This is a genomic window from Mycobacterium mantenii, assembly GCF_010731775.1.
Lineage (GTDB): Bacteria > Actinomycetota > Actinomycetes > Mycobacteriales > Mycobacteriaceae > Mycobacterium > Mycobacterium mantenii.
The window spans coordinates 1,140,321-1,255,663 of the sequence record NZ_AP022590.1 but is presented as its reverse complement, the minus strand read 5'-3'; the positions used below and the strand labels follow the sequence as shown (position 1 = coordinate 1,255,663).

Annotated in this window: 105 protein-coding genes and 1 pseudogene (1 of these 106 only partly in view); 41 read left to right on the top strand and 65 right to left on the bottom strand. The window is 67.1% G+C overall.

Features of this window, described 5'->3' with window-relative positions; all coding sequences use genetic code 11:
* Positions 1-36 precede the first annotated feature (36 nt).
* The 22 genes from G6N50_RS05655 to G6N50_RS05550 form a co-directional block, all read right to left on the bottom strand.
* A complete protein-coding gene (locus tag G6N50_RS05655; protein WP_083096492.1) occupies positions 37-981 on the bottom strand; it encodes a sterol desaturase family protein in 945 nt (314 codons plus the stop codon).
* Positions 982-991: 10 nt separating this feature from the next.
* Positions 992-2,275: a cytochrome P450 gene (locus tag G6N50_RS05650; protein ID WP_083096490.1), complete on the bottom strand. Its 1,284-nt coding sequence runs from the start codon at positions 2,273-2,275 to the stop codon at positions 992-994.
* Positions 2,276-2,537: 262 nt separating this feature from the next.
* Positions 2,538-2,960: a hypothetical protein gene (locus tag G6N50_RS05645; RefSeq protein ID WP_142275618.1), complete on the bottom strand. Its 423-nt coding sequence runs from the start codon at positions 2,958-2,960 to the stop codon at positions 2,538-2,540.
* Between the two features lie 173 nt (positions 2,961-3,133).
* A complete protein-coding gene (locus G6N50_RS05640; RefSeq protein WP_083096488.1) occupies positions 3,134-3,850 on the bottom strand; it encodes an MgtC/SapB family protein in 717 nt (238 codons plus the stop codon).
* Positions 3,851-4,082: 232 nt separating this feature from the next.
* Complete coding sequence (locus G6N50_RS05635; protein ID WP_083096487.1) at positions 4,083-4,406, bottom strand: DUF732 domain-containing protein; 324 nt, start codon at positions 4,404-4,406, stop codon at positions 4,083-4,085.
* A 119-nt stretch (positions 4,407-4,525) separates the two neighbouring features.
* Positions 4,526-4,852: a DUF732 domain-containing protein gene (locus tag G6N50_RS05630; RefSeq protein WP_083096485.1), complete on the bottom strand. Its 327-nt coding sequence runs from the start codon at positions 4,850-4,852 to the stop codon at positions 4,526-4,528.
* 49 nt (positions 4,853-4,901) lie between these two features.
* Positions 4,902-6,305 (bottom strand): PPE family protein, encoded by a 1,404-nt coding sequence (locus G6N50_RS05625; RefSeq protein ID WP_083096484.1) that lies wholly within the window; start codon positions 6,303-6,305, stop codon positions 4,902-4,904.
* A 68-nt stretch (positions 6,306-6,373) separates the two neighbouring features.
* On the bottom strand, positions 6,374-7,633 hold the full coding sequence (locus G6N50_RS05620) for a PPE family protein (RefSeq protein ID WP_083096482.1): 1,260 nt from the start codon (positions 7,631-7,633) through the stop codon (positions 6,374-6,376).
* Positions 7,634-9,113: 1,480 nt separating this feature from the next.
* Positions 9,114-10,946: a type VII secretion system ESX-5 AAA family ATPase EccA5 gene (gene eccA5, locus G6N50_RS05615; RefSeq protein WP_083096480.1), complete on the bottom strand. Its 1,833-nt coding sequence runs from the start codon at positions 10,944-10,946 to the stop codon at positions 9,114-9,116.
* Entirely contained in the window at positions 10,943-12,151 is a 1,209-nt protein-coding gene (eccE, locus tag G6N50_RS05610; RefSeq protein ID WP_083096478.1) for a type VII secretion protein EccE, read from the bottom strand. Before eccE ends, eccA5 begins: the two co-directional genes overlap by 4 nt.
* A 19-nt stretch (positions 12,152-12,170) precedes the next feature.
* Positions 12,171-14,018, bottom strand: coding sequence for a S8 family serine peptidase (locus G6N50_RS05605; protein ID WP_163650814.1), 1,848 nt, complete (start codon positions 14,016-14,018; stop codon positions 12,171-12,173).
* Positions 13,996-15,507: a type VII secretion integral membrane protein EccD gene (gene eccD, locus G6N50_RS05600; protein WP_083100285.1), complete on the bottom strand. Its 1,512-nt coding sequence runs from the start codon at positions 15,505-15,507 to the stop codon at positions 13,996-13,998. Before eccD ends, G6N50_RS05605 begins: the two co-directional genes overlap by 23 nt.
* Positions 15,508-15,774: 267 nt before the next feature.
* Positions 15,775-16,677 (bottom strand): ESX secretion-associated protein EspG, encoded by a 903-nt coding sequence (locus G6N50_RS05595; RefSeq protein WP_067834975.1) that lies wholly within the window; start codon positions 16,675-16,677, stop codon positions 15,775-15,777.
* A gap of 98 nt (positions 16,678-16,775) precedes the next feature.
* Positions 16,776-17,060 (bottom strand): WXG100 family type VII secretion target, encoded by a 285-nt coding sequence (locus G6N50_RS05590; protein WP_007771417.1) that lies wholly within the window; start codon positions 17,058-17,060, stop codon positions 16,776-16,778.
* A gap of 51 nt (positions 17,061-17,111) precedes the next feature.
* Positions 17,112-17,408, bottom strand: coding sequence for a WXG100 family type VII secretion target (locus tag G6N50_RS05585; protein WP_007771418.1), 297 nt, complete (start codon positions 17,406-17,408; stop codon positions 17,112-17,114).
* 318 nt (positions 17,409-17,726) lie between these two features.
* A complete protein-coding gene (locus G6N50_RS05580) occupies positions 17,727-18,026 on the bottom strand; it encodes a PE family protein (RefSeq protein ID WP_007771419.1) in 300 nt (99 codons plus the stop codon).
* A gap of 479 nt (positions 18,027-18,505) precedes the next feature.
* Positions 18,506-19,726 carry a PPE family protein gene (locus G6N50_RS05575; RefSeq protein WP_163650813.1) on the bottom strand — a complete coding sequence of 407 codons (1,221 nt, stop codon included), beginning with the start codon at positions 19,724-19,726 and terminating at the stop codon, positions 18,506-18,508.
* Between the two features lie 332 nt (positions 19,727-20,058).
* Positions 20,059-21,309 carry a PPE family protein gene (locus G6N50_RS05570; protein WP_083100312.1) on the bottom strand — a complete coding sequence of 417 codons (1,251 nt, stop codon included), beginning with the start codon at positions 21,307-21,309 and terminating at the stop codon, positions 20,059-20,061.
* A gap of 457 nt (positions 21,310-21,766) precedes the next feature.
* On the bottom strand, positions 21,767-22,990 hold the full coding sequence (locus G6N50_RS05565; RefSeq protein WP_163650812.1) for a PPE family protein: 1,224 nt from the start codon (positions 22,988-22,990) through the stop codon (positions 21,767-21,769).
* A 7-nt stretch (positions 22,991-22,997) separates the two neighbouring features.
* Positions 22,998-23,297 (bottom strand): PE family protein, encoded by a 300-nt coding sequence (locus tag G6N50_RS05560; RefSeq protein WP_083099028.1) that lies wholly within the window; start codon positions 23,295-23,297, stop codon positions 22,998-23,000.
* Between the two features lie 69 nt (positions 23,298-23,366).
* Entirely contained in the window at positions 23,367-24,620 is a 1,254-nt protein-coding gene (locus G6N50_RS05555) for a PPE family protein (RefSeq protein WP_083099030.1), read from the bottom strand.
* A gap of 496 nt (positions 24,621-25,116) precedes the next feature.
* Positions 25,117-25,311, bottom strand: coding sequence for a ferredoxin (locus G6N50_RS05550; protein WP_083099032.1), 195 nt, complete (start codon positions 25,309-25,311; stop codon positions 25,117-25,119).
* 289 nt (positions 25,312-25,600) lie between these two features.
* On the opposite strand from G6N50_RS05550, the gene G6N50_RS05545 reads away from it, so the two are divergent.
* Positions 25,601-26,764 (top strand): cytochrome P450, encoded by a 1,164-nt coding sequence (locus tag G6N50_RS05545; RefSeq protein WP_083099034.1) that lies wholly within the window; start codon positions 25,601-25,603, stop codon positions 26,762-26,764.
* Between the two features lie 37 nt (positions 26,765-26,801).
* On the opposite strand, the gene eccCa is transcribed toward G6N50_RS05545, so the two are convergent.
* The gene (gene eccCa / locus G6N50_RS05540; protein WP_083099036.1) at positions 26,802-30,965 is read right to left on the bottom strand and encodes a type VII secretion protein EccCa; all 4,164 of its coding nucleotides are present in this window, start codon (positions 30,963-30,965) and stop codon (positions 26,802-26,804) included.
* On the bottom strand, positions 30,962-32,479 hold the full coding sequence (gene eccB / locus G6N50_RS05535; RefSeq protein ID WP_083099038.1) for a type VII secretion protein EccB: 1,518 nt from the start codon (positions 32,477-32,479) through the stop codon (positions 30,962-30,964). The genes eccCa and eccB overlap by 4 nt, the downstream gene beginning before the upstream one ends.
* A 425-nt stretch (positions 32,480-32,904) precedes the next feature.
* Between eccB and malQ the strand changes: the two genes are divergently transcribed.
* The 5 genes from malQ to G6N50_RS05510 all read left to right on the top strand — a co-directional run bounded on the left by malQ (position 32,905) and on the right by G6N50_RS05510 (position 38,884).
* Positions 32,905-35,073, top strand: coding sequence for a 4-alpha-glucanotransferase (gene malQ, locus G6N50_RS05530; protein ID WP_083099041.1), 2,169 nt, complete (start codon positions 32,905-32,907; stop codon positions 35,071-35,073).
* Positions 35,074-35,108: 35 nt separating this feature from the next.
* Positions 35,109-35,990 (top strand): LLM class F420-dependent oxidoreductase, encoded by an 882-nt coding sequence (locus G6N50_RS05525; RefSeq protein ID WP_083099043.1) that lies wholly within the window; start codon positions 35,109-35,111, stop codon positions 35,988-35,990.
* Positions 35,987-36,457: a nuclear transport factor 2 family protein gene (locus tag G6N50_RS05520; RefSeq protein WP_083099045.1), complete on the top strand. Its 471-nt coding sequence runs from the start codon at positions 35,987-35,989 to the stop codon at positions 36,455-36,457. Before G6N50_RS05525 ends, G6N50_RS05520 begins: the two co-directional genes overlap by 4 nt.
* A gap of 306 nt (positions 36,458-36,763) precedes the next feature.
* Positions 36,764-38,506 (top strand): molybdopterin-dependent oxidoreductase, encoded by a 1,743-nt coding sequence (locus G6N50_RS05515; RefSeq protein WP_083099047.1) that lies wholly within the window; start codon positions 36,764-36,766, stop codon positions 38,504-38,506.
* A gap of 96 nt (positions 38,507-38,602) precedes the next feature.
* On the top strand, positions 38,603-38,884 hold the full coding sequence (locus G6N50_RS05510; protein WP_083099049.1) for a hypothetical protein: 282 nt from the start codon (positions 38,603-38,605) through the stop codon (positions 38,882-38,884).
* 15 nt (positions 38,885-38,899) lie between these two features.
* On the opposite strand, the gene G6N50_RS05505 is transcribed toward G6N50_RS05510, so the two are convergent.
* Positions 38,900-39,328, bottom strand: coding sequence for a type II toxin-antitoxin system Rv0910 family toxin (locus G6N50_RS05505; protein ID WP_083099051.1), 429 nt, complete (start codon positions 39,326-39,328; stop codon positions 38,900-38,902).
* A gap of 111 nt (positions 39,329-39,439) precedes the next feature.
* The gene (locus tag G6N50_RS05500; RefSeq protein WP_067838875.1) at positions 39,440-39,997 is read right to left on the bottom strand and encodes a hypothetical protein; all 558 of its coding nucleotides are present in this window, start codon (positions 39,995-39,997) and stop codon (positions 39,440-39,442) included.
* A 229-nt stretch (positions 39,998-40,226) separates the two neighbouring features.
* Here G6N50_RS05500 and G6N50_RS05495 point away from each other — a divergent pair, with 229 nt between their 5' ends.
* On the top strand, positions 40,227-42,062 hold the full coding sequence (locus G6N50_RS05495) for a DUF4407 domain-containing protein (RefSeq protein WP_083099053.1): 1,836 nt from the start codon (positions 40,227-40,229) through the stop codon (positions 42,060-42,062).
* Positions 42,063-42,069: 7 nt separating this feature from the next.
* Here the strand turns inward: G6N50_RS05495 and G6N50_RS05490 are convergent, their stop codons facing one another.
* Positions 42,070-42,900, bottom strand: coding sequence for a DAPG hydrolase family protein (locus G6N50_RS05490; protein WP_083099055.1), 831 nt, complete (start codon positions 42,898-42,900; stop codon positions 42,070-42,072).
* Positions 42,900-44,240, bottom strand: a complete 1,341-nt coding sequence (locus tag G6N50_RS05485; RefSeq protein ID WP_083099057.1) for an FAD-binding oxidoreductase — start codon at positions 44,238-44,240, stop codon at positions 42,900-42,902. The genes G6N50_RS05490 and G6N50_RS05485 overlap by 1 nt, the downstream gene beginning before the upstream one ends.
* 21 nt (positions 44,241-44,261) lie before the next feature.
* On the opposite strand from G6N50_RS05485, the gene G6N50_RS05480 reads away from it, so the two are divergent.
* Positions 44,262-45,053, top strand: a complete 792-nt coding sequence (locus G6N50_RS05480) for an IclR family transcriptional regulator (RefSeq protein WP_142275763.1) — start codon at positions 44,262-44,264, stop codon at positions 45,051-45,053.
* Positions 45,054-45,292: 239 nt separating this feature from the next.
* Here the strand turns inward: G6N50_RS05480 and G6N50_RS05475 are convergent, their stop codons facing one another.
* The 3 genes from G6N50_RS05475 to G6N50_RS05465 form a co-directional block, all read right to left on the bottom strand.
* Entirely contained in the window at positions 45,293-45,580 is a 288-nt protein-coding gene (locus tag G6N50_RS05475) for an ANTAR domain-containing protein (RefSeq protein ID WP_083099063.1), read from the bottom strand.
* Between the two features lie 239 nt (positions 45,581-45,819).
* Complete coding sequence (locus tag G6N50_RS05470; RefSeq protein ID WP_083099065.1) at positions 45,820-47,184, bottom strand: wax ester/triacylglycerol synthase domain-containing protein; 1,365 nt, start codon at positions 47,182-47,184, stop codon at positions 45,820-45,822.
* 131 nt (positions 47,185-47,315) lie between these two features.
* Complete coding sequence (locus G6N50_RS05465; RefSeq protein ID WP_197748055.1) at positions 47,316-48,572, bottom strand: CaiB/BaiF CoA transferase family protein; 1,257 nt, start codon at positions 48,570-48,572, stop codon at positions 47,316-47,318.
* 249 nt (positions 48,573-48,821) lie between these two features.
* Here G6N50_RS05465 and G6N50_RS05460 point away from each other — a divergent pair, with 249 nt between their 5' ends.
* From G6N50_RS05460 to G6N50_RS05425, 8 genes are read left to right on the top strand one after another with little or no spacing between them, the layout of a single operon-like run.
* Positions 48,822-49,685 carry a mycofactocin-coupled SDR family oxidoreductase gene (locus G6N50_RS05460; protein WP_083099069.1) on the top strand — a complete coding sequence of 288 codons (864 nt, stop codon included), beginning with the start codon at positions 48,822-48,824 and terminating at the stop codon, positions 49,683-49,685.
* Between the two features lie 43 nt (positions 49,686-49,728).
* The gene (locus G6N50_RS05455; RefSeq protein ID WP_083099071.1) at positions 49,729-50,709 is read left to right on the top strand and encodes a thiamine pyrophosphate-dependent dehydrogenase E1 component subunit alpha; all 981 of its coding nucleotides are present in this window, start codon (positions 49,729-49,731) and stop codon (positions 50,707-50,709) included.
* Positions 50,710-50,713: 4 nt separating this feature from the next.
* Positions 50,714-51,712, top strand: coding sequence for an alpha-ketoacid dehydrogenase subunit beta (locus G6N50_RS05450; RefSeq protein ID WP_083099073.1), 999 nt, complete (start codon positions 50,714-50,716; stop codon positions 51,710-51,712).
* The gene (locus G6N50_RS05445; protein ID WP_083099075.1) at positions 51,705-51,941 is read left to right on the top strand and encodes a lipoyl domain-containing protein; all 237 of its coding nucleotides are present in this window, start codon (positions 51,705-51,707) and stop codon (positions 51,939-51,941) included. The genes G6N50_RS05450 and G6N50_RS05445 overlap by 8 nt, the downstream gene beginning before the upstream one ends.
* Before the next feature lie 19 nt (positions 51,942-51,960).
* A complete protein-coding gene (locus tag G6N50_RS05440) occupies positions 51,961-52,833 on the top strand; it encodes an enoyl-CoA hydratase-related protein (RefSeq protein ID WP_083099077.1) in 873 nt (290 codons plus the stop codon).
* 8 nt (positions 52,834-52,841) lie between these two features.
* Entirely contained in the window at positions 52,842-54,371 is a 1,530-nt protein-coding gene (locus G6N50_RS05435; RefSeq protein ID WP_083099079.1) for an acyl-CoA synthetase, read from the top strand.
* Positions 54,372-54,404: 33 nt separating this feature from the next.
* Positions 54,405-55,790 (top strand): aromatic ring-hydroxylating oxygenase subunit alpha, encoded by a 1,386-nt coding sequence (locus G6N50_RS05430; protein WP_083099081.1) that lies wholly within the window; start codon positions 54,405-54,407, stop codon positions 55,788-55,790.
* Complete coding sequence (locus G6N50_RS05425) at positions 55,787-57,496, top strand: FAD-binding protein (protein WP_083099083.1); 1,710 nt, start codon at positions 55,787-55,789, stop codon at positions 57,494-57,496. The genes G6N50_RS05430 and G6N50_RS05425 overlap by 4 nt, the downstream gene beginning before the upstream one ends.
* Here G6N50_RS05425 and G6N50_RS05420 read toward each other — a convergent pair.
* A complete protein-coding gene (locus tag G6N50_RS05420; protein ID WP_083099085.1) occupies positions 57,493-58,341 on the bottom strand; it encodes an enoyl-CoA hydratase-related protein in 849 nt (282 codons plus the stop codon). The genes G6N50_RS05425 and G6N50_RS05420 overlap by 4 nt on opposite strands.
* 112 nt (positions 58,342-58,453) lie before the next feature.
* On the opposite strand from G6N50_RS05420, the gene G6N50_RS05415 reads away from it, so the two are divergent.
* The 4 genes from G6N50_RS05415 (at position 58,454) to G6N50_RS05400 (ending at position 62,095) form a co-directional block, all read left to right on the top strand.
* Positions 58,454-59,314 carry an SH3-like domain-containing protein gene (locus G6N50_RS05415; protein ID WP_083099087.1) on the top strand — a complete coding sequence of 287 codons (861 nt, stop codon included), beginning with the start codon at positions 58,454-58,456 and terminating at the stop codon, positions 59,312-59,314.
* The gene (gene scnC, locus G6N50_RS05410; protein ID WP_083099089.1) at positions 59,311-60,033 is read left to right on the top strand and encodes a thiocyanate hydrolase subunit gamma; all 723 of its coding nucleotides are present in this window, start codon (positions 59,311-59,313) and stop codon (positions 60,031-60,033) included. Before G6N50_RS05415 ends, scnC begins: the two co-directional genes overlap by 4 nt.
* An 88-nt stretch (positions 60,034-60,121) precedes the next feature.
* The gene (locus G6N50_RS05405) at positions 60,122-60,418 is read left to right on the top strand and encodes a nitrile hydratase subunit beta (RefSeq protein WP_232069052.1); all 297 of its coding nucleotides are present in this window, start codon (positions 60,122-60,124) and stop codon (positions 60,416-60,418) included.
* Positions 60,419-60,718: 300 nt separating this feature from the next.
* Positions 60,719-62,095 (top strand): DEAD/DEAH box helicase, encoded by a 1,377-nt coding sequence (locus tag G6N50_RS05400; protein WP_083099126.1) that lies wholly within the window; start codon positions 60,719-60,721, stop codon positions 62,093-62,095.
* A 10-nt stretch (positions 62,096-62,105) separates the two neighbouring features.
* Here G6N50_RS05400 and G6N50_RS05395 read toward each other — a convergent pair whose 3' ends face one another.
* Positions 62,106-62,651, bottom strand: coding sequence for a class I SAM-dependent methyltransferase (locus tag G6N50_RS05395; RefSeq protein WP_083099093.1), 546 nt, complete (start codon positions 62,649-62,651; stop codon positions 62,106-62,108).
* Between the two features lie 167 nt (positions 62,652-62,818).
* Here G6N50_RS05395 and G6N50_RS05390 point away from each other — a divergent pair, with 167 nt between their 5' ends.
* Positions 62,819-63,427, top strand: coding sequence for a TetR/AcrR family transcriptional regulator (locus tag G6N50_RS05390; RefSeq protein ID WP_083099095.1), 609 nt, complete (start codon positions 62,819-62,821; stop codon positions 63,425-63,427).
* Between the two features lie 30 nt (positions 63,428-63,457).
* Here the strand turns inward: G6N50_RS05390 and G6N50_RS05385 are convergent, their stop codons facing one another.
* A complete protein-coding gene (locus G6N50_RS05385; protein ID WP_083099097.1) occupies positions 63,458-65,224 on the bottom strand; it encodes an N-acyl-D-amino-acid deacylase family protein in 1,767 nt (588 codons plus the stop codon).
* Between the two features lie 179 nt (positions 65,225-65,403).
* Here G6N50_RS05385 and G6N50_RS05380 point away from each other — a divergent pair, with 179 nt between their 5' ends.
* Both G6N50_RS05380 and G6N50_RS05375 read left to right on the top strand, forming a co-directional pair.
* A complete protein-coding gene (locus G6N50_RS05380; protein WP_083099099.1) occupies positions 65,404-66,075 on the top strand; it encodes a TetR/AcrR family transcriptional regulator in 672 nt (223 codons plus the stop codon).
* A gap of 161 nt (positions 66,076-66,236) precedes the next feature.
* A complete protein-coding gene (locus G6N50_RS05375) occupies positions 66,237-66,725 on the top strand; it encodes a hypothetical protein (RefSeq protein ID WP_083099101.1) in 489 nt (162 codons plus the stop codon).
* 190 nt (positions 66,726-66,915) lie between these two features.
* Here the strand turns inward: G6N50_RS05375 and G6N50_RS05370 are convergent, their stop codons facing one another.
* Positions 66,916-67,803 carry an SDR family NAD(P)-dependent oxidoreductase gene (locus G6N50_RS05370; RefSeq protein ID WP_083099103.1) on the bottom strand — a complete coding sequence of 296 codons (888 nt, stop codon included), beginning with the start codon at positions 67,801-67,803 and terminating at the stop codon, positions 66,916-66,918.
* Between the two features lie 875 nt (positions 67,804-68,678).
* Between G6N50_RS05370 and G6N50_RS05365 the strand changes: the two genes are divergently transcribed.
* The 4 genes from G6N50_RS05365 (at position 68,679) to G6N50_RS05350 (ending at position 71,526) form a co-directional block, all read left to right on the top strand.
* Positions 68,679-69,491: a SigB/SigF/SigG family RNA polymerase sigma factor gene (locus tag G6N50_RS05365; protein WP_083099128.1), complete on the top strand. Its 813-nt coding sequence runs from the start codon at positions 68,679-68,681 to the stop codon at positions 69,489-69,491.
* Between the two features lie 135 nt (positions 69,492-69,626).
* Positions 69,627-70,241, top strand: a complete 615-nt coding sequence (locus G6N50_RS05360; RefSeq protein WP_179970137.1) for a hypothetical protein — start codon at positions 69,627-69,629, stop codon at positions 70,239-70,241.
* 30 nt (positions 70,242-70,271) lie between these two features.
* The gene (locus tag G6N50_RS05355; protein ID WP_083099107.1) at positions 70,272-70,763 is read left to right on the top strand and encodes a DUF2231 domain-containing protein; all 492 of its coding nucleotides are present in this window, start codon (positions 70,272-70,274) and stop codon (positions 70,761-70,763) included.
* 145 nt (positions 70,764-70,908) lie between these two features.
* A complete protein-coding gene (locus tag G6N50_RS05350) occupies positions 70,909-71,526 on the top strand; it encodes a hypothetical protein (protein ID WP_083099110.1) in 618 nt (205 codons plus the stop codon).
* Positions 71,527-71,550: 24 nt separating this feature from the next.
* Here G6N50_RS05350 and G6N50_RS05345 read toward each other — a convergent pair whose 3' ends face one another.
* Positions 71,551-72,027 carry a nitroreductase family deazaflavin-dependent oxidoreductase gene (locus G6N50_RS05345; RefSeq protein WP_083099112.1) on the bottom strand — a complete coding sequence of 159 codons (477 nt, stop codon included), beginning with the start codon at positions 72,025-72,027 and terminating at the stop codon, positions 71,551-71,553.
* A gap of 137 nt (positions 72,028-72,164) precedes the next feature.
* Here G6N50_RS05345 and G6N50_RS05340 point away from each other — a divergent pair, with 137 nt between their 5' ends.
* The 8 genes and pseudogenes from G6N50_RS05340 to G6N50_RS05305 all read left to right on the top strand — a co-directional run bounded on the left by G6N50_RS05340 (position 72,165) and on the right by G6N50_RS05305 (position 80,205).
* Complete coding sequence (locus G6N50_RS05340; RefSeq protein WP_083099114.1) at positions 72,165-72,887, top strand: TetR family transcriptional regulator; 723 nt, start codon at positions 72,165-72,167, stop codon at positions 72,885-72,887.
* Positions 72,884-74,107, top strand: a complete 1,224-nt coding sequence (locus tag G6N50_RS05335; protein ID WP_083099116.1) for a cytochrome P450 — start codon at positions 72,884-72,886, stop codon at positions 74,105-74,107. The genes G6N50_RS05340 and G6N50_RS05335 overlap by 4 nt, the downstream gene beginning before the upstream one ends.
* Positions 74,101-75,048 carry an SDR family oxidoreductase gene (locus G6N50_RS05330; protein WP_083099118.1) on the top strand — a complete coding sequence of 316 codons (948 nt, stop codon included), beginning with the start codon at positions 74,101-74,103 and terminating at the stop codon, positions 75,046-75,048. The genes G6N50_RS05335 and G6N50_RS05330 overlap by 7 nt, the downstream gene beginning before the upstream one ends.
* A gap of 18 nt (positions 75,049-75,066) precedes the next feature.
* The gene (locus G6N50_RS05325) at positions 75,067-75,237 is read left to right on the top strand and encodes a hypothetical protein (protein ID WP_158086110.1); all 171 of its coding nucleotides are present in this window, start codon (positions 75,067-75,069) and stop codon (positions 75,235-75,237) included.
* Positions 75,238-75,256: 19 nt separating this feature from the next.
* A complete protein-coding gene (locus tag G6N50_RS05320; RefSeq protein ID WP_083099120.1) occupies positions 75,257-76,429 on the top strand; it encodes an amidohydrolase family protein in 1,173 nt (390 codons plus the stop codon).
* Positions 76,426-77,661, top strand: a complete 1,236-nt coding sequence (locus tag G6N50_RS05315; RefSeq protein ID WP_083099122.1) for a M24 family metallopeptidase — start codon at positions 76,426-76,428, stop codon at positions 77,659-77,661. Before G6N50_RS05320 ends, G6N50_RS05315 begins: the two co-directional genes overlap by 4 nt.
* A complete protein-coding gene (locus tag G6N50_RS05310) occupies positions 77,651-78,766 on the top strand; it encodes a M24 family metallopeptidase (protein WP_083099124.1) in 1,116 nt (371 codons plus the stop codon). The genes G6N50_RS05315 and G6N50_RS05310 overlap by 11 nt, the downstream gene beginning before the upstream one ends.
* A gap of 78 nt (positions 78,767-78,844) precedes the next feature.
* Positions 78,845-80,205 (top strand): annotated as a pseudogene (locus G6N50_RS05305) (HNH endonuclease signature motif containing protein).
* 23 nt (positions 80,206-80,228) lie between these two features.
* Here the strand turns inward: G6N50_RS05305 and G6N50_RS05300 are convergent.
* On the bottom strand, positions 80,229-80,456 hold the full coding sequence (locus G6N50_RS05300; protein ID WP_232069051.1) for a hypothetical protein: 228 nt from the start codon (positions 80,454-80,456) through the stop codon (positions 80,229-80,231).
* Positions 80,457-80,547: 91 nt separating this feature from the next.
* On the opposite strand from G6N50_RS05300, the gene G6N50_RS05295 reads away from it, so the two are divergent.
* The gene (locus tag G6N50_RS05295; RefSeq protein ID WP_083095279.1) at positions 80,548-81,396 is read left to right on the top strand and encodes a sigma-70 family RNA polymerase sigma factor; all 849 of its coding nucleotides are present in this window, start codon (positions 80,548-80,550) and stop codon (positions 81,394-81,396) included.
* A gap of 7 nt (positions 81,397-81,403) precedes the next feature.
* Here G6N50_RS05295 and G6N50_RS05290 read toward each other — a convergent pair whose 3' ends face one another.
* Positions 81,404-82,648, bottom strand: a complete 1,245-nt coding sequence (locus tag G6N50_RS05290; protein WP_158086069.1) for a hypothetical protein — start codon at positions 82,646-82,648, stop codon at positions 81,404-81,406.
* Here G6N50_RS05290 and G6N50_RS30020 point away from each other — a divergent pair.
* Positions 82,616-82,729 (top strand): hypothetical protein, encoded by a 114-nt coding sequence (locus G6N50_RS30020; protein WP_158086070.1) that lies wholly within the window; start codon positions 82,616-82,618, stop codon positions 82,727-82,729. The genes G6N50_RS05290 and G6N50_RS30020 overlap by 33 nt on opposite strands.
* On the opposite strand, the gene G6N50_RS05280 is transcribed toward G6N50_RS30020, so the two are convergent.
* The 6 genes from G6N50_RS05280 to G6N50_RS05255 form a co-directional block, all read right to left on the bottom strand.
* Positions 82,689-83,450 (bottom strand): SDR family NAD(P)-dependent oxidoreductase, encoded by a 762-nt coding sequence (locus tag G6N50_RS05280; RefSeq protein WP_083095197.1) that lies wholly within the window; start codon positions 83,448-83,450, stop codon positions 82,689-82,691. The genes G6N50_RS30020 and G6N50_RS05280 overlap by 41 nt on opposite strands.
* Positions 83,447-85,798: a CaiB/BaiF CoA transferase family protein gene (locus G6N50_RS05275; protein WP_083095198.1), complete on the bottom strand. Its 2,352-nt coding sequence runs from the start codon at positions 85,796-85,798 to the stop codon at positions 83,447-83,449. Before G6N50_RS05275 ends, G6N50_RS05280 begins: the two co-directional genes overlap by 4 nt.
* Positions 85,799-85,817: 19 nt before the next feature.
* A complete protein-coding gene (locus G6N50_RS05270) occupies positions 85,818-86,786 on the bottom strand; it encodes an enoyl-CoA hydratase/isomerase family protein (RefSeq protein ID WP_083095199.1) in 969 nt (322 codons plus the stop codon).
* 31 nt (positions 86,787-86,817) lie between these two features.
* Positions 86,818-87,654: a mycofactocin-coupled SDR family oxidoreductase gene (locus G6N50_RS05265; protein ID WP_083095200.1), complete on the bottom strand. Its 837-nt coding sequence runs from the start codon at positions 87,652-87,654 to the stop codon at positions 86,818-86,820.
* On the bottom strand, positions 87,654-88,856 hold the full coding sequence (locus G6N50_RS05260) for a cytochrome P450 (RefSeq protein WP_083095201.1): 1,203 nt from the start codon (positions 88,854-88,856) through the stop codon (positions 87,654-87,656). Before G6N50_RS05260 ends, G6N50_RS05265 begins: the two co-directional genes overlap by 1 nt.
* A 249-nt stretch (positions 88,857-89,105) precedes the next feature.
* The gene (locus G6N50_RS05255; protein WP_083095202.1) at positions 89,106-89,786 is read right to left on the bottom strand and encodes a TetR/AcrR family transcriptional regulator; all 681 of its coding nucleotides are present in this window, start codon (positions 89,784-89,786) and stop codon (positions 89,106-89,108) included.
* 279 nt (positions 89,787-90,065) lie between these two features.
* Here G6N50_RS05255 and G6N50_RS29880 point away from each other — a divergent pair, with 279 nt between their 5' ends.
* A complete protein-coding gene (locus tag G6N50_RS29880; protein ID WP_169926961.1) occupies positions 90,066-90,668 on the top strand; it encodes a SecDF P1 head subdomain-containing protein in 603 nt (200 codons plus the stop codon).
* Positions 90,665-91,504 carry a sugar phosphate isomerase/epimerase family protein gene (locus G6N50_RS05245; protein WP_083095203.1) on the top strand — a complete coding sequence of 280 codons (840 nt, stop codon included), beginning with the start codon at positions 90,665-90,667 and terminating at the stop codon, positions 91,502-91,504. Before G6N50_RS29880 ends, G6N50_RS05245 begins: the two co-directional genes overlap by 4 nt.
* A gap of 5 nt (positions 91,505-91,509) precedes the next feature.
* Here G6N50_RS05245 and G6N50_RS05240 read toward each other — a convergent pair whose 3' ends face one another.
* Entirely contained in the window at positions 91,510-92,745 is a 1,236-nt protein-coding gene (locus tag G6N50_RS05240) for an FAD-dependent oxidoreductase (RefSeq protein WP_083095204.1), read from the bottom strand.
* Positions 92,746-92,777: 32 nt separating this feature from the next.
* Positions 92,778-94,379 (bottom strand): arylsulfatase, encoded by a 1,602-nt coding sequence (locus G6N50_RS05235; protein WP_083095281.1) that lies wholly within the window; start codon positions 94,377-94,379, stop codon positions 92,778-92,780.
* Positions 94,380-94,500: 121 nt separating this feature from the next.
* Between G6N50_RS05235 and G6N50_RS05230 the strand changes: the two genes are divergently transcribed.
* Positions 94,501-95,520: an NAD(P)H-dependent flavin oxidoreductase gene (locus G6N50_RS05230; RefSeq protein ID WP_083095205.1), complete on the top strand. Its 1,020-nt coding sequence runs from the start codon at positions 94,501-94,503 to the stop codon at positions 95,518-95,520.
* A 4-nt stretch (positions 95,521-95,524) separates the two neighbouring features.
* Here G6N50_RS05230 and G6N50_RS05225 read toward each other — a convergent pair whose 3' ends face one another.
* The 10 genes from G6N50_RS05225 to G6N50_RS05180 form a co-directional block, all read right to left on the bottom strand.
* On the bottom strand, positions 95,525-96,346 hold the full coding sequence (locus tag G6N50_RS05225) for a class I SAM-dependent methyltransferase (protein ID WP_083095206.1): 822 nt from the start codon (positions 96,344-96,346) through the stop codon (positions 95,525-95,527).
* Positions 96,343-96,786, bottom strand: a complete 444-nt coding sequence (locus G6N50_RS05220; protein ID WP_083095282.1) for a GbsR/MarR family transcriptional regulator — start codon at positions 96,784-96,786, stop codon at positions 96,343-96,345. Before G6N50_RS05220 ends, G6N50_RS05225 begins: the two co-directional genes overlap by 4 nt.
* Before the next feature lie 11 nt (positions 96,787-96,797).
* Entirely contained in the window at positions 96,798-98,066 is a 1,269-nt protein-coding gene (locus G6N50_RS05215; RefSeq protein ID WP_083095207.1) for an amidohydrolase family protein, read from the bottom strand.
* Between the two features lie 52 nt (positions 98,067-98,118).
* A complete protein-coding gene (locus tag G6N50_RS05210; RefSeq protein WP_083095208.1) occupies positions 98,119-98,892 on the bottom strand; it encodes a class II aldolase/adducin family protein in 774 nt (257 codons plus the stop codon).
* A complete protein-coding gene (locus tag G6N50_RS05205; RefSeq protein ID WP_083095209.1) occupies positions 98,879-100,501 on the bottom strand; it encodes a class I adenylate-forming enzyme family protein in 1,623 nt (540 codons plus the stop codon). The genes G6N50_RS05210 and G6N50_RS05205 overlap by 14 nt, the downstream gene beginning before the upstream one ends.
* A 37-nt stretch (positions 100,502-100,538) precedes the next feature.
* On the bottom strand, positions 100,539-100,853 hold the full coding sequence (locus G6N50_RS05200) for a hypothetical protein (protein ID WP_142275559.1): 315 nt from the start codon (positions 100,851-100,853) through the stop codon (positions 100,539-100,541).
* A 456-nt stretch (positions 100,854-101,309) separates the two neighbouring features.
* Entirely contained in the window at positions 101,310-101,822 is a 513-nt protein-coding gene (locus tag G6N50_RS05195; RefSeq protein WP_083095210.1) for a hypothetical protein, read from the bottom strand.
* The gene (locus G6N50_RS05190) at positions 101,815-103,128 is read right to left on the bottom strand and encodes a molybdopterin-dependent oxidoreductase (protein WP_083095211.1); all 1,314 of its coding nucleotides are present in this window, start codon (positions 103,126-103,128) and stop codon (positions 101,815-101,817) included. Before G6N50_RS05190 ends, G6N50_RS05195 begins: the two co-directional genes overlap by 8 nt.
* Before the next feature lie 132 nt (positions 103,129-103,260).
* Positions 103,261-104,670 (bottom strand): fatty acid desaturase family protein, encoded by a 1,410-nt coding sequence (locus G6N50_RS05185; RefSeq protein ID WP_083095212.1) that lies wholly within the window; start codon positions 104,668-104,670, stop codon positions 103,261-103,263.
* A gap of 16 nt (positions 104,671-104,686) precedes the next feature.
* Positions 104,687-105,784 (bottom strand): ferredoxin reductase, encoded by a 1,098-nt coding sequence (locus G6N50_RS05180; RefSeq protein ID WP_083095213.1) that lies wholly within the window; start codon positions 105,782-105,784, stop codon positions 104,687-104,689.
* Positions 105,785-106,022: 238 nt separating this feature from the next.
* Between G6N50_RS05180 and G6N50_RS05175 the strand changes: the two genes are divergently transcribed.
* A complete protein-coding gene (locus tag G6N50_RS05175) occupies positions 106,023-106,898 on the top strand; it encodes a DMT family transporter (RefSeq protein ID WP_083095214.1) in 876 nt (291 codons plus the stop codon).
* A 1-nt stretch (position 106,899) separates the two neighbouring features.
* Here the strand turns inward: G6N50_RS05175 and fadD1 are convergent, their stop codons facing one another.
* The 9 genes in view from fadD1 to G6N50_RS05130 are tightly spaced (at most 24 nt apart) and all read right to left on the bottom strand, a layout consistent with a single transcriptional unit that may run on beyond the window.
* Positions 106,900-108,519 (bottom strand): fatty-acid--CoA ligase FadD1, encoded by a 1,620-nt coding sequence (fadD1, locus tag G6N50_RS05170; protein ID WP_083095215.1) that lies wholly within the window; start codon positions 108,517-108,519, stop codon positions 106,900-106,902.
* A gap of 24 nt (positions 108,520-108,543) precedes the next feature.
* The gene (locus tag G6N50_RS05165) at positions 108,544-110,139 is read right to left on the bottom strand and encodes a flavin-containing monooxygenase (RefSeq protein ID WP_083095216.1); all 1,596 of its coding nucleotides are present in this window, start codon (positions 110,137-110,139) and stop codon (positions 108,544-108,546) included.
* Positions 110,136-111,128: an alpha/beta hydrolase gene (locus G6N50_RS05160; protein WP_232068887.1), complete on the bottom strand. Its 993-nt coding sequence runs from the start codon at positions 111,126-111,128 to the stop codon at positions 110,136-110,138. The genes G6N50_RS05165 and G6N50_RS05160 overlap by 4 nt, the downstream gene beginning before the upstream one ends.
* Positions 111,125-111,535: a Zn-ribbon domain-containing OB-fold protein gene (locus G6N50_RS05155; protein ID WP_083095217.1), complete on the bottom strand. Its 411-nt coding sequence runs from the start codon at positions 111,533-111,535 to the stop codon at positions 111,125-111,127. The genes G6N50_RS05160 and G6N50_RS05155 overlap by 4 nt, the downstream gene beginning before the upstream one ends.
* A 2-nt stretch (positions 111,536-111,537) precedes the next feature.
* Positions 111,538-112,740 (bottom strand): thiolase family protein, encoded by a 1,203-nt coding sequence (locus G6N50_RS05150; RefSeq protein WP_083095218.1) that lies wholly within the window; start codon positions 112,738-112,740, stop codon positions 111,538-111,540.
* Positions 112,737-113,183, bottom strand: a complete 447-nt coding sequence (locus G6N50_RS05145; RefSeq protein WP_083095219.1) for a MaoC/PaaZ C-terminal domain-containing protein — start codon at positions 113,181-113,183, stop codon at positions 112,737-112,739. The genes G6N50_RS05150 and G6N50_RS05145 overlap by 4 nt, the downstream gene beginning before the upstream one ends.
* A gap of 10 nt (positions 113,184-113,193) precedes the next feature.
* Positions 113,194-113,694, bottom strand: coding sequence for a MaoC family dehydratase (locus G6N50_RS05140; protein ID WP_083095220.1), 501 nt, complete (start codon positions 113,692-113,694; stop codon positions 113,194-113,196).
* The gene (locus G6N50_RS05135; RefSeq protein ID WP_083095221.1) at positions 113,691-114,809 is read right to left on the bottom strand and encodes an acyl-CoA dehydrogenase family protein; all 1,119 of its coding nucleotides are present in this window, start codon (positions 114,807-114,809) and stop codon (positions 113,691-113,693) included. Before G6N50_RS05135 ends, G6N50_RS05140 begins: the two co-directional genes overlap by 4 nt.
* A 21-nt stretch (positions 114,810-114,830) precedes the next feature.
* On the bottom strand, positions 114,831-115,343 hold the 3' end of the coding sequence (locus G6N50_RS05130; RefSeq protein WP_083095222.1) for an acyl-CoA dehydrogenase family protein. 678 nt of this gene lie beyond the right edge of the window; only the last 513 of its 1,191 coding nucleotides appear in the window; its start codon lies off the right edge, out of view; it ends in the stop codon at positions 114,831-114,833.

Below are 115,343 nucleotides of genomic sequence, written 5' to 3'. Positions count from 1 at the left end.
TCCACGCTCAGGTTTTCGCGCCGGCCGGGGCAAATGTTACAGCGAGGTCACGACCGGGGTGGCGGGGTTCGTTGCACGGGCCGTTCGCGGCAGCCAGCCGGGCGGGCCGAACACGTAACCCAGCCGGTCACGCAGGCGCGTCGCCGATCGCCAGTCGCGGGCGATCGCGACGTATTCGTGGGTCTGCAACGTCCAGATGTTGAACGTGTCCACGCGCTTGGTGAGGCCGTAATTGGGCCGGAACAGCTCGGCCTGGAAGCTTCCGAACAGCCGATCCCAGACGATGAAGATACCGCCGTAGTTCTTGTCGAGATACACCTGGTCCATGCCGTGGTGCACCCGGTGATGCGACGGTGTGTTCAACAGGAACTCGAACGGTCGGGGCAGCTTGTCGATGCGCTCGGTGTGGATCCAGAACTGGTAGATCAGGTTCAGCGAGAAACTGAAGAACACCATCCATGGCGGAATCCCCAACAGCGGCAACGGAATCCACATCAAGATCTCGCCGCTGTTGTTCCACTTCTGGCGCAGCGCGGTGGCGAAGTTGTAGTACTCGCTGGAGTGATGGGCCTGGTGCGTCGCCCAGATCAATCGCACCCGGTGCGCGATCCGGTGATAGGCGTAGTAGAGCAGATCCACTCCGAGAATCGCGATGACCCAGGTGTACCAGTGGGTGGGCGACAGGTGCCAGGGCGCCAGGTAGGCATAGATCGCGGCATAGCCGAACAACGCCAGCGTCTTCCAGCCGGCGGTGGTGGCCACCGACACCAGCCCCATCGAGATGCTCGCCACCGAGTCACGGGTGAGGTGCGTCCCCGACGCGGGCCGCGCCGAGTCGGCGGCCTCGGCCGTAAGGCGTTCCAGCTTGCGAGCCGCGGTCCATTCGAGGGTCAGCAGCAGGAGGAAGAACGGGATGGCGAACAGCACCGGGTCCCGCATCTGCGGCGGCAGCGTGGACAAGACGCCTGACAGGGCACTCACACAGGTAAGACTACGACGAACGCCGCGGGACACGGTCCGCTTTGGTCCGCGATGGCGTCTCCCGTGGCTGTTCAGGGCGATTCCCGAGGCCTCGCTTCCAGCGCAGCGGTAGGGACTTGAGCACAAATGACGACGCGGGGAAGCGGACCTCGGGCATGTAGCCTGGTAGCAGTTCGAAGTCGGAAATCTGCTCGAGCCACTCCCTGATAACGATGGTCAGCTGCATCCGCGCCAAATGCGAACCTATGCAGCGGTGCGGTCCGCCTCCGAATCCCCAATGCCGATGCATCTTGCCGTCCATGACCAGGTCGTCTGTCGAGATCGCGTCGCTGCCGTCGCGGTTGATCGCGGCAGTGCACAATCGCACCGGCGTCCCCGGGGGCAGCGTCATGCCGCCCACGTTGACGAAGTCGGTGGTAACCCGGGCCGCCATTGGCGCCGCAGGCTCGAGTCGGACGATCTCTTCGATGAAAGGCCTGATCTGGTCCGGATCACGGCGGAGCTCTCCGCGGAGCTCAGGCCTACGTGCCAATTCGAACAGCGCAAAGCCAATCGCCCCGGCCACCGTGTCCAGTCCGGACAGAATCAACAGGTGGCTCAGGCCGAGCAGTTCGAGGTCACTGAGGCCGCCCGGATCGGCCATCATCTGCGACAACATGTCAGACCCCGGCTTCTTCCGGCGTCGCTGAACAACATCGGCGAAATACGCCAACAGCTCGCACCCTCCCGGCTTGCCGGCTACGCCTGCGTCCTTCCAGCCGATCACGCTGTCTCGGTCCTCGAGTGGCAACCCGAACAGCTCCATGAACACCTGATACGGGTAGAGGCGCCCGAAATCCGCCATCGCCTCGCACTCGCCGTGGCCGGCGAGGGCAGCGATCATTTCAACGGCGTGGCGCTCCATCATGGATTGGTAATGGTTCAGCGCGTGGGGGCTGAAATACGGCTGCAGGATTTTGCGGTAGCGGGTGTGCTCGGGCGGGTCGAAGGCCGAAGGCAACACCGGTACCGGGGTGCCGGGCGGCTGGAGGGCCAGTTGCGCGGAGAAGAGGTTGGGTTGGACGAGCGCCGCCAACACATCCTTGCGGCGGGTTAGGTAATAGGCGCCATTCATGAACACGACTGCGCCGCTGTCTCGCAATATTTTCCATCCGAGGCCTCGATCGGCGCCCATCGGCAACGCGGAAGCTTCCAGTCGCGGCAGGTAGAACGCGGGCGGCGGGCTTTGGTCAATTGTCCGGCACTGGCGGACTTCTGCGGAAGTGCCCTCCGCCGCGTGCGCCCCGGAATTCATTGCTGCCACGCCTGATTCGCGTTTGTGTGGGCGGGTTGAGCTGTGCGTGCAAGCATGACTGTTACTCCAAGACAATGGATTTGAGAAATCGGCCGGCCCTGCGGCGGTGACGTCGGATCCGACGACTCGCAGCGCGGTAGCCGGGCGCGATTCGGGATGATCAGCGAAGATCCCTAGGATGCCTTCGCGCTGCGAAGCCGCATTCAGGGGCAAAGTTGTTTCGTGTCAGGCGCTCAAGGCCCGACGACGGACCGCTGACCTCTCAGCACCGAAGCACGCAAAACTGGATCAAGCGATCTCGGCTGCCGTAACCGACTTCCATTGCGGCCCTGGCGTTTTCCCCCAGCGCTGACCGCGTTGTCGCAAACGACACCGGCAATAGCATCCAGCCCGACTGAGTCGATAAGTGAATCCAACCAACCGGCCGATCCCGGGTCATCCACGTGTTGCGAAATGGCTTTTTATTCGCCGGTACGGAGCCTGGCGCGAAGCCGTGCTCCCGATCGTTGGCAAGGCGGATGTCATTACCAGGTTGCAGCCGGTCGGCGTGCGCGTCGACAGCATAATCCCGATGGGTCCACGCCGCGGGCTCCGGCATTGCGGCAGCGACTAATTGGGGACGCAATGAGGACCCGACGATCACGGCAATGAATACGCTCAGTACGACGACGAAGCCGACGGTCAACCGCCATGGTCTATTCGTAGAAGCGTCCCAAAGCCCCACAATGGCATGACGTTACGACCCGACCCTTAGGCTCTGCCGCTAGCAAGCTGTGAAGATCTTCAAAGTTCGATGCGCGTGATTCACGCGAGCCCGCGCCCGACGCAAGCACGCCGCCTCGGAAACGGACGCCCGTCTCAGCGGCGATCGTCGGACTGCACCTCGTCGCCGGCATACCACTGCACTGCGCGGACGCCTGGCAGCAGCGATAGTTCGGCCACCAGGCGCTCCAGCCGGGCGGTGGCGTCGCCGTTCATGAGCAAGTGGGCGGTCAGCGTGACCTCGTCGTCGGCCGCGCTGCCGGTGTGGATTCCGCGAAGTGTGATGTCATTGCTGCCGGCGTGCTGGACGATCTGGGCCCGCGCGTACTTCTCATGCTTCGAACGGCAGACCACCTGCACGAGATAGGGCACGAGGCTCTCGTCTTCTTCGGCGCTGTTGTCGCGGTCGATCAGCCGGCCGAGTGGACGCCCCAGCAGATGAATGCCGATGACGGTACCGGTGCCGATCAGCGCGAACACCAGATGCCCCGAAGCTGCCAGCACGCCGATCGCCGCCGAGCACCACAAGGTGGCGGCCGTGTTGAGCCCGCGGACATTGACGCCCTCGCGCAGGATCACGCCACCGCCCAGGAACCCGATACCGGAGACGACATAGGAGGCGACCCGGGTCGGGCTGGTGTCGGAGGTGGCCGCGGCGTAGAGGACGAACAGCGTCGCGCCCCCGGCAACGAGCGCGTTGGTGCGCAAGCCAGCCCGACGCGCCCGCCACTGCCGCTCCAGACCGATGAGCGCGCCGCACCCCACTCCGACGCCCAGTCGGAGCACGAAATCGAGAGCGCTCAGCGTCTCCAACGGCCCACTCCTTCCCCCGGTCTCGCTGTCGAGTATCCCCCGGCCGCGCCAGCAGATTGCGGTTGCGGGCACGGCGTGGTCCCGCCGGCGCAGCTAACCACGTGGAGGTAAACGGTAGATGGACCAAGGCCAAATCGAGCACGGGGCGGCCACCCGGCCGAAACTTGCGGGCAGTCGACTGGTTGCGCCGTGGCCACCCGATGAACGGTCGTGTAGGCCGGCCAGCTCCGGGCTACCTTCTGTTAAGTTGCTGCGGGCAGTAGTATTTCGCTGCGATCGCCAAGAACGATGTTGCGTGATCGTTGGTGAGTCCGGGGTTTTCGCTCTTCAGTTCGTCGACCATTTGAGGGCCGACCTCGCCGTTGCCCAGGGAGACGCAGACCGCCTTGGCGAACTTGATCGCCCCGTCGGGGGTCGAGTAGGTGATCCCCGCACTCCGCAGTGACGCGAGGAAGCCGGTTTCATCGCCGCCGGCTGTCCCCGGGTCACCATGTGCGAGCGGGGCAAGGCCTATCGCGGCCGAAACCGCAACGCTAAGCGCCAGCTGCAGTCTCATAACTCGTGATTGTCGCACGCCGCGCCGATGTCCGCAGTACTCGCTGGCGTCCCGCAGATATGTTGAGCGGCAGGGCATTCGAGTTCACCGACCGGCACGGTCGCCACCCCGACCGCGGATCAGGCCTTGGAGAGCTGTTGGGGGCAGTAGAACTTCGCGGAAATCAACGCGAAATTCGAGGCCATCTCCATGTCCATCCCGGGATTGTGGGTTTTCACGTCGTGGACCAGCTCCAGGCCGGATTCGCCGTTGTTCAGGCAGGAACATACCGCCCTGCCGGCGGCGACGGCCGAACCCGGGCTGTTGAAGCTGAAGCCGGCCTGCTGCAGTGCGGCCACGAAGCCACCGTCGTCGCCATCCGGCACCGGTGGAGGACCGGCGTGCGCCGGTGCGGCAAGGCCGATCATCGCGGAAATACCGAGTAGTGCGAGCAGTCGTTTCATCACTATCACCCTTCCGTTGTGGCGGCTAGGAACACGGATTTTCCTCTGTCCCTCAACCCAATTGGGCGTCCGCGGGTATGACTTTTGATTTGTCACCCTTCTTCAGATGCACCGCGTGGATGCCGGGCTTCTTGGCCAGCTGCTCGAGAAGCGCGTCGAGGTTTTCCTGGTCGACGTTGTGGTGCTGCACGGTTTCGGGCTTCTCGGAGATTTGTGCGACAAGACGTTTAAGCTGTTCCGGCGATTGCTTGTCTTTGAGGTCCTTGATCGGAGCCATCCGGTTGCGCACACCCGCGCGCGCCACCGTGGGCCCACTCGAGCCGACGGCGCTGCCCAGCATCCCGGCAAGCCCCATCGAACTGAACAGGCTTCCCTCGCCGAGCGCGGCCGCGGGAATCGCTTCGGTCCCGGCCGCCGACAGGGCGGTGGCGACGGTTCTGATGGCCGGGGTGGACGTGGCCCAACTCGGCGGGATCGACAGCTTTCCGACCAGGGTGCCGGCATTGCCCATGCCGGCGAGCGGGCTGATCGAGCCGTACAAGGTGCCGCGGCCGAAGCCCAATGCCCCGAGCCCGGCGCCGAGCGCGTCTTTCGGCAGCGCGCCGTAGCCGACGGGCGGGGCGAACTTGAGCCACTGTGACAGCGGAAAGTTGATCAGCAGCCCGATGTCGTTGAATTGCGTAGTCAGGCCGAGCGGCACCTTCACGGCGTTGTACATGCTCGTGTAGAAGCTGGCCCCGCCCGGCACGGTGTTGAACAGATCCGTCATGAACGTTTGGTAGAGGTAGGCCAAGTTCGCCGGGATCGAGAACGGCCCGCTGTAGGGCAGGGTGGTTGTCGCCGCCGACGCCGCGGCATTCGCGACGTTGGCGGCCGGGGTGCTGGCCGCCGAAGTCACCGCGGCGGCCTGCATCGGCTCCGCGGCCGCGTTGGTGGTGGTGGGCGCCGGGCTGAACTCCGTCAACTTGTTGGAGGCGGTCGCCGACGAGGCGAAGTAGGTGTCCATAGCAGTGGCGTCCTGAGCCCAAAATTCGCTGTATTGGGCCTCATTCGCCGCGATCGCCGATGTGTTCTGCCCGAACAGGTTCGTCGCGACCAGCTGCGCGAGCAGGGCCCGGTTCTCCGCGATCACCGCCGGCGGCACATGGGCGGCGAACGCCGTCTCGTAGGCTGCCGCCGCCTCGGTGGCCTGGGTCGCGGATTGCGCGGCCTGCGCAGCGGTTTTCTGCATCCAGGCCACGTACGGGGCGGCCGCGCTCGCCATTGCAATCGAGGACGGACCCACCCATGGTCCGGCGGTCAGGCTCGAGAGCACCGACGAATACGACGAAGCGGTGGACTGCAATTCGGTGGCCAGGTTCTGCCAGGCCGTCGCCGCGGCCACCAACGAACCCGCTCCCGGGCCGCTGTACATCCGGCCCGAGTTGAATTCCGGCGGAAAGGCTCCGTAGAACATCTCTCGTACCCCCTACCTGGCTACCTGGGTCGACAGCGCTTGGCTGCCAAACGATTTGGTTGTCACGGTCATTCCTCGATGTACGGGATCACGATGATGGTGGCCGCGGCCGGATCGGCTTCGGCGGCAACACCGCCCAGCGAACCCGCCGCCGAGGCGGCACCACCGGCGGGTCGGGTCGCGGCGGCCGCGACGGCGCGTCCCGCCAGGCTGGACAGCGCCATCTGGCTGAACACACCTTCCTCACCGGCCATCGCCGCCGGCGCCGCGGCCAGATTGGCCGGCAGCGCTTGGGCGACCGTCCGGATCGCCGGGGCGGCTTCGGCCCAGCCCTGCGGCACCGACATGCTGCCCACCAGAGCGCTTTTGCCCATCGACCCCGACACCTGTCCGGCCCCGACCGCGGAACTGAGCATGGGCTTGACGGCGTTGGCGCCACTGGCCAGCGGCGCCAACGCCCCGGAAATCGCCTTGGGCCCAGCCAAATAGGCCGCCGCGCCCTGCCCGTTCTGTCCCCAGGCGTACGCCTGGCCGAACGACAGGAACGGTCCGCCGGGGATGGTGCTCCACGACTGCGGCGAATACACCCCGGTCACCACCGACCAGAACTCGTTCCAGTTCGTGATGAGCGATGGCGTGGTCAATTGCGTCGACGTGGTTCCCGCCGTGCCGGCATTGGTCACCGCCTGCGCCGCCGGCTGCATCGTGGTGCTCAGCTGCGCGAGGTGGCTGACGGTGTTCGAGCCGGATTGCGCGCTGCTCTGGGTGACCGCGGCCGCCTGCATCGGCCCGGCCGAGTCGTTGGTGGTCCGCGGCGGTTCGGCGAACGGGGTCAGCTGCGAGGCGCTCGCCGAGGCCGCTGCGTACGCATACATCGCGGCGGCATCCTGCGCCCACATCTCCATGTAGTGGGCTTCGGTCGCGGCTATCGCCGGGGTGTTCTGGCCCAGGATGTTGGTGGCGATCAACGTCGCGAGCAGCGCGCGATTGGCGGCGATCACCGGCGGCGGAACCGTCGCCGCGAACGCGGTCTCGTAGGCCCCCGCCGCGAGTTTGGCCTGGGCGCCCGCCTGCTCGGCCTGCGCGCCGGTTGCATGGATCCACGCCACGTACGGTGCCGCCGCGGCCGCCATCGCGATGGACGAGGGGCCCGTCCACGGGCCCGTCGCAAGGGTCTCGATGGTCGAGTTGTACGACGCGCCAGTGCTTTGCAGCTCCGCGGCCAATTCGTCCCACGCCGCGGCAGCGGCCAGCAGCGGCCCTGAACCCGCTCCGATGTACATCCGCCCCGAGTTGTATTCCGGCGGATAAGCCCCGAAATCCAACATCTAATACCTCCGGTCCCTCTTGTGGCAGCCATGGTAGGCACGGGTTCGCGGTCCCGGCATCGACGAAGTCGCAGCTCTAAGGGAATTCATCGAATCTGCTAGCGAATACATGTGCAGATCCCATGTGCTGTCGACAACAAAGTCATCCTGTTCCTAGCTGTGAATCGGCGCAGTAATGGCGTGCGAACGACTAGTCAAGCCACGCTGCTATCGCTTTGACGATGGTCCCCACAACATATTTCGGCGGGCGTCCCCGTTAGGTAAATCTTTGTAAAAAACAAATATCGCGAGCCCCGGCCCCCTGTGAGAGGAGCTGGCCACAACCAGCGGTTTTGTGGCCCAAGTCACTAACTTGGCCGGCCGAAGGCAGCATCCTATCGCGGACTAAAACATTCAGAGATTTAATCCGAGCGCGTAGATAATGATGGCTTCAATATCGGCCTCATCACCGATTTGATAAACAGCCACAAGGGCGGTTGTTACGGTGTCCGGTCTTTAATTGAATAACCTCCTATAGAAGCTTAAAACGGTTACATCACCTTGCAGTCGACGATTCGATGGCAATGGCCGCTCGAATGGGGCCAACGGTCAAATATCTCGCCCGGCCGTGCGCTACTTTTGTCATTATCTGGGCAATCCAATAAAGCCCACATTGAGCCGACGGCGTTGTCGGTGTTCGCCATGTTGCCACCCGTGGACTGAACCGTCTGTCCGCGGAATCTGCGCACGCATTGATGACCCCAAACCGCGACGCGAACCCGGCGATGCGCTACCGGCCGCCACCGATCCCGCAACGCCCCAACGGTCGCCGGTGGCGCGAGCATCTCGAAGGATGGCCTGGTGCCCGGCCACGAGGGACGTCGTCCGGGCCTGGCTCGCGACGGCGTGGGCGTCGACATCACCGAACTGGCAATTCATCCTCACACTGTTCTCCTCAGATTCACCTATACGAGTAGACGTGGCCAGTCTGCCGTGGCACTGATTAGCTACTGACAGTTTCCTGTGGGGCATGCCGTGGCCGTTCACACCGATATTTCAAGGTCCATTAAGGGCATCGAAACCGCTACGCAACGTTGCTGGCGCGACGGCATTACCAAACGGCGGTTGTAGAAAAATCCTCGTTTGCCGGTCGTTAATTTGGATTGCGCACGGTGTTAACCCGCGACGGGCGGACAGGCCGCAATCACCCGGACCCGGAATCCCCATTTAAGCGTCGACCACTGGCCGTCGTGTGCCCGGGCCGGACCTGAGCGGGATGCCCGGCACTTGGCCGGAAACGTAGGGGCCAGCCCTAACCTGCGAGAGCTCCGCCCCCGGAGTGCAGGAGGCCGAGTCGGTCGCGCATTGAGCGCCTGGGCCCACGCGGTGGTCCCTGGGCATTCCATCGGTCTGTTCGGCCCCGGCGCGAGCGGCATCACCACTGGTTTCGCCCAAAACGGTTGCGGCCCAGCAGGTTCAACGGGCTCTACGCGATGACGGGCTAATCCGGCTTCTTCTCGGCGACCGCCGCGCTGAGGCCCTCGGCGAGATCCTCCTGCGTCAGTTCCTTGAACCGCAGCAGTTGACGTTCGCTGAACTCGGTCACATCGCTGGACAGCACCGCATCCAGGTCTTCGTCGTCCAGGCGGAAACTGCGGTGATCGCGGGCCTTCTCCACCACGTTACGCACGAAGCCGGCGTTGCCGAGCGTATCGATGCCCCGGATGAGATCGCCGTCGTCCGAATAACTTTCGTCGAGGTAGAACTTCGTGTACGACGGCAACAGCGCCTGCGCGGATTCGTCGGTGATGACGTCCTCGTTCTCCTGGCCCATCAACCGGGTGAGCGCGACCAATTCGTCGGGGGTGTAGCTGAAGAACTCGATGACCGTCGAAAAACGGCGCCGCAGACCCTGATTCACTTCCAGCATCTTGTCCATGGCCTTGGCGTAACCGGCGCCGAAGACGACCAGCTCGTCGCGATGATTCTCCATGTACAACAGCAACGTGTTGATAATTGCGTTGCCGTACGGGTCGCCCTGCTGGTAGCCCTTCTCGTGCAGCGTGTGCATCTCATCGAAGAAGACCGCGCCACCCAGGGCGCCCTCGAGCATCTCCTCGGTGTTCTTCTCCGCGTCGGCCATGTACCGGCCCAGCAACTTGGTGCGGCTGGTCTCCACCACCACGGGTTTGCGCAGGACGGTCAGCCCGCACAGCTGCTTGCTGAAAGCCCTTGCCACTGAAGTCTTTCCGGTGCCGGGCGGGCCGAGCAACAAGGTGTGGCGCGACGTCACCGGCACCGGAAGCCCCATCTTGGCGCGCGCCAGGTTCACCTTGGTCGTCGACTTGATGAGCTTGATCTCGCGCTTGGCGCGTTCCATGCCCAACATCGCGTTGAGCTCGGCGTCGCCTTCGGCCAGGTACTTCGCCGCCTCTTCGGCGTGACGAGCGGCCTCGGTTTCAGCCCGGGTCGGCGCGCTGTCCGGGTCCCACGGGTCGGTCCGGGCCTCGATCGTCTCCGGGTCCGTCAAGACCAGGCGAAAGTTCGGGTTGTCCAGCGCTTCACGGGCCGGGGTGAACTTCGGATCCCGTGAGTACACCCGCCGCAGCAGCTCGACGGCCTCGTCCTCGCGGCCCAGGTGGCGCAGGCACATGCCCTGGGTGTACAGCGCGACGTTGGCCGCGCCCGGCACCCGGTCGCCTTCGATGGCCTCCTGACCGCGACGCAAGGCCTCCTCGAACACACCGAGGGAAGCCAGTGCCGTGGTGGCCATCGCCGCGCCCGCCGCCTTCAGCTCGGGCTGCCGCCAGCTCTTGCCCTCAGAAAACTCGTTGAGCACGTCCGGCCACCGGGCGGTGCGGAAGTACAGCACACCGCGCACGTAGCTGACCAGCTCTTCGTCGACGGGCTGGCGGGGCTCGACGCCCTCGATCAGCTTCGAGGCCTCCTCGTACCGTTTCGCCTCGGCCAGTACCGCGGCGTACGCACACGCCAGCGTCTCCACGCTGGTCACCGCCAGCCGCAGGAACAACCCGTCGGAAACCTGGGGGCGGAACTGCAATTCGGTCACGCCGAGCCGGCGGGTCTCCCACCCGAACGTCCGGATCGACGACCAGGCGCCGGCGAGGACGTCGAGGCTCTGCTCCCCCGCCAGGATCCGCGCCAGCCAGGCGTCACACATCCCGGGATCCAGGTTGGTCGCGGTGGTGAACATCTGCGACGCAACCTGCGGATTGTGGCTGGGCTGCAGCCCGTTGACCGAGACGCCGGACGCCAACAGCCCGGCGACCATCGCGTTGCGGGCGCTCTCAGCGGTTGATTGCGGCCTCGTCATTGCGCTACAGGCACGCCGGCCGAGCTCCCTCGCAGCTGGTCGACGGATAACGCGAGGTCATCGTCGTCGGCGCGCAACGGGCGGCCGGGCACGACCAACAGGGGCCGCGCGGTCGGCGCGGGCAGGCTGGCACGGACCGCGGCCAGCTGGCGTCCGGTGAGACGGTTGAGGCCCGACGAGACGTCCCTGCGCAACCGCTTCTCGGTGTGGTACCGCACCCACGCCGATACCTGCGGCCGGCCGCCGCGCGAGGTGAGCCGGATGGTCAGCACCGTGGCGAAGGTCTCGTCCTCCCACAGCTCATCGAGCTTGTCGGTGGTGATGTCGGACGGCGACAACCACAGGCTGGTGACGAATCCGTTGAAGTGCTTGAGGCGGCGCCAGCCGGGACGGCTCCACGTCGGCTCCAGATCGGCCAGCACCGCGCGGTCGACCGCGGCGAGCTCCTCCGCGGTCAACGGCCGCGCCCCACAGGTCAGCCCGTCGAGATCCTGGGCGAGCCGCTCGGTGGCCGCCACCAGGGTCGACGCCAGCGAATCGCGGGCGGCCACGGCGGCGACGTTGCGCTGCGGATTCATCCGCAGCACCAGCCAGGTGCGGCGAACGTACGAGGTGGGCTGATCGTGGGCCACCTCCCACTCTTCGGGGCCCCAGTCGTCCAGCTTGGACAACTCGGCGGCTCTGGCTTCTGGGCCGCCGCGCCGCACCTTCACCGACACGATGTCGATGTCGTCGAGGTGAATGTCGAACTGGCGCAGGCCCGAAGCGACGGCCGACACCAGCAAGGTGGGGGGCGAGTTCCGATGACGGAGGCGCGAGGCCGATTCGTCGTCACCGCCGTTGATGGCGATCACGGTGACCAGTTGGCCGTCGTGCTGGCGCACGCCGACCTTGTCGCGGCCGTACTTGCGCTGGTGATCGACGGCCGGGGTGCAACCGGCGGCCAGCGCCGAGCCGGGATCGGCGGACCAATCCCACAACCAGGTGGCCAGCCCTGACGTCACCGTGAGGCCGTGGTAGGTGACCAGCGATAGCAGTGTCACCAGAACGGCCAGAGCGACACCCACCCAGAACGCGATGCGATACGTGCCCTGCCACGACTCGGGGCAGTGACTGGCCACCACCATGATCACGACGTCGATCAAGAACACCGTGGTCAGCCGCGGCCACGATAAGGACAACCCAAACCTGCGCTGACGCTTCATGAGTGCTGCTGCTCCGCCCCTATTGCTGTTTCCGCGATCGCTTCATCAGCGTCGCCGTACCGAAAACTCCGCCGCCGATGAGCAGCGCGCCGAGCAAGCCACCGGCGGCCACCCACACTGGCACCATATCCCGGTGCGGGACGGGTTTCGGAATGTTCAGCGGTGCCGATAGTTGCTGCGGCGGTTTCACCGGACCGTCGGGTACATCCCACGTCAGTGCCGCCACCGGGTCGACGACACCGTGACCGACTTGGTTGTCCACGCCGCGCGCGGGCGCGCGGGCGGTGCGAGTCAGCCGGTTGATGACCTGATAGGCCGACAGCTGCGGGAACTTGGCCCGCACCAGCGCCGCAACGCCGGACACGACCGCCGCCGAGAAGCTGGTGCCCGACGGAACCAGCAGGGTGTTGTCCGGTCCGTCGATCGCGTTGATCAGGCCGTCGTCCCGGGGTGACAGTCCCACGACGTCCGTTCCCGGTGCGGCGATGCCCACCCACGGCCCGGCCACGCTCGTCGACGCCTGGCCCTGGTTGCCCTGGCTCAACGGGCGTCCCTCGGTGTCGACCGCGCCGACCGTCAGGACGTAGTCGCTGAACCAGGACGGCGTCACGACCGTGGTGACCGCGCTCCAATTGCGAGGATCGTTGGGCTGCAACGGATCATGGGGCGGGTTCTGCTTGCAGTCCTTCTTGCTGGTGTCGCCGGCCGCGGCCACGATGACGGCATTCTTGTCGACCGCCGCGTAGCGCACCGCCGCACCCAGCGAGCGCTGATCGATGATGTTGCGCGCGCTCATGCAGGTCACATCCGAGATGTTGATGACCTGGGCACCCATGTTGGCGGCATGCACGATGGCCCGCGCCATTGTCTGAACGCTGTCGATCTTCGCCGATGTCTGCGGATCCTCGTCACCGGTGTAGGCGTCCTTGAGACCGAATGCCTGGCTGGACTGCCGGATCGCGATGATGTCGACATCCGGGGCCACCCCGCTGAAAGCGTCCGGACCGGCCTTGGGCGGCGGGGGCGGCGGCGGTGGTGGCGGCGGGTCGAGCGGGCGCGGGCCGCGCAGATTGTCGACGTTGGCCACGCGCCCACCACCGGAATAGCCGGGGATGGTCACCGTGCCGCCGCCATGACTGGCCGCCGGCGCTTGACCGTTAGGCGCTTGCCCACCCTGCGGCGGTCCCGGGGGCGGGCCGGCGGGCGGTGGGGCCTCCGGTGCCGGCGGCGCCCCGAAGGGGCCCGGAGGCGCTTGTTCCTGAGACTGTGGCGGCGGGGGGACCATCGTCACGGTCTGAGGCAGCGGTGACAGGGTCACCGTCTGCGGCGGTGGCGCTTTCGGCGGGGGTTCGGTGGTGGGGATGGTCACCGGCTTGCGCGGTGCCGCCGGCGGCACGCCCGCGCCGTTGGCCGACGCCGCACCGATCATCGACGCCACGATGGTGCCGTGCGCATCGCAGTCGGACAATCCGTCGCCGGCCATGACGTAGTCACCGCCGGGGATCAGGTGCGGGAACCTGGGGTGCGGCGTCACTCCGGTGTCGATGACGGCCACCTTCACGCCGGCACCACGACCGAACTGCCACGCCTCCTGGAGATTCAGCATGTCCATGTACTTGGGCTGCAGCCGGAAATCGGTCCCGGGCAGCACGCCGACCTCGGTGCAGTACGAGTTCTGCTTCATCGGCGCCCCCGGTCCGGGCGGACCGTCCGGCGGTACCGCCCCGGCGTCGATCGTCGGGGGTGAGATCGCGTACGCGGGCGGCAAACCGGCCAATGCCCCCGACGCGAGCAACATGGCGGCGATGGTCGCGGCGAACGCGCGACCACGCCACACCTTGCCGTTAGCGATAACGAATTGCTGCATAGACATTCATCAACCACAATGCCAGCGGGAAAATTGGCATCAGGCAGAGGTATTCAATCCATTCCACGAATTTGCGGAATAGCGGACTGTAGACCGTGTTCGGCACGACAGCCGCCGATGTCAATCCGGCCGCCGGCAACAGCACCAGGATCGCCGCGCTGATCGAGACCGCAAGCGGCGACTGCAGCACCAGCGCGTATCGCAAGACGACCGCACCGACGATCAGCACCGCCGTTCCCGCCAGGGTGATCGCCTGCCAGCGGTCGACGTAGGAGCGGCCGCGCAGCATCAGGAAGCCCGCGCAGAAGCCGGCCAGCAAGAGCGGCAGCCAACGCTGTCCGGTGCGCGGATCCGACAGCGCGGTCAGGGAGACGATCATCAGCACGCCGAGCCCGATCAGCAAACCCGACAGGAAGGAGCGGGCGCGTTCGGCCTGAGTCAACACGTCGCGAACCGAGGCGGGCCCCTCCAGGACCGGCGGACCGCCGTCGGAGCGCACCACGGTGGTGGGCAGGTCGGGCCGGGCCTCGAACACCCACCGGCTGGTGGCCGACGGGAAGACGGGCAGCCGGATGCCGGCCAGCCGGCGCGAAATCGCCGGCGCACTTTGGTAGATCATGACGGACACCAGCACGACGCAGGTGAACAGCGTCACGGCGCTGGTCATGGCGACCATGCGCGCCAGCGCGGCCACCGCCGCGATCAGGCTGACGGTGACCATGGCGGTGTAGATCGCCAGCCGGCGCCCGGTGAAGCGCAGGGCGAGGATTGCGGCGATGGTGAGGACACCGAAGCCCAGTACCGCGTGCGGCGATCCGACGCCACCGGGCGGAGCCGACGCCGCCGCGACCGACACCGGCGCCAGGCTGCTCAACAGCATGGTGTCGGCGACGCGCCGTTCCTGCTGCGTGCGCGCCCGCATCAGCAACAGCAACGAGACGCCGAGCGCGACCACGCCGATCACGCCCGCGTACACGGTCGGCAGCCACGAGTTGTGGTGCCAGCGCCACCAGCCCAGCAGCCCGGCGGCGGTCGTCACCCCGATGGCGACCATGGACGCACCGACCTGCACCGCGATGACCGGGTCGATGGCGGCGAAGCGCTTACTGAGATCAGCCGCGACGGCGGTGGAGATATGCTCGATGACCTGTGAGCGGTGCTCGGTGTCCGGGATGAACCGGATCCACAACCGGTCGCCGTCGTAGACATCCTGCTCGCTCAGCGATTGAGTGGCCCGCAACGGCGAACCGTCCACCAGGCAAAGCGCCCAGCGGCCCCGGCCCGACGCCTCCAGCGGAGTCTCGCCGAGCTCGCGGAGCCGGCTGTTGACCACCTTCAGCAACGGGTCGGTCATCACCGAGACGGGCGCGTTGGCGTCCAGCAGGACACCGATCTGAACACCCGCGCCGGCCATCACGCCGACGACGACTGCCTGAGGCTGCGAGATTCCCTCTACATCAGGCTGTGCTACTTCGACTACCGCAGTCATCGCCTTGCACTCCCTACCGTGATGAATGTGTGAGCCCGTGCCGCCAGTCGCGCGCGGGTGGGTGCCGCTGAACTCGTCGTCGTGCTGCGGCCCCCCGCAAAGTGCATTCCGACTAATTGGAATTCCATCTGCCTCGCCTTGCGATTAAGAGTTGTCGTCGACACCGGTTCGAGATTTGCTGATGTCTTGAGAGAAGTATGCCGTGTTCGCAGCTCAACCGCATGTTGAGTGCAAAGACATTGGTGAACTCTGCGTTTCGCGCGAATGTCAGACCCTGCTGTGAGTTTTCCACTCTCCGTAGGGAAGTGTGTCCAGCACGGTTTTGACACCCACCTGCACGAGCTGGGGGGTTGCCGGGCAGATGGCCAGCCACGCTTCACCCGACCCCGCGGTGCGGGCCTGCTGGTAAAGCGCGATGCGGCCGCCGGAACCGTCTTTGAGTGACAGCACCGACGCACTCGGGCCCTTGGCGTCGTCCTGGTACTGGCGCGCGTACACCGCGACTTCGGCGGCCGGGTCGGACAGCGCCTGGCCCAGCGCGGCCACGGTGGCGGCGCTGATACCCATCCGGCGCAGGTCTCCGCCGGAGAACACGTTGAATCCCGACTCCTGCCACGACTTCGTCGCTTCCAGCATTTCCTCCAGCGGCACGTTGACCGCGTTGATCGCTGCGGGTTCGGCGTGGTGGATGGACTCGAGGGCGTCGATCACCAGCGACGCGATCGAGGCGCTGTCCGCGACGGCGACGTCGTCGACGGTGATCTCACCGCCGACGCGAACCGCCGACACCCAGTGCTGTCCGCGGCGGGCAAGGACCACCCGAAATTCGTTGTCGGGGATGTCGCGCGAGCCCGGGGGCTGGTTTTCGTCGTCAAGGACGCCGTAGGCCAACTTGCCCCGGGACAACAGAGCGATCACTTCGAGGTCGGGCGCGGCGAGCACCTTCATCCGCGCGGCCACATGCTCGTTGACCTGATCGTTCTCGACTATGCCCTGCTCGCGCATCACCGCCATTCCGGGATGCTCGTTGAGCCAGTCGCTCGAGTCGGTAGACACATATGGCCGGCACCGCAACTCCGGCGCGACGTGCCGGATGTCCAGCAGCGCCTGGAGCATCCAGAAACCGTCGACGTTGACAGTGATATCGGTGCGGGTGCTCTGTTGGTCCATCAGTTCCTCAATTGGTCTCTATTTACCAAACTGCGCGGAAACCGCAGGACGCGGCAGCACACCGACGGGTGGTGTGCTGCCGCGCCTGAAGTTGCGGGTTAGGCCCAGCTGGACCCGACGGCGCTGTCAGTGCTGGCCATGTTGCTGCCCGCGGACTGCACCTTCTGTCCGTGGGAGTTGGCCTGCTCGTAGATGACCTGGAAGTTGCGACCCAACTGGGTGATGAACTCCTGGCAGGCCACCGAACCCGCACCGCCCCAGAAGTCGCCGGCAGCAAGCACATCGCGAACGATGGCCTGGTGCTCAGCTTCCAAGGACGCGGCCTGGGCGCGGATCAACGCACCGTGGGCGTCTACATCGCCGAACTGGTAGTTAATGCTCATAACGGTGTTCTCCTAATGTCTTGAAATTTTACGCAGCAGCGTTTGCTGGCGCTAGCTGCCGAGGATTTGCTGCGAGGCCTGCTCTTGCTGCTCGTAGTTGTTCGCGTCGCGAATCAGTCCGTCGCGCACTCCGTGGAGCATGTTGACGATGTTGCGGAAGGCCTGGTTGACCTGACCCATGGTGTCGTACGAGGTGGCCTGGGCCTGACCGCTCCAGCCCGAGCCGGCGATGTTCATCGACGACGCCCACATCTTGCGAGCCTCGTCCTCGACGGTCTGGGCATGCACCTCGAAGCGGCCCGCCATCGCCCGCATCTCGTGCGGGTCGGTCATGAAACGTGTTGCCATGTCGGCTGTTCTCCTTATTACGTGGTTACTGGGTGATGTTGTAGAGACGGTGGCCGGATCGTTTACGCGTTACGCAACCGCCGAGCCGAGTGAATAGAAATGACCCCCCCTTTCCGTCAGCCGGCGGCCACCGGGTGCTGTCACGGTGAGACGGACGTCAAACCCGAACCGCGGCGTTTGAGTTGACGGAGTGCGTGTTGCGTTGCGAGACGGTCTGCCGGCCCGGCTTTGCGGCCCGGCGATCGTCCCCGGTTGAGCAGTTACGTTGGAACCCACGTCGGTGACGATCTGTCCCAAGCCCCCGAACCGCCAGTCCGATCAGAGGGCGGCGGCTGCGTTGGCCGCTTCGGTTGCTGCGTAGGAACCGGAGCTGGTCGAAAGTGTGTTCACGAACATTTCGTGGATCGCGGCGGCCTGGGCGCTCACCGCTTGGTACATCTGCGCGTGTGCGGCGAACTGAGCCGCGGTCAACGCCGACACCTCGTCGGCTGCGGCGGGTACCACCCCCGTCGTTGGGGCTGCAGCGGCAGCGTTCTGGGCGCTCAAGGTCGACCCGATGGCCTGCAGGTTCCCGGCCGCCGCGGCCAAAGCCTCCGGCTGTGTGGTCACGAACGACATAATCTATTCCCTCCTGGTTCAATCCCCCGACTCTGCGAGACTAGATGACAGCGGCCCCCGGAGTCGGTGCGGAAGCCCGGTGTTTGCAATTGTTCACTTGGCGGTACGCCGAATTCATTTTTGGTAACGACACAGTAACAGCGTCTGACCTCGACCGCTGCCCCTCGGGGAGCGGTCATAGCAAACGGTACCAGCCCCCGGTCGAAAAAGTTGCTGGTAATTTTCACCCGGAGGGCTGTGGCTACGCTGGCCGGCATAAAAATCTGGTCGTCGATTAACCCGTCGCGACGGGCCAATGCCACGACCGTCCCCGCTAACGAGCCATCTAGACCTCCTTTCGCCCATTTCAGCGGTCTGATTGCCCCGGTGGCTGCCGAACGCAGCTACCGGAAGCGATCGTGACACTCAAGGCGCGTCATGCTGCGAACGCTGACTGCCGCGCGACCATCCGGGACGCCGATCCGCACGGGGTGCGGTGCTCAGCCGGCAAACGGTGGTCGGGCCATGACGGTGGGCCGGAATCCGTACTTGGGACCGACCACTCCGTGCCCGCCGGCACCGGCACCCGCCAGCGGCATGCCGCCGAGCAGGTTCCCGGGTCCGCCCGCGGCCTCCGGGGCAGCGCTGATGCTGCTGACCGGGATCGCGTGACCCAGCGCCGGCGCGGCCGGCGCCCCCGACCAGGCCACCGGCACCGACAACTTGCCGCCCACCGAGGCCGCACTGCCCAGCGCCGCCACCGGATGCGCGGCCGCCGCACCGCCACCCAACATGCCACCCAAACCACCCAAACCGGGCAACGCCTTGGCCGCCGCCGGAGCCGCACCACCGATGGCACCGACCGATTTGGCGATCTGCGTGAAGGTGTTGGCCATACCGGTACTGAAGTACGGCAAACCCTCGGTGTTATAGAACAAACCCGCAAACGGGCTGTAGCCGTTGACGAGCGTTCCGAGGTTGGTGGGCAGGGTGGTCTGGCCGGTCAACAGGAACCAGATCTCGGACAGCGGGTCGGTGGCCTGCGTCGCCTGGGTCGTGGTTGTCGCCGCGGCCTTGACCGTCGAACTCGTCGCCGGCTGCGCCAACGACTGCAACGCCTTGGTCGTGTTGGTCGCCGTCGAGTTGGTCGTCGCGTTGGTGACCGCCGCGGCTTGGGTGGCCTGACCCGTCGGGTTGGTCGTCTCCGGTGCCTTCTGGAACGGCGTCACGTTCGACGCCGTCGCGGACTGGCCGGCGTAGCCGTACATCGCACCGGCATCCTGGGCCCAGTACTCGCCGTACTGGGTCTCCAGCTGCGCGATCAGCGGCGTGTTCTGGCCCAACACGTTCGTGGCCTGCAGCTGCTGCGATTGCATCCGGTTGGCCGCAATCAGTGGGGGCGGCACCGATGAGGCCAGCGCCGTCTCGTACGCCGCGGCGGCCGCACGCGCCTGGGTGGCCGCCTCCTCGGCCTGCGCGGCCGTCGTGGTCAGCCAGGCCACATACGGTTGGGCAGCCTGCACCATGGCCGTGGACGCCGTCCCCAGCCACTCCTCGCTGTTCAGCGAGGTGATCACGTTGTCATAGCTCAGCGCGGCCGAGTTGAGCTCGGCCGCCAGCGCGCTCCACGCCGACGCCGCAGCCATGAACGAACCCGACCCCGGACCCGAGTAGATCCGCGCCGAATTGAACTCCGGTGGGAACGCCCCATAATCCACCACGAATATGCCCCTTAACCTGTGCCGATCGAATCGATGCGCCGAGTAGTGAAAAACGTTAATCCGCTGGTGACCACCGCTGCGCCGGTCAGTGACGTGGCTGGTCTTTGGCGCGCCTTTGCGCCGGATGCCGGGGCCCGGCGCTCGGCGCCCGCCGACCGCCCGAACTCCGGCCCCGAAAGCCGGTGTGAGCTGCGGGAATCGCCGCGTGAGGGTACCTGTCGACCGGACGCCCCGCGGTGCGATGCCGGCGCAGCCCGGCGCACGTGTGTGGAAGCCGGGGATAAAATCCGGCCGCGGATAAAGGTGAGGGAGTACATGCCCGATTCCGCCGCTTATCCGGCCGACGGCGGGCGTGTCAGCACGCTGTAGCGAAAACCGTATTTGTTGACGTAGCCGGCGGCGGCACCGCGGCGCCCGACCGACCCGACCGGCATGCCGCGCAGCAGACCATTGGCAGGCGAATTCGCGCCGCCGGTCGCCGCGGCCTGGATCGGAGTGGCCTCCTCGGAAAGCGTCGCCGGGCTCACCGCCGAGGTCAGGGTGGCCCAATGCTGCGGAACCGAGAGCATCCCGACCCGGGCGGCCTGCCCGGCACCCGCGGTAACCGCACTCACGTGGCCCACACCGCCCAGGTTGCCCAGACCCAGGCTCGCGAACTGCGGAGTCGGGTACCAGGCACCACCGGCGCCGGCCGTGCTACCACCGGGGCCAGAGATCAACTGCTGGGCGATCGACGACCAGAAGCTCGTTATGCCGTTCGAGAAGTAGCCAAGGCCTGTGGTCTGTTTGAGTAGCACGGTGTAGAAGCTGGGATTCAGCCCCAGGTAGTTGTTCGTCGGGGTCGGCAAACCCGACTGCATGAAGTTCTGGATCGCACTCGTGAGCCAGGTGAACGGTCCCGGCTGCGACGCGGTCGTCGAGGCTTGTGTCAGCGCTTGAGTTGTGGTGGCCGACAACGCTTGTGGCGTCACCAGCTGGGAAGTGCTCTGCGCGGTGCTGCCCGCCGGCTGGGCGACGGCCTGGGCGACCGCGGCGGCCTGGTCCGAGCCCGCCTCCGGGGTGGTCGTGTTGGGCGGTGACGTGAACGGGGCCAGCTGCGCGGCCGACGCCGATGCGCCGGCATAGCCGTACATCGCGGCGGCGTCCTGGGCCCACATCTCCATGTACTGCGCCTCGGTCGCCGCGATCGCCGCAGTGTTCTGCCCGAAGAAATTCGTCGCCACCAGGTTCGCCAGCAGTACTCGATTGGCCGCGATCACCGGCGGCGGCACGGTCATCGCAAACGCCGCCTCGAACGCCGCCGCGGCCGCCCGCCCCTGGCCCGCGGTCTCCTCGGCCTGCGCGGCCAGAACACTCAGCCAGCTCACGTACGGCGCGACCGCCGACAGCATCGACGCCGCGGCCGGACCCACCCAGGGGGCGCTGGTCAGCTCGGTAACCACCGAGTTGTAGCCGTTGGCCGCCACACCCACTTCCGCCGCAATCTCATCCCATGCGGCGGCCGCGGCCATCATCGGCCCCGACCCCGGACCCGCATACATGCGACCGGAATTGATCTCCGGCGGTAATGCCCCGAAGTCCATGGCTACGAAGCACCCGGCTCGAACGACATGTATCCCCTCGCGAGTGACCTCTGAGTGATTGACCATCAGAAATTGCTTGCCTCGGAGGCTAAAGGGCCACTCCGGCCCCTCGCCGCTTCGCGATTGAGCGACCGCTGCGGCGCCGACGGTTCGCTTGCGCTGTTCCGGTGTGGCAGCAGAATCGAGGCGTCACCGGACGCGTCTCACCGTCGCCGTCATTACCTGCAAGAACATCCCGGCAGCGTCATGCATCACCGGCTCACGGCCCCCACACGGCGGACCGTTTCGGGGCGGCTGCATCAAGCCGAAAACACCAGCGCGGGATAAAATCCGGGCGCAGATAAAGCCGCCGCGAGGTTCGCTGCGCCAGCCCCCGATGCACGCGAAAACGCGCCCTGCCGCCGATGTTCGGGGCAGGGCGCGTTGTGGCTCGCGCCGGTGCGTGGCCGGCTCGGGACTATCCCGCGAAGGGCGGTCGGGCCATGACGGTGGGCCGGAATCCGTACTTGGGACCGACCACTCCGTGCCCGCCGGCACCGGCACCCGCCAGCGGCATGCCGCCGAGCAGGTTCCCGGGTCCGCCCGCGGCCTCCGGGGCAGCGCTGATGCTGCTGACCGGGATCGCGTGACCCAGCGCCGGCGCGGCCGGCGCCCCCGACCAGGCCACCGGCACCGACAACTTGCCGCCCACCGAGGCCGCACTGCCCAGCGCCGCCACCGGATGCGCGGCCGCCGCACCGCCACCCAACATGCCACCCAAACCACCCAAACCGGGCAACGCCTTGGCCACGGCCGGGGCCGGCCCGGTAAGCAGCCCGGTCGACTTGGCGATCTGGGTGAAGGTGTTGGCCATACCGGTGCTGAAGTACGGCAAACCCTCGGTGTTGTAGAAGAGGCTGGAGAATGGGTTGTAGCCGTTGACCGCCGTGCCCAGGTTGGTGGGCAGGGTGGTCTGGCCGGTCAACAGGAACCAGATCTCGGACAGCGGGTCGGTGGCCTGCGTCGCCTGGGTCGTGGTTGTCGCCGCGGCCTTGACCGTCGAACTCGTCGCCGGCTGCGCCAACGACTGCAACGCCTTGGTCGTGTTGGTCGCCGTCGAGTTGGTCGTCGCGTTGGTGACCGCCGCGGCTTGGGTGGCCTGACCCGTCGGGTTGGTCGTCTCCGGTGCCTTCTGGAACGGCGTCACGTTCGACGCCGTCGCGGACTGGCCGGCGTAGCTGTACATCGCGCCGGCGTCCTGGGCCCACATCTGGCCGTATTGCGCCTCCAGCTGCGCGATCAGCGGCGTGTTCTGGCCCAACACGTTCGTGGCCTGCAGCTGCTGCGATTGCATCCGGTTGGCCGCAATCAGTGGGGGCGGCACCGATGAGGCCAGCGCGGTCTCGTAGGCCGCGGCGGCTGCACGCGCCTGGGTGGCCGCCTCCTCGGCCTGCGCGGCCGTGGTGGTCATCCAGGTGATGTAAGGCGCCACCGCCTGGGCCATCGTCGCCGACGCCGTGCCGGTCCAATCCTCGCTGCTCAGCGCGGTGACCACCTGCTCATAACTCAGCGCCGCCGAATTGAGCTCGGCCGCCAGCGCGCTCCACGCCGACGCCGCGGCCATCAAGGACCCCGACCCCGGACCAGAATAAATCCGCGCCGAATTGAACTCCGGGGGAAACGCTCCGTAATCCAACATCATTGACTCCTTAACCAGTCGCGGCCGCGTTGGCCGCCTCAGTCACCGCGTACGACCCGGAGCTGGTGCTCAGGGTGTTGACAAACATTTCGTGGATCGCCGCAGCCTGAGCGCTGACGGCCTGGTACGTCTGTGCGTGCGCAGCGAACTGCGCCGCCGTCAGTGCCGACACCTCGTCGGCAGCGGCCGGCACCACCCCTGTCGTTGGGGCCGCCGCCGCGGCGTTCTGAGCGCTCAGCGTTGAGCCGATGGTTTGCAGATTGCCCGCTGCGGCGGCGAGCGCCTCGGGCTGCGTGGTCACAAAAGACATCTAGATTCTTTCCTTCCGTCGGGCCCGGCGAGACTTGCGTTGCGGCTCATGGCATTCATCTGGCTTCCGTCATCCGGCCGACGGTGGGCGAGTCAGCACGCTGTAGCGGAAGCCGTATTTGTTGACGTAGCCGGCCGCCGCGCCGCGGCGCCCGACCGATCCGACCGGCATGCCGCGCAGAAGACCATTGGCAGGCGAATTCGCCCCGCCGGTCGCTGCGGCTTGAACCGGGGTGGCCTCCTCCGACAACGCCGCCGGACTGACCGCCGAGGTCAACGTCCCCCAATGCTGCGGGACCGAGAGCATCCCGACCCGGGCGGCCTGCCCCGCCCCGGCCGAGACCGCGCCCACGTGGCCCACACCACCCAAGTTGCCCAAACCCAAACTCGCGAACTGCGGAGTGGGATACCACGCACCACTGGCACCGGCCGTACTACCACCGGGACCGAAGACCAACTGCTGGGCCAGCTGCGCCCAAAAGGCGGGAATACCATTCGAGAAATACGCAAGACCGGAGGTTTGCTTGAAGATCGTCGTGTAGAAGGTGGCGTTCAGCCCCAGGTAGTTGTTCGTCGGGGTCGGCAAACCCGACTGCATGAAGTTCTGGATCGCACTCGTGAGCCAGGTGAACGGCCCGGGCTGCGAGGTTGTCGTTACCGCCGCGGGCTGGATCGCTGAAGATGCGTTCAGCGTCGCCATTTGCGAAGTCGCGTTGGCCGTGGTTTGTGCGGTGTTGCCCGCCGGCTGGGCTAGGGCCTGGCTCACCGCGGCCGCCTGGTCGGCACCCGCCTCCGGCGTAGTCGTGTTTGGTGGCGTGACGAACGGGCTCAACGTCGAGGCGGCCGCCGACGACGCCGCGTAACCGTACATAGCACCGGCGTCCTGGGCCCACATTTCCATGTACTGCGCCTCGGTCGCCGCGATCGCCGGAGTGTTCTGCCCAAAGAAATTCGTCGCAATCAGGTTCGCCAGCAAGACTCGATTGGCCGCGATCACCGGCGGCGGCACCGTCATCGCAAACGCCGCCTCAAACGCCGCCGCAGCCGCCCGGCCCTGACTGGCCGTCTCCTCGGCCTGCGCCCCCACCGCACTGAGCCAGCTCACGAATGGGGTGATCGCCGAGACCATCGACATCGATGCCGGCCCCACCCACGGCCCGCTGGTCAGCTCGGTAACCACCGAGTTGTAGCCGCTGGCCGCTACACCCAATTCCGCCGCAAGCTCATCCCATGCGGCGGCCGCGGCCATCATCGGCCCCGACCCCGGACCCGCATACATGCGACCGGAATTGATTTCGGGCGGTAACGCCGCGAAGTCAAACACCGTGTCCTCCTCAGTTGGCCGGGAGCGCAAGCGGTCTCGGCTGTCACATAGGAATCAGTGGTGGCCGTGGTCACGGCTCTGTAAACGACGCCACCGGTGGGCTGCTGCGTCCACGGGAGCCACGATCGGGACCGCTTGGCCCCGCATCCCCATCAGCCGAGCCGGACGACGCATCGTGACCAGTTGACTGCGTCCGCAAAGGTGGTCTGCCACCGCGCTTCTCGGACATCTGGTCAGGAACGTCATGCACCTTCTGGCCTCGGCTAATCCCCCACTATCAGCAACCAAGCGGCAGCTCGCGTGTGCCCGAACTGCCGCCCGGCACTGAGATTAGTTCGTTATGAGGCAAACACCGACACCCCAAAGCCACCTGTTCATCAATGGCCAGCCACTGTTCATTCCCGGTCGGCGAGAGTTCATAAATGGCAACGGATTGTTCATCAATCGTTTGCCTACTGACCAATCGCCGCGGGACGCCTCCCGGCGGCACGCGCCGTCAGTCCTCTTCGAGAATCAGCGCCATTTCGGGGCAGGAAGCGACGCCGTCGCGGGTCGCTTGTTCGTCCTCGGGCCTGACCTCGTGCTCCTCGAGAATCGAATAACCGGACTCGTCAATGGGAAACAGGTCCGGGTCGACGGCGTAACACTGGGCGTGGCCCACACATCTCGACTGTTCCAGACGGACCCTCACGAGGCTTCCTCCCTAGGTGGCCCGGTATGCCGGTCGACGTCTTCGCAATCGGCCGAGCTTGGGTTTCACGAGTCGATACCCAGATTAGTCGGTCGGTAAAGTGTCGAAGATGTTCGCCAACCGATTCCGGGTACCGGAAACCCTGGATTAGTTCGAGCAGGCGGATCGTGTTCCTTTGCCGCGCATGCAATATTGATGTGCCGCCACGTGTTGATATCGCCCGAGTCCGACAAAGGTGCAATCGCGTCAGGGTTATTCAACACAGCCAGACAACCGGAGATCCAAGCGCATGAGCGAAGGCCAACAGGGCTCTTTCTACCTACCCCGGCTCGATTTCGCCGAACTACCGATGACGGTTGATCGGGGCATCGGGTGGAAGACGCTGCGCGACGCCGGACCGGTGGTGTTCATGAACGGCCACTACTACATCACCCGCCGCGAGGATGTGCTTGCCGCACTGCGCAACACCAAGGTGTTCTCATCGACGGTCCTGCAGCCCCCGGGACACCCATTGCCGGTGCTGCCACTGGCATTTGACCCGCCGCAGCACACCCGCTACCGCCAAGTTCTGCAGCCCTACTTCAGCCCGCACTCGTTGAGTAAGTCGCGTCCGGTGCTGCAGCGTCACGCCGGCGACATGATCGGGGCCCTGGCCGGGCGGGGCGAGTGCGAAGTGATGGCGGATTTCGCACACCTGTACCCGTTTCAGGTCTTCATGGACCTCTATGGCCTGCCGCTGGAGGACCGCGACCTTCTCATCGACTGGAAGAACGCCGTCGTCGGCGAAAAGCCCTTCATTACCCAGAGCGACGTGGAGAAGTCCGAGCGGCTGCTGGCGTATCTGGTCGACGCGATCGCGCAGCGCCGGCAAAACCCGGGGTCGGACATGTTGTCGCAAGTGATGACCGGCAAGGGCGACTTCACCGACCTCGAACTCCTGGGCATGAGTCACCTGTTGATCCTGGCCGGGCTGGACACGGTGACCGCGGCCATCGGATTCTCGCTGTTCGAATTGGCACGCAGACCACAGCTGCGCAAAGAGTTGCGCGACAACCCTAAGCAGATCAGGGTTTTCATCGAGGAGATCGTCCGGCTCGAACCGTCGGCACCGGTGGCGCCGCGGATCACCACCGAATTCGTCGAAGTCGGCGGCATGACGTTACCGCCCGGCACATCGGTCCGGCTGTGCATGGCGGCGGTCAACCGCGACGACAGCGACGCGATGTCCACCAACGAGCTCAACATGGACGGAAAAGTCCACCGGCACTGGGGATTCGGCGGTGGGCCGCACCGCTGCCTGGGCTCTCACCTGGCGCGCATCGAGCTGACGGTGATCGTCGCGGAGTGGCTCAGCCAGATTCCGGATTTCGAACTGCCCGAGGACTACTCCCCCGTGATCAATTACCCGTCAAAGAGCTTCGCGCTCAAGGCATTACCGCTGCGCTGGGGCTGAAACCCGCCCGGTCGGCCCCGGCGCAGCCGCGCCCGTCCTACTTACGCAGCTCGGTCGCTGCGACCTGGACGAACACGCCGGTGTCTTCGGCCATCAGCAGGCCTCGACCACGCGGCAGCGGACCACCCTTCATCTTGCCGCGGATGAATCCCTCGTCGGGGTCGGCGTCCATCACCAGCAGCGGCGCGTTCGCCTGGGCCAGTGCCCGCAGCATCGGGTCGCTGCCGGCCGAGGACCAACCACCAAACGTGCGCGTGACGATCACGTGCAGGCCGACATCCGCGGCCCGGGTCACCCACGGGGCCGCCTTGTGCAGCGGCGAGTCGAAACCTGCCGGCAGCTGCTGGATGTCGTCGACGATCAAGAAGATCTCCGGCCCGCTCCACCAGTTCCGCGACAGCAACTCCTCGGCGGACAACCCCGGCGGCGGCTCGCGGCCGGCCAGGACCGCGGCCAGTTCGCCCATCATCGCCTGCACGCCATCGAGGTTGTAGGCGAACTTCTCCACGTAATCGGAGCCGAGCGCGGTCAGCAGCTGACGGCGCGGGTCCACCAGCCACACCTGCGCCGAGGGCTGCCCCGGTGGCGGTGGCGGCGCGCTGGTTGCTCCGGGTGCATACAACCGCCCGATCTCGGACATGATGGTGGCCAGCGTCGTGGTACGCCCACATTCGCGACGGCCGGTCACCATCAGGTGCGCGTTCTCGGCAAAGTTGAGGTACACCGGCGACAGGTCCAATTCCGAGATGGCCCAGGCGATTCCGCCCGCACCGACGCCCTGGCGGGTGTCCTGCGCGGCAAGCTCCCGAAGCTGTTCGACACCGAAGATCGCCGGCAGCCGGCGCACCGGCGGAGCCTGACCGCTCGCGATCCGGCTGACCGCTTCGGCGATGCTGTCGGACTCGAAGCTATAGTCCGGCGTGCTGGCCAGCGCGGGCCGCGCCACCAGCGTGTGCAGACCGGACTGCGGGTCGGCGTCGAGGCGGACGTAGTTGACCGCGACCATGCCGCGACCCGGCTTGACCGGAACGTCCTTGGCGAACCGCGAACGCACCAGCTTGGCGTCTTCCACGGCCGCCAGCCGCAGCTCGACCCGGGAGCCGAAACCGCTGCGCACCGGCGGCCGCAGCTCCGATTCGCGATCGGCGGTGACCACCACGTGCACCCCGAACGAGGGGCCCTGATTGATGATCACGTTGACCTGCTCGATCAGGACCTCGTTTTCTTCGGCCAGCGCACGGTAGTTATCCACCACCAGGTAGACGTCGCCGAAGCCGTCGTTGGGAACCGGGCCGGGCTCACCGCCGAACTTCCGCCGCCGGAACACCTCCATCGAGGCGATCCCGTACTCGAGGAAGCTGCGCTTGCGCTCGCGAACCAGGGCCAGCAGTTCGGCCACCGTGCGGCGCACACCGTACGGGTCGGTCGGGCCGGCCACCTCACCGACGTGGGGCAGACGCGCGACCGTGGTCAGCGCGGTGCCGCTGTAGGCCAGGCAGTAGAACTGGATCTGCTCGGGTGTGTGGGTCAGTGCCGCCGAACAGATCAGCGTCTGCAGGGCGGTGGTCTTACCCGAACCACCGGCGCCCAGGATCAAGACGTTGGCACCGGGCCCGGAGGTGTCGACCGTCCACGGCGGCTGATCGTGCTTGAACGGGCGGTCGATGATTCCGATCGGGAAGACCAGATCGCGCGCGGTGCCATAGTCCTGCTGCCAGGGGTGGCCGAGGAACCGGTTCACCAACTCGTCGATGGCGACGGGCTGGTTCAACGGCGGCTGCCACAGCCGGTACGGCTGGAAGTCGATCTTGCGCAGCTGGTCGATGATGACCGTACCGACCTTGGGCGTCCTGATCCCTTCGGCGTCGTCCTCCTCGGTGGCCTCGATCGGGAGCGCGTCACCGTTCGCCGGGACGGCCGGGGTGATTTCCGGCCCCCCGACGCTGACCTCCAGCGGGGTGAACGAGTTGGTGAACAATTGCGGGCGGACGTAGTCGATGCTGTGCACCAGCGCCGGCGCTTCGTCCCCGTCGTCGGTGAGGCCGCGCGGGAAGTAGTCCCGCCACAGGAACTCGGCCTGGAATCGGGTGATGTCTTCCAGGCTGCGGCGGAAGTAGCCCAGACCGGCCTGAGCGGGCAGGTTGACCGCGTTCGGCACACCGGCCGCCTGCGCCGCACCGGCGGTACGCGCTTTCAGCACCAACCGGTAACCCATGTTCTCCATGAGCTTTTCGGCGCGGCTCTCGATGGTCTGCGACGCCATCATCAGGTGGATCCAGTACGCGCGGCCCTGACGGCCGATCGAGTCGAGGACGTCGACCGCCGTCGGCATGATGCGGAACCACTCGTAGAACTCGTCGATGACGACCACGAGCATCGGCAGCGGCGCCATGTCCTGGCCACGCGCGCGCATCCGGCTGCGCACCGAGTTGTATTCCTTGGCGTCGTCGACGCCGGCGCTGTCGCAGATCGCCTTGCGGCGGGCGATTTCACCCCACAGCGCGTCCAGGAAGCGCTCCATCAACGCCTGGTCCTCTTCCAGGTCGGTGATGATCCGGGACACGTGCGGGACGCCGGCGAACGGCTTGACCGCCGACCCACCCTTGAGGTCGGCCAGCACGAACTGCAGCTCCTCCGGCGGATGGCTGAGCATCAGCGATTCGATCACGGTCCGCACCAGGGTCGACTTACCCGAACCGGTCGTACCGGACATGACGCCGTGCGGACCGTCGCCGCCTTCGTCCAGCGACTTCATGTCCAAGAACAGCAGCTCGCCATTGTCGGAACGGACACCGAACGGCGCACGCAGCCGCGACCGGCCCATCGAGTCGTTGCGGCTACCCCACAGCGCCTGGAAGTCGATGTGGCCGGGATCGTCAATTCCGTAGTAGGCCATGATGTCCCGGGCGCCGATGTGCGCCACCCGCTGGCCGATTTCTTCGTATGCCTCGGCGAGGCGCCACCGTGCCAGCTTCTGCGAGAACTCCTCCGCCTCGGCGATGCTGATGTGGTCGGTGAGGGCGAAGAACCACGGCTTCTCGTCGATGACCATCCAGGTGTCGCGGTCGCGGGGCAGCGCCTCGATCACACCCTTGTCGTCGAACCGCAGGGTGCGCTCCGGAACCGCACTCCACATCGCGGAGCCGGTGAGGTCGAAGAACGTCACCCCGTCGACGCCCTCGCCGCTGATCACGTACTCCCATTGCGGGTCAACGACGTCGGCGATGATGACGGTGTGGGGCGTCGGCGTCTGGGCCGACGAACTGGCGTGGCGGGGCGTGAAAGACCCACGGCCGGCGAACAATTCGGCCTGCTCGGCGGCGAACTCGCGAACCGCGCTGTATACCATCCGCGCGTTGCCGGCGGCGTCCTGGCGGCGCGGGTCGCCGAAGTGCGGCAGCCACTTCACCCAGTCCCATTCGTCCAGATTCGAACTGACCACGATCATCCGCATGTGGTCGGGGCCGTGCGAGAACGCCAGCTGGCAGATGATCGCCCGCATCAGTCCCACCACCTGCTCGCGGTCTCCGGCCAGCGAGTACCAGGGCTCGACCAGCACCGAGATCATCTTGGGCAGGTTGTAGACGACGCTTTGATAGCGACCGAATTCCTGAAGTGCCTTACCGGTCACCGGCTCGAGCTCGATGTCGGTGGGCATGTTCTGGGGCTCACCCCAGGTCACTTCGGGACGCGTCATCCCGACGCCGACGCGGACCACGCCGAAGTTCAGGTCTTTGCCGTCGGGTTTGCGTTCCCACATCCGCGACGACCCGACCGCGGCGGCCAGGGTGGTGGGTGCCGGATGGAACCACCGGTAGTTGGCGTCCATGCTGTCGGCCGACTCGTGCGCGGTCTCGCGCAGCATGTCCAGCATCAGCATGAACTGGGCACGCATCGAGTCCAGCTTGGGCCGGCTCATCTGCTGCTGGCCGCCGAACCGGCCGCCGAACATCATCATCGCGACGCCACCGATCATGAAGATCGGGAAGATCGAGCCCGCGCCACCGAACACGTGCGAGCCGCTGGCGAAGGTCATAGCGACCATACCGATCAGCAGGCCGACCACCACGACGCCGACCACGATCAACCACCAGGGCTTGCCCTCCGGCGGCGGGATGCTCAGCGGCGTCGGGAGGACGATGTTCTCCGGCTTGATTACCGGAGGCTTCTCCGGCGTCGGCCGCGCAAATCCACGTTTCACTTCGGTACCGTCAACTCTCCTGGAGACATATCCATCGGTAGCGTGTCGTGCTCCACCAGCGCATCCGCCCGCGACAACGTCGGCCCTTGCGGTAGCAGTCGCAGTGCTACCCACGGCGCCAGGCCCGGTTTCGTCTTCAGGCCCAACGCCTCTCGTACCTCGCGGGTGTCGTCCACTCCGAACCGGGCACCCGCATCCGTGAGCCACCACAGCGACTCGGTCGTCTTGGCCCCGGGATCGTTTCCGGTGACGGCCACGAAGTTCGCATAGTCGGGCCCGAAGAAGACCTGGTCGGCTTCGCGGCCGGTGGTGTCGGCCTTGACCAGCGACACGACCTTGCTGATGTCCTTCTGCTCGACCGGAATGGTCGCGCCGGAGATGACCTGGACGCGGGCCCGGTTTTCACCGGAGGTCTTCTGCCACCACCAGCAGGTCGCCGGGTTCTCGCGGATGTCCATCACGTTCAGCGGTGCGTCCGGGTAGGACGACAGGTCCAGCTTGTTGACCACCGGCATCTTGGCCAAGGCGGACGGCTCCACGGTCACCGGTTTGGTGTTGCCCGGTCCGGCGTTCTGCAGGATCTGGGCCACCAGCGGTGGGAGCGTCTGCACACCGTCGGCCAACACCAACGAATACTGTTGCGGCCCACTGATTTGCGGGGTGACGATCACCGTGCCGATCGGGCCGGGCGCGTTCGGGAACGACGCCCCGGCGCCCGCGTTCTGAATCTGCGGCACGGTCAGCTCCGGACCCACCGGCAACGCGTCGTAGAGGGCGCGGCTCATCGGCTTCGCCATGCTGACCTGCTCCGGGGTGAGCCCCAGCGGCAGCAGCACCGATCGGTTCGACCCGTCGATGCGGGAGCGGCGCCCGTCCCGGATGACCCAGGCGTCCCCGCTGTAGTTCAGCACCACCGCGTCCGACCCGGACAGCACCCGCCGGTGGTTGCTCAAATCCGGGTTGCCGTCGATCACCGTCACGGTCACACCGGACGGCGCCCCGGCACCGGTCGAGTTCGCGACGGTGTCGCAGACCAGCCAGGACGAGGCGGCCGGATTGGTCGGGTGGAAGCTCGACGGTGCACCGGGGATGCCCACCATCGGTCCGCGCGGCAGGGTGGCGATCTGGTTGGACTTCACCAGGTGCGGGTTGTCCGGGCGACCGGTGATCAGCCGCGCCGACGCCAGGTTGAGGGCCGGGTACAGCTTCTCGCCGACGCGGACGTACAGCGCGCCCGAATCGCGGTCGGCGATGATGGGCGACTCGTTGATCTGGCCCGCCGGGCTGATGAAGGAGTAGAGCAGCGCGCCCAGGCAGATCACCAGCGCGGCGGAGATCGACGCCACCACGGCGAGGTTCTGGCGCCGTCCCGGCTCGACCTCCATGCGGACGCGCCACCGCGTCAGTGCCATCGCGGTCCGGCGTGCAAGGAACTGATAGCCGGTCACCTGGGTCCGCGTCGACAACCCGAGGCCGTACCCCGACCCGCGCTGCCCGCGACTCTCTTCCGCCACTTAATTCACCATCCGGTCTGCTGATGCGCCTGGATATTGTCCCTCGAAACTGATCCAGCGCGAATTACATGACAACCGTAAGGCACCTGCGAGGACCTCGCCACGCGGCGCCAACGCGCATTCACTTCTACATCTCTTTATGCACCCGGATCCGGCCGCGTTCATGGCGCCGGGGCGCCAGCGAGGTCGGCACCAACATGCGCCACTGAGCTGGCAGTTTCTCTTCCCCCACGGATGAGCTGAACGCATCCTTTTCTTCTCCTCAGGGCATCGTAGTGGCCGCGGGCCATCTCGTCCTGTCGAGCGCACGACGCCGTTGATGGCAGGGGGATAAGTGAATGGCAGGCCACCGCCCAGCAAAGAATGCGCTAACTCGCGCCGGGTCCGAGTCGCCGGCCCCCGAATCCGGGCAGCAAGATGGCGGTATGGCTGAACTCGCACCGTCGCTGATCGAACTCGCCCGCAGGTACGGCATCGCGACGGACTACGAGGACTGGACCGGCCGCCGGGTGGGGGTTTCCGAGACGACGTTGAAGGCGGTGCTGGGGGCCCTGGGCGTCGCGGCCGACAACGAACAGGAGCGCAACGTCGCGCTGACCGCGAAGCTGCGGTCGCACTGGGCGCGTCGGCTGCCGGCGACCATCGTCGGGCGTACCGGCGAGCAGATCCGGTTCTGGGCGCACGTCACCCACGGCGATCCCGCCGAGCTGTGGTTGCAACTCGAAGACGGCACGGTGCGTGGCGGTGTCGAACAGGTCGACAACTTCACCCCGCCGTACGACCTGGACGGGCGCTGGGTCGGCGAGGCCAGCTTCCTGCTGCCCGCCCATCTGCCGCTGGGCTATCACCGGGTGCACCTGCGTTCCGGTGACTCCGAGACCAGCACCGCGCTGATCGTGACGCCGGACTGGCTCGGGCTGCCGGAGCGGCTCGGCGCCCGCCGCGCGTGGGGCCTGGCCACGCAGCTGTACAGCGTGCGGTCGCGGCAGTCGTGGGGGGTCGGCGATCTGACAGACCTGACCGACCTGGCGGTGTGGTCGGCGTCTCGCCACGGCGCCGACTATCTGTTGGTCAATCCCCTGCACGCCGCGGCCCCGACCAAGCCGATGGAGCCGTCGCCGTACCTACCGACGTCGCGGCGCTTCGTCAACCCGCTTTATCTTCGCGTCGAGGCGATCCCCGAATTCGCCGACCTGACCAAGCGCAGCCGGGTCCGCCGGCTGCGCTCCGAGGTCCAGCAGCGCGCCGGCCGCGTCGACGCCATCGACCGCGACGGCTCGTGGGCCGCCAAGCGGGCAGCGCTGCGGCTGCTGCATCAAGAACCGCGGTCGGCGGGACGGGAGCTGTCCTACAAGGCATTCCGCGACCGGGAGGGCCGCGCGCTGGACGACTTCGCCACCTGGTGCGCGCTGGCCGAGAAGTACGGCGACGACTGGCATTCCTGGCCCGGGGCGCTACAGCACCCGGACGCTTCCGGGGTCGCGGCCTTCGTCGAAAAGCAGTCGGACACGGTCGATTTCCATCGCTGGCTGCAGTGGCAACTCGACGAGCAGCTTGCCGGGGCGCAGTCGCAGGCAATCCGGGCCGGGATGGCGCTGGGCATCATGCATGACCTGGCCGTCGGTGTGCATCCCAACGGCGCCGACGCCTGGGCGCTGCAGGACATGATGGCGCTCGGGGTGACCGCGGGCGCGCCGCCGGACGAGTTCAATCAGCTCGGCCAGGACTGGTCGCAGCCGCCGTGGCGGCCAGACCGGTTGGACGAGCACGAATATCGGCCCTTTCGCGCGCTGATCCGCGCGGTGCTGCGCCATGCGGGCGGGGTGCGCATCGACCACATCATCGGGTTGTTCCGGCTGTGGTGGATCCCGCGGGGCGCCTCACCCAAGGAGGGCACCTACGTGCGGTACGACCACGAAGCCATGATCGGCATCGTCGCCCTGGAAGCGCACCGGGCCGGCGCGGTCGTCGTCGGTGAGGATCTCGGCACGGTCGAGCCGTGGGTGCGTGACTACCTCTTATTGCGGGGCCTGCTGGGCACCTCGATCCTGTGGTTCGAGCTGGACCGCGACGACCCGAGTGCCAGCGGAGCTCCGCTCCGTGCCGAGCGCTGGCGCGAGTACTGCCTGTCCTCGGTCACCACGCACGACCTGCCTCCGACCGCCGGCTACCTGGCGGGTGACCATGTGCGGCTGCGCGATTCGTTGGGACTGCTGACCCGGCCCGTCGACGAGGAGCTCGACTCCGACCGGGCCGACCTGGCCGCGTGGATAGCCGAGCTGCGCCGGGTCGGGTTGCTCGACGACGGCGACGAGGACGACCCCGAGCAAGTCGTTTTGGCGCTGTACCGCTACCTGGGCAGGACGCCGTCGCGGCTGCTGGGGGTGGCGCTGACCGACGCGGTCGGTGACCGCCGGACCCAGAATCAGCCCGGCACCACCGACGAATACCCGAACTGGCGGGTGCCGCTGACGGGTCCCGACGGGCGCGCGGTGATGCTCGAAGACGTCTTCACCGATCGCCGGACTGCCACGCTCGCCGAAGCCGTGCGTGGCGCGATCGCACCCGTCGCCGCCGAAAGCACGGCCCGCTAGTCGCCCGGTCGAGTGCCTTGTTAGCTTCTGAAGCCATGAAGGTCTCAGTCGTGGCTCCGGTCGCCGACGGTGTCACCGCGGACCCCGATTGGATGGTTGCCTTCGCGCGCCACCTCGAAGCCTGCGGGTTCGAATCGATCGTCGTGGTCGAGCACACCGTTTTGCTCACCCGCTACGACAGCGTCTATCCCTACGACAACTCGGGACGCGTCGGCCTGACCGCGGATTGCCCGATCCCCGATCCGCTTGACCTGCTTGCGTTTCTGGCCGGCCACACGAGCAGCCTGGGGTTGGCCACCGGCGTGCTGGTTTTGCCCAACCACCACCCGGTTGTGCTGGCCAAGCGGGCCGCCACCGTCGACGCGCTGTCGGGCGGGCGACTGCGCCTGTGTGTGGGGGTGGGCTGGCTAGCGGAAGAGCTCGCGGCCTGCGATGTCGAGTTCGACAGCCGTGGCCGGCGGGCCGACGAGCAGTTGGCTGTCATGCGGGCGCTGTGGGCGCAGCGGCCCGACGGGGCGTCCTTCGCGGGCGAGTTCTTCGGCTTCGATCACGTCATGTGCTATCCGAAACCCATTGCGGCCGAACATCTTCCGATCCACATCGGCGGGCACAGCCGGGCCGCCGCGCGCCGTGCCGGACGCCTCGGCGACGGATTCCAGCCGCTCGGAGTCACCGGGCCGCGACTCGAGTCGCTGCTCACGCTCATGCACGACGAGGCGTCGGCAGCGGGCCGCGATCCGGCGGCGCTGGAAGTGTCCCTGGGCCATTCGGTTGCCAAGATCGATGCCGAGCGCGCGGGTGGCCTGGCCGATCAGGGCGCCGACCGTCTGGTGCTGGCCATGCCGCCGACCAGCGATATCGAGCAGGCCAAAGACCTGTTGTCGGCGTGTGCGCAACGGCTGTCGTTGAGCCCGTGACGCTTTCCGCCGAACAGCGTGCCGCGCTCAGCGATGTGGTGCACCGGTATGCGGCCAACGTGGACGACTGCGAATTTGGTGCTGTCGCAAACCTTTTCACCTCCGATGCGGAGCTGGTGGTGCCCGCACCGCCGGCCTATCTGCGGCCGGTCCATTCGCATCGCGGACGGCAGGCCATCACCACCGCGGTCGCGGCCGTCGCCGCGGTCACCCGCACCGAGCACGCGATCATCGGTGAGGTGTACGACGCGGCCCCGCAACCCGGCACCGCCCGCGGGCGGATCGCGTGCGTCGCGCACCACTGGAACGAACGCGACGCCGAGGTGGTGGACGTGGTGTGGCACCTGCGCTATGACGACGCGTACGTGCTGACCGACGCGGGGTGGCGCATCAGCCGCCGGGCATTGACGGTCAACGCCATCGAGACCCGGCCGGTGCGCCGGCTGCTGCCGCAGGACCCCGATTAGCGTGTTGGCAGCAGATTATGCGCACACTCACAGCTAACCTCATCAATTCGTATCTGCGGCGCAAATCGGGGATTCCTTTGGGTAAGTGCGGCTAACGCCGTCGAGGTGCACCCGGATTTTGCGCGCTGGACGCGCTCACCGGTCATCGTCGCCGCTACCGGCGGCGCGACCGGGGCCGTTCTTCCCGATTGACTCCAATTTATCCAGGCTCATTCGTGTAATTTCGGCCGCGTGACGAACACCGTTGATTCCGCGGGGACCGGTGGAGGGCGAGCGGCGCAGCAGGGCTCGGTATCGACGCTGGCAGTGGGCACGCCCCTGACGTCCATCCCGGACTACCGCAACGAGATACACACCGCCGAAGACGTCATCGATGTGGAGCACTACGGTGGCGGCTTCGACCTCACCAGGCGGGCCACCGCCCCGAAACTGCGCATCGGCCGCGACCGGTGGTTCAACCTGCTGTGGTTGATCCCGATCGGCTTTGCCGTGCTGATCGCCGGGATCGCGGTGGGCAAAGGCTTGCACAACGTGCCCGCGGTGCAGTCGTTCCTGCACCGCTACCCCGGTTCGGACAGTGCGGGCGTCCCCCAAGGCCTGCCGGCCTGGATCGGCTGGACGCACTTCTTCAACCTCTTCATGATGATGTTCATCATCAGGACGGGGATCCAGATCCTCTGCGACCATCCCCGGCTTTACTTCAGCCGCAACGCCACCCCGGGTAAGGATGAGTGGCTGCGGGTGGGCCCGCCGGTGCCGGACGACGAGCTGTGGACCGCCAACGCCGACACCGTCGCCCTGCCGCCGCAGTTGGGGCTGCCGGGGTTCCGGCACTCCATCGGCCTGGCCCGGTGGTGGCACCTGGGCGTCGATGTGTTGTGGCTCGTCAACGGCGCTGTCTTCTACGTGCTGTTGTTCGCCACCGGCCAGTGGCGCCACATCGTGCCGACCAGTTGGGACGTCTTCCCCAACGCGGCGTCGGTGGCGATTCAATACCTGTCGCTGGACTGGCCGACCGACAACGGCTGGGTCGCCTACAACGGTCTGCAGCTGCTGGCGTACTTCACCACCGTCTTCATCGCCGCCCCGGCCGCGCTGATCACCGGCCTGGGCATGTCGCCCGCGCTGTCCCAGCGGGTCCACTGGCTCAGCAAGCGGCTGAGCATCCAGCACGCGCGGTCGCTGCATTTCGTGGTGCTGGTCTACTTCTTGTTCTTCATCCTGGTGCACGTCACCATGGTTCTGACGACGAGCGCGTTGCGAAACCTCAACCACATGTTCGCCTCCCGCGATGACAACAGCTGGGTGGGCTTCGGCATCTTCGCCGCGGCCATGGTGCTGACCGCTATCGCATGGGTTTGGGCCACTCCCTTCACCATTCGCCACCCCCGCGTGGTGCAGCGGGTCGGCTATGCGCTGGTGGGTCCCTTCCAGCGGATGCTCGAGCAGCTGGACCCCAAGCCCGGAGCGTTTACCGAAAAGGACATCTCGCCGCACCACTGGCGCAACGGCCGCCTGCCGGAGACGGTCGAGTACAAGGAACTGGAGCGCGACGACTTCAAGGACTGGCGGCTGCGCGTCTACGGTCTGGTTGAGCACCCGATGGAATTCTCGCTCGAGGACTTGATGGCGCTGCCCTACCACGAGCAGATCAGCCAGCACTTCTGCATTCAGGCGTGGTCGGGCGTCGCCAAATGGGGTGGCGTGCAAATGAAAACGATCATGGATATCGTGAAACCGCTTCCCGAAGCCAAATGGGCGGTCTTCTATTCGATGGGCTTGGGCGCCACGGGCGGGATCTACTACAACGCCCATCACATCGGCCAGATGGACCACCATATGACGATGCTGGCCTACAACATGAACGACCAGCAGCTCCCCTACATGCACGGCAGACCGCTGCGGCTGCGCAACGAATTGCAGCACGGATTCAAACTGGTGAAGTGGATCAAGGGCATCGAGTTCGTCGCCGACTACCACGACATCGGCAGCGGTTACGGCGGCTACAGCGAAGACCACAAATACTTCGGGCGGCACCAAACACTCTGAGCCCCGCGACACCTCGGCGACGTCGTTTCTCCGGACGGCCTTTTGGGTAGCACCAACACATCGGCTGAAACGGATGTGACAGCAGAGGAGACGGCCATGAGGCACAGCCCTGTCGGCCACGATCGGTCGGCGGATCGGTACCCGCGAGGATCGGTGCCGGCCGCGGCGCGAACGCCCGGGATGCTCGCGGTCGCGGCGGCCGCGCTGGCGTTCGCGGTGTGCGTGACCGATTTCGCCCTGGGTGAGGCCGGGGCGGGCGTGGACGCCGCGATCATCTCCATGCTCGCGTTCGGGGCCGGGCTGTCCTGGCTTGCGATGGACCGCAGGCGGATTCGCGACGCGGAGCGGGAGTGGGTGACCACCCACCCGGCCCCCTAGCGCCGCGGTGGGCGGTTATTGCAGGGCCGCGAGGTTGTTCACGGACTTTTGCACATCGGAGCGCAGCACTCGGGCGACCAGTCCCCCGACCGGCCCGCTGAGCAGCCCGCCGCCCAGATCGGCAGTCAGGTGGAAGGTCGATCCGGGGTGGTCGTCGGCGACGGTCATCGCCACCGTGAGGCGGATACCGCCGCGTCCGCGACCTTGCAGCTCAATGCCTTTCGGCTCGTCGTACCGGGTGACCTCCCAGTGGATGACGTTGCGGAACCCCTTGACCTTGACACACGACGAGACACAGGTGCCCTTTTCGATCGTGTCGGGCACCGGCCCCCGCCATCCGGCGAAGATCGTCATCCACTCGTCGAATCGGTCCAGGTCGGACGCCAGTTTCCAGGCCGCTTCCGGCTCGACCTGCGACGATACCGAGACATCTACACGGGCCAACGTTTTCCTCCCCAGGCGATGACAAACGCCGTCACCTCACGCACCGGCGACGAACGCACAACCTTGGCTGAGTACCCCGACGCCCTCGCGCGTATTCGTCGGCCGGCCAGCTCAGGGCCAGGCCTGGTCCAGTTGATGGGCCACGTCGATGATTTGTGCCGCCTGCGACTGCGGCGTGTCGATCTCGGTGGCGACGTACTGCGCGATGAACCGCCGGATCTCACCGTCGACGCCGGCCAGGATCCGCAGCACCTCGCCGCGGATCGACTTCGACGAGACGTTGACGGTGATGTCGGACGGCCGCGGTTTGGCGACGTCGACGATCAGCAGCAGCGGCTCCGCCGCGCGCGCCGTCGCGCGCAATTGGATGTCTCCGGAGACCATGAAACGCTGCTTGTCGAGCCACAGGTCGACCAAGAGGTCGATCGAGAGAGGAATGTGGATGACGAAGGTGATGCTGTCGCCCAGCCGGCGCGTGACCCTGGGGTCTTGAATCTTGACGTTGGCGCTGACTTTGGCGATCCCGCCGGGCCCCTGCGCGATCGGCTCCATGGCGAACTCGCTTCCGGCGATGTCGGCGAATGCCGCGGCGACCCGCTCGGGAGTGACGGCCACCTCGAAGAACCTGCGGCCGAACTCCTCGTAGGTGACATAATCGTGATTCGTCATAGGCTTATACCGTCTCATGTCACCTGCCTGAACGGTCGCTGATCTGCTCGCGTCGCAGAATTCCGCGTCAGATCCCCTCACCCCGGACCAGAAAACCGATCGATGCCCGCGGGTGATCTGCGTCTGCGTCGAATCCGCGGGTTTGTGAAGCGCGCCACAGGCGGGGTGCTTCGATTCGATGTGTCGGGCGGTGGCCTGCAAGCTTGATGGTGGAGGTGTTTTCAGTCTCATGCCCCAGGACGTAACGGAGCAGCGCCCGGGCCTGGCCCGGGCGTCGGGCGTGCTCATCTGGCTCGGCGGCGGACACCGGCGCGAGCTGGGTGAACGTCACGAACGGTCCACCCATGCCGTCGCCGGCGCGGTGACATTGTTGGGCGCGCTGCTGGCCTGGCTGATCGCGACCCTGGCCGTAGGCGGGTCGGTTCGCTGGCCGCTGCCGGCCGTCGTGTCGCTCACCCTTGCCTTCGGTCTGCTGGTCGGCGCCATCACCCGCGGCACCATCCCGGGGCCCGACCGCAGCCGCCCCGGCATCCTGGGGCGCGCCGCGGTGGCGGCGGCGGTGGGCGTCATCGTCGGTGAACTCGCCGCACTGGTCATTCTTTCCAGCTCGATCGACCACCGCCTCGACGAACGGGCGTTGCGCAACGCCGGATCGGCGCCGGCCGTGGCGCAGGCGTCGGCGTCCCTGCAACAGATCCGGGATGCCCGCACCGCACTCGACGGCGCCGTCGCGCAGGCCCGTGACCGTCAGGACCAGGCCCTGGTCGTCGCCCGCTGCGAGTATCACCCCACGCCGGGCTGCCCGCAGACCCGGATCACCGGTGTTCCCGGCACCGGGCCCGAAACACGCACGGCCAACGAGCTTCTCGCCGATGCTCAACACGAGTTGGACACGGCTCTGGCGGCCCGAGACAGCCGCGCACCCGGGCTGGACGCCGCGATCTCGCGACAGGAGCACGCGCTGCGCGACGCACGGGACGGCGTCGTGGCGGATGCCGGCCGGGGTCTGGGCGCACGCTGGGTCGCGATGAATGACCTCACCTCGGCCGACGCGGGGGCAATGACCCTGCGGCTGTTCACGATCGGGGTTTGCGTGCTGCTCTACCTGGCGCCGCTGATCCTGGGGCTGTGGCGCGGTGAAACAACGCACGATCGCCGCGCCACCTCGCGCGCCCGTCGCGAACGCGCCGAACTCGACGCGGACACCGCGATCGCGGTCAAGCGGGCCGAGGTGCGCCGCGAGGCCGAAATCCTCTGGGCCGAGCACCAACTGACGCAAGCTCGGCTGGCCATCGAGGCGCAGATCGAGATCGACCGGGAACAGCAACGCCGCCGGGTCTGCGATGCCCTGGATGCTCCGGTGCATGCGCCGTCGCAGCGGGCATTCGAGCCGGGCGACGATGACGTGTATCTGCCGATCGCCGCCGAAGCCGAGGCGGCCAGCCGGGCGATCACCCAACTGCCCGCGCCGGAGGCGGCCCCGGGCCGGGCCACTCCCGAGACCCCCGAGGTTGCGGAGAACCTGCCCGCTCCCCTGCCGCCGCGCGGCGAGGTCGAGCCGCACGAAGAACGGAATGGCCCGTTGATCCCCTCGATTCCGGACGCCACCAAGGCCGCGGCACGCTGGATTCGCCCGTTGGTGCCACCCTTCGTGGCGCGGGTGATCGACACCACCACCCACCCGTTGCGCAGCGCGCGCCAGGTGTTCGAGGGCGTCCTCGAAGAAACCGAGGAGATCACCTTCACGCTCAAGCGCACCCGCAAGGTGACGGTCAACTCCGAGGCCTCAGACACCCAGCTGTCCGGGCAACCCGCCGATACCGAGGCCCACTCGGTACCAACGGATTTCGTCACCTCGTCGCGGCAAGGCCCCGGCGCGCGGGGGCACCGCCGGGTGACCGGTCGCGATTCCCGCTCGGCCCTGCCCCGGCGGGCCGCACCTGACGCGGGCCGGCTGTCGGTGGAGTCTGCGGAAGGCGACCGTCGGCGGGCCCTGACGAAGCGGGACGGGCCGCCGGAGCTGGGTCCGCCCGAGGGGCCACTCCAGCTGCCGCCACCGAAATAGCTTGCCGCTATTCGGAACCGAAGGCTTCGTAGAGTTCCGGCAGAAAACCGGCCAGGTGGTTCATCTCCTGGGCGCAATGCACCATCAGGTTGCGGGCGCTGCTCGCCGGGTCGCCGAGCACCCGCGCCGCGATCGGGCGCACCGCCCGGGATGCGACGCCGGGGACACGACGGACCGCGATGTAGCGCCCGCCCATCCAGAATCGTGACCGCATCTCGGCCCCGTTCGGGGTCGATCGGACATGGTGGATGAACCATCCGACGTCGACCGGGACGTCGCTGGAGCCCAGCCGCGCGCAGATCGCCACCGCGGCGTCGCTGTCGGGGGGACAGCCCACGTTCGCCGGATCGATGAATTGGATTGCGCCATTGAGCATCGCCGAGCCGATGTACTCGCTGATCAACGACCAGCGACCGATGTAACGCTGAGCGCCCCGGCGGCCGGCGGCCCCATCGTCTTGGCCGTTGTTCGTCTGACCCTTCCAGGCGGTGCGAAGGTGCGCCCGCGGGTGCCACAGCTTGTACCGGCGGGTGTCGCAGCCGTGCCAGCCGAACCACCACGACCACATCGCCGGAGTGACTCCCGGCATGTCGGTGCGTACCGACACGTGATAGCCGCCATCGTCGAGCACCCCGTAGCCGTTCTCGGTCTGCTGGTACCCCTCGTCTGCGACGCTCGCGGCGTCCTCGAATGCCACCAGCGCCATGGCGCCCTGCGGCCCGTGCTGCAGCGCCTCGACCACATGTGTTGGCAGCGGGGCCATTTCGGGGTTGAAGTATTTGCCGAACGGTGTCTTTGCGTCGTCGTCGCGGTATCCCAGATACAAGCCGCCGGACATCAGAGTCGTCCCATCCAGCTGTTGAACAGGCCGCCGGGATCGTATTTCGCGCGGACGCGGTCGAGCTTGGCCATGGCGTCATCGCTGGCGAACCGCGCCGGCCGCCGGCCCAGGTTCTCGTCGGCGAGCTGGATGCCCAGGGCGAAGTCGGACATTGCGGCCATGTTGGACCGCGCCCAGTCGGCATACTTATCTTCGTCGGCCGGGTCTTTCCACGAGCCGTACAGCGCCAGGTAGATGTCGCCCTCGATGCTGTAGGCCATGTCTTGCCGGGTCGGGCACGGCCCCCAGTTCAGCCAGAGAAAGTGCGCCGGGTGCGGGGGCATCGTGTCCAGGATGGTCCGGATACCGGGGAGCAGGTCTTCGGCCGGTGCCGACGTCCACATGTTGTCCACCGCATAGTGATGGTCGGACAGGTAGTGGCTCATCGCGACGTCGTACCAGGTGGGCAAATCGGTTGACATGTAAGGGACTTTGACCAGTGCTTGCTCGGCGACGGGGCAGGTCCCGAACAGTGCCAGGGCCTGTTCGGCCTCCTGGTCGGAGTCCGCGAACGCCGGCGAGGCGAACGAGATCACGGGTTCGGTGATGCCCATGCTCGGTTCACCGCGCGACGCGACGGCCTGCAGCTCGACCCGGGGGTCGACTTCGGCGCTGACCGCACGGGCCCAGGTGAAGACCTCGTCGGCCAGGTCGAACGGATAGACGTAGACGCTGGTGCCGCAGGCCGCCGGCCGCGGATACAGCTTGAGGTAGAACGACGTGACGACCCCGAAGAAGCCCGGACCGGCCCCGCGGGCGGCCCAGTAGAGGTCGGGGTGATTGCCCTCGTCGCAGTGGATCTGCTCGCCGTCGGCCGTGACGACGTCGAGGCCGATGACGCTCTCGCAGGCCGGCCCGTAAATCCGGCTGTTCCAGCCGTATCCGCCCTGCAGCAGGTACCCACCCAGGCACACGCCCTTGCAGTGTCCACCGGGGAAGAAGAGGTTCTGCGCTTCGAGGTCGGCCATCAGCAGGCTGCCGCCCTTGCCGGGACCGGCGACGGCCAGGCCCTTGTCGGTGTCGATCGTGGCGTGATCGAGGCGGCTGAGGTCGAGCAGCACCGATCCGTCGCGCAGGTGGCTGGCCGCGAAGCTGTGCCCGCCGGACACGATGCTGACCTGCAGGCCGTTGGCCTTGGCGTGCCGGATACCGGCGACGATGTCGTCGGGATCGACCGCCTGCACGATCACCTCGGGGTACCGGTACGGCACCCGCTGGTGCCACACGGTGCCCCTGCGGGCGGCCTCGTAACCGTCGTCGCCCCGAAAACAGTGCCGTCCGGCCGGTAACACACCCATCTGGAGCTCCTTTGATCCGTGATGCGGTCCTTTGCGGTCCGTAATGCGGATCACTATAGTGAGCATGTGCCGCCAACGGGGGAAAATTTGCCAACTGGTCGCGACGAGGGCATCCAGGTTTTACGTCGCGCCGCCGCCGCGTTGGACGAGATCGCTGCCGAGCCGGGACACCTGCGGCTGGTCGACCTGGGTGAGCGACTCGGGCTGGCCAAGTCGACGGCCCGCCGATTGCTGTTCGGCCTGGTCGAAGTCGGCCTGGCCAGCGTCGATGCGCAGGGCCGCTTTTCGCCGGGCGAGCGCCTGCTGGGCCTCGGAAGACCCGACGGAGCTCAGGTCTCCGCGATCTTCCGCCCGACCATAGAACGCGTGGCGTGGGCTACCGACGGCGAGACCGTCGACCTGTCGATCCTGCGCGGGCAGCGCATGTGGTTCGTCGACCAGATCGAGTCGTCCCACCGGCTGCGGGCGGTCTCGGCGATCGGAGTGCGCTTCCCGTTGGAAACGACGGCCAACGGAAAAGCGGCCCTCGCCGCGCTCGACGACGCCGACGCCGAAGCCGTGCTGACCCGGCTCCGACCAGAGGACGCGGACCCGCTGCGGGCCGAGCTCGCGGAGATCCGACGCACCGGCATCGCGTTCGACCGCGACCAACACACCCCGGGGATTTCGGCCGCGGCCGTCGCCCGGCGGGCCGTCGGTGGCATCGTCGTCGCCATCTCGGTGCCGGCGCCCACGGAGCGCTTCGCGGAAAAGGAACAGCGCATCGTCGACGCGTTGCTCGCGGCCGCCGACTCGCCGGCCTGGACGCGCTAGTCGCGCCCGGAGCGAGCGCGACTAGCGGAACAGCCGGATTCCGTAGTCGCTTTCGGGCGCCGGCGGGTCGACCGCGCGCCGGTTTCGCCGGCGCCTCACACCCCGTTCCCGCGTCGGCCACTGCAACCTGAGCCGCAAGGCACTGCCTTCCGCGCGCGCCGTCGGGTCGATGTTGTTGTAGTTGGAGACGGCCGGGTTACCCCTCGAAAGCTCGGCCGCCCCAACGTCTTGATGCGCGCTCAACCGGTCAGAGCGGCGGATTTGAACAGCCGACCCCATTCGTGGCGGGCCGCGGACTGCGCGTCGACAAAACTGGGGGTCTTCTCACCGTCGCCCGCCAGGTGGACCAGCGCCCACGCCATCGCGAACACCGGCACCTTGTGCCGTATCGCCGCGCTGTGCAATTCATCCAATGCGGCATCGGAAGGACACCGGCGAAGTCCGATGAGGATGCCCCGCGCGGTGTCGAGAATGCGACCGGAGTTCGGTCCGCATGAAGTTTGGGCGGGAACCCAGTTCGTCGTCATGCTGTGTGATACCTCCTGCTGGGCCCTCGCGGAACCGCTACACGCATAGCGGCAGGAATTCGTCTGCATCGTCGCGGCCGCAATCCCCAAAAGGCGCCCTGTGCAATGATTTGCGGATCCCTCGCGTTGTGCCAGTCCGTCACTGACATTGATATGCGGCTGTGACCGTTTCGGGATCTGCTGCTCACCAACGACTCCCGCACCGCGCCCGGCCGGTGTCCGAACTCGCAGATGACGAATTACCTTGCCAAAGAGAGTAACTCGTCGAAGCCGCCGACGATGGCGTCATGGAAAACGTCGTAGTCGGGAATCGCGGTGGTGTCGACGTTCAAACCGAGCCCGCAAGTATCGACATAGGTGAGCAGGGTGACGTTGACCGCCGCACCGATGGTGGGGCCGAACGCGTACTGCGCGCGTACCGCGGCACCGCCGAGGAACACGGGCACGGGAACGCCCGGCACATCGCTGGCCACGAAATCAACGTGCCGCAGCACCGAACCGATGTACCACCGCGGCGCCAGGTTGAGCACCCCGGCGATCAATTGCGTGTATGGCAGCGACCTTTCGTTGCGCACCGCAGCGGTGCGCTCCCGTATCGCCTTGATCCGCTTGGCCGGATCGGGCTCGCCGACGGGAATGTCGAAGCGCATCAGCGTAATCCGATTCCCGCCGATGTCGTCGTCTTTGGTCCGCAGGCTGATCGGCATCGTGATGTGCAAGTCGCCCACCGCCACGCCGTGTTTCTCGTGGTAGATGCGTAGGCCGCCCGCGACCCCGGCGACGAAGGCGTCGTTCAGCGCCCCACCGCAACGGTGCGCCGCTTCCCGAAGCGGCCGCTTCGGCACCTGATGCACCCCGAGACGCCGGATCAGGCCGCGATCCGTCGCCAAGCATGACCCGGGTCGGTTTATCGGCCGGACGGTACGGTAGACCGATGCCGCGGTGGTCGCCGCGGACCTGATGGTCGCGACGGGCCGCCGAACGGCGTCGTACATGACCCGTGGCACGAGGGTGGCCACGCCTGTCAGGGCGCTGTTGAGCAAGCCGGTGTCGTAACGCACGGCATCGCGGTAGCCGCTCAGCGGCGAGGACGCCGCGACCTGTGGCTCGGGCGGCATGGGTTCAAGGGGGTAGATATCCTCCGAGAGATCGAACAGGTGCATCGCGATCTGGATTCCGCCGACCCCGTCCGTGAGCGCGTGGTGAAATTTGCAGATCACGGCCGCGCCACCGTTTTCCAGACCGTCGATGAACGTCGTCTCCCATAGCGCGCGGGCCCGATCGAAATCCTGCATCTCGGCCACTCGCGCCACTTCCAGCACGTCGTCGAGGGTTCCGGCGCCGGAAATGGTTTCCTTCCGCAGGTGGTAATCCAGCTCGAAATCCCGGTAGTGCTCCCACCGCGGCGGAGCCGGCGGGGGTGACTGCACCACCCGCTGCCTGAACATGGGCAGTTTTCGGCTGATCAGGTCGAACCGCTTGCGCACTTCGTCCCAGTCCGGAGTTCGGTCCAGGAGTACGACGCTGACCACGGTCGATCGCAGCCGTGGGTCGCTCTCCATCGCCCAGGTGAACGCGTCGCTTGCGCGCATGAATGCAGCCATATCAGTGCTCCTTGCACCGAACGTACGACGGCGGGCGCTGTGGGTCACCCGGTTACCGGCAGGCGATGACTTAGGTCCTCAGAGATTGCGCCTTTCGTCGACTCCCCCGGCTCCCCCTGTCGAGAGCCGCCCTACAGAATCGCCTTGCTGTCCTTCGCCCTGGCGATGTCGTCCCAGTCGACGTCGAGTTCCAGCAAAATCTCCTCGGTGTGTTGCCCGTGCTCCGGGGCGCGCGCGGGAGACGGTGGAGTCTCGTTGAATTGGACTGGCGCGGCGACGATTCGGTACTTTTCGCCGTGGTCGTCGACGTTGGTCACCACGTATCCGTTGGGTTCCACCTGCGGATCGTTCAAAGTTTCCCGGGGCGTCGCCAGCGCACCCCACACGCCCGGCTCGTCTTCGAGCACCGCCTGCCAGTGCGCTAGGTCGTGACCGGCGAAGGTCTCGGCCAGCAGATCGGTCGCCGCCGCCGCGTTGGCGATCAGGTTGGCCGACGGGACGAACCGCTCGTCGTCAGCCAGTTCCGCCAGGCCCATGCGCCGGCAGAAGCCCACCCAGAACTTGTCGGGCTGCAGGAAGACCAGCTGGATCCACCTGCCGTCCTTGGTCTTGTACCGGTTGACGAGCGGATTGATGGCCAGGCCCGGCGGGGCGCCCGGGATACCGTCGATATCGAAGAAGTCGGCCGCCGAAATCGACGGCGCTATCGACCACATCGCCTGCGCCAGCAGCGACGAGTCGACGATGCTCGGTTCGCCGGTGCGCTCCCGGTGGAACAACGCGGCGCAGACGCCGCCGGCCAGCGTGGCCCCGCCCTGCAGGTCACCGAAGCCCGGCCCCTGGACCGCGGGCGTCTCGCTGCCGAACGGCGTGAGCGTGTATGCGACCCCGCCGCGCGCCAGGTACGTCGCGGCATCGAATCCGCCACGATCGCGATCGGGTCCGCGGACGCCCAGCCCGGTGCCGCGCGCGATGATGATGTTCGGGTTGAACGAGCGGATGTCCTCGACGGTCAGCCGGGCCCGTTCGAGCGCACCGGGCAACCAATTGGTCAGGAACACATCGGCACTGGCCAAGAGCCGCCCGAATAAATCGCGACCCGTTTCCGACTTGATGTCGATGGCGATGCTGCGTTTCCCGCGGTTGCCCAGCTCGAGGATGAAGTCGGCATCCGGGCGGGCCGCTTGCCGGGTGAATCCGCCGACGACCAGTGCGCGCCCGGGATCGCCCGCGGTGACGCCCTCCACCTTGATGACATCGGCGCCCCAGTCCGACAGCGCGGCACCGGCGGAGGGCACATATGTCCACGAGGCCAACTCGACTACCCGCACCCCGTGAAGGACTCCGCCGTGCACGTCAGCCATCGCCAAACCCTTCCTCGCGTCCATTCCTTGCTATTTTAGATATTCTAGCTAGTCTTGGGCGTAGTGATAGCCCATCTGCAGGTCAACGCAGTTTTTCGTGGAAGAGATGCGATGGAGCCGACCGAAGGTCTCATTCCGACGCCCACCGCGATGACCGCGCGTCGTGGTACTGCGACCGGTCGATTCGAAACCCGCTGCAGATCAGTCGTGGCCCCGAATGGCGTTGGGCCCCAGTGCGGATCGTGATGTAGACGGACGGACGAAGGACGGGCGATGGGCAGAGTAACGGGCAAGGTGGCCGTGATCAGTGGCGCCGCGCGCGGTCAGGGCCGTTCACATGCGCGGATGCTGGCCGCCGAAGGTGCGGACATCATCGCCGTGGACCTCTGCACGGACATCGACACCAATGAGTATCCCCTTGCCCGCCCGGAGGATCTGGACGAGACGGCCCGGCTGGTGGAAAAGGAGGGGCAGCGCGCCTTCACCGCCATCGCCGACGTTCGCGACCGCGTCGCCCTGGCCGCGGCAATCGACGAGGGCGTCGCCGAATTGGGGCACCTCGACGTCGTAGTGGCCAACGCCGGCATCTGCCCGCTGACGGCGGGCCTGCCACCGAAGGCTTTCGCCGACGCGGTGGACGTGGACCTGGTCGGCGTGCTGAACCTCGTGCATGCCAGCCTCAAACACCTGCAGGCCGGCGCGTCAATCGTCGTCATCGGTTCCAACGCGGCCTTCATGTCGTCGATGAACACCACCGGCATCGACGGCGGTCCCGGCGGGGCCGGCTATGCCTTCGCGAAACTGGCTGCCGCACACTATGTCAACGACTTCGCCCTGGCGCTCGCCCCGTTCTCCATCCGGATGAACGCGGTGCATCCGACGAACGTCAACACCGACATGCTGCACAGCCCGCCGATGTACCGGGCCTTCCGGCCCGACCTGAAGGAGCCCACCCGCGAGGACGCCGAACCGATCTTCCCGTTCGTGCAGGCGATGCCGATCCCCTACGTCGAACCCGAGGACATCAGCGAGGCGGTGCTGTTCCTCGCTTCCGACGCCGCCCGCTACATCACCGGCCAGCAACTGCGGGTGGACGGCGGCGGCTTCCTCAAGGTCAAGCCATGGTCGGGCGCGTGACGACGGTGGCCCTAATCCGACTGCACCGCAACGGGATTACGCGATGACCGACGACGCCGCGATGCAAAGACGCCTGTATGCGCTGATGGTGCTGATGAAGGCGGCCGACGACCGGCTGTCCAAAGGGATCGGCACCGGGGAGTTCATGTGCGTGTACTGGCCGTCACGCGGCCAGGAGGCGATCGCCGCCGCGATGGGTGTCGCGCTGCGGGCCGACGACCAGCTGGTGACCACCTACCGAGGACTGCACGATTTGATCGGCAAGGGCGTGCCACTCGAAGAGATTTACGGCGAGATGATGGGGCGCACGACGGGCGCCAGTCGCGGGAAGGGCGGCACCATGCACATCGCCAAACCGGAGAACGGGGTGATGCTGTCGACCGGCATCGTTGGCGCCGGGCCGCCGGTGGCGGTGGGCCTGGCGATGTCAGCAAAACGCAAGGGCCTTGATCGCGTCACCGTGGTCAGCTTCGGCGACGGTGCGACCAACACCGGCTCGTTTCACGAGGCCGCCAACATGGCCGCGCTGTGGGATCTGCCGATGGTCTTCGTGTGCCAGAACAATCTTTACGCCGAGATGACGCCCACCAAGGACACCATGAAGCTCGAGCACGTGGCCGATCGGGCCGCCGGATACGGGATGCCGGGTGTCCGCGTCGACGGCAACGACCCGTTGGCGGTCAAAGCCGCGCTCGACGACGCGCTGCGGCGGGCGCGCGCCGGCGCCGGCCCGACCTTCATCGAGTGTGTGACATTCCGCTTCCGCGGCCACTATTTCGGCGACCGGATGCCCTACATCCCCAAGGAACAACTCGAAGCCGCGATGGCCGCCGACCCGGTGCCGCGCTTCCGCGCGCACCTTGCCGACGCCGGCGTCTGCGACGAAGACGAGCTCGCGCGCATCGACGACGAGGCGCTGGCGATCGTGGAATCCGCCCTGCAAACGGTGATGGGCGCGGATTTCCCGTCGGTCGACGAACTCGACCGGGACGTGTACGCAACTCCGATCAAGTTCCCGGTGTGAAGGCATGGACGAAAAAGAGATGACGATGCGCGAGGCGCTGAACCTCGCGCTGGATCAGGCATTACAGGCTGACGAGCGGGTGTTCCTGCTCGGTGAGGACATCGCCGATCCCGGCGCCTCCGGTCCGACCGCGGGGCTGTCGACGAAGTACGGCCACGAACGCGTCCTCGACACACCGATTTCGGAGGCCGCGATCCTGGGTGCGGCGATCGGCGCCGCCATCGACGGTCTGCTGCCGGTGGCCGAGATCATGATCATGGACTTCATCGGCATCGCCGCCGACCAACTGATCAACAACGCCGCAAAACTGAGGTTCATGACCGCCGGACGCACCTCGGCGCCGATCACCGTCCGCACCCAGGTCTACGCGGGCCTGGCCACCGGCGCGACTCATTCGCAGAGCCTGGAGGCGTGGTTCATGCACATCCCCGGCATGAAGGTGATCGTGCCGTCCACCCCGCGGGACGGCAAAGGACTGCTGACGTCGGCGATCTTCGATCCCGACCCCTGCCTGTTCGTCGAAACGATTCGCCTGCAGGGCAAAAGGGGGCTGGTTCCCGTCGACCCGGGCTTCAGGATTCCGCTGGGCCAGGCCGACATCAAGCGGTCTGGCACCGACGTGAGCTTGATCAGCTACGGCCGGGCCGTGCACGACGCGCTGGCAGCGGCGGAAACCCTGGGCGGCCACGGCGTAAGCGCAGAGGTGGTCGATCTGCGGACCCTGGTTCCACTCGACATCGACACGCTCATCGAATCCGCGCGCCGAACTCGCCGGGCCGTAATCATCCACGACGCAGTGCAATTCGCCGGCCCCGGAGCGGAGATCGCCGCGATCTTGCAGTCCGAGCTGTTCGGCGAGCTGGTCGCGCCCGTCGAACGGGTCGCCGCCAGGTTTATCCCCAACCCCGCCGCGGCCGCGCTGGAGGCGACTGTGTATCCGTCGCCGGAGCGGATCGTCGCCGCCGCTCAGCGGACCTTGGATAGGGCGGGAGCCCATGGCTGACTTCATCATTCGTATTCCGCGGGTGTCGGTAGCCGTGTCGGAGGCAGACCTAACCGATCTACTCGTCGAAGCCGGACAGCATGTGGACGAGGGCACGCCGATCTACGTGATCGCCACCGAGAAGGTCGAGCAGGAGATCGAAGCGGGAGCCTCCGGCACCGTGCGGTGGACAGGCCAAGTCGGGACCACCTACGACATCGGCGCCCAAATCGGCGTCATCACGTCATAACGGAGAAAGGTAAGGCCCTATGGATCTCAACGAAACCCGCGAGAGAATCATCTACCAAAAAGAGGGCCCGATCGCCCGCGTCACGCTCAACTGGCCGGAGAAGGCCAACGCCCAGGACCAGAAGCTGGCCGAAGAGGTCGACGCGGCGTTGCTGGACGCCGACCGCGACTACGACATCAAGGTGCTCATCCTCAAGGCGAACGGCAAGGGCTTCTGCTCGGGACACGCCATCGGCAACAATGCCGTCGACTATCCGTCGTTCGTGGAGAACGCCATGGTGACGGGCCACCCGTGGAAGGCGCAGTCGGACCTGTTCGTCAAGCCGACCCTGAACCTGTGGGAGTTCTCCAAACCCACCATCGCGCAGGTGCACGGCTACTGCGTGGGCGGTGGCACGCACATGGGCCTGACCACCGACATCGTCATAGCCTCCGAGGACGCCTACTTCTCCTACCCGCCGCTGCAGGGGTTCGGCATGCCGTCGGGCGAATGCTCCATCGAGCCTTGGGTGTTCATGAACTGGCGCCGTGCCGCCTACTACCTGTTCACCGCCGAGGTCATCGACGCCAAGAAGGCGTTGGAGGTGGGCCTCGTCAACGAGGTCGTCCCGCGCGACCAGCTCGACGACCGCGTCGACGCGATCGCCCGGCACATCGCTCAGGCACCGTTGACGACACTGATGCTCACCAAGGCCAACCTCAAGCGGGCCTGGGAGCTGATGGGCATGCGGGTGCACTGGCAGAGCTCCAACGATCTCGTCGCGCTCGCCTCGATCAGCAAGGACGTGCAGCAGCTGATCCAGACCGTGTTCAAGGACAAGGTGCTGCCGTCCGAACACGCCCGCCGCCAGGCCGCGGCCGCCGCCCAGACCGACGGCGCCGCAGCAACATAGGACCACTGGTGAACATCGCCGATCACGCGATCGCAGCCGCACAGTCGCCGGCCCTGGTCACCGACGGCGGCACGATCTCGTTCGGCGGACTCCATGCGCGCAGCCAGCGGGTCGCCGCGGCGCTGCACGAGGCGGGACTGCGTCGCGGCGACGGCGTGGCGCTGGTCCTGCCGAACAGGCCGGAGTTCTTCGAAATCACCTGGGCCGCTCAGCTTTCCGGCCTCTACTACACCGCGGTCAACACCCACTTCCTCCCCGAGGAGGTCGGCTACGTGATCGACGACTCGGACGCCAAGGCGGTTTTCGTCGACGCCTCGATGCCCGACCTCGCCACGCACATCCGTGGCGCCAATCGCGCCGTGATCGCCCACGTCGTGGTCGGCGGTTTGATTCCCGGCTGGCAGTCGTATGAGGAGGCGCTGGCGGCGGCGGGCCAACCTCCACCGGTCTCGGACGGGTCGGAGATGCTCTACTCGTCCGGCACCACCGGACGGCCCAAGGCGGTGCGGCGACCACTTCCCCTCGACGGCAACGGATCCTGGGCGCAGTCGGTGCTCGAGACAGCGCTGATTCATAAATACGGAATGCGCCAGTCGAGTGTCTACCTATCCCCCGCGCCGCTGTATCACGCGGCCGGAGTGAACTACACCATGGCGGCCAACCGGGTGGGCGCCGCGTCGATCATCATGGAAAAGTTCGATGCCGAGACGGTGCTGCGGCTGATCGAGACCCATCGGGTGACCCACGCGCAATTCGTGCCGACGATGTTCGTGCGGATGCTCAAGTTGCCCGCGGCGGTCCGGGAACGCTATGACGTCTCGAGCCTGCGCTGCGTCATTCACGCGGCGGCGCCGTGCCCGGTCGATGTCAAGCACCAGATGATGGAGTGGCTCGGTCCCATCATTCACGAATACTACGGCGGCACTGAGGGTTTCGCGGGTACCACGATCGGGCCGCAGGACTGGCTCGCCCATCCCGGTTCGGTGGGCATCCCGATGGCCCCGGTGCACGTGGTCGGCGAGGACGGGCGGGAACTCCCCGTCGGCGAATCCGGCGAGCTCTATTTCGAAGGCGGGCCCGACTTCGAGTACTTCAAGGATCCCGCCAAGACTGCATCGGTGTGCAACGACCGCGGGTGGCGGTCGCTCGGCGACATGGGCTATGTCGACTCCGACGGGTTCCTGTATCTCACCGATCGGTCGACGTTCACCATCGTGTCCGGCGGGGTCAACATCTACCCGCAGGAGGCGGAGAACCTGCTTGTCATGCATCCGAAGCTCCTCGACGCGGCGGTATTCGGGGTCCCCAACGACGATTTCGGCGAAGAGGTCAAGGCCGTGGTGCAGCCGGCCGACGGCGTGGTGCCCGGGCCCGAACTCGAGGCGGAACTCGTCGCATACTGCCGAGCGCACCTGGCCGGGTACAAGTGCCCGCGCACCGTCGAGTTCGACACCCTGCCGCGCGACCCGAACGGAAAGCTCTACAAGAGACGGATCCGCGACCGCTATTGGCAGGGCCGGGCGTCGCGGATCCTGTGAGGCGACGCAGGGGATGACGAGATGGCGATAGGAATGGGCAACGAGACTTCCAACGCGCACCGGGCGGGGGTGAATTGGACGCCGCTAGCGGTGCCGTGGGCGGTCCAGACCGCCGATCGAATCCCCAAGCAGCGCTATTACGATCCGGATTTCTACGCGTTGGAAGCGGAGATGTTCTGGCCCCGGGTGTGGCAGATGGCGTGCCGGCTCGAGGAGGTCCCCAAGGCCGGCGATTTCGTCGAATACGAAATCCTCGACGAGTCCATCATCGTGGTCCGGGTGGATAACCAGACCGTGCGCGCCTACCACAACGCCTGTCGTCATCGCGGCGTGAAGCTGGTGGAGGGCAACGGAAATCGGCGCACCTTCGTGTGCCCGTTCCACGGCTGGTGCTGGGGCATCGACGGGCGCAACACGTTCGTGCTGCGACCCGAGGCGTTCACCGAAGAGAACATGGCCGCCGACGACCTGCAGCTGGTATCCGTGCGCTGTGAACTCTGGGGTGGTTGCGCGTGGATCAACCTCGACGACGACGCGCCGGCATTGCGGGACTGGATGGAGCCGTTCGCGTCCACCTACGACGCGTGGCAGGTGGACTCGCTGCGCGTGGAGTGGTGGCAATCGTGCCGGCTACCGGTGAATTGGAAGCTGGCGACCGCGGCGTTCATGGAGGGTTACCACGTTTCGCAGACCCATCCGCAGCTGCTGCCTTCTGCGCAGACCGGCGAGCCTTCTGCGGCAGTACATCCCGTCGTCGCGAGCAGCCTGTATTTCATGCGCACCCTCGGCGACGGCATGGGTGGCATGACGCATGAAAACGACATCCGCATCGCCGAGGGCCTGCAGACCATCGAGTTGCCGGCCGACCCGGCCGCGGCGATGGCGGCGTGGCGCACGGCGCTCAACGATGCCGTCGTCAACTGGCATCGCGCGCGCGGCAGCGGCATGCCCGATCTCAACGACCTGGTTCGCCGCGGAATCACCGACGCCATCGGATTCGCCTTTCCCCACCACTTCATCCTGCCCACCTACAGCAGCGCATCCTCGTATCGCATCCGCCCGCTGGGGCCCGAGGAGACGCTGTTCGAGATCTGGTCCCTCACCCGGTTTCCCGCGGACGCGTCGGCCGGCAAACCCACGCCGCCGGAACCCATGGCGCCCGATGACCCGCGCTGGCCGCCCATCCCCGCCCAGGATTTCTCCAATCTGCCACGGCAGCAGAAGGGCCTGCACTCCAAGGGGTTTGCATACATGCGGTTGTCCGACCAGATCGAAGGCCTGATCTCCAATTTCGAACGCGTCATCGACGGGTTCCTGGCCGGCCTTCCGTTCGCCACCCTGCTGCCCGCCATCCAGAAGACCAACACCACCATCGATGTGCCGATCGTCGATCTCGGCTTCGGTTCGGAGGCCCGATGACTACCCGGTGGGACCACTCCGTCGACCTAGTCATCGCCGGAAGCGGTGGGGGCGGCATGGTCGCCGGGCTGGCCGCGCTGGACTGCGGGCTGGAACCGCTGATCATCGAAAAGCAGCCGCTGGTCGGCGGTTCGACGGGGCTCTCGGGCGGCATTGTCTGGCTGCCGAACAACCCGTTGATGCGGGCGGACGGCATCGCGGATTCACACGAGGACGGCCTGGCCTATCTGGCCGACGTGGTCGGCGACATCGGGGCGCCGTCCTCATCGGAGCGACGCGAGATGTTCCTCACCGCGGGCTTCGAAATGATCAATTTCCTCACCCGCAAGGGCGTCGAACTGATCCGCTGCGCGGGCTGGAGCGACTACTACCCGAACCACAAGGGCGGCAACGCGTCCGGCCGGGCCGTCGAGGGTGTGCCGTTCGATGCCGCGAAGCTCGGCGCGTGGAGCGACAGGGTGCAGCCGCCGCTGGCCAAGAACTACGGTTATGTGGTGCTGACCAACGAGTTACGGTCGGTCCAATATTTCAACCGTGCGCCACGCGCCTTCGCCGTGGCGTCCCGGGTATTCCTGCGCACCGCGATGGCCCGGGCCCGGCGACGTCAGATCCTCACCAACGGCGCGTCGCTGATCGCCCAAATGCTCAAGGCGCTGCTGGATCTCAGCGACGCCAATCCCCCGCTGTGGACCGATGCCGCGATGGCCGACCTGGTCGTCGACGACGGACGGGTGGTCGGCGTGCGGGTCGTCCGCGACGGCGAACCGCTGAATGTCGAGGCCCGCAAGGGAGTGCTGCTGGCCGCCGGCGGGTTCGGCCACAACGCGCAGATGCGTCGCCGGTACAGCGGTAACCAGCCCAACGAGGGCAAGTGGTCGATCGCCAACGCCGGCGACACCGGCGAGGTGCTCGAGGCGGCCATGCGGCTCGGCGCCAAGACCGACCTGTTGGACGAGGCATGGTGGCTGCCTTCGGTTTTCATCGCCAACGGTGGTGCCGTTGCCGCCTCGCTGGGATCCGGGCGCCAGCGCCCCGGCGCCATCTACGTCGACTCGACCGGCCGCAGGTTCTGCAACGAGTCCAACTCCTACGTCGAGGTCGGCAAGGCGATGTACGCCAATAAGGCGGTGCCGTGCTGGATGATCTTCGACGACGGATATGTGCGCCGCTACGTCACCAGCGCCAATCCCCTGAAAACCCTCAAGCGGAACCAGCCCCTGCCCCCCGAGCTGATCGAGTCCGGTGCGGTCAAGCGCGCCGCGACCATTTCCGGCCTCGCCCACGAAATCGACCTGCCCGCCGAGGAACTGGCGCGCACGGTCCAGCGGTTCAACCATTTCGCGGCCAAGGGGCTGGATCCCGACTTCGGCCGCGGCCAGTCGGCCTACAACGACTGCCTCGGCGACCCCGGCTATCGGCCGAACGCCGCCATCGGCCCGCTCGACACCGCCCCGTACTACGCCACCAGGGTGCTTCCCGCCGACGTCGGCACGTGCGGCGGCGTAGTCACCAACGAACATGCGCAGGTCCTCGACGAACAGGATCGGGTGATCGAGGGTTTGTACGCCACCGGCAACACCACCGCGACGGTGATGGGGCGAACGTATCCGGGCGCCGGTGCGAGCATCGCCAGCTCGATGGTGTTCGGTTACGTCGCCGCGCGCCATGCCGCGGGGCGCAAGGTTGCCGGCGAGATGAGCCGTTAGGCCCCAGGGGTTTCTGCGTCGTCACGGTCGACGAATTCGCGCGGCTTCATCCCCGACCGCATCAACTCGGCCCGTCGCGCCTGCACGTCGGACGCGGCGCCGACCATGTTCGTCAAGATGTGGCTGACCTGCAGATGCACCCGCATGCCCATCAATTCCCACGCGCGCTTCACGTTGTTCTTGACCGCCATCAGCGTGGTTAACGGGATCTGGGCGATCTTGCGCGCCATCTCCTCGACGGTGTCCTCGAGCTCGTCGCGCGGGACCACTCTGTTGAGCAGACCCCACTCTAGAGCCTGCTGCGCGGACAGCGTCGGCGCCAGCAGCAGCCAGTCCATGGTGCGGTGCCAATTCATCAACAGCCACGGCTCGATCATCGTGTGCCCGCCGGGTTCGCCGAGGCTTTGGGCAAGCGGCATCTGGAAATACGCGTCCTCGGAGGCGACGCAGAAGTCGGTCAGCAGGCCCAGATAGATCCCGCCGCCCATGCAGTAACCATGGATTTGCGAGATCGTCGGCTTGGGGAATTCCCACAGATACAGCGTCGGCCACAAGAAGAGATCGGCGGTGCCTTTGTAGAGGTCCTCGAACGTGTCCCCAAAATCCGGATACGGATTTTCATCCGGGCCCCAGCGCGCGACATGGCCCCCGCAGAATCCCTTGCCGTTAGCCTTGAGAATGACGACCTTGATGTCCTTGTCCCGGTCGGCCTCGTGCAGGCAACTGTCGACCTCGGTCACCAGGACCGCATCTTTGGTGTTGGCCTTGTCCACCCGGTTCAGAATGATCCGCGCAACCGGCGGTTCGCGCTCGTAGATGACCGCTTCCAGGACGCGCCGCTCCATCCCGCAGACCTTACCGGAGACTGCCATACTCCGAATTCGCTTTGCGGTTGCGCAATGTCAGCGGTTGGAGTGAAGTGTATGGAAGCGCTGGATCAGCTGGAATGGAGCTGTGATGACGACTGCGTCGGACCGGGCGGCACAGCTGGACCTGGTGGCCCGGCTGCAATCGTCCTACCCCGAACTCCCGGACGCTCCCACACCGGATCTCATTGACCACGAACGTTTCAACGCCTATGTCAAGACCCCGCACGATGTCGGTGGCGAGCCGGACGCTCCGGTCGACTACGAGAACAAGCAGTACGAAATCTGGGAAGAGAACACCTACATCATGTGTGAGGTGCTCGGCTGGCGCGGGATCTGGCTGTCCGAGGAACGCCGCCGGATGGGCAACGTCGACCTCGGCCGCACCATCTATCTCGGCCTCCCCTATTACGGGCGGTGGTTGCTCGCCGTGGTACGCGTCCTCGTCGAAAAACACCACATCGGGTTGAGCGAGTTGGCCGAGCGCATGGCCCAGGTGAAGACACGGTATGAGGGCGGCTCGCCGGGAAAGCCGTTGCAGGCCGAGCCCAAATTCGAAGGCGATCCCGCGAACGTCAAACGCAACGAACACCACATCCACGCCGTCGGCAAAGGTGATCCGCAGATCTTCGCCGGGCAGGCCGGCGAGCCGAAGTTCCGGGTCGGCGACAAGGTCGTCGTGAGGGACCTGCCCATCCTCCTCTACACCCGCACCCAGGAGTACGTGCGGGGCGCGCAAGGTGAGATCGCCGTCGTCACATATGAAAGCCCCGCCGCCGAAGACGAGACGTGGGCGGGCCCCGATCAGAAACCCGAGTGGTTCTACATCGTTCGGTTCAACCAGTCCGAGCTCTGGCACGGCTACACCGGCCCCAGCAACGACACGCTGCAAACCGAGATACCCGAGCGATGGCTCGAGGCGGCCGGTCACTCCGAGGGGACATCAGCATGACCGGTCACGACCACGACCCCGCTCTCGACCACGACCACGACCGCACCGCCGCACCGATGGTGAACGAGATCACCGACTTCGAGGTCCTGGAGATCGCCCTTCGTGAATTGTGTATCGAGAAAGGCATTTTCACCGCGGAGGAACACCGCCGCATGACCGAGTACGCCGAACAGATCGGCCCCACCCCGGCGGCGCGCCTGGTGGCGCGGGCCTGGCTCGACCCCGACTTCAAAGATCTGGTCATCTCCGATCCCCTTGCGGCCAGCAAGGAGGTCGGGGTCGACTGGCTACAGCCCACGGGTTTCGGCACCCCCAGCGACTTCACCGCCTTTCACGTTCTGGTCGATACGCCCACCCTGCACCACGTCATCGTGTGCACCTTGTGCTCGTGCTATCCGCGTCCGATTCTGGGCAATTCGCCCGAGTGGTATCGCACCCCCAACTATCGCCGCCGCATCGTGCGCTGGCCGCGCCAGGTGCTTGCGGAGTTCGGGCTCTACCTCCCCGAGGACGTCGAGATCCGGGTGGAGGATTCCAACCAGAAACACCGATTCATGGTGATGCCGGTGCGTCCCGAAGGGACCGACGGCTGGACCGAGGACCAGCTGGTCGAAATCGTCACTCGCGATTGCCTGATCGGTGTCGCGCTCCCCAAAGCTGGGGTGACGGCGAACGTGATCACGGAAACCCGACCGGCCATCCATCCTGTCGACAGCTGAACCCCGGGACGGACAGGTGAGCAGTTCAGAACGGTCCACGATCGCGCCGTTGGCGGAAATCGTTGAACGCGACCAGGTCTGGAGCCGAATGGCGGCGAAACATGGGGTCGGCAATCCGGTGCCGCCGTGGAAAACGAGCCTTGACGGCATGTGCGATGCCCTGGACCAAAGCAGTTGTGGCACAGAAGTGCTCAGTTTCATCGACCGACGAAACGAAGAGGACTCCCTGTCCGCAACGGTCTATGCGAACCTGCCCTATCCAGAGAATCGGCTGCTGGCTTTGGCGCACTCACTCGTGGCGCGGGGCGTCATCGGCGAGGCCGAGCTGGCCGAGCGGCTGGCGGCCGTCCGCACCAGGCTGGAAACCGGCGAAGCAGACACCTGAGCATCAGGCGCAATACCCCGTTTCGACCGCCTGTTTCGCCGTTCGTAGCCGGATAGGCTAGACTGACGACAACGTTGGCCTCACCACACTGAATGCCAACACCGTCGTGGAACGCTTCCTCATCCCTTCTTGCCGGCCGAGTTCGCGCTGAGCACTGAATCCAGATGATCCGTGCATCCGCACTAGCTTGTCTCGCGGCGATCGATTTTGCCGACCGGCAATCTCGCCACCGAGTGCTGATGGCTGCGCGACGACGACGTCTGAGCCCCGGCACCACCGATGCCGGAAAGGCACCGAAAATTGACTAACGACAAGACTTTCGCCGATCTCGGCGTGCGCACCCGCCTGGTCGATGCGCTCGCCAAGCGCGGCATCACACATCCATTTCCGATTCAGGTCGAAACCCTGCCCGACACGCTCGCCGGACGCGACGTGCTCGGTCGCGGAAAGACGGGCAGCGGCAAGACGCTGGCGTTCTCGATCCCGCTGGTCACCCGCCTGTCGGACCGAAACCGGCGCCCGTTGAGGCCATCGGGCTTGGTGCTCGCGCCGACCCGTGAGTTGGCGACGCAGATCACAGCGACGCTCGAACCGTTGGCGGCGGCCTGCGGCCTGCGGATCACCACGATCTTCGGCGGCGTTTCGCAAACCCGTCAGGTGGCCGCCCTCAAATCCGGGGTCGACATCGTGGTGGCCTGCCCGGGCCGGCTCGAGGATCTGATGAAGCAGCGCTTGGTCAGCCTCGATGCCGTCGAAATCACCGTCATCGACGAAGCCGATCACATGGCCGATCTCGGCTTCCTGCCCGGCGTCACCCGGATCCTGACCGCTACCCCGAACGGCGGCCAGCGGCTGCTGTTTTCGGCGACCCTGGACAACGGCGTCGACAAGCTCGTCAAGCGGTTCCTCGAGGACGAGGTGCTGCACTCGGTCGACGGGGCCGACTCGCCGGTGGCTGAGATGACCCATCACGTGTTCCACGTTGCCAACGCCGAGACCAAGAAGGAGGTCGTGCACCGACTGGCTTCGGGCACCGGGCGCCGAATTCTGTTCATGCGCACCAAGCATCAGGCTCGCAAACTGGCCAGGCAGCTCACCGAATCGGGAGTCCCGTCGGTCGACCTGCACGGGAACCTGTCTCAGCCCGCCCGCGAGCGCAACCTCGCGATGTTCGCGTCTGGCGGCGCCCGGGTGCTGGTGGCCACCGACATCGCCGCGCGCGGCGTCCATGTCGATGAGGTCGAGCTCGTCGTGCACATCGACCCGCCGAGTGAGCACAAGTCGTATCTGCATCGGTCCGGGCGCACCGCGCGGGCCGGCAGCGCCGGTTACGTGGTCACCGTGGTGCTGCCCGAGCAGCGCCACGACACCCAGGCGCTGCTGCGCAAGGCCGGCATCAAGGTCGCTCCTCAGCATGTGACGGCCGCATCGGAGGCGGTGCAAGCGCTCGTGGGTGAGGTCGCGCCCTACCAGGCCCCCGCACCCGTCCGCGCGCCCTCACGCGCCCCTGCGCAGCACCGGACCAACTCCGGCGGGCAGCAGCGCCGCCGGCGCAGCAGCAGGTCGCCGAGGACCACTCCCACACCCACCGAATCGGCGTTGTCGCACCGCAGCGGTACACCCTCGCGACGGCCGGATCGTCGCCGCTCGAGCCGCGCGCAGGGAAGCGCCGGCTAGCCCGAGCGGTTCAGCGCCGGGCCAGCAGCCACGCCTGACCGTCGCCTTCGCCGGCGCCGATCAGATCCAGGCCGGCGAAGGCCGCGGGCAGCTCGCCGGGCGCGGCGCGGAAGGGACCGGGACTCGCCCCGACCTCGCTCAGCGCGGCGATCGCCAGCAGGCCGCGCGGCGCCAGCCGCTCGATGATCGCGCGGTCGAGGCGCGGGTCCCGGAACTTGCAGCACAGGATGACATCGACCGGGCTCCCCGCCGGCAGACCGCCGTCGAAATCGACGACGTTGAACCGACAGCGGTCGCCCACCGCGGCACGTTGGGCCAGCTCGCGCGCCTGGCCGATGGCCACCGGGGAGACGTCCAACCCCACCACCTGCAGGCCGCGTGAAGCCAGCCATACCGCGCCGGCCCCCTGCCCGCAGGCGAGGTCGAGGGCCCTGCCGGCCGTGGGAAACAGATCCGCATGGCCCGCGAAGACGCCGGGCAGCGCAACCGAACTCAACGGCGGTGGCCCCATCGCCGCGTACCGTTCGTCCCAGCGCTGCCGGTCCGCTTCGCCCATAGGCGCCACTGTAGGACCAGGACGGTACGACCAGCCGCGCCAATGACAGCCAGACTTGTTCTAGACAGTTGTCTGTAAATCGTCGCCGGGCTCGAGCCGCTCGTGCGGCTTACGGGCATCCGCGCGACAGAAGGGCCAGCAAGACGCCGAGTCGACCGCAGTTTTGGATGTTGTTGGCCGCGGGCCCCGGTTCCTACACTGGACGGGTGTCTAGAGATGCCGGCGCGGCTCGGCGGTCGGACCGTCGGCCCGGGCAGACCATTCGCAAGGTTCTCGATGCCGGGTTGGCGGAGTTGCGCCAATCGTCGTACGCGAACCTGACCATGCGCGCGGTGGCGACTCGTGCCGGGGTATCGCCGGCCAGCGCCTACACCTACTTTCCGTCGAAAAGCGCGCTGGTCGCGGCGGTGTATTTGCGCTTCCTGCGGGACCTGCCGCTACACACCGACGTCAACGACACGACGAAGACCAGGGTCAGCGCGACGCTGCGGGACATGGCCGTCGTCGTCGCCGATGAGCCGGAGCTGACCGCCGCCTGTGGCGCGGCCCTGATGGCCGACGATCCGGCGGTCGCACCCATTCGGGAACAGATCGGCGAGGAAGTGGCCAAGCGGATCGGCGCCGCGCTCGGTCCGGGATGGCCCCGAGCGGTGAAATCCACGCTGCAGATGGCCTTTTCCGGCGCGCTGATGACCGCCCGGTTCGTCAGCTTCGCCGAAATCTCCGGGCAGCTCGACGAGGCGGTCAACCTCATCCTGGGCGCCTCGGTCGCCTGAAAGCCCCAGCGCCCCAGACGAATAGCGCGGCTAACCGATGTAGGCCGGCTTTCGCGCCGGGCTGCCCGCCCGGAGGAACTCACCGAACCGCTCATCGCCCAGCTCCGGTGCGGCCTTGCCCGCGCCGAAGGCGAGTTTCCCGGACACCAGCACCGCCGTGACCGTCTCGTCGTTGCGGTTCACCATCCGCGACAGCCCGTCGTAGGACTCGACGGGGTGCTCGGCGTAGCGGTCGAGTGACTCGTCGAGCCTGTCGGGATTGATGACGACGATGTCGGCGCGGTCACCCTCACGCAGGGTGCCGGCGTCGATCTCGTACCACGCCCCGAGTTCACCGGTGAGCCGGTGCACCGCGTGTTCGATCGACATGAACGGCGTGCCCCGCTTCTCGGCGTCGCGCACGTGGCGCAGCAGCCGCAGACCGGAGTTGTAGAACGCCATGTTGCGCAGGTGCGCGCCCGCGTCCGAGAACCCCATCTGAACGTTCGGGCTCTGCGCCAGCTTTTTGAGCAGTTCCGGGCGGTGGTTGGAGACGGTGGTGCGCCAGCGCAGCTTTTCGCCGTGCTCGAGCACCAGATCGAGAAACGCGTCGACCGGATGCAGACCCCCGCGATCCAAGCCGACCTGCCCGAAGGACTTACCGACCACGGATTCGTCGGGGCACGCCGCGATCTCGGCGTCGAAGAAGTCGCGGTGCCACACCCGGGGCCCGTATTTCTGGTCGTAGTCCTTGCGGAACTGACGCCGATAGCCTTCGTCGCGCATCAGCTCGTTGCGGGCGATCTCATCCTGCAGGTGCAGGGCCGCGGCGCCGGACCCGAACTCCTCGAAGATCACCAGCGAAATCCCGTCGGCGTAGACCTCGAACGGCACCGGCAGGTGCTGCCAGCGGAAGTCCGCACCGAGCGCGTTGACCATCCGCGCCAGCCAGTCCATCAGATAGATGACCGGCGGCAGGGACTTGACGTCGGCGGCCGACAGCAGGCTGGTCTTCAACCGGCGGCGGCCCACCCCGAGCGAGGTGGCGAGCTGGGAGACGATCGACAGCGGGTTCTTGATGTCGGGCCCCGACTGCAGGATTTTGTTGCGCCGCCGCAGGATCGCGTTCAAGCGCCGGAGTTCACGCGGCTTGGCGTAGGTCGACGGCAGGGTGCGCGATCTGCAGACCTCACCGTCGAGTTTGTCGAACAGCAGTTGCTGAGAGGACAACCCGACGAAGCCTTCGTCGAGCGCCTCTTCCAGCATCGACTCCATCCGCGCAAGTTCCGACGCCGACGGGCGGGTGTCCTTGCGGGTTGCCCGGTCCAGTCCCATCGTGGCGGCGCGCATGTCGGAGTGACCGATGAACGCCGCGATGTTGGGACCCAGGTTCAGCCGCTCGAGTGCGGCCACATATTCCTTGGGGCTGTTCCACGACCGCGCCCGATTGAGCTGCTCGATGACATGACGCCGGGGGATCGCCTCGACACGGCCGAAGATGTCGCCCGCGTCGACGTTGTCCAGGTACACGGTGGACAGCGAGCAGGAGCCCAGCATCACGGTCGTCACGCCGTGCCGCAGCGACTCGGAAAGCGCCGGCTCACAAAGTGTTTCGATGTCGTAGTGGGTATGGATGTCGATGATGCCGGGAATCACCCACTGCCCCGTGGCATCGATGACCTGGGCGCCGGTCGTGTCGAGCGGCCCCTTGGCGATGGTGACGACGCGGCCGTCACGCACCCCGATGTCCCGCAACGCCGACGGCCCGCCCAACCCATCGAACCAGCGTCCGTTCGTGATCACGGTGTCGTACTGCATCGGTCGGCCTCTCTGTCGCGCCGGAGCCCCCGGATCCGCAAGTGATCATACATACTGCGCAGATCGTCTTGCCGCGCTGTCGGTGCCGACCCGGCGGTTAGCCAGCAACGATGGCGTCGCGGCAGACGCTATGATCCAGCTGTGGGGTTCACCGGCTACGGGTTTGCCGCCCGTTAATCATGCGCAGTCACGGTTGGGCGGGAAACACGCCGGCGTCCGATGCGGAGGCGATCGAGCGCATCCTCGACGCCGCCGACAAGATCATCGACGAACGCGGCTCGGCGATGCGGATCGCCGACGTGGCGCGGGCCCTGGGGGTGACCCGGCAGACCGTCTATCGGTACTTCCCCGGCACGCAAGCATTGTTGGTGGCGTCCGCGATGCGGTCGGCCGACGGTTTCCTCGATCGGATGGCGGCCCATCTCGAGGGCGTCACCGACCCGGTGCTGGCCATCACCGAGGGCATGGCCTTCGCAGTCGAAGAGCTGGCCTCGGACAACCAGGTCGAATTCGTGCTCAACCAGCGCCACCGTGGCGGCCACAAGGTTTCGATCATCTCCGATACCGCGTTGGCGTTCGGTCGTTCGATGCTCCATCGTTACGACATCGACTGGGAACAGTACGGTTTCGACGAAGCGGGCCTGGACGAGCTGAACGAATTCTCGCTGCGGGTCCTGCATTCCTTCCTGGCCGACCCCGGACGGCCGCCGCGCAGCGGTGCCGACCTCCGGCGCTATCTCACCCGCTGGATCGGGCCGGCGATCGCCTATCCCCAGATGGTCCGCGCGATGGATGCGCTCGGCGATCCGGAGCCACCGCGTAGCCGCCGGCGGTCGTCGAGGGCGTCCTGACCCGGGCGAGCGAGGTCGCGAGCGTGACCATACATTTTTGTCAGTATGTCCAGCCGGGCCGGCGCGACGCGCCGCCGATGCGGTCAGGCGGTTGATCTGTTCCCCCGGTTCGGCGATCCTCAACGTGCCGATGTTGTCCGCCAATCCAAGGAGGACTCGACGTGGTGGGTCTGGCACAGGTCGCGCTGAACAGCGCGCCCATCCTTGGCGGCGCATTGCTCGCGACTGCTGCGGGGCAATTCAGGGGTCCGGATTATCGAGACGCGATCAAACAGGACCTGGAGTTGCTCGATCGACTCCCGCCCGAGGACATGGCCCGGCGCGCCGAATTGCGGCGCACCATCGAAGATCGCATCGACGACCTCATCGACGCCGCGGATCGCACCCGTGCGCTGCGCCGGACCGCACTGTCGTACCGCGGCAACTGGCGAGACGGGGTCCTGCTGCTGTGCGCGGTGCTCTTCACGATCATCTGGTGGAACGTCAGCCACAGCAGGGACAACTGGCTGCCGATGTTCGTCGTGCTGATCCTGCTGTGCGTGGTCGCCGCCGCCTATGCGTTCCGCGGCGCGGTGCGGGCGAGCCATTCGGTGCTGCGCGGCCGGGGCGGCAAGAAGCGGCGGAGTCGCGACACCGGGGAGGTTGGCTAGCGGTCGACGGGCGAGCCGGCGCAGGTGCGGCTGGATCGTCCCGGGTGACACGGCAATTGGAGGTTTTCGTCACATCCGGGCACCACCGACCTCTCTTGGCTCCTGATGCGAAGGCCTTCGGATCACCGGGACGGCCGCACCGCGCGGGCTCGGGCAGAGCCGGCCGGTTAGTTTGCTGGCCGTCGGGTCGTCAGTCGCTCGTGCCGACGAACATGTTATAAACCTCCGGCACCGACCACGGCCCGGCCTGGTGGTGGTCGCGGTAGCCCAGCAGCCGCGGCGTCTGGCGGTCGAAGCGGCCCACGAAACCGCCTGCGGCAACCAGGATTTGACCTGTCACGTCACGCGACAAGTCACTCGCCAGGTAGGCGTAGACCGGTGCGACAAACTCGGGCGGCGCGCTGTCGAGCGATGCCCGCATCGTCATCTCGTCGAGCAGCCCACGGCGGTGCAGGTCTTCGATGTGCTTTTCGTACTCGGCACCGGTGGACAGCCGCGTCCTGGCGCCGGGGCAAACCACGTTGGCCCGCACGCCGTAGGGCTTCAGTTCGGCGGCGATGGCCATCGTAAGAGCGTTGACGGCGCCCTTACCCGCCGGATAACCGGTCCCGCCGTAGTCACCCAGGAACGCCACCGAGCTGGTGTTGATGATGGCTCCGTGCCCCTGCGCGGCCAGCACCGGAGCGGCCACCCGGCAGGTGTGGAAAGCCGTGCCCAGGTGGGCGCCGATCAGGCGGTCGAACTCGTCCGGGGAGATGGTCAGAATGGACGAACCGGGGGGTTCGGCGATCCCCGCGCAGTTGATCAGCGTGTCCAGCCGCCCGAACGCGCTAACGCATTCGTCGACGAGCGATCGGGCAACGCGCTCGTCGTCCGCGGCTCCCACCACCGCGGTGGCCCGCCCGCCCGCCGCCGTGATCGCCGCGACCGTCTCCTGCACGGCCTGTTCGTCACGCCCATTGACGACCACACCGGCGCCCAGGTTGCCCAGCAGCTCGGCGACCGCGCGTCCGATACCTCGGCTGCCGCCCGAGACCACTACGCCGCGTCCGGCCAGCGAAGCCTCGGTGCCGGTCATCGCCCGTCCCTTGCGGGGCTACCCTGTGGGCCACGGAAAGTGTTGCGCGCGAATTGCTCTCGGCGCCGGCGGTGGGCCGGGTGCTCGATCGAGGTCACGAACATTAGGCGAACAGTACCCAGCCGAATCAGAAATGAGAACCGACGCCGCGCGATGCCGGATCCGCGACCCGGACCGCATCGAGCAATCTCTACCAACCGGATGGTTGGGCAGGGTTTGAAGCCCGCGCCGCTGCGCAATCGCACCGCGGCCGGCCTTGGTGATGACGACGCCAGCGCCGTCGGCGATCGCCCCGGCCGGGCCTCCCGCACACCGGCGTGAATCAGGTCACCGACCGACGGATCGGGAAAACCAAATCGGCCGAAATGTTGTTAGCGGGCGCGACCGGCGCTCCGTCACGCCCTCGATGGATGAGGCCCCAACACCGCAGCTCGGCACCGGCCTCGCCGCACCGGGCGGATCCGGGGGCATCGAGAGCGATGGCTTGCTAAGACCCCACTGGCATGCGGCGGCAACCGGCGAGAAAAGCCCCCGACCCGCTTCGACATCGCCGCGCCGGGGGTTGCGAGGGGGCGTATAGTCTTCAGTGAAGTCCGTTATGGACGCGTCGCCGTTTAGCTAAAAGCGGTCCAGTCTGCCGCACGGCTACTGAGCTTGGTATGGCTCCGGCGAATCAGCCCCGGTCAGCCCTTCGCTCCTTCGTGCGTCGACGGAATCGGCCGTCCTGCGGATCGAGATGCAGTGGAGGCGAGAAGTGCGCGCAGCTGCGACCCGGCCCTCGCTGCATACGACTCTAGGAGTGAGTCAGCAATGCAAACTTGTTCTTGCGCAACCGTTTACACGATTCGTCGAGTGAACGTGGGGTGCGCAACCCGATGACCAATGTAATTTCTGCAACCCGTCCGGCCCCGCCGCGGCCGACCAGGAAGAACGACGATTCATACGACGATGTCGTCGAGATGTTTCTGGCACTGCAGCAACTGCCCGCCGAATCGCACGAGTACGCCCATCAACGCGAACGCATCGTGTCTCGGTGCCTGCCGCTGGCAGACCACGTGGCCAGCCACTTCGCCCGCCGGGGCGAGGGCCTGGAAGACCTGATTCAGGTCGCGCGGCTGGGGCTGATGAACGCCGTCAACCGGTTCGACCCCGCAAAGGGTCCGAGCTTCATCGGGTTCGCGGTGCCCACCATGATGGGAGAGGTCCGGCGTTACTTCCGCGACTACAGCTGGGGGATGCGCGTCCCGCGGCGGCTGCGTGAGCTGCACGTGCAGATCAGCAGGACGACCGCGGAACTATCCCAACAGCTCGGGCGCGCACCCACCGCCGGTGAACTTTCTCAGGTGCTCGAGGTACCCCGCGAGGAGATCGTTGAATGCCTCGTCGCGGGCGACGCCTATCGGCTCGACTCCCTGGATGCACCGCGGGGCGCCGACAGTTCGGGCACGCCCCGCTCGGTGGCCGACTCGGTCGGCGATATCGATCCGCAGATCGAGCACATCACCAATCGGGAGGCGCTGCGGGTTCTGGTCGCCACCCTCCCGGAGCGCGAACGCGAGGTATTGCGCATGCGGTTCTTCGAATCCATGACGCAAAGCCAGATCGCAGAGCGGATCGGGGTCTCGCAGATGCAGGTGTCCCGCATCCTGGCAAACACGCTGAGCTCCCTGCGCGATCAACTCGAATAGCCCGGCTCAACTCCCCCAGGACGCTGCGCGGCATCCCCTGCCGCGCAGCACTGTACTGTGCGATCGAAGGACAACCCGACTTTGTCGCCAGGAAGACCTGGAAGGAGTTCGATCCGATTGAGGATGTCACCAGCGGTGGTCGCGGGTGTCGCAGCGACGACGGCACTGGCGGTTTCAATAGCCGGCTGTGGCGGCAACAAGCCGCAGCCGTCGCCGTCGAAGTCGGGGTCGGCTACCTCGGCAACGTCGGCCATCAGCAGCCCAGGGCCGGCCCCGGCGTCATCGGCGCCGGCGCAGCCGAACGAGTACGCCAAGCTGCTCATCCAGCCGAGTGACATCAACGCCCCGGTCCCCTTCACCGCCGCTCCTCCGACCGCCAATCCCAATGGCCAGCCGGGCGTCGCGACCACCTTCAAGGACGACGACGGTAGTCACGCCATCACGGTCACCATCGGCGTCTACGACGACCCCGCCGCTGCCACCAACGCGTTGAACGCGGCGAAGGGTCAACAGGGTGCTGCAATCAAGGATCCGACCACGCAACCGTCGAACGTCGGCAGCGGCGGCACGATGCTGATGGGTAACACCCCGGACCGCAGCAAGGGTGTGGTGATCCTGCTCTTCACCGAGGGCAAGGCGCTTGCCACGATGGAATTCGATGGCCCGACTGACACGCTCGCCCCGCCAGACTTCGTCAACGACGTCGGCCAGAAGCAAGATGCGGCCATCAAGAAGGGGCTCGGCAGCTAAGCGCCGCGCTACCACCATCGGGGGGACGCTATGGACATCATCAACGGCATGCCGGCTCATGCCCTGCTGCTGCATTTGGTCGTGGTGCTGGTGCCGTTGACCGCCCTGCTCGACATCGTATGCGGGTTGTGGCCCGCGGCCCGGCGCGGGCAGCTGATGTGGCTCACGCTGCTCCTGGCCGCAATCACCATGGTGGTCACGCCCATCACCATCAATGCCGGCGGATGGCTCTACGGCTTGAGAACGAATCCCAGCCCGATCCTGCGCGAACACGCCGAGCGGGGCAGCCTGATGAATTACTTCTCCGCCGCGCTACTGGCGGTTGCCATCGTGCTTGTGATCCTGCGAATGATCGAACGCCGCTCCGAGAAGAGCCGCGTCGCCGCCCAGACACTCGTCGCGATCCTTGCGCTAGCGGCGGGGATCTCGTCGATGGTTCAGGTCTACCGCGTGGGCGACGCAGGCGCGCAATCGGTCTGGGGCAGCGAGATCGCGCACCTGACCAAGAATCACGCGGGCTGACGACGACGCGCGCGGCAACTAACCGTTCTTCGGCCCGGGCGGGCACCGCCGGGGTAACTGCCACGCACTAACCACGTTCCCCAACATCAGTGCTTGTGTTGCGTTACCTTTGCGGTGTCCAAGCCGGGGGCGGAAGGAAACGTCCATGAGCAAATTCTCGAGGCTTGCGGTTGGAGTGTCGCTGACGGTGGCGCTGGCCGGCGCGGCGGTCGCCGGCTGCGGCAACGGATCGAAGTCATCGCCGGCCACACCATCATCGACCGCTTCGAGTTCGGCCGGCCACACCGCGACGCCGACGTCCGCATCCGCCCAACCGTCGGACTACACCCGGTTACTCATCGCGGCCGGCGATATCAACGCACCCGAGGTTTTCACCGCCACCCCGCCGACCAACAACCCGAACGGCCAGCCCGGGGCCAGCACCACCTTCAGCAACAACGACCGCACGCACGTGATCATTGACAGCATTCAGATCCTGCCCGATCCCGTGGCCGCGCAGCGCGCGCTGGAATCGGCCAAGTCGACCCATGACGGTTACGTCCACGGGACGCCCGAGCCGATCGCCGTCGGCACCGGTGGCACCACGATCTCGGGCCCGTCGCCCGACGGCGCCAAGGGAGTGACCGTGCTGCTGTTCACCGAGGGCCGGGCCTTCGTCGAATTGGAATTCGACGGGCCCCCCAGCGCCCTGGTGCCGCCGGACTTCGTGACCGACGTGGGCCAAAAACAAGACGCCGCAGTCAAGAACGGCCTCGGCGGGTAGACGCGGATGCGACGGCCGCTCCAATCACGGGGTGGGCGTCAGAAGAAACAGCCGAAACCGGCGGCGGCCGACGCGATCCTGGGCGACCCGATAATTCGGCCAGGTCGCCAGCGCCTCGGCCCACGCTTCGTCGCGTTCCGCGCCACCGAGCAGCCGCACCGTCGTCACGAAGCGGCGGCCGCGCCGGCGCACGGTGACCCGTTGCGCCGCTTTGAGATTCGCCGACCAGGACGGGTGACACGCGCGCCCCCAGTTCGATCCGACCAGCAGCAGGCCGTCGCGGAACGGGACGCACTGCACGGTCGCGCTGCGGGCGAGCCCGGTCTTCCGGCCCGACACGGTGATCCGCACGTTGGGCAGGCCGGCCAGATCCAGCACACCGAGCCGTCCGCCCGTCAGGAACCGCAGCAGGGATTCGAGGCCTTCCACGACCTGGCGGCCGTTGAGAACCAGCCAGCGGTAGGCCGTCGGATTGCGGGCCAACCGCTGCAGCGGATTCATTCCGACGACTGTATTCCCCGGGTGCCGGATCGGGGGCGTCAGGACGATGAAATGCGGTCGACGAACCGGGGTTTCGCTGACCATCTCGTTCCGGCTGCGGGTGAATAAATAAATTGCTTGATTTAACAAGGCGCGGGGTGTTCACTGAGGCGATGACCGCCGAGCGGATCGCTCGCCCCGACAGGTCGACGGGCACCCGAGAGGCGATCCTGTCGGCCGCCGAAGTGCTCTTCGCCGAACGCGGGATGTATGCCGTCTCGAACCGGCAGATCAGCGAGGCCGCCGGACAGGGCAACAACGCCGCGGCGTGCTACCACTTCGGCACCCGGGTCGACCTGCTCCGCGCGATCGAGAGCAAGCATCGCGAGCCGATCGAGAAGCTGCGCGCCCACATGCTGGCCTCCATCGGCGATTCGACCGAGCTACGGGATTGGGTCGGCGCGCTGGTGCGCCCCTTGACCGATCATCTGTCCGCGCTGGGCACCCCGACCTGGTACGCCCGGTTCGCCGCGCAGGCCATGGCCGATCCCACCTACCGCCACGTGGTCACCAAAGACGCACTGGCGTCGCCGTTGCTGGTGCAGACGCTCGACGGCATCAACCGCTGCCTTCCGGAGCTGCCCAAGCGGGTCCGGTCCGAACGGATGGTGATGGTGCGCAACCTGCTCATGCACACCTGCGCGGAACACGAAGGCGCACTGGCCGAACACGGACCCCGGTCGCGTTCGCCGTGGCCGGTGGCCGGCGAAGGACTGATCGACGCGATCGTCGGCCTGTGGCGCGCGCCGGTCCACGTGGGCGCGGCCGGCGGCCAACCAGCACAGCCAGCGGCGCAGGCCAACAACCAAGGAGCACGATGACCGAAGGATCCACCGCCACCGATATCCCGGAGTTCCCGATGACGCGGGCGCCCGGCTGCCCGTTCGCCCCGCCTCCGAAGGTGTTGGAGCTCAACGCCGACAAGCAGCTGAGCAGGGTCCGGATCTGGGACGACAGCACCCCCTGGCTGATCCACGGCTACGACGCGATACGCGCGCTGTTCACCGACTCGCGCACGAGTGTCGACGACCGGCTGCCGGGCTACCCGCACTGGAACGCGGGCATGCTGGCCACGGTGGACAAGCGCCCTCGTTCGGTGTTCACCTCCGACGCCGAGGAACACACCCGATTCCGCCGGATGCTGTCTAAACCGTTCACCTTCAAGCGAGTTGAGGCGTTGCGGCCGGCGGTACAGAAGATCACCGACGACCACCTCGACGCCCTGCTGGCGGGTCCGAAGCCGGGCGACATCGTCAGCACCCTGTCGTTGCCGGTCCCCTCCCTGGTCATCAGCGAACTGCTCGGCGTGCCCTATGAGGACGCGGAATTCTTCCAGACGCAAGCCCAGCGGGGCATGGGCCGGTACGCGACCGAGGAGGACACCGCCCAGGGCGCCGCCTCGTTGGCGAAGTACCTGGCCAACCTGGTTCGGACGAAAATGCAAAGCCCCTCAGAGGATTTGGTGTCCGACCTCGCCGAGCGGGTCAGCGCCGAGGAGCTCAGCGTGCGGGAAGCCGCGCAACTGGCCACTGGCGTGCTGATCGCGGGCCATGAGACCACCGCGAACATGATCAGTCTGAGCATTGCGGCGTTGCTCGAACATCCCGACCAGCGTGCGCTGCTGCGCGACACCGACGATCCGAAGGTAATCGCCACCGCGGTCGAAGAGCTGATGCGCTACCTGAGCATCATCCAGACCGGCCAGCGGCGAATTGCCCTCGAGGACATCGAGATTGGCGGTGAGACCATCCGGGCGGGTGACGGCATCATCCTCGACGTGGCCCCCGCGAACTGGGATGTCCGCCAGTTCCCCAGTCCCGACCGACTGGACTTGCTCCGTGCGGACGGGCCGCATGTCGGGTTCGGCTACGGGCGCCACCAATGCGTGGGTCAGCAGCTGGCGCGCATGGAATTGCAGATCGTGCTGCCCACCCTGTTGCGCAGCGTCCCGACACTGCAGCTCGCGGTGCCGCTGGACGAACTTCCGTTCAAGCACGATGCGCTGGCCTACGGTCTCTACGAGCTGCCCGTGACATGGTGAAGCCCGATCTGTCGCTGGACGTTCCCGATCTGCGTGGCAGATTCGCCGTAGTGACCGGGGCCAACAGCGGTTTGGGGTTCGGGCTGGCGAAGCGGCTCTCGGCCGCGGGCGCCGACGTGGTGATGGCAATCCGCGACCGGGTCAAGGGCGACCGGGCGATCGCCGAGATCCGCCGGGAGGTGCCCCAGGCCAAGCTCAGCACCAGGCAGCTCGACGTGTCGTCGCTGTCCAGCGTCGCCACGCTGAGCGAGGAATTGATCGCAGCAGGTCGCCCGATCGACATCCTGATCAACAACGCGGGCGTCATGACGCCCCCGGAACGGCAACAGACCAGCGATGGATTCGAATTGCAGTTCGGGACGAACCATTTAGGGCATTTCGCGTTGACCGGGCGGCTGCTGGGGCTGCTGCGGGCGGCGGAATCCGCACGAGTCGTGACCGTCAGCAGCATCGCCGCGACCCAGCGCGCTCTCGAATTCGACGACGTCGACGCGCAACACGGCTACAAACCCATGCACTCCTATGGCATTGCCAAATTGGCGCAGCTGATGTTCGCCGTCGAACTGGATCGGCGCAGCCGCCAGGATGGTTGGGGGTTGATGTCCAACGCCGCGCACCCCGGCCTGTCCAAAACCAACCTGCTCAGTGGCGCCTCGTACGGCCGCACCAAACCGACTTTGCAGGCCCGGATCACGCGGCTGACGTGGCGGTTGCTGCCGTTCATGTGGCTCGACATCGACGAAGGCATCAAGCCGACCCTCTACGCGGCGGTATCGCCCGATGCGCGGGGCGGCAAATACTACGGGCCGCGCGGCTTCTACGAAACCACCAGGGGCGGTGTCACTTTCGCCGGTGTCCCCCGCCTGGCGCGCAGCGAGCCCGACATGCGACGGCTGTGGCAGCTCTCCGAACAGCTCACCGGTGTGAGCTACCCGGGTTGACATCGAAGGTGGTGACAGATGGTGTTCGTCGGTCGCAGTGACGTCAAAGACCCGGGTCGGCTCCCCGGTGCCCGGAGACCGGTTCCGGGCGGCCGTGGAACATGCGGGCCGCACCATGCCCCACGTCTCAAGCAGTTGATCGACAAGTATCTCACCGACCTGGACCAGGTCGGTCTGCTCAGCAGGTGATCGCAACGAAGGGACGACGATGTCCGCTCCAGCCCAAACCCTCTATCCCGAAGGCGTGCTCGGTGCGCCCAAGGACCGCCGCGGTCACGCGGCCGGATTCGACACCGGCCTGCCGGCCGGCACCGAGGTGTTCTCCGCCGACAACCACATGTCGGTGGCCGACGACATCTTCTACGAGGGCTTTCCCGACGAACTCAAGGATCAGGCCCCGCGGATCTGGTATGAGGACGGCGCGTATCTGCTCGGCCGGCCCGGAGAATCAATGGTGGTCGGCGATTTCAGCGCGGTGCTCATGCAATACGACGATCTCGCGGGGGCGGCCACCAACAACGTCGATGCCCGTGTTCGCGAGCTCGCCGAAGACGGCGTCGACAAGGAACTGGCCTTCCCTAACGCGGTGCTCGCGCTGTTCCACCACCCCGACCACGAGATTCGCGAGCGGATCTTTCGCGTCTACAACGAGCACATCGCCAGCGTTCAGGAGCGCTCCGAAGGCCATTGCTACGGGGTCGGGCTGATCAACTGGTGGGATCCGGCGGGCGCCCGGCGGACGTTGACCGAGCTGAAATCGTTGGGGCTGCGAACGTTTCTGATGCCGATCAGCCCGGGCAACGACCGCGACGGCCATCCCATCGATTACTCGAGCACCCCGATGCGGGCGGTATGGGACGAGATCCAAGACGCCGGCCTGCCGGTCACGCACCACATCGGCGAGAGCCAGCCCAAGTTCCCCAGCGAGGTCAACAGCGTCGCGGTGGCCATGATGGTCAACATCGACTCGTTCCGAGAGATGTTCTCCAAGTATATCTTCGGCGGCACCCTGGACCGGCATCCGGGGCTGCGGATCGGCTGGTTCGAAGGCGGAATCGCCTGGGTCTTAACGGCCCTGCAGGACGCCGAGCATGTGCTGGCCTCCTACCGGCACATGCTGGCACACCGGCCGGAGCACGATGCCCGCCACTACTGGGACACGCACATGTGCGCGTCGTTCATGGTCGATCCACTGGGTCTGCGGCAGATCGACGAGATCGGGATCGACAAGGTGATGTGGTCATCGGATTACCCGCACAACGAAAGCACGTTCGGCTATTCGGAGAGATCGCTGGCCGCGGTGGTCGAGGCGGTAGGCCCCGAGGACGCGGTGCGGGTGGTCGGTGGCAACATCAGAAAATTCCTGGGAATCCCGGCATGACGAACTCGGTGACCTCCCCCGGCTCGGTGCTCGACATACCCGACGCACCGGACTGTGCCCGCATGCGTGCCGAGATCGGAGCGCGGCTGCGGTCCGCCATGGCCGAACATGGCGTCGACGCGTTGATCCTGTTGATGAACGGCTACGTCGGATACGCGACCGGAGCCAGCTGGCCGCTTCTGGACGCGGGTCTGTCGCACGTCGAGCGCCCGGTCGCCGTCGTGCTCGCCGAAGACGTGCATCCGCACCTTTTCATGCCGTTCCGCAGCGGAGCGGCCGCGGAGTATCCGGTGCCGGACGACCATCTGCACGGCCCCGCCTACCTCGAATTCGAGTACGGGGTAAAGGAGTTCGCGCGGGAGCTGGCCGGGCTCGTCCCGCCGGGGGCCAACATCGCCGTCGACGAGCTCACCGGTGCCATGCGCCGGGCGGCGGCCACGCTGTTCCCCGCGGGGCCGCCGACGGACGCGGCGATCGTGCTCGGTGCCGCGCAATTGGTGAAGACCCGCGACGAGCTGTCCTGCCTTCGCCGGGCGGCCCGCATCACCGAAGAGGCGATCGTCGACGTGCAGAAGGCGTTGAAGCCGGGCGTGCGGCAGATCGATCTTTCGGCCACGTTCGTCCGCCGCGCGTTCGAGCTGGGCGCCACCACCAACATGCTCGAGGCCATTTGGCAGGTGATGCCGAGTTCACGCGAGGCCGGAGTGTGGACGACGCACGGCGATCTCGCCCTGCCGCTGTTGCCCACCGATCGGGAACTGGCGGCCGGCGACGTGCTGTGGACCGACATCAGCATCACCTACCACGGATACTGCTCCGACTTCGGCCGCACCTGGGTGGTCGGCGAGAAACCCACGCCGCGACAACAGGACCAGTTCCGGCAGTGGCGAGCCGTGCTGGACGCGGTGCTCGCGGTGACCAAAGCCGGTGTGACGTCGGGTGATTTGGCACGCGCCGCGATCGCGGCCAACGGTGGCCGCAAGCCGTGGTTGCCGCATTTCTATCTGGGCCACGGTATCGGTACCTACCCTGCCGAGGCGCCAATGATCGGAACGGATCTCGGCGAGGAGTTCGACGACAACTTCGTCTTTCCGCCCGGCATGGTTCTGGTGCTGGAACCGGTGATGTGGGCGGACGGAACGGGAGGCTATCGCAGTGAGGAGATCGTGGTGATCACCGAAGACGGCTATGCGCCGATTACCGACTACCCCTACACTCCCTATGGCGACTGAAGTTCTGCCCGACGCGCGTGCGTTGCGGTCGGGCCGCAGGGAACGGGCGCTCGCCCAGATGGAGGAGCACGGCCTGGACATCCTGGTCCTGGGCCGGCAGGCCAACATCCGTTACGTCACCGGCGCCCCGCAACTGTGGATCGCCGGCACCCGCCCCTTCGGTCCGATGTGCGTGCTGGTGCGTGCCACCGGAGACATCTACCTCAACAGCACCGACGACGAGGGCGTCCCGGAGGAGATCGGCCACGACCACCTGTACGGACTGGCCTGGAACCCAATGACGCTCATCGACGTGCTGAAGAAGATCGACGGCGCTGAAGCGGCGCGGCGGGTCGGGACCGACTCGATCACACCGACTTTCGCGGCGTTGCTGCCCCAGGCGTTCCCCAATGCCGAACTCGTCGACGCTGAGCCGGCGATGCGTGCTGCTCGGCGAATCAAGACGCCCGGCGAGCTCGCGGCGATGGATCAGGCGTTGCGTGTCGCCGAACACGGATTGGCCACCGCGCTGGACGAATTGGCGCCGGGTGTGTCCGAACGGACGCTGGCCGGCGTGATGATGGAGGCGATGGCCGCAGGCGGGGTGAGCACCCCCGCCACCCAGGACGCCGCGTGGGTGACCTCCCGGGAGAAGCCGTGGCGTCGTGGCGCGGCCGAGATCAGGCCGGGTGACCTCGTCGCTTTTGCCGCGGGCGCGCTGGCGAACGGCTATGTCGCCGAGGTGGGCCGAACCTGGCCGGCCGGCGATGACCTCAGTGGCGAGGCGCGGGCGCTCTTCGAGCGCTCGAACCGCTTGTACGACAGGCTGCTTGCCGCCTGTCGACCGGGCGCACCCACCGATGATCTGCTCGCCGCGTACGGCGCGGCGGATGAACCGATCCCGCCGATGCCGGTCGCGCACGGGCTGGGGCTGGGCTTCGATCCACCCGTGGTGTCCGAATCGCTCTTGGCCGCAGGGGAACTCGACCGGCTCGAGGCCGGGATGGTGTTGGCGATCACCGCGTATGTGTGGCAGCGGGACGTCGGCGCGGTGTTCCGCCGAGACACCGTGCACATCACCGACAATGGCGTCGAGGTACTGACCACCGGCCCGTCCTGGAAATAACGAACTCACTTGGGCCACTTGCGTTTCACTGGTCACTAAGCGGCGTTTCTTGTCGGTGGGCTCCGATAGCTTCGGGGTGTGAGTGTAGATCGGGAGGCCCTGTCGGCGGCGTTCGACGGTATCGACGCCGCCCTCGATGACCTCATCGGGTACGACTGCGATGCGTTGGCCACCCGCGAGCAGTTGGCGATGCTGGAGCGCTGCGAGAAGGTGCGTCGCCGGTTGCCGGCCATCGAACACCCGCTGATCAATTCCCTTGCCCGCCAGGCCCCGTCCGAGGAACTCGGCGGCACGCTGGCTCATGCGCTCACCGAATCGACGCTGATCAGCCGCGGCGAAGCCTCCCGGCGCATCAAGGAAGCGCGGGATCTGGGCCCGCGGCACGGCCTGACCGGTGAACCCGTCGCACCGCTGCTGGCCGCCACCGCGGCCGCCCAACGCGACGGCACACTAGGGGCCGGCCAAGTCGCGGTGATCCGCACGTTCTACCACCAACTGCCCGGCTGGATAGATGCGGCCACCCGCGAGCAGGCCGAGGCCAAGCTCGCCTGGGAAGGAACCCGGTATCGGCCCGAGCAACTCGCCAAGCTGGCCGACATCCTGGCCGATTGTCTCAACCCCGACGGCACCTTCACCGACGAGGACCGGGCCCGGCAGCGCGGCCTGACGCTGGGCAACCAGCAACCCGACGGCATGTCGGCGCTGCGCGGCTGGCTCACCCCCGAGGCGCGCGCCACCCTCGAGGCGGTGCTGGCCAAACTCGCCGCACCCGGCATGTGCAACCCCGATGACGAAACCCCCTGCGTGGATGGGGCTCCCAGTGAGCAGGCCATTGAACGGATGGCCGCAGCGCCGCCCAGCGCCAGCACGACGCGCTCAACGCGGGCTTGCGCGCGTTGTTGGCTTCCGGAAAGTTGGGACAGCACAATGGCTTACCGGCCTCGATCGTCGTCACGACGACGCTGCAGGAGCTGGAAGCCGCTGCAGGTCGGGGCCTGACCGGTGACGGCACCATCCTGCCGATGAGCGACGTGATCCGGCTCGCCCGCCATGCGCATCACTACCTGGCGATCTTCGACAAAGGCAAGGCCCTGGCGCTGTATCACACCAAACGCCTGGCCTCACCGGCTCAGCGAATCGTCCTGTACGCCAAGGACCGCGGCTGCTCGGCACCCGGATGCACCGTGCCCGGCTACTACTGCGAAGTCCACCACGTCACCGACTGGGCCACGTGCCACACCAGCAACGTCGACGAACTCACCTTCGCCTGCGGCCCCCACCACCGCCTGCTGCGGCCCGGCGGATGGACCACCCGCAAGAACGCCGGGGGTGACACCGAATGGCTGCCGCCACCGCACCTGGACCGGGGCCGGCCCCGCACCAATACGTTTCATCACCCCGAGAAGCTGCTACGGGGCGAGGACGACGACGAGCCTTAGCGCAGGGCGTCCCTCCCCGAGCTTCATCTCTCCGGCAGCTCGGCGAACCGCTTCTTGACGCCGTTGTACCAACCCATCGACTTGATCGGGTGGCGCCAGCGGCCCTTCATGTCCTCGCGCGCGGGCACGTGGGCGTCGTCGCCGGCCTCAACGACTTCCTTGAGGTGTCGGTCCTGCGCCTTGATGATCTCGTCGGCGCTCTCGCCGCGGTGCGCGAGGTCGCACGGGCCACCGAGGTCCTGGCAGGTCATGGTCTTCACAAGGGTCCTCCTCCTCTGGTCACACCGGGCGGTCCCGGTGCGTCAGGATGGTGACGCACCCGACGACGAAAGTGTGACCGCCATGGTGAACGACGACCAGCTCCGCGACGGGTTCGAGGCCGAGCGGCCTCGGCTGCTGCGCATCGCCGCGCGGATCCTGGGCGACGCCGACGGGGCTCAGGACGTCGTGCAGCAGGCGTGGTTGCGGCTGCACGCCACCGAAGAGCCGATCGACAACCTGCCGGGCTGGCTCACCACGGTGACCTCGCGGCTGTGCCTCGACCGGCTGCGGGCGCGTACCCCGGTGCCGACGGAGTCGATTCAGGTCGAGGCGACGGAACCTGATTCGGCGGACGACGTGGTGCTGGCCGACACCGTCGGCATCGCCCTGCAGGTAGTGCTCGACCGGCTATCACCCGCCGAGCGGGTGGCCTTCGTGCTGCACGACAGCTTCGGCGTTGACTTCGAGTTGATCGCCTCCATGCTCGACACAACCCCGGTCGCGGCGCGCAAGCTGGCCTCTCGGGCTCGGGCCAAGGTGCGCCCGCCTGCGCCCGAGGATGCCCTCGCCGACTGGGAGGTGGTGGACGCCTTCATGGCCGCAGCGCGCGAGGGCGACTTCACCCGGCTGCTGGAGCTGCTCGCGCCCGACGTAACGGTCTCCGCCGACGCGGCCGCGGCCGCGCTCGGCACACCGACGCGCCTGCAGGGCCCCGATGAGGTGGCCGGCTTCTTCAGCGGCGCTGCCAAGGCAGCCTTCCCGGTCTTCGTCGAGGATCGCCCGGGCGCCGCCTGGATTCACCGCGGTGAGGTCAAGGTCGCCTTCGACTTCACCATAGAGGCGGGACAGGTGCGCCGCCTCCAATTCCGCGCCGCCGACGACGTATTGGCCGGGGTACGACGCCGCGAGGGCGCGAGCACGCGGGAGTGAAGCGTGGTCAACGCGGCCCTTCGGCAACGGCCGCATCGAGCAACTCGCCCACGCGATACCGGTCCCACAGGAACAGCAGGTTCGACAGCATCTGCAACGGTGCGCGCAGGCTCTCGTCGTCCTTGATTAGCGCGTGCCGGCGACTGTTCGGTATGGCCTCGAATCGCTTGCGGATCAACGCGGGTACTCCGAAGAGCCAGGCGACCCCCATCGCCGAGGCGTAGAGCAATGTGTGCCGGCGCAACCGATCCGGGTCGAGTTGCGGTCCGCCACAACGATGGAACTCGCTGACGAACAATCGCAAAAGTTCGCCGAGGTGGGCATCCCACATCTCGGTTTCGGCGCCGGACATCGCTCCCCACAAGGCCATGCCCAGGTTCATCTGGCCGACGCATCCCCAGTCCATCAGGCCGCAGCGCAGAGCGCCTTCGGCATCTCGCCAGAACCATGCGTTGTCGATGTTGGCATTCCAGTGGCACAGCGCGACGTAGTCCGAGTCGGCGGCCAGTCGGCTGGTGATGGTCTGCTCGTGGTGCGCGAACCGCGGCGCGTCTTGGCGCAGGCGGGCGATGAACTCGGGCGAACAAGCGGGCAGCAGCCCGCTGTGGCTTTCGGCGAATTCGGCGAGTTGGTTCACCCGGCGTTCCAGCTTGATTACCGACAGCGGCTCCCGCTCCCCCACCGTCGCGGCCGCCATGCCCAGCGGGAAGGATGCGGTCAGCTCCGCCGGCAGCCGCCCGGATCGGTGGGTTCCGGCCAGCCGGGCCAGCGCGGTGAGCAGCGCGCGGTAATGCTCCAACGGCTCGGGCATCTCGTAGTCGAGGCACTTGTGATACTGACGTTCGATTCCGTTGTCGCCGAACCCAATCCGCTCGGTGACCAGTATCCCGGTCCCGGTCTGGCGGTGATAGTCGGCGAACAGCACCCGGGGCACCGCGATGGGAAACGCGGGTGCCCCCGACAGCGCGGCGAACCGCACTTCCGGCTCCATTTGCGTCTTGCCGCGATCGCGCGCCGGGTCGGCGAAGTCACGCGAGAACTTGACGAACAGCTCGGTGGGCAGCCCCGGCGCGGGCTTCGCGTATTCGACCGAGAGGGCCGCCTTGCGTCCCGTGCTGCCGCCGGCGACCTCGCTGAAGCCGGTCACGCTCGCGATCGCGTTGTCCCGCAACGCACCCGAGGCGAGAAAGGCCTCGGTGAGAAATCCCGCCCCGCCGCTGTGCAGGGCCGCGGGGTCGGCCGGAAAGGGCACGTCGTAACGGTCGCCGACGGCCCAATGCGAAATCAACTGATTACCAAGTCTGCTCGGCCGCGCGCACCAGCATGTGATTGACCGCCACCCGCCGGTCACGCGTCACCATGAACAACACCGCATCCGCGATGTCCTCCGGTCGCAGCATGACCATGCCGGCCGTCTGCCGCTCGAACGCCTCCCGCGAGGGTTCGGCCAGATGGCTGAAGATTTCGGTGTCGACGGTCCCGGGCCCCACCACTCCCACCCGGACCCGCTTGCCGAGCACCTCCTGGCGAAGGCCCTCGCTGAAGGCGTTCACGCCGAATTTGGTCAGCGAATACACCGCGGTGTTCGGCCGGGCCACCCAGCCCGCGGTGGAACTGATGGTGACCAGGTCGGCGACCCCGCGCGGCGAGTCGGCGGCCGCCTCGATCAGGTGGGGAAGCGCCACGCGGGTGGCATAGAGGACGCCCTGCACGTTGACCGACACCATCTGGTCCCAATCCCGCAGGGGCGCCGCGGTGGCGGGCGCCGACTGCATCAGGCCGGCGTTGTTCACCAGGATGTCGAGGCGTCCCAGCTCCGCGATGGTGCGCTGGACGGCGGCGGCCACCTGGTCGGCATCGGTGACGTCGGCGGCCACCACCAGCGCTGTACCACCGGCGGATTCGATCTGGGCTTTCAGCTCCGTCAACCGCTCGGCCCGGCGCGCGAGCAGAGCCACCGCCGCGCCCTCGGCGGCCAGCGCCTGGGCCGTCGCCGCGCCGATGCCGCTGCTGGCGCCGGTGACCAGGGCCGCGGTGCGCTCCAGTGTCGTCATGTTCCGCCCGTCGGTTGCGTGCCAAGGATCTCGTGTAGAACGTAGCCGGTGTCCTCACCCAGGTCCGGTGCGCCGCGCGTGATCCGGGCCGGGCGGCGCGCCATTCGCCAGGACGGCCCCAGCACCGGTCGCTGGCCCTCGCGGTGATCCGTGACGAAGCGATACAGCTCGCGGTCCCACAGTCGTTGATCGCCAATCACATCCAGCGATGTGGCGCTCTTGGCGGCCGGCACTCCCGCCGCCCGCAGCCGCTCGGCGAGCCGCTCCGCGTCCTGTCCCCGAGTGAGCCGGGCGAGATCCGCGTCGAGCGCCTCGGCGTGCCGGTGTCGCCCATCGCTCGTGGCGTAGCGGGGCTCGTCCGCCAGTGTCGCGGCGCCGAGTACCTCGCACAACCGGCTCCATTCGGTGTCGGTCGCGACGGCCACGGTGATCCACGCGCCGTCGACGCACGGGTAGCAGCCATGCGGGCACATGTCCGGGTGGTTGTTGCCGCTGGGACCCAGTCGTCGCCCCGTCACCGAATGTTCCAGCAGGCAGTCGCCGATCATCGAGGAGAGGGTCTCCACGGCCGACACGTCGACGAATTGCCCCGCGCCGCTGAGGTCCCGATGCAGCAGCGCCACCACGGCGGCATATGCGGCGGCCGCGCCGACCGTCGAATCGCCGTAGCGCATGCTGGTCCCGAGCGGCGGCCCGTCGGGATAGCCGACCAGGGAGGCCGGTCCGGCCAGCGCGGCAAAGCATGGCGCATAACCGGTTTGATGGCCCAGCGGTCCGTCGTTGCCCCACATCTTGATCGACACGGAGATGATGTCGGGCTTGATCTCGGTGAGCTGTCGATACCCCAGGCCCTGGCGCTCCATCGCGCCCGGACGCAGATTATTGATGACGATGTCGCTGCGGACGATCAGCTCGCGCAGCCGCGCCATCCCCTCGTCCGACTTGATATCGAGGTCCACGCTGAGGATCTCGGGGTTGATGCTCATGAAATATGGTGCGTGGTTGATATCGGTGCCGCCGTATGCGCGCATCTCCTCGGGGCTGTCAGCCGTCTCGACCTTGATCACTTCGGCGCCCAGCATCGCCAGCAGTTTTCCGGCGTACGGGCCGGCCCACACCTTGGTGAGCTCGACGACGCGCACGCCTTCCAGCGGTCCACCCCGCGCATCCCGGGGCGGCTTCAGTTGCGGTGACTGGGCCGCCGGCCGTGCGCGCGGCAGGTCGACACCTTCCATGACCGACCCGGTGTGCTCGCCGAGACTCGGTGCGGCACTGGTGATTCGCGCGGGCGTTGCGCTGAACGCATACGGCACGGTCGGATACGCCGCTTCGCCCAGCACTGGGTGGCGAACCTGCTGGAAGAACCCCCGATGCCGGTACTGGGGCGAGTGATGCAGATCCGCGGCGCCGTTGACGGGCACCAGCGGCACTCCGAGCCGCTGGGCCTTTTCCGACGCCTCCTCTTTGGCCAGGCCGGCGACCCAGGCGGCGAACCCCCGCTGGAAGGCGGTGACCTTCTCCGCGGTGACGGAGAACTCCAGCCAATCGTCCTCGAACTCATCAAGCCATTCAGCCTGGCCCAGAAGGGTTTTCACGCCTAACCAGTGGGCGCGGCTGGTCATGTACAGGTAGACGAACCCATCGGCGCAGGCAAAGAACGACGCGGGTCCGGCCTGATCGTAATCACCGCGCTCACCGTCGGCCGGCACCTCGCCGGTGACGAGGCGGCCCAGGATGCAATCGGCGCGTGACACCAGGACGGCCTGCTGGGAGATATCGATGGATTCGCCTTCGCCGGTATGCAGGCGTCCCCACAACGAGGACGCGATACACAGCGCCGCCTCCAGCCCGGCCTCATAGTCGGCCAGGAAGCGACCCGGCCCCTGCAGCGGCGGCCTGCCCGGGTCCGGGTGGCTCGGGGTGTGATAACCCCACCCGCTGGCGTGGAACACGTTGATGCTCCGGGCATTGTCGAAGTCGGCGGCCACCCCCTGGCCGTACGGGGTGATGGAGCAGAAGACCACGGACGGGTGACGCGCGGACCGGTCCGTGGGCCGGTGATCGATGACCGCATCGGCGGAGTCGATGAGCCGGTGCAACCGCTCGGCGTCGGCCGCCGAGCCGGGATCGAGCACGACCGAGCGCTTGTTGGTGTTGAGGTAGGCGAACAGCCCGCTGCCCTCGCAGCCATCGGCGAGCAGCGGCGCCATCGCGCGGGTCGCGCTGCCGCACTTCGGCGCCTCGATCTTGATGACCTCGGCGCCGAAGTCGGCCAGCAGCTTGCCGCAATATTCCCCCGCAACGGATTCGGCCAACTCAATGACCCTGATAACCGTCAGCGCGGACACGCACGCCCCGTCACAACGGTCAGGGCTTCGCGCGGCCCGAGCGGCTCAGGCGCCACTCCGGCGGGAAGTTCAGGTCGTTGTCCTTGACCACATTGTTGAGGCCCTTCTCGAAGGTGCCACCGGTGAGGTCGACCTCTTCCGCGTCGTTCTTGATCATCGGCAGCATGCCCTCGACCATGCCGGTCAGCAGGCTGCCGAAGTACTCACCCTTGTGCTGCTTGTACAACTCGAGGAACGTCTTCTGCACCGCGACCGTGTCGGTCGGGCGCGACTTCGAGCATGCCAGCGCGTACTTCTCCGTCTCCGCTTCCAGCTTGTCGCGTGGCACCACGCTGTTGACGAAGCCGCATTCGTACATTTCCTTCGCGCTGAACGGCCTCCCGGTGAACAGCATTTCGGAGAACTTGCGCAGGCCCATCGTCTCGGCCCACCACCACAGCCGCGGCCCCCAGCCCACGTAACGGAAGGCCGGGTGCCCGAACAGCGCGTCGTCGCTAGCGATCACCAGGTCGGCGTCGCCGGCCTGGTAGAAGTGCCACCCGTAGCAGTAGCCCTTCGCCTCGATGATGCTGATCTTCCGAAGCTCTTGCAGCGGACGGTTTCCGGCGCGGGCCTTGGCGTAGAAGTCGGTGACGGTGGACAGGTAGCGGTAGGAACCGCCCGGCGGGTACTTGACGTCGTCGTCGTTGATCGCGAGCTCGTGGTGCAGCGGCAAGCCGGGATTCTCCAGCATCGGACGCTGCTCGGGCAGGTCTCCACCGCTGCCGAAATCCTGCCCCTCACCGCGGATCACGACCACCTTCACGTCGTCGTCCACGTTGCACTTGTGGATCAGATCGGCGTAGTTCTGCCGCATGCCCAGCGTGGTCGAGTTGAGCTCCTCCGGACGGTTGAACGTGATGTAGGCGATCCGGTTCTTCTTGTCCTTCTCGAACTTGATGTACTGCTCGGCTTCCTTCTTCAGCTTTTCGTAGTCATATTCGGGCATGGGCTTCTTCTTTCACTTGGTGGTTAGCGGCCTATTTGAGCAAGCTGCCCGCGTCGACGGGAAGCGAAACGCCGGTGACATAACGAGATTCGTCAGAGGCGAGGAACAGGACAGCATTGCTGATGTCGGTGGCCTCCACCCAAGGCACCGGCAGTGTGTGCATCATTTGCGAGATGGGGGCGAAGTCGTCCGGCCCGGGATTTTCCAGGTCGGGTCGAAAGAGCCGATAGGTGTTGTCGTTCATCACCATCGTGGTACTGACCTGGGTGGGCAGCACGGAATTGACCCGGATCATGTGCGGGCCCAACTCGACGGCAAAGGCCCGCATCAGCCCGATGACGCCGTGCTTGGCGGCGATGTAGTGCCCGGTGTTCGGGTAAGCCTTGTGACCGCCCACCGAACTGGTGAGCACGATGGAGCCGCCCCGTCCACCCGAAAGGATATGCGGCACACCCGCTTTAACGGTGTGCCACACGCCGGTCAGGTTGATGTCGATCATGTCCTGCCACACGTCCTCGCGGATCTTGTGCAGCCTTCTGCCGTCGGTGCCGACGCCGGCGTTGGCGACGATGATGTCGAGCCGGCCCAGCTGTTCCACCCCGCTGTCCACGACGGCCTTCAGCGCGTCGCAATCGCGGACGTCCACCTGGGCGGTCACGATGCGCCGGTCGAGGTTCTTGACCAGATCCGCGGTCTCGGCGAGATCTTCCGGCGTCGAGTGCGGGTAGGCCAGGTTATCGATCGGCCCGCAGACGTCGATCGCGATGATGTCGGCGCCCTCCTGCGCCAGACGCACGGCGTGACTGCGGCCCTGCCCGCGCGCGGCACCGCTGATGAAAGCTACCTTGCCCTCGACCCGGCCGGTCATCACGACACCAGCGATGGCATGCACTCCCAGCCCCGCACCGTGGAGGTCGGGCTGAGGACTGCGTTGGTCAGGTCGACCTCCCACTCGGGGAAGCGCTTCAGAATCTCCTCCAGGGCGACGCGGCCTTCCAGTCGCGCCAGCGCCGAACCCAGGCAGAAGTGGGTTCCCATGCTGAAGGTGAGGTGCGGGCGGACCGTGCGATGAATGTTGAATTCGCCTGCGTCGGGCCCGAACTGGGCCTCATCACGGCATGCCGATCCGATCAGCATCATCATCACGCTGCCCTCGGGCACCGTTTGGTCGTGCACGGTGACGTCGCGCGTCACGTAGCGCGACACGTGCGGCGCCGGCGGCTCGTACCGCAGCAGCTCCTCGATGGCCTGCGGGATGAGCGTCGGGTTCTCGACGAGGTCCCGGCGCTGATCCGGGTGCTCGGCAAGAACCTTTCCCGACCAACCGATCAGCCGCGTCGTCGTTTCGTTGCCCGCCCCGGCGACCACGTTGAGGTACACCAGGATCTCTTCGCGGGACAGCCGCCGGGTGGTACCGGTCTCGTCGACGAATTCGACGTTGAGCAACTCGGTCATGATGTCGTCGGACGGATGCTCGGCGCGCCAGTCGATGTAGGCCTCGAATTGTTCACCCACCGCCAGGCCATGCTCGGCGGCGCTCATGGGCTTGCCGGCCTCGGTGCGCAACTGGGCGTTGCCCCGGTCGCGGATGTGCTCCTGGTCGTCTTCCGGAATGCCGAGCAACATGCTGATCACCTTCATCGGCATCTGCGCACCCAGGTCGGTGACGAAGTCGAAGCGGCCCGAGCCCACCAACGGATCGAGGAGCTGAGCGCAGAAATCGCGGATCATCGGCTCGAGCGCGGCGATCCGGCGCGGGGTGAACATCCGCGACAGCAGTTTGCGGTGCACGTCGTGAATCGGCGGGTCCTCGAAGATCAGCATGCCCGGCGGGATATCGAGGTTGGCCTTGATCAGCTCGAGGATCGCGCCCCGCGCGGAGCTGTAAGTCTCGTGGTCGACAAGCGCCTTACTGATGTCGGCGTAGCGGCTCACCGCGTAGAAGTCGTATTCGGCGTTGTAATAAAGCGGCGCCTCTTCACGCAATCGGGCGAACATAGGATACGGGTCGGCGATCAGCCCGACATCGTACGGATCGAAACGAACATGGCTATCGGTGCTCGCCGTCACGAAAACCCTCCTACCGCTGCACTTTTAGATACCCGCATTACCTGCACCAGGGCTAGCGCTGCCAGCGTTGCAGCGCTGGATTCGGTTCGGGCAATTTATACACTCCGCTTAATTGCGTCGCTCTGACTACTGCGCAAGCTCCGCTGAAAACGGCGCATGAACGTAGGCTTACTCTATTGTCGTAGAGAACCATACCGCCGCTGCCCTGGCAAGAGCCAGAGCCCGGTATGCCGTGTCCGCTCGGCGTCCTCACCCGGATGCCGCCCCGCGGCGCAACACCCGCAGCCCGCGGGCCTGGGTGAGCCGCCCCTTGTCCGCGCTCTTCAATATCCCGGCGGCGATCGCCGACAGGATTCCGTCGAGCTGTTCGGCGCTGTCGATGATGCGGTCGCCATGGGCGAACCGTTGTAGCAAACCATTGATGAACGTGAGCGTGACGTTGCTCAAGTCCTCGACGACGGCCGGATCCAGGTCGGCCCCGTGCGGCATAAGCTGCACGAGGATCTCGCGGTGCAGCTTGGTGAACTCGTCGGTGGCCTGCTGGAGAATCGCGGCCAGCGCCGGGTCACGGGTGGCCTGCATGGTCAGCTCGTATCGGGCCCTGGTCCGGTACAGCTGCGGGTCGCTGCCGGCCTGGATGACCACCTGCGACAGGCGCGACGGTGCGCGGTCCCCATCGGCGGCATCGGAGCTGTCCGCGATCGCCTGCAGCTCGGCGAGGTCGAGTTCGGCGGAGCGTTCGGCCACCGCGCGCAGCAGCGCCGACCGGGTGCGGAAATAGAACGAGGTCGTGCCGTCCGGCACGCCGGCCTTGCGGTCGACCTTCAGATGACTCAATCCCTTGGCCCCGTCATCGGCCAGCAATTCAATCGCCGCGTCGCATAGGTCGCGGCGACGTTCGGCGGGGTTGGGCTTTCGTCGCTTATCCATGAGTTCTTGGATCGCGACCTTACTCTATGTTTGTAGTGTCAGTAAAGAGCGCGCCCCGTACGCATCGGCTGTTTCGGATAAGTGCTGGCCAAGCCGCGTCGGCGACGCATGCCCACCGGCGCGATCTCACGCGAGCTGCAATGGTCCGCGCCAAAAGGCACCAAAGAAATTGCGGTGCAAGAGTTCCCGCCGGATGTGGACTCAATCGGGGAATCGGACGTGGATTCGATCGGGGAATCGATCGGAAGTTGGATGATGCCGTGAGTAGAGTGTATTCCGATGAGTCACCGTCGATTTAGCGCGCGCGCTGCCGCCGCCTGGCTGGGGTCTATCGGTCTGCTCGCCGCTTCGATGTGTGGCTGTCAGCAGACGCACAAGCCGGCGCCGTCCAGCTCGTCGACCACCGCGCCGCCCAGCACCACCGCGCCGCCGCCCCCGCCGCCGGTGGTGCAGATCGCCCCGCTTCCGGTTCGGCCGGTGACGAAGTCGCAACCGACGACGCCCGCGGTGAAGTGCCCGGCCACCGATCCGAACGCTGCGGTGCAGCCCACCGACGCCCTGACCACCTGTGACATCGGGCGAACCACCGTCTATACGTTGGGTCCCGAGACCATGCGGCTCGGGCTCGTCCACGTCGACCCGCCGAAGTCGCTCACCGCGGACTACTACCAAGTGACCCTCGAGCTGGATCCGCCGTCGGCGACCGCGTGGACCGCATTCACGGGCGGGCATCTGCAAGACCACGTGGCCTTCATCCGGGACAACCTCGTTTTGGAAGCGCCGATCATCGAACAACAGGCCACGTCCGGACGGATCGTGCTCACCACCCAAACCGCCCAGGGCGCAGCGCAATTGGCCCAACTGGTGGGCCGCCCCGCATGACGTCTCCGGGGCGCCCGGACCGCCTCGGCATCGGAATGCTCAGCGTGTTCGGGCTGCCCCCAATCGAATTGGCGAATCTCACCGCGGACCTGGGCTGCCGCTACATGTCGGTCGCCGCGCAGGGGATGCCGCTGGTGCCGCTGGGCTATCCCCCTTACTCGCTGGCCGACGACGCCAGACTTCGGAAAGACCTGCGCGCCGCGATGAGCGATCGGGGAGTGACCATCTCGCTCGGTGACGGGTTCCTGGTGCTGCCCGGCGCCGACGTGAGCGCGCTGCGCGGCGACCTCGACGTCCTGGCGGAGCTCGGTGTTCCCCGGATCAACGTGGTCAGCCTGGACCCCGATCTTGCGCGCACCCTCGACCAGTTCGCCGCACTGACCGAGCTTGCCGCCCAGCGCAATATCGGTACGGTCGTCGAACCGGTGCCCGGCCTGACCATCGGCGACGTGCCCGCGGCGCTGGCCGCCAGGGAATACGTCGGACGAAGCGAATTCCGGTTGTTGATCGACACCATGCACCTGGTGCGGTCGGGTTCCGGCGCCGCCGATCTGGCCGCCATCGATGCCGATCACATCGGCTACGCCCAGCTCAACGACACGACGCTACGGCCGCGCCTCGACAACTACCTGGAGGAAGCCATGTTCGAGCGGATGGTTCCCGGCGAGGGCGAACTTCCGCTGCACGACCTTCTCTCCGCACTCCCCCGTGACACCGTGCTCGAAATCGAAGTTCCCAGAAGGATATCGGCGCTGGCGGGCGTGCCCCCGGCCGACCGCCTACGCCCGTGCGTCGAGGCGGCGCGCCGGTTGCTGTCGGAGCTTCAACTCGGGTAGCGCATTCAGCCGTCGCGCTCCGAGGGTGCCCGTCGGGCGAATGCCGGAGCATGTTCGGGCCTGACTCCAACGCCGACGAGATAGGCGGGCACCGCCGCCAGCCACGGCAACCGTCGCAGCACACTCAGCGCCACCGCAGGCGGCGTGGGAGCCGCGCCGCGGAAAACCGCCCGCAGTAGCACGGTCTGCAGCACTCGCTGACCCGTCTGGGTCAGCGCGGCGGGAAGTCCGCGCCGACGGCGAACAGCGGCCAGGTCGCGTTCGGTGATGCGATGCCGCCGAAGGGGTTCGGCCAACAGGGTCGCGGCGGCGACGGCATCCTGGATGGCCAGATTGATCCCGACCCCGCCCAGCGGGGACATCGCGTGCGCGGCGTCGCCGATGCAGAGCAGACCGTGGGTGTGCCAGCGACGCAACCGATTCACCCGCACGTCGAGGTGCTTGACCTCGTCCATGGACCGCAATGCCGCGACCGAGTCCGGCATGTCGGGCAGGAGCGCACCGAGGTCGCGCCGGAACGCCTCGACACCGCGTGCGCGCAACTGGGCGTCGGTGCCCTTCGGGCCGATGTAGGCGATCTGGTTGTAGCCTTCGCGCGGAATCACCGCCAGCGCCTTGCCCTGCCCCATCCTGGGCAGGAAGGAATGGTCCGCATTGCCTTCGCGCGGCAGCTTGAACCACCACACGTCGAACTTCACCGGGTATTCGTGTGCGCTCAGCCCGGCCTCCCGGCGCACGATCGACCACCGGCCGTCACAGGCCACCGTCAGCTCGGCCCGAAGCTCGCCCGGTCCGTCCACCCCTTCGTAGCGCACCCCGGTGACGCGGCCGCCGTCGCGCAGCAGACCGGTGACCTCGGTGCGCATCCGCAAGGTGAAACTCGGCTCGGCCCGGGCCGCCTCGGCGAGCAGGTTCAGCAGGTCCCACTGCGGCACCATGGCGATGTATCGGTGCGGTTGCCGCAGCCGCTCGAAGTCCAGGTAGGTCACCGAGCGGCCAGCGGATTCCCAAGTGCCCCTGCGGAGTTTGCTGTAGGGCAATTCCGCGAACCGCTCCCCCAGGCCCAACTCGTCGAGCAGCTGCAGCGTGGTCGGATGCACGGTGTCGCCGCGAAAGTCACGCAGGAAGTCGCCGTGCTTTTCCAGCAGGGTGACCTCGATGCCGGCCCGGGCCAGCAACAGTGCGAGGACCATGCCCGCCGGGCCGCCGCCGACAACCGCGCACGTCGTTGTCTCGACCATCAACGCTCAAGCATAAGCGGTCGGCGGGATCGTCAGAGTTGCAGGTCGTAGACGGAGATGGGGTCGAGGATCACGCCGGTTTCCTCGACGTAGCGATCCCACAACGCCAGCAGCTCGGCCAGTTTGTCGGGTCGCTCAGCGGCCAGATCGTCGATCTCACCGGGGTCGGAAGCCAGGTCGTAGAGCTGCCAGCCACCCGGGCCGTACGGTGCCGGCAGGTACAGCGCCTTCCAGTCGCCCTGGCGGATGGCGCGGCGGCCGAACAGCTCCCAGCCGGTGCCGGTGTCGGCATCGTGCACGGTTTCCGCGGCGCCCGTCAGGTAATCGACCAGTGAGCGGCCGCGCATGGGGGCCACCTCGCGGCCGCGGTAGGAGGTGCCCGGGTGGGTGACGCCGGCCAGCTCCAGCAGGGTCGGGGCGATGTCCATGACCGTGCTGAACGCGGTGCCGATCTGCTGTTGCCGGGCGAAGCCGGGCCAGGTGACGAAGCCGGTCACGCGGATCCCGCCCTGGGTGGTGAACGCCTTGTGCAGGCGTGACGGCGCGGTGGCCGCCTGCGCCCAGCGGGGGCCGTACCAGATGAACGACGTGGGCCGGCCGAGGTTGTCCAGGCTGTTGTCGCAATGCTTTTCGATCTGTGCGGCGATCTGCGGGCCGCGCAGCGGCATCGCCTCGACGATCGCCCCCTCGGCTCCGTTGTCGGACATGAAGATGACGACGGTGTTGTCGAGTTCGCCGCTCGCCGAGAGGTAGTCGATCACCCGGCCGATGTTGTAGTCCATCCGGTCGACCATCCCGGCGTAGACCTCCATGCTGCGGGCCGAGCGCGCGCGCTGTTCGTCGGTCATGTCGGCCCATTCGGGCGCGCCGTCGGCCACCACCGGATGCGCGACGACGTCGGGCGGACACAGACCGAGCCGCTTGAGGGCGGACAGCCGCTCCTCGCGGAGCGCATCCGGCCCGGCGTCGTAGCGGCCCCGGTATTTCGCGATGGCCCCGTCGGGCGCCTGCAGGGGCCAGTGCGGGGCCTGGAAGGGCAGATAGGCGAAGAAGGGCCGGTCGTCGTCGGGGTCGCGCTCCTCCAGATAGCGCAACAGCGTGTCGGCATAGGAGTCCGACGAATAAAAGTCGTCGCCGACGCTGACGAACTGGTCGTCTTCGGTGTAAAGCGTTGGCACCGGCGAGAATCCACGCTCCTCGGCACCGCCGTAATGGCTGGCACCGGCCGGCAGCAGGGCGAAGGAACGCTCGAAACCCCGTGCCCACGGCGACGTCTCGATCGTGGCCCCCAGGTGCCACTTGCCCGACATCAGCGTCAGGTACCCCGCGTCGCGCAGCAGTTCGGGCAACGCGACGACCCGGTCGTTCAGATAACCCTCGTACCCGGGCGCGCCGCGAAATTCCGGCGAGGCGACCTCGAGCATGGTCCCGATGCCGGCGATGTGGTGATCGGTCCCGGTCAACAACATCGCCCGGGTCGGTGAGCAGGCCGGCGCCGAGTGGAAATCGGTCAGCCGGATCCCCGCGTGGGCCAGTCGGTCGAGGTTGGGCGTCTCGATCTCGCCGCCGAATGCGCCGATGTCGGAGAACCCGAGGTCGTCTGCAACGATCACAAGGAAGTTGGGACGTTTCACGCCCACGCATCCTGCCAGGTCGGCCCCCGCGGCGGAACGCTGCCGCACCGGCTCGGCGCCGATATTGTCGAGGCGGGCACCATCGGGGTATACCGCGGCGGAACGAGGAAAGGGCTTGGCGATGTTAGCGCAGTTTGGAATGTCCGTTCCGTTGGTCGCGGCTCCGATGTCGGGCGGCCCGACCACTCCGGCCATGGTGTCGGCCGCCAACCGTGCCGGCGCGCTGGGCTTGCTCGCGGCCGGATACAAGACGGTGGAGGCCATCGAAGCCGAGATCAAAGCCGTGCGCGCCGAGGGAATCCCATTCGGGGTCAACGTGTTCGCACCCAATCCGGTGCCGGTCGACCCGCAGCGCTACCACGCCTACGCCGCGATCATCCAGGCCGACGCCGACCAGTTCGGGCTGACGCTGCCGCCCGACCCCATCGAGGACAACGACCGATTCGACGAAAAGATCGCGCTGTTGCTCGACGACCCGGTTCCGATGGTGTCGTTCACGTTCGGCATTCCGCCACGCGACGTGATCACCGCGCTGCAACGGGCCAACAGCGTTGTGGTCCAGACGGTCACCACGGCCGACGAGGCGGCGCAGGCGCACGAGGCCGGAGTCGACATGCTCGCCGTGCAGGCGGCGGCCGCCGGCGGCCATTCCGGCACCCTCTCGCCGCAGCGGCCGTTGACGCCGGTCGGAATCGTCGACCTCGTCCGGCAGGTCGTCGCGAAGGTGCCCCTGCCGGTGATGGCCACCGGCGGGCTGGCCACCCCCGCCGCGGTGGCCGAGGTGATCCGGGCGGGCGCGACCGCGGCCGCCGTGGGCACCGTGCTGTTGCGCGCCACCGAGAGCGGCGCCTCGGCCACCCATCAGGCGGCCCTGGTCGATCCCGCGTACACCGAGACGGTGCTGACCCGCGCCTTCACCGGCCGCCCGGCCCGCGGTCTGCGCAACGCGTTCATCGACGCGCACGAGGCGCAGGCGCCGCCGGGTTATCCCGCCATCCACTACCTGACCAGCCCGTTGCGCAAGGCCGCCGCGGCGGCGGGCAAGCCGGACTACGTCCACCTCTGGGCGGGCACCGGCTACCGGCACGCCACCGCGGAACCCGCGTCCGACATCCTGCGCCGGCTGGCGGCCGACCTGTGAGCGGTCAGTATTCGAAGCGGTTGAGCACGTCGTAGTGGCGAGCGGCCGTCATCCACATCAACCTGTAGATCAACCGCACCGCGGCCGATGGGATCTCGCGGTAGCGGGCGAGCACGGGCGCCTGCTCCAGGAACCGCAGCCGCGGGTTCCAGGTCGCGATCTCGCGCGCGTCCCGGATGCCCCACGTGATGATTCCCCGGGTGAAGAGCTTGGACATCAGCGGCGCCAGCGCGGAGAGCGTGTCGAAAAGCATTTCCCCGCCGGCGAATCGGTCGATCAGTCGCGCCAGCAGCCGGCGGACCTCGTCCTCATGCAGGTACATCAGCAGGCCCTCGGCGACGATCAGCGTCGGACGTCCGGTCGGGACATGATCGAGCCACTGCAGTTCGGTCACCGACGAGCCGATCATCCGGTAGCGCTCGGTGTCGTCGTAAAGCCGCCGTCGTAGCCCGATCACGCTCGGCTGATCGACGTCGAACCACAGCACCGACGGCGGTACGGCCAGCCGGAAGGCACGCCCGTCGAGGCCGCAACCCAGGTGCAGCACAACGGCGTCCGGATGGCGGGCCAGGAAGTCGGCACACCAGTCGTCAAGCTGCCTGGCCCGTAGCGCCACCAGGTATTGATTCGACGCGGGCAGCGACATCCGGTGGATTCTCTTGAAGTCGTAGTCGATGCGGTCCACCGCGTCCGCGGCCGCCTTGTCCCCCAAAATCGGCCGCTTCGAACGGCTTTCGTGGGCACGCAGATACAGTGTGACGAGGTTCGTCCACTCCACCGAACCCCACGGCACGGAAGTGAAGTCGACTTGGTCCGTCGCGGTCATGGCTGCTTCCCTTTCCGGTATTCGGTCCACATTTCCATCAGCTGCTGGCCGTAGGCCCGGGTGCAGAGCTCGCAGAAATCGCGGAAGTCCTCGATGCGCTGCCGTTGCTCGGCGCGGTCCTCACCCAGCACCGACAGCGCGAACTCGGCGGGCTCGATGCCCAGCCGCATCAGGGACAGCTGTGTTTCCAGAACGCTGGTGAACCCTCCCGGCCGGACGCGATAGAGGTGCTGGCGGTTGGGGCTGGGCAGCCGCTCGACCATGCCGCCGTCCAGCAATTGCCGGGCGACGGTGCTGATCGAGGTCTTGCTCACCGCTAACGCCGCGGCCAGCTGGGTCAACGACTGCTGCGGCGGAGCACAGATCAGCAGCCACCCGTAGACGCGACCCATGGTGCGGGTGGCGCCCGGGATGGCCGCCGCATTGTGCTCGGGCGGCATGCGCCGCACGGTCAGAACGCCTCGGGGTCCTGTTGCACCGCGGCCGGCACCGGATGCCGGTACAACCGAGACGCGTTCTCCCAGCTGAATTTTCGGATGGCGTCGGGTGGCAGATCACCGATCTGCTCGTGAATGGTCTGTTGGGTGTGCGGCCACGTCGAGTCGCAATGCGGGTAGTCGGCCTCCAGCATGATGTTGTCGACGCCGATCCGGTCACGCTGCACGAATGAGGACTTGTCCTCGACCGCGCAGAACCAGAAGTTGCGGGTCAGCACCTCCGCGGGGGTCAGGGGCTCACCGAGCGCCTGCCAGGTGCCGTACATCGCGTGATAACTGAGCATGTGGTCGAGGCGATCGAGCAGCCCCGCCACCCAGCCGATTCCGCCCTCGGACAGGCAGATCTTGAGGTCGGGGAACCGGCTGGGCAGTCCGGAGTACAACCAGTCCACCGCCGCGGAAATGGCATAGGCGAAAAACAGCACGCCCGGCACGTCCGGTGGGGCGTCCGCGGTGGTGGACGGTGACGCCCCGGAGGATCCGATGTGCAGATTCACCACGGTGCCGGTCTCGGCGCAGGCGGCCATCAGCGGGTCCCAGTGGCCGGTATGGATGCTGGGCAGCCCAAGCATTGCCGGGTTCTCGCTGAACGTCACGGCGTGAAAGCCGCGCTCTGCGTTCTCGTGGATCATCTTCGCGCCGAGTTCGGGATCGAGCAGCCACGGCAATTGGCAGGGAATGATCCGGTCGGGATACGACCCCGCCCAGACCTCGAGATGCCAGTCGTTCCAGGCCCGCACCGAGGCCAGCGCCAGGTCGCGGTCGTTGGTCACCTGCTGCAGCCGCTGGCCGGCGAACCCCGGCAGGAACGACGGGAAGTTCAGTGAGGCGTAGACGCCGTTGAGGTCCATGTCCTTGACGCGAGCGTGGATATCCCATGCGCCCCTGCGCATTTCGTCGAACCGGACGGGCTCGAACCCGTACTCCGCCACCGGCCGTCCGACCACCGCGTTGAAGCCGACGTTGGGCAGTTCCTTGCCGTCGTAGACCCATGTCTGTCCCCCGCTGTCGGTCTCGACGACTTTGGGCGCCCGATCGGCGAATTTGCGGGGCAGCCGGCCGGTGAAGGTGTCCGGGGGTTCGACGATGTGATCGTCGACCGAGATCACCGTGTAGCGGCGCGGTGCCCGGGGCGGATCCGGCAGAAACGTGACCGAGCGCTCGGTGCCGGTCTTCGCCGTGGTGAAGTTCAGGTCATTCGCCAGCTCGTCGATCGATTTCACGCGTCAATCTCCTTGCGGGGCTGCATCGTTCAGCGGCAAGTAAGCATCCGGTTCAGCTGAGCACATCGACGTCGGCCTTGATGGTCATCCGCGCCGCGCCGGCCCAGTACACGTCGGCCGCGCGTTCGATCAGCGACCGTTGCATGCCGGCCATGTCCGACCAGTTCATGGCCACCGGCTCTTTGCCGGTCAGCATGACGTCATAGGCCAGCTTGCAGACGCGCTCGATGGATGCCGCGCGGTAGACGGCTTCGGGCAAGGTGCGGCCGGTCGCGATGACGCCGTGGTTGGCCAGGATCGTCAGGTTGGCGCCACCGATGCGGGCGGCGAGTTCCGCGGCGCGCTCGGGGCTGTCGATTTCGCCGTCGTAGGTGTCGACGAGGCAGAGGTCGTCGAGGAACAGCGCACCGGTCTGGTGCACCAGCTCGGGCAGTCGGCCCAGCGCCGCGAGCACGCACGCGTAGTAGGGGTGGTTGTGGATTACCACCCGGGCGTCGTCGCGCACCCGGTGCAGTTCGGTGTGGATGTGGATGGCCGGGGTGACGTCCCAGCGCCCGCTGACCACGTGCGCGTCGCCGTCGACCACGCAGATGTCGGATGCGGTGATCTCCTGCCACCACAGTCCCCACGGGTTGACGAACATGTCGGTCCGGCCGTCGGGCTGCCAGGTGATGTGCCCGGCCATGTTCTCGGCGAACCCGATACCCGCCAGGTGACGGAAGGCGATGGCCAGCGCCTGCTCGTGGGACAGGTCGACGCCGATGGGGGGAATCACCGACGGCGCCCAGACTTCCAACCCGCCGCGCCGTGCGTTAGGAGCGTTCATCGCCGGCCTCCGTTCTGGCTCCAATATCCTCGCGGAGCCGGCCTTTGGCTATCTTTCCGCCGGATGATCGGGGCAGTTCGTCGAGAATGATGAGCCGCTCGGGCAGCAGTTCCTTGGAAACGCCCAGCGCCAGCAGGTGTCCGACGAGCCCGGGCAGGTCGACGGTGGCGGAGTCGGTGAGTTCGGCATAGAGGCAGACCTTTTCGCCGAACACCGGGTCGGGCATGGCGACCGCCGCCGCGATCGCGATCGCGGGGTGCGTCATGACCGCGTCTTCGACCTGGCTTGCGCTGATGTTCTTGCCGCCGCGCACGATGAAATCGGACGTACGCCCGGTGACGCGCAGATAGCCGTCGGCGTCGATTTCGCAGATGTCGCCCATGCGCATCCACCCGTCGCGGGTGAACAGCTTGTCGTGGTCGGTCCCGCCGAGGTAACCGAGGCTGGTCGCCGGCCCCCGGCACGCGGGCTGTCCCCGCCCCGTCGCGGTGACGTCGCGGTCGCCGTCGAACAGCCGGACCGACATCTCCGGGACGAGACGGCCCCCGGTGCGAAGCCGGTGTTCGCGCGAGTCGTCGACGGTGGTCGCGCTGAGCATCCCGGTCTCGTTGGAGCCGTAGAACTGCAGGATTCTGGCGCCGGTGAGGTCCTCGAATTCGGCCGCGGGTCGATACGGCAATGCTTCCCCGCCGGTGTACACGAGGCGCAGCGAACTGAGGTCGTGGCCGCGGGTGGCCGGATCCGCCATCAGCATGGTCAATTGCGTGCTGACGCAGCATAATACGGTGACCTTGTGCCGGGCTATCGCCTCGCAGGTGGCCTTGGTGTTGAACCGGTCCAGAATCACCGCGGTGGCGCCGAGGTAGATCGGGGTGGTGTGACTGGTCCACAGCCCGAACCCGAACGGGGTGGGGATGACCGGCAGGAACACCTCGTCCGCCGTCAGCAGCCCGTTGGCGACGGCCTTCTGGTGGAAGTAGTGCCAACGGTTCTGGGTGTGCACGACGCATTTGGGCAGCCCGGTGGTCCCGGAGGTCGAGTTGATCAGGAACACGTCATCGGGACCGAGTTCGCAGCCGGCCGGCAGCGCCGCGGGCTCGGCGTCGACATCGAGGCGAAGCGTCCCCTCGTGGTGGCTCAACCGGACCGCGGGCACCCGCAGGTCGTTGGCCACTTGCGCGGCGGCGCCGCTGCGGGGCTGATCGCTGACCAGGATTTTGGGCTGGGCGGTGCGCAGGATCGCCGACGCCTCGCGGGTGCCGGCGCGCGCGCCGATGCCGACGACCACCGCGCCGCAGCGTTCGATCGCGACGAACAGCACGTGGATGGCGGCGCCGTCGCCGTGCCAGACTGCCACGCGATCACCGCGGGCGACGCCACTGCCGGCCAATGACTGGGCTAAACCATTTGCCGCACAATCGAATTCACGCCACGTAAACGCCCCTCCGCCGTGGTCCAGGTAGGACGGGTGATCCGGTGCCCGTTCGGCGTTGCGACGCACCGCGTCCGACAGCGTCGAATCGCACCACCAGCCGGCGGCACGAAACCGGGCCGAGTCCTCGTCGGTGAATGCCGGCGACCCCACGATTTCCAGCTCACCGGCGCTCATCACCAAATGATAGGAAAGTCGCCCGCGGATTTCGGCGCTAGGGATTCGGCGGGGCGGGCGCGGCGTGCTGCGGGTCGCCGACGACGTCCGGAGGACGCGGGTGCGGCTTATGGCAGTTGCGGGTGCAGCCGCAGTTGAGACCGATGACGCAACCGCCTCCCCCGGCGGGCTGCACCGGCAGCGCGCCGCCCGGACTCGGTGGGGCGGGTGTGGGGGCCGGTGGTGCGGGCGTCACGCCCGACGAAGCCGCGATCGTGACCGGTGCGCCAACGGACGAGAAGCCAACCGCCAGGAAAACCGCGGCCACGCAGCCGCACAGCCCGGCACGTGCCTTGGCGCTTTGGCTTCCCACGGGACACAACTGTAGTGCCCCCGCAGTGGCCGCGCAGGTCGGGCAAGCGCACTGCGGGCACTTTCCAAGGATTCTTCAAGGTCTTCCCCGCAGGATTACCACGCGCGAGGACCCCGAAGTTGGGATCGGTAGCGACGCAGGGGGTTTGCAGTGGCCTCGGGACCCCGACAAAGCAGTCCCCCGCAGCGAACGACACGGAGGATGTCCGCGAATGAAAAGGCCGCGAATGAAAAGGCCGCGAATGAAAAGGCAAAGTCATCGTGCTGGCGGCCGGCGTGGTGGTCTCGCTGTTTCTGGTGGCGCGCTAGCGACGGGTGGGGCGCAAGGGCGGACACCCTGCGGCACAGGGACTTTCCCGACGGGCCACCGTCGGCGTCGGAGCGGCTGCACGAACTGGAGACCTGTATGCCCAGGGTGTCATCTCCGACCTCGAGTACCCGGCCCACCGGTTGAAGATCATCTCGGGTGGGTAGGTCGGCGTGGCCGTCGACGCACCATCAACAGCCGGAGGCCGTAGCCGGCGGCGCTGACGGCGAACATCGCGGCCGTCAACAGCAGCCACCGGCCGAGAAACGGCTCCTGGGTCTGCCCGGTCGCTGCGTGGTACGTGGTGGCGCCCTGCTCGACGATGCCGGGCAGGAACACCAGCAGCGTCAGACCCGCGCCCAGCGCGGGCACCCGCAGGTAGTTGAGCACCGGCACGGCGGCCTCGGCGCGCACCGGCGAAGGCGTGGCACGGCCGCGTGACAGCAGCCGGTCGGCGCAGGCGTAGACGGGAAACAACACCAGGTCGTGGGCGATGACGGCCGCGGCGAACCACACGATGATCGACTGCCACCAGACGTGCGGGTTCCACAACGTGACCGGTTTGATGACGAACACCACGTAGCTCAGCAGGGCGAATCCGGCGATCATCGTCAGCAGGTGCAGCGGGTGAGATCCGTAGATCCGCTGGAATGCGCTACGCATGTGCGGCCGCGCGAAAGACGATGGAGGCTACCCATTTCGTGTTGTGCACCCCGGGCAGCGCGGGCACGATGATGCGCGCGGGGAAGCCGTGATCCGGGGACAGGTCGGCGCCGTTCACGCGCAGCGCCAGCAGCGCGTCGGGGTGCAGCACCTGGTTGCGCTGCAGCGTCGCGGCGGCGAACGCGCCGGCGCGTTCCAGCGACGACACCCGCGCGGAATCCGGTGCCGGCGCCCCGGCCAGGCGGGCGAGGTCGGCCAGTCGCACACCGGTCCAGGTCTGGGTGGTCGACCAGCCCTCGACGCAGGCGATCGGCAGGACGGCGCTGTGCTGGGGCATCGCCAGCAGCGCCGCCCGGTCCACCGTCACCGGTCGGGGGCCGCCGTCCAGGGTCAGCCGCCAGCGCTCCGCCGTGTCCCGCGCGGAGATGCCGGCCGCCGCCGCGGTCCGGTTGACCTCGAATCCGTTGGGTCCGTCTGTGGGGCGGCGCCCGCGTGGCAGCAGCAGGGCCGCCGGGCGGGTGTAACCGCCCAGTGTCTGGCCCGCGGTGATGAACGCCAGAAAAAGCGCACCGCCGCCCACCAGCGCCAGCGCGCCACGCCGGCTCATCGTCGCCGGGCCGGGTTCGGCGGCCACGAGACCGTCGGGCTGCCACGGCTGGGCTTTGGTTTCGGCGCGGCCGGTGCGCAGCACGTCACACAACGACAGCGAGCGCAGGCCATCCCACATGCGGCGGCCCTTGATCGCGACGTGCATGACGAAGCCGGTGATGAACACCCACGCGCCGAAGTAGTGCGCGGTGTAGAAGCTGAATCCGAAGATGTAGTCGTATTGGATGTTCAGCACGCCGGTCACGATCTCGAACAGGATCCCGCCGACCAGCATCAGCAGCGAAACTCGTTCCAGCAGTCGGGCGATCGACCGTGCCGGCGGGAACACGAAGAGCCGGGGAATCACCGACCACAGCTTGGCCAGCACCACCGGGATGAGGACGAGTCCGAGCCCGACGTGAAGTCCCTGGGTCAGCCGGTACAGCCAGGACGGAGTGGTGGGCCAGTCGAAGGTCGGCAGCCTGAGCCAGCCGACGTCGCCCGGGATGGCCTGGCCGAACCGCGGCCCGTAGGCGATGTAGGACAGCAGACCGGTGAGGATGACGATCGGCAGCGTCACCAACAGCACCGAGCCGAACACCGACGTCAGCCATGGTCCCCGCAGCGGACTGCGCCACAGCCGCGCGGGAAACCCGTGACCGCCGGAATCGGTCGTCGGCCCGGTGTCGGTGTCGGATTTGCGGATGCGCTGCACCATCGATGATCTTCCACGACGGCGCGGCGACTGGGGTTCAATACGCGCGAATCGGCGTCGAGCCTGGGCCCTGGGTACACAAATCGCCATCAATTTGTGCGTAGGCCCCTCGCTCGGCGCGAAAGGACTGCGGTGTCAGTCCTTGCCCCGCGGCGGCGGCTGCACGTCGACACCGCCGGACTGGTGTTCGGGGCCCGCGGCCGGGTGTTCGGCGGGAACGCGCCCACGGAACCGGGCGCCCTCGCTGGGCCGCTGCGCGTCCATCCGGTCGTCCTGGCTTCGGTAGGGTCCCGGCTTTGGCCTCGGCTTGCCACCCGGGAAGGCGAGCCGCAAGATGGTGCGCTGCACCATCAGCCACTGCTTCCCGAATGGGCCGGAGTTATACGGCAATTCGTAGCGTTCGCAGATGTCCTTGATCTTCGGCGCAATCTCCGAGTAGCGACTGCTCGGCATATCGGGGTACAGGTGGTGTTCCACCTGATAGCCCAAGTTGCCGCTGATGATGTGGAACAGCGGGCTGCCCTCGATGTTGGCTGCGCCGAGCAACTGGCGCACGTACCAACCTCCGCGGGTCTCGTCCTCGACCTCTTCCGGAGTGAAGGTGTAGGCCTGATCGGGAAAGTGGCCGCAGAAGATGATGGCGTTCGACCACACGTTGCGCATCAGGTTGGCGACGGCGTCGGCACCCAAGGTTCGCAGATAAGTGCTCTCCACCCCGGGGACGGTCTTGTCGAGGAAACCGGCCAGAGCCGCGATGCGACCCTTGTTCGACACCTTGCGCAGCCGCTTGCCCAGGCGTGACTGCGCCGGCTGCTCGATCTTGCCGCGCAACGCCAGCTGCGCCAGGGCGAAGGCGCCGGCGCTGATCAAGGGCCACCCGATGTAGTCCTTGATGATCTGTGCGCGCGCCTTAACGCTGATGCCCTTCAGGTCCTTTCGCACCTCCGACCACGGCTTTTCACGTTTGCGTATCGCCTCGATATCCATGTCGTGAATGGCCACACCCCACTCGAACAGCAGCATCAGCAACACGTTCGAGATCGGCTGAAATAGATAGCGCGGCGCCCACTTCTGGCTGGGGTCGATCCGCAACAGCTCGTAGCCGAGGTCCTTGTCCTTGCCCTGGATATTCGTGTAGGTGTGATGGATGTAGTTGTGAGAATGCTTCCAGGATTCCGCGGTCGACGCGGTGTCCCAGTCCCACACCGAGGAATGGATGTCGGGATCGTTCATCCAATCCCATTGACCGTGCATCACGTTGTGGCCGATCTCCATGTTCTCCAGGATCTTGGCCATGCCGAGGCATGCGGTGCCCAGCGCCCACGCCGTCTTCGACCGCGAGGCCAGCAGCAGCACCCGACCCACCACCACGATTTGCCGCTGGGCCGATATGACGGTCTTGATGTAGCGACGGTCCCGGTCCCCCAGGTCGGCGAAGACCTCGTCGTGAATGGCATCCAGTTCTTTGGCGAGTTTTTCGATTTCCTGCTCGCTGAGCCGGGCTAGTGGGCTTTCTCCCCCAGATTTCTTGACGGCACTGGTCATGGGCCGCTCCTTTCGATCACAGTTCGAGTTCAACGTCGCCTTCGGCGGTGTTGATGCAGATCCGGACGTCTTGCCCGGTGGGCTCGGTCACTTCACCTGAGCGCAGGTCACGCAGCTTTCCCGATTTCAGCGTCCCGACGCAGGTGTGGCAGATTCCGATTCGACAGCCGTGGGCGAGGTTGAGGCCGGCCTGCTCCCCCGACTCCAAAATCGATGTGCCGCCGTCACATTCGACTTCCTTCTCGCTTTCCAGGAAGCACACGGTGCCGCCCTCGCCCGCGTTCGCGTCGCCGCCGATCTTGGGCTGAAATCGCTCGAAGTGCAGCCGGTCGCGATCACCGTGGTTTTCCCAGTGTTCGATCAGCGCGTCCAGCATCTCGCTGGGGCCGGAGCAGAACGTTTCGCGCTCACGCCAGTCCGGACAGGCCTCGTCCAGGTTGTCCGGCCCAAGCCGGCCACGCTCGGAGGTGAGGCGCAGATCCAGCCGCATTCCCTCATGCCGGCGGTCGAGTTCTTCGAGCGCGGACAAGAACATGGTCTGCTCGCGCGTGCGGGTGGAGTGAATGACCACCGCGTCGCTCAACTGGTCGTGGTGGTCGAGGCTGCGCAGCATGCTGATGATCGGTGTGATGCCGCTGCCGGCGCTGATGAACAGCAGCTTCGGCGGCAGCGGTTGGGGCAGCGTGAACACGCCCTCGATCTCGCCGAGCCGCACCAGGTCGCCGGGCTGAATCTTCTGCACCAGGTACGGCGACACGACGCCGCCGTCGACCTTCTTGGGCGTCACGCTGATCAGTCCGTCTTCGGGCGTTGGATCGGACGTGAGCGAGTAGGCGCGCCAGTGGTAGACACCGTCGATCACCACGCCGAGACGTACGTACTGACCGGGCTTGTGACCAGGCCATTCGTAACCGGGACGAATGAGAACGGTCGCCGCTTCGGAGCCCTCCGGCTCGATGCGGTCGACCTTGCCGCGCAGTTCCTTGGTGGTCCACAGCGGATTGATCATCTCGAGGTAGTCGTCGGGCTGCAGCGGGCTGAACAGTCGCCGCACCGCTCGCAGGAACATCCGACGTCCCCAGGGGACGTTGGGCTCGGCGCCGCGTTCAGCCATGTCGCTAGAGTACACAGTTGTACACCGACTCTAAACCCTGTTTTGAATCTCGTTGGCGCACAACGTTAAACATATGCGCAACGTAAGACATGGATATAGCTCAGCCGTTCACTGGCTGAATTTCCTCGATGTTGGGCTGTTGCGCTGGATACCTGTGAGGTGCCCCGGGGACCCGTCACCCAAACGTTTGTTCAGCGGATTCTCAGCTGGTCAGCGCGCGACGCGACGCGGGCGCCTAGTGTCGGTGAGTGTGCTGATCGGCTTCCTCCTCGCGCTGGGCTGCTCGCTCTGTTACGGGACGGCGACCGTGCTGCAGGCGGCCGGGACGCGCTCCGTGGAAGCGGGCAGCGGCTCGGGTGTCGACGCGGTGTTGCTGTTGCGGGCCGTCCGGCAGTGGCGCTATATGGCCGGGGTCGGTCTGGATGTCGCCGGGTTCGCACTTCAGGTCGCCGCGCTGCGCCTGGTTCCGATCTATGTCGTCGCGGCGGCGCTGGCCGCGTCGATCGCGGTCACCGGCGTGGTGGCCGCCTGGGTGTTGTCGGCGCGGCTGTCGCCGGCCGAGTGGACGGCCGTCGGCGTCGTCTGCGTCAGCCTGGTCGTCCTCGCCCTCGCCGCCGGCCCCGGGCACTTTCGGCACGCCCCGGCGGGGCTCGGCTGGGCGCTGCTGGGCGTGGTGGTGGCGATATTCGCCGGCGGTGCCGCCGCCGGGCGTCTGCCCGACCGCGCGCGTGCGCTCGCACTGGGGCTGGGCGCCGGGAGTGGCTTCGGTGTCGTCGAGGTGGGCGTGCGCCTGATCGACGCGATCGATCCCACGAAACGCTCCTTCTACACCAACCCCGCCCTGTACGCGGCCGCCGCCGGCGGCCTCGCGGGGTTTCTGCTGCTCACCTCCGCGTTGCATCGCGGGTCGGTGACCACGGCCGTTGCGGGAATGGTGGTCGGTGAGACGCTGGCGCCCGCCCTCGTCGGGGTGGTGTGGCTGGGTGACACCGCGCGCGACGGGTTCGGCTGGATGGTGATCGTGGGATTCGCGGTCGCCGTGTGCGCAACGCTGGTGCTGGCGCGGTTCGGCGAAGCGCCCGAGACCGCCGAGGCCGGTGAGGCGATCCCCTGATTCAGCCTCCCGTGACAGTGGATGCCGCACGGCCATCGGCGTTTTCGGCCACCGGCGCGTAACTGGTGCCGCGGGCGGGCCGCATCCACAACAGGCCATCCTGCGCGGTGACGCCTGCGGCGATCAGCGCACGCTTGAGGATCTTGTTCGTCGCGGTCCTCGGCAGCTGATCGTTGATGCGCACGTAGCGCGGCCACGCCTTCCGCGACAGGTCGGCCTGCTCGGCAAGGAATTTCTCGAGGTCATCCGGGCCCAGGCTTGTCCCGGGCCGCAGCACCAGCGCGGCCATCACCTGATCGCCCACCCGGTCGTCGGGGACCGCATAGACGGCGACCTGGCTGATCTCGGGCAGCCGCGCCAAGATCCGCTCGATCGGACCGGCCGCCAAGTTCTCCCCGTCCACCCGCATCCAATCGGCGGTCCGGCCGGCAAGGTAGATCCAGCCGTCGGCGTCGCGGTAGGCCAGATCACCGGACCAGTACATCCCGTGCCGCATGCGCTCCGCGGTGGCGCCCGGATCGTTGTAGTAGCCGGCGAAGGGCCCCGCCCCCTGGGTGTTCACCAGCTCACCGACCGCGTCGTCGAAGTTCGTCAGCGCCCCCTGCGCGTCGAACCGCGCGGCCTCGCACTCCCGCAGCGTCGTCGGGTTGTAGATGCTCACCCCCGGATACGGCCTGCCGATCGATCCGGGTGGGGTGCCGTCCTCCCGGACGACGATCACCGCGAACTCGCTTGAACCGAAGCTGTCCACCACCCGACATCCGAAACGCCTTGCAAATTCGGCGATGTCGCGGTCGGTGGCCTCGTTGCCGAACGCCACCCGCAGGGTGTTGTCGGCGTCGTCCGGACGCTCGGGGGTGGACAGGATCAACGCCAGCGGCTTGCCGACGTAGTTCAAATATGTCACGCGGTAGCGGCGCACGTCGTCGAGGAATCGTGACGGCGAGAACCGGGCCGGCACCATGGTGGCGCCGCTGCCGATGGCGACCGCCCACCCGGCGGCGACGCCGTTGGAGTGGAAGAGCGGCATCGACAGGTAGCAGACGTCGGCGGCGGTGACGTCGTACTGGAAGATCAGGCTGGCGCCGCACATGATCGCCATGCCGTGGGCGAACCGCACCACCTTGGGATCGCCGCTGGTGCCCGAGGTGAAGATCATCATCAGGGTGTCGGCGCCGGCGACCTCGCGGTGCGGGACCAGCGGCGGCGCGGCGGCGACGGCCTCGGCGTAGCGTTCGCCGGTCACATCGATCACCCGAATGCCGTTGAGGTCCAACCCATTCAACAGTTCGCGATGCTGCGGGTCGACGAGCAGCAGTTGGCAGTCGGATCGCCGGATGTCGGCGAGCAGGCCGGCGCCGCGCCGCGTGGTGTTGATCCCGCACAACACGTAGCCGCCCAGCGCGGCCGCGGCCATCGCCCGCAGCATGGCCGGCGAGTTACCCAGCAAGGCGCCGACGTGCAACGGTCGCGCCGGGTCCGCGAGCGCGATGAGCGCCGCGGCCTCCGCCTCGGCTTCGGCCAGGTGCTCGCGCCAGGTCCAGGTCCGATCACCGTGCGCCAGCGCCGGGGTGTCGTCGTGGCGACGCTGCCGAAGTAGCTGTTGAACCGTTTCCAGCACGGCTTCACTTCCTCTCCGACGTCGTCATCGGGTGGTCAACACCAGCCCCGCGTAGTTGGTCTGGGCCACCGCGTCGCAGTGACGCCGGTAGACGCCGAAGCCGCCGATGTAGGGCATGAAAACCCGTTTCTTGCCGTCGATGTTGGCGCCCAGGTACCACGAGGATGCGGCCTTGGGAAACAATGTCCGCTCGGCCGCCTGCGCCAGGTGCTCGGTCCAGGCCAGCGCCGCATCGCGGCGCGGCTCGACCTCGCTCACGCCCTGGTGTCGCACCGCGCGCACCAGATCGACGACCCAGTCGACCTGAACCTCGGCGTGCAGCACCATGTTCGCCAGCACCGAGGGGCTGCCCGGCCCGCTGATCGTGAACAGGTTCGGCAGCCCGGGCACCATCAGGCCGAGGAAGGTCACCGGCCCGTCGGCCCAGATGTCGCGGAGTCGCTGTCCCCCGGAACCTTTCGGGTCGATCCGGGTCAACGCCCCGGTCATGGCGTCGAAACCGGTCGCGAAGACCAGCACGTCGCAGGAATACGTCGTCGCGCTGGTTCGTACGCCGTCGGCGGTGATCGCGTCGATGGGCTCGCGGCGCAGGTTCACCAGCGCAACGTTGTCGCGGTTGAAGGTGGCGTAGTAGCCGTCGTCGGTACAGATCCGTTTGGTGCCGATCGGGTGATCGACCGGGACGAGATCCGTTGCGACGATGGGATCGGCGACGATCTCCCGGATTCGTTCCTCGGCGAACGTCCTCGCTATGTCGTTGGCGGACAGGTCACTGGTCTGGTCGGGGAAGGTCTTGGCGAACAGGACGCCGCCTTCGCGCCAGCGTTTCCACAACGCTTCGGACCGCTCGTGGGCGTCGGCGTCGAGGGCGTTCTTGTGGTAGGTGCCGTGCGGGGTGCCCGCCGCCGCGTAGGCGGAGATCCGGCGACGCTCGGGATACTGCTCCTGGATCTGTCGCTGTTCCTCGACCGTCCATGGCCGGTTGGGCATCGGGATGGTGTAGTTCGCGGATCGCTGAAATACCACCAAGCTTTCGGCGTTCGCGGCGATGATCGGCGCCACCTGGATTCCGGACGATCCCGTGCCGATCAGGCCCACCCGCTTGCCGCGCAGCTCCGGATCTTCGCGCGGCCAGGCGGCCGTGAAGTACACCTCGCCCGAGAAGTCCTGGGCGCCCGGGATATTGGGCCGGTTCACCGCCGACAGGCAGCCGGTTGCGCACAGCAGGAACTGTGCGGCATAGCTGTCCCCGGTGGAAGTGTCGACGTGCCAAAGACTTTCGTTGAAGGCGGCGCCGATGACGTCGACGCCGAATCGGTAGTGGCGGCGCAGGTCGAATCGGTCGGCGACGTGTCGCAGGTAGGCCAGAATTTCCGGCTGGCCGGCGAAGCGTTCGGTCCACTGCCAGCTCCGCTGCAGCTCTTCATCGAATGAGTAGGAGTAATCCACACTCTCGACGTCACAGCGGGCGCCCGGATAGCGGTTCCAGTACCAGGTGCCGCCCACGTCGGGCGCGGCCTCGAGCGCTGTCACGGCCAGGCCCGCCGAGGCGAGCCGGTGCACGGCGTAAAGCCCGGCGAACCCGGCGCCGACGACGATGACGTCGCTGGGTTCGGTCATGACACCGCGCTCCGGTAGGCCGGATGCAGCAGCTGGCGCAAGTCGGCCCAGACCAGATGCTGTGCCGATGCTGCCGGTGGGAACGATTGCATGGTCATGAAGCCGTGGAACAGTCCGGGAAAGTCCCGGTGCACGACGGGCACTCCCGCGTTGCGCAACTGGCGGGCGTAGTCGCATCCCTCGCTGTGCAGGGGATCCAGCCCGGCCGTCACGATCACCGCGGGCGGCAGGCCCGCATGCGAGGACGCGCGGGCCGGCGCCACCAGATACGGCGGGTCGAAAACCGTTTGTGCGCCCAGGTATTGGCGCCAGTACCACTGCATCGCGGCGCGGGTGTTGAAATATCCGGTGCCATAGCGGTGATAGCTGTCGGTGTCGAAGCTCGGATCGATCGCCGGGTAGAGCAGCAGCTGCGTGGCGGGCCGGCTGACGCCACGGTCGCGGCAGAGGATGGCGGTGACGGCGGCCAGGTTGCCGCCGGCGCTGTCGCCGGCGACCGCGGTGCGTGCGGGGTCGATGCCCAGCTCGGCGGAATGCTCGACCGCCCAGCGGAACACCGCGAATGCGTCCAGCGCGGCCGCGGGGGCGGGATGCTCCGGCGCGAGGCGGTAGTCCACCGAGACCACGACGGCTTGACCGCCCCGGGCCAGGGCACGGCAGAACCCATCGTGAGATTCGATGTCGCAGAAGACGAAGCCGCCCCCGTGGTAGAACACGATCGCGGCGCGGTCGTCCGATCGCCCGCCGCGCGGCTCGTAGATGCGTACCGGGACGGCGCCGTCGGGACCCGGGACCACGACGTCGGTGGCGCTGTGGACATCGTCGAGGTTGTCGACCGGCATGCGGCGTTCGGCCACCGCGGCGCGCGCCTGCGGGCCGGTCATCTGCTCGACGCGCGGGAATCCCGCGTTCAACTGGTCAAGCATCGCCTGCACCACGCCGTGCAGGGGGTCGTCCATGTCCACCTCCGACCTCTTCGTCGAGGTCATGCGGGCCGATACTTCAGGAGGGTGATTCCCTCAGGCAGATCGTAGAACATCGGCCGCACCCGCATTCCGATCCGGATGTCACCCGAGTCGATGTCGACCAGCTCGGTGCTGAATTTCGGCCCGGCATCCCACTGCACCACCGCGAGCAGCTGCGGCGGCGCGTCCTTCCACGGCGGGCCGGTGGGCCGGCGGGCGATCGTGAAGGTGTACAGCGTTCCGGCGCCGTCGATTTCGCGCCATTCCAGGTCGTCGGCCAGAGTTCCCGGCGCCAGCGTGCGCGGATAGAACACATAGCGCCGCAATGACGGCGAGTACTGCACCAGGATCCGGTGCTGGGCCAGGCCGTCCCAGAACGGCCGCGAGACGGGCGTCGGCTCGGGGACCGGGAGAGCGTCGGGGTGGCCCATGGCTAATCCCCCCGCATCAGCAGCGCGACCTGCTCGCTCATGATGCCGCCGTTGCCGGTCACGAACGCGGTGTGGCAGTCGGGCACCTGCGCGTCGCCGGCCCGGCCCATGATCTGGCGTGCACCGTCGACCACATGATGCATGCCGCCCGCCATGCCGGCCTGCCCAAAGGACAGCTGGCCGCCGGCGGTGTTGAGCGGGAAGTCGCCGCGATAGGTCAGGTCGTGTTCCTTGATCCACGGCATGCCTTCGCCTTTCGCGCAGAACCCGGCGTCCTCCAGACTCATCAGCACCGTGATGGTGTAGCAGTCGTAGATCGACGCGACGTCGACGTCGGACCGGCTCAGCCCGGCCATCGCGAAGGCCCGGTCGGCGGCGCGCGCGATCGGGGTGGACAACAGGTCCTCGGCATAGGTGGGGGTCTTGAAGGCGATGTGTTCGCCGAAACCCTTGATCCACACCGGGCGGTGGCGGCCGCGGCGGGCGATGTCGGCGTTGGCGATCAACACGCCCACTCCCCCGTGCACGCGCATCACCGTCTCCAGCATGTGGATCGGGTCGGCGATCATTGGGCTCTCGAGCACGTCGTTAACCGTGATGGGGGTGCCGTGAAACACCGCGCCGGGGTGCGCGCACGCGTTGGTCCGTTGATCCACGGCGATTTTGGCGACCGCGGCGGGGTCGTAACCGAATTCCGCCGCGTATCGCTGGGCGATCTGGGCGTAGGGCGCGTTCTGGCCGACGTTGCCGTAGGGAATCTCGAATTCGGCCTGCGGCGAGCCGTAGTTGTTCGACGACGCCCCATACCAATTCGGGTCGGGCGCGGGTCGCCGCTGTGACTGGGGCAGGGACGCCGACCCGGGCACCACGGCCAGCGCCGCGTCGCAGATACCGAGTTCGACGGCCGCCGCGGCCCGCCAGATCATTCCGGCGGAGGTGGCCCCGCCGAGGTCCACGCGCTCACCGAAATCCAGTGCAAGACCCAGGTATTCGCACAGCGTGGCCGGCGCGAACATGGCCGATTCGGCAATGCCGTGGGTCAGCAGGCCGTTGACACGGCCGGGATCGACCCCGGCGTCCTCGATCACCAGCTTCGCCAGCGCCGCGTACTGGTCGAGGGTGAACAGCGGCGCACGGGTGAGACGCCGTTCGGCGGGCAACTCCGCGATCCCGACGATGGCCGCCTCGCCGCGCAGCCCGGTCACGGCCGGTCTCCCCGCAACGGCAGCTCGACCGTCGCCATTCCCGGCATCAGTATCGTGTCGTCGCGACGCCCGGCGATGATGAGGTCGACCAGCCCGGTTCCCTTGTCGGTCAAGCGTTTACCTGTGATCTCGCCGCCGAAGCTGAGCGGTTCGCCGGGATACGCGACCGCCCGGTTCTGCACCGAGAAGGACACCAGTCGCCCGCGCCCGCCGATCCAGTCCCCGAGGGCGCGGGCCAGCAGCGCCGCCTGCAGCGGGCCGTGCACCAGGACGTTGTCGTATCCCTCGGTGTCGCGGGCCCACTCTTTGTCGTAGTGAATGCGGTGGCCGTTGTAGGTGGCGGCGCTGAAGAAGAACATCTGGGTCTCGTCGACGGTGAGGGTCAGCATGGGGAGGTGCTCGCCCACCGCGACGTCTTCATAGCACAGCTGCGGATCGGTCATGACACTCTTCCTAGGGGCGGGCGATCATCGACGTCGACGCTTCGGCCAACAGGTCGCGATGCTGGTTGCGGTATACCGTGTGCCAGGTGACGAGGACGAATTTGCCGGAGCGGCCCTGCTTTTCGACGATCGACTCGATGGTGCGGACCATCTCGATCTCGTCACGGTGATAGGCGGGCAGGTGAAACGTGAAGCTCTCCCCGCCGGCCATCCGCTTGGGGGCGCGGGGGAACGCCAGACTGCCGGAGACCGCACCCGACGATCCGTCGGGACGCAGCGACTCGAGCGGCGACACGCCGAGTATCGCGTACTGCAGAAACAGCGGCGGGCAGATGACGTCGCGATATCCATTGGCCCGGGCGTAATCCGCGTCGAAATACAGCGGGTTGTGGTCACCGACCGCCGCGGCCCAGCGTTGCCAATCGCGCCGGTTCACCTCACCGGTCGCCGACGCGGCGACCGTGCCCACTCGCGACGCCGATTCCGGGTCGATCAAACTGTCCTCGCTCAACGGCGCTCCCCTTCGGCTGCCTCGTCGTCCATGGTCTGCTCCAGCCAGGCGGCGGCGACGTCGGCCCCGCCGCCGAATGTGGAGCCGAGCCGTGCCCGCTCGCTCCATAGGTGCAGGTCGGTCTCGGTGACATAGCCCATGCCGCCGTGCAATTGGTGGGCGTCCAGCGTGATCAGCCGGGCCGCGGTGGCCGCGTGCATGCGCGCGATCGCCGTCTCCTTGCTCGCGACGCGGCCGCGTCCCAGCCAGAACACCGCCGCGTGCGCGGCCAATCGCGCCGCCGCCACGGCGATGTGCATGTTGGCGATCAGGTGCTGGGCCGCCTGAAACGACGCGATGGGCCGGCCGAATTGATGACGCAGCTTGGTGTAGTCGACGGTGCGCTCCAGCACCGCCTGGCCGACGCCGACCAGGTCGAGTGACCACAGCGCCACCGCGGTGTTGGCCAGCCGGCGCAGCGCGGTCGCGGTCACCCCGTCGAACGCCGCGTCGGCCGTGACGTCATCGAAGCCGACGGTGAATGCGCGGAGCCCACCGGCCATGTCGAGCGGTTCCACGTTGACACCGCGGACGTCGACGACGAAGACCTTGGGCCGCCCGGTCGCCACGGCCGCCACCACGATGAGATCGGCGACGTCGGCGTCCAGGACGTAGTCCGCGGTTCCGGTGAGCCGCCAGTTGTCCCCGGCGAGATCGGCGCGAAGCACCGGGGCGACGAGGGCGGCGTCGCGGGCGTTCCAGAGCGCGGTGGTGGCCCGGGCGCTCCCGGACGCGAGCGCCGGCAGCCAGCGGGACTTGAGGTCCGGGGAGCCGAGCTGGTCGATGGCCAGCGCGGCCTGAACGCTGCTGTGCACCGTCGTCGGGCATAGTGCGCGGCCGGCCTCGGTGTAGAAGACGGCGAGGTCGTCGAGGGAGCCGCCGGCCCCGCCGTACTCCTCGGTGATGGCCAGGCCGAAGACGCCCACGTCGGCCAGCGCCTTCCACAGCGACGGGGTGCCGCGGTCCGCGCCGGGTTCGTCGAGGGCGCGGACCAGACCGATCGGGTTCTCGGCGGCCAGCAGGGCGCGTAACGCCGAGGCGAACTCGCGCTGTTCGGCGGTGGGGATCGTCTTCATAGGCGCTGCGCGAGGCTCCCGTCAGCGTCCATAGGACGGCATTCCGTGCCCGCGCTGGGCGATGATGTCGCGCAGCACCTCGTTGGTCCCGCCGCCGAAGCGCATCAGCGGGGCGGTCCGGTAGAGCCGCTCGAACTTGCCGGCCAGCGGGGCCCGTTCGCTGCGATGCGCCAGCAGGCCGTCCGGGCCGAGGAGATCGAGCGCCAGGTCGGCGATGCGCTGGCGCAGCTCGCTGGTGAACACCTTTTCGACGCTGACCTCGACGGTGGGTATGACGCCACTGTCGAGGATCGACGCCGCCTCGTAGCCCATCAGAACGGCCACCGCGACGTCGGCCTCGGCCTGCGCCAGCCGACGGCGCAGCGACGGATCGTCGGCGGGCACGGTCCCGTCGCGCCGCGGCCGGCGCGCCAGCTCGTGCAATTCCTCGACGGCGCGGCGCAGGTCCCCGGCGTTCGTCAGCGCACCGCGTTCCAGGTCGAGCGCACCGGTGATGTAGGTCCAGCCGCGGTTGACCTCGCCGACCAGATTGGT

Coding starts and splice junctions, on each gene's coding strand:
- G6N50_RS05370 (WP_083099103.1), bottom strand. CDS start 67,803: ATGACCGGCACCGAGGCTTCGCTGGCCGGACGCGGCGTAGTGGTCTCG.
- G6N50_RS05625 (WP_083096484.1), bottom strand. CDS start 6,305: ATGTTCTACGGAGCCTTTCCGCCGGAATTCAACTCGGGCCGGATGTAC.
- G6N50_RS05220 (WP_083095282.1), bottom strand. CDS start 96,786: ATGCCGCCCGAGCACAATGCGGCGGCCATCCCGGGCGCCACCCGCACC.
- G6N50_RS05425 (WP_083099083.1), top strand. CDS start 55,787: ATGACTACCCGGTGGGACCACTCCGTCGACCTAGTCATCGCCGGAAGC.
- G6N50_RS05255 (WP_083095202.1), bottom strand. CDS start 89,786: ATGGATAAGCGACGAAAGCCCAACCCCGCCGAACGTCGCCGCGACCTA.
- G6N50_RS05195 (WP_083095210.1), bottom strand. CDS start 101,822: ATGCGTAGCGCATTCCAGCGGATCTACGGATCTCACCCGCTGCACCTG.
- G6N50_RS05475 (WP_083099063.1), bottom strand. CDS start 45,580: ATGACGACGAACTGGGTTCCCGCCCAAACTTCATGCGGACCGAACTCC.
- G6N50_RS05315 (WP_083099122.1), top strand. CDS start 76,426: ATGACGAACTCGGTGACCTCCCCCGGCTCGGTGCTCGACATACCCGAC.
- G6N50_RS05310 (WP_083099124.1), top strand. CDS start 77,651: ATGGCGACTGAAGTTCTGCCCGACGCGCGTGCGTTGCGGTCGGGCCGC.
- G6N50_RS05580 (WP_007771419.1), bottom strand. CDS start 18,026: ATGTCGTTCGTGACCACACAGCCGGAGGCTTTGGCCGCGGCGGCCGGG.
- G6N50_RS05230 (WP_083095205.1), top strand. CDS start 94,501: ATGTTAGCGCAGTTTGGAATGTCCGTTCCGTTGGTCGCGGCTCCGATG.
- G6N50_RS05445 (WP_083099075.1), top strand. CDS start 51,705: ATGGCTGACTTCATCATTCGTATTCCGCGGGTGTCGGTAGCCGTGTCG.
- G6N50_RS05440 (WP_083099077.1), top strand. CDS start 51,961: ATGGATCTCAACGAAACCCGCGAGAGAATCATCTACCAAAAAGAGGGC.
- G6N50_RS05620 (WP_083096482.1), bottom strand. CDS start 7,633: ATGTTGGATTTCGGGGCTTATCCGCCGGAATACAACTCGGGGCGGATG.
- G6N50_RS05380 (WP_083099099.1), top strand. CDS start 65,404: ATGCGCAGTCACGGTTGGGCGGGAAACACGCCGGCGTCCGATGCGGAG.
- G6N50_RS05415 (WP_083099087.1), top strand. CDS start 58,454: ATGACGACTGCGTCGGACCGGGCGGCACAGCTGGACCTGGTGGCCCGG.
- G6N50_RS05180 (WP_083095213.1), bottom strand. CDS start 105,784: ATGGCTGAACGCGGCGCCGAGCCCAACGTCCCCTGGGGACGTCGGATG.
- G6N50_RS05160 (WP_232068887.1), bottom strand. CDS start 111,128: ATGACCTCGACGAAGAGGTCGGAGGTGGACATGGACGACCCCCTGCAC.
- G6N50_RS05385 (WP_083099097.1), bottom strand. CDS start 65,224: ATGCAGTACGACACCGTGATCACGAACGGACGCTGGTTCGATGGGTTG.
- eccA5 (WP_083096480.1), bottom strand. CDS start 10,946: ATGACGAGGCCGCAATCAACCGCTGAGAGCGCCCGCAACGCGATGGTC.
- G6N50_RS05280 (WP_083095197.1), bottom strand. CDS start 83,450: ATGACGACACTGGAGCGCACCGCGGCCCTGGTCACCGGCGCCAGCAGC.
- G6N50_RS05350 (WP_083099110.1), top strand. CDS start 70,909: ATGAGCAAATTCTCGAGGCTTGCGGTTGGAGTGTCGCTGACGGTGGCG.
- G6N50_RS05450 (WP_083099073.1), top strand. CDS start 50,714: ATGGACGAAAAAGAGATGACGATGCGCGAGGCGCTGAACCTCGCGCTG.
- G6N50_RS05135 (WP_083095221.1), bottom strand. CDS start 114,809: ATGAAGACGATCCCCACCGCCGAACAGCGCGAGTTCGCCTCGGCGTTA.
- G6N50_RS05330 (WP_083099118.1), top strand. CDS start 74,101: ATGGTGAAGCCCGATCTGTCGCTGGACGTTCCCGATCTGCGTGGCAGA.
- G6N50_RS05485 (WP_083099057.1), bottom strand. CDS start 44,240: ATGGGTGTGTTACCGGCCGGACGGCACTGTTTTCGGGGCGACGACGGT.
- G6N50_RS05455 (WP_083099071.1), top strand. CDS start 49,729: ATGACCGACGACGCCGCGATGCAAAGACGCCTGTATGCGCTGATGGTG.
- G6N50_RS05210 (WP_083095208.1), bottom strand. CDS start 98,892: ATGAACGCTCCTAACGCACGGCGCGGCGGGTTGGAAGTCTGGGCGCCG.
- G6N50_RS05585 (WP_007771418.1), bottom strand. CDS start 17,408: ATGGCAACACGTTTCATGACCGACCCGCACGAGATGCGGGCGATGGCG.
- G6N50_RS05560 (WP_083099028.1), bottom strand. CDS start 23,297: ATGTCTTTTGTGACCACGCAGCCCGAGGCGCTCGCCGCCGCAGCGGGC.
- G6N50_RS05205 (WP_083095209.1), bottom strand. CDS start 100,501: ATGAGCGCCGGTGAGCTGGAAATCGTGGGGTCGCCGGCATTCACCGAC.
- G6N50_RS05405 (WP_232069052.1), top strand. CDS start 60,122: ATGGCGGCGAAACATGGGGTCGGCAATCCGGTGCCGCCGTGGAAAACG.
- G6N50_RS05480 (WP_142275763.1), top strand. CDS start 44,262: ATGCGGTCCTTTGCGGTCCGTAATGCGGATCACTATAGTGAGCATGTG.
- G6N50_RS05430 (WP_083099081.1), top strand. CDS start 54,405: ATGGGCAACGAGACTTCCAACGCGCACCGGGCGGGGGTGAATTGGACG.
- G6N50_RS05460 (WP_083099069.1), top strand. CDS start 48,822: ATGGGCAGAGTAACGGGCAAGGTGGCCGTGATCAGTGGCGCCGCGCGC.
- G6N50_RS05420 (WP_083099085.1), bottom strand. CDS start 58,341: ATGGAGCGGCGCGTCCTGGAAGCGGTCATCTACGAGCGCGAACCGCCG.
- G6N50_RS29880 (WP_169926961.1), top strand. CDS start 90,066: ATGAGTCACCGTCGATTTAGCGCGCGCGCTGCCGCCGCCTGGCTGGGG.
- G6N50_RS05390 (WP_083099095.1), top strand. CDS start 62,819: ATGTTGTTGGCCGCGGGCCCCGGTTCCTACACTGGACGGGTGTCTAGA.
- G6N50_RS05525 (WP_083099043.1), top strand. CDS start 35,109: ATGAAGGTCTCAGTCGTGGCTCCGGTCGCCGACGGTGTCACCGCGGAC.
- G6N50_RS05510 (WP_083099049.1), top strand. CDS start 38,603: ATGAGGCACAGCCCTGTCGGCCACGATCGGTCGGCGGATCGGTACCCG.
- G6N50_RS05270 (WP_083095199.1), bottom strand. CDS start 86,786: ATGCCCGAATATGACTACGAAAAGCTGAAGAAGGAAGCCGAGCAGTAC.
- G6N50_RS05240 (WP_083095204.1), bottom strand. CDS start 92,745: ATGGTCGAGACAACGACGTGCGCGGTTGTCGGCGGCGGCCCGGCGGGC.
- G6N50_RS05365 (WP_083099128.1), top strand. CDS start 68,679: ATGACCAATGTAATTTCTGCAACCCGTCCGGCCCCGCCGCGGCCGACC.
- G6N50_RS05470 (WP_083099065.1), bottom strand. CDS start 47,184: ATGGCTGCATTCATGCGCGCAAGCGACGCGTTCACCTGGGCGATGGAG.
- G6N50_RS05500 (WP_067838875.1), bottom strand. CDS start 39,997: ATGACGAATCACGATTATGTCACCTACGAGGAGTTCGGCCGCAGGTTC.
- G6N50_RS05325 (WP_158086110.1), top strand. CDS start 75,067: ATGGTGTTCGTCGGTCGCAGTGACGTCAAAGACCCGGGTCGGCTCCCC.
- G6N50_RS05490 (WP_083099055.1), bottom strand. CDS start 42,900: ATGTCCGGCGGCTTGTATCTGGGATACCGCGACGACGACGCAAAGACA.
- G6N50_RS05495 (WP_083099053.1), top strand. CDS start 40,227: ATGCCCCAGGACGTAACGGAGCAGCGCCCGGGCCTGGCCCGGGCGTCG.
- malQ (WP_083099041.1), top strand. CDS start 32,905: ATGGCTGAACTCGCACCGTCGCTGATCGAACTCGCCCGCAGGTACGGC.
- G6N50_RS05395 (WP_083099093.1), bottom strand. CDS start 62,651: ATGGGCGAAGCGGACCGGCAGCGCTGGGACGAACGGTACGCGGCGATG.
- G6N50_RS05355 (WP_083099107.1), top strand. CDS start 70,272: ATGGACATCATCAACGGCATGCCGGCTCATGCCCTGCTGCTGCATTTG.
- G6N50_RS05190 (WP_083095211.1), bottom strand. CDS start 103,128: ATGGTGCAGCGCATCCGCAAATCCGACACCGACACCGGGCCGACGACC.
- G6N50_RS05570 (WP_083100312.1), bottom strand. CDS start 21,309: ATGGACTTCGGGGCATTACCGCCGGAGATCAATTCCGGTCGCATGTAT.
- G6N50_RS05605 (WP_163650814.1), bottom strand. CDS start 14,018: ATGCAGCAATTCGTTATCGCTAACGGCAAGGTGTGGCGTGGTCGCGCG.
- G6N50_RS05165 (WP_083095216.1), bottom strand. CDS start 110,139: ATGACCGAACCCAGCGACGTCATCGTCGTCGGCGCCGGGTTCGCCGGG.
- G6N50_RS05320 (WP_083099120.1), top strand. CDS start 75,257: ATGTCCGCTCCAGCCCAAACCCTCTATCCCGAAGGCGTGCTCGGTGCG.
- G6N50_RS05545 (WP_083099034.1), top strand. CDS start 25,601: ATGAGCGAAGGCCAACAGGGCTCTTTCTACCTACCCCGGCTCGATTTC.
- G6N50_RS05635 (WP_083096487.1), bottom strand. CDS start 4,406: ATGAGACTGCAGCTGGCGCTTAGCGTTGCGGTTTCGGCCGCGATAGGC.
- G6N50_RS05300 (WP_232069051.1), bottom strand. CDS start 80,456: ATGACCTGCCAGGACCTCGGTGGCCCGTGCGACCTCGCGCACCGCGGC.
- G6N50_RS05595 (WP_067834975.1), bottom strand. CDS start 16,677: ATGGACCAACAGAGCACCCGCACCGATATCACTGTCAACGTCGACGGT.
- eccE (WP_083096478.1), bottom strand. CDS start 12,151: ATGAAGCGTCAGCGCAGGTTTGGGTTGTCCTTATCGTGGCCGCGGCTG.
- scnC (WP_083099089.1), top strand. CDS start 59,311: ATGACCGGTCACGACCACGACCCCGCTCTCGACCACGACCACGACCGC.
- G6N50_RS05145 (WP_083095219.1), bottom strand. CDS start 113,183: ATGACCGATCCGCAGCTGTGCTATGAAGACGTCGCGGTGGGCGAGCAC.
- G6N50_RS05225 (WP_083095206.1), bottom strand. CDS start 96,346: ATGACCGCGACGGACCAAGTCGACTTCACTTCCGTGCCGTGGGGTTCG.
- G6N50_RS05465 (WP_197748055.1), bottom strand. CDS start 48,572: ATGGACGCGAGGAAGGGTTTGGCGATGGCTGACGTGCACGGCGGAGTC.
- G6N50_RS05565 (WP_163650812.1), bottom strand. CDS start 22,990: ATGATGTTGGATTACGGAGCGTTTCCCCCGGAGTTCAATTCGGCGCGG.
- G6N50_RS05345 (WP_083099112.1), bottom strand. CDS start 72,027: ATGAATCCGCTGCAGCGGTTGGCCCGCAATCCGACGGCCTACCGCTGG.
- eccD (WP_083100285.1), bottom strand. CDS start 15,507: ATGACTGCGGTAGTCGAAGTAGCACAGCCTGATGTAGAGGGAATCTCG.
- G6N50_RS05185 (WP_083095212.1), bottom strand. CDS start 104,670: ATGACCAGTGCCGTCAAGAAATCTGGGGGAGAAAGCCCACTAGCCCGG.
- G6N50_RS05155 (WP_083095217.1), bottom strand. CDS start 111,535: ATGGGCCACCCCGACGCTCTCCCGGTCCCCGAGCCGACGCCCGTCTCG.
- G6N50_RS05265 (WP_083095200.1), bottom strand. CDS start 87,654: ATGACCGGCCGGGTCGAGGGCAAGGTAGCTTTCATCAGCGGTGCCGCG.
- G6N50_RS05335 (WP_083099116.1), top strand. CDS start 72,884: ATGACCGAAGGATCCACCGCCACCGATATCCCGGAGTTCCCGATGACG.
- G6N50_RS05590 (WP_007771417.1), bottom strand. CDS start 17,060: ATGAGCATTAACTACCAGTTCGGCGATGTAGACGCCCACGGTGCGTTG.
- G6N50_RS05295 (WP_083095279.1), top strand. CDS start 80,548: ATGGTGAACGACGACCAGCTCCGCGACGGGTTCGAGGCCGAGCGGCCT.
- G6N50_RS05245 (WP_083095203.1), top strand. CDS start 90,665: ATGACGTCTCCGGGGCGCCCGGACCGCCTCGGCATCGGAATGCTCAGC.
- G6N50_RS05650 (WP_083096490.1), bottom strand. CDS start 2,275: ATGAATTCCGGGGCGCACGCGGCGGAGGGCACTTCCGCAGAAGTCCGC.